The sequence below is a fragment of the Mucilaginibacter flavus genome (assembly GCF_030409315.1).
Taxonomy (GTDB): Bacteria; Bacteroidota; Bacteroidia; order Sphingobacteriales; family Sphingobacteriaceae; genus Mucilaginibacter; species Mucilaginibacter flavus.
In genome coordinates this window covers 115,344-230,686 of the sequence record NZ_JAUFPS010000012.1, presented here as the reverse complement: position 1 = coordinate 230,686, position 115,343 = coordinate 115,344, and the positions used below count along the sequence as shown (strand labels likewise).

Annotated in this window: 104 protein-coding genes (2 of these 104 cut by a window edge); 54 read left to right on the top strand and 50 right to left on the bottom strand. The window is 42.5% G+C overall.

The window, feature by feature from the left end; translation table 11 throughout:
• Both QWZ17_RS03685 and QWZ17_RS03680 read left to right on the top strand, forming a co-directional pair.
• A protein-coding gene (locus QWZ17_RS03685; RefSeq protein ID WP_290303576.1) for an alpha-L-rhamnosidase crosses the window boundary here: on the top strand, positions 1-741 show its end. 1,992 nt of this gene lie to the left of the window's left edge; the window shows 741 of its 2,733 coding nt (coding positions 1,993-2,733); the start codon falls outside the window, past its left edge; its stop codon occupies positions 739-741.
• Positions 742-980: 239 nt separating this feature from the next.
• Positions 981-2,120: a GAF domain-containing protein gene (locus QWZ17_RS03680; protein ID WP_290303575.1), complete on the top strand. Its 1,140-nt coding sequence runs from the start codon at positions 981-983 to the stop codon at positions 2,118-2,120.
• A 141-nt stretch (positions 2,121-2,261) separates the two neighbouring features.
• On the opposite strand, the gene QWZ17_RS03675 is transcribed toward QWZ17_RS03680, so the two are convergent.
• Both QWZ17_RS03675 and QWZ17_RS03670 read right to left on the bottom strand, forming a co-directional pair.
• The gene (locus QWZ17_RS03675; protein WP_290303574.1) at positions 2,262-2,642 is read right to left on the bottom strand and encodes a DUF3037 domain-containing protein; all 381 of its coding nucleotides are present in this window, start codon (positions 2,640-2,642) and stop codon (positions 2,262-2,264) included.
• The gene (locus tag QWZ17_RS03670; RefSeq protein ID WP_290303573.1) at positions 2,623-3,417 is read right to left on the bottom strand and encodes a HipA family kinase; all 795 of its coding nucleotides are present in this window, start codon (positions 3,415-3,417) and stop codon (positions 2,623-2,625) included. Before QWZ17_RS03670 ends, QWZ17_RS03675 begins: the two co-directional genes overlap by 20 nt.
• A gap of 98 nt (positions 3,418-3,515) precedes the next feature.
• Between QWZ17_RS03670 and QWZ17_RS03665 the strand changes: the two genes are divergently transcribed.
• Positions 3,516-5,012, top strand: a complete 1,497-nt coding sequence (locus tag QWZ17_RS03665) for a gluconokinase (RefSeq protein WP_290303572.1) — start codon at positions 3,516-3,518, stop codon at positions 5,010-5,012.
• 176 nt (positions 5,013-5,188) lie between these two features.
• Here QWZ17_RS03665 and QWZ17_RS03660 read toward each other — a convergent pair whose 3' ends face one another.
• A complete protein-coding gene (locus tag QWZ17_RS03660; protein ID WP_290303571.1) occupies positions 5,189-5,824 on the bottom strand; it encodes a phosphatase PAP2-related protein in 636 nt (211 codons plus the stop codon).
• 262 nt (positions 5,825-6,086) lie between these two features.
• Here QWZ17_RS03660 and QWZ17_RS03655 point away from each other — a divergent pair, with 262 nt between their 5' ends.
• Positions 6,087-6,476 (top strand): MerC domain-containing protein, encoded by a 390-nt coding sequence (locus tag QWZ17_RS03655; RefSeq protein ID WP_290303570.1) that lies wholly within the window; start codon positions 6,087-6,089, stop codon positions 6,474-6,476.
• 9 nt (positions 6,477-6,485) lie between these two features.
• Here QWZ17_RS03655 and QWZ17_RS03650 read toward each other — a convergent pair whose 3' ends face one another.
• Genes QWZ17_RS03650 through QWZ17_RS03640 form a run of 3 tightly spaced genes read right to left on the bottom strand, consistent with a single transcriptional unit; the run spans position 6,486 to position 9,862 of the window.
• A complete protein-coding gene (locus QWZ17_RS03650) occupies positions 6,486-7,355 on the bottom strand; it encodes a TIGR01459 family HAD-type hydrolase (protein WP_290303569.1) in 870 nt (289 codons plus the stop codon).
• A gap of 54 nt (positions 7,356-7,409) precedes the next feature.
• Positions 7,410-8,447 carry a hypothetical protein gene (locus tag QWZ17_RS03645; RefSeq protein ID WP_290303568.1) on the bottom strand — a complete coding sequence of 346 codons (1,038 nt, stop codon included), beginning with the start codon at positions 8,445-8,447 and terminating at the stop codon, positions 7,410-7,412.
• 56 nt (positions 8,448-8,503) lie between these two features.
• Positions 8,504-9,862 (bottom strand): glutamine synthetase family protein, encoded by a 1,359-nt coding sequence (locus tag QWZ17_RS03640; protein ID WP_290303567.1) that lies wholly within the window; start codon positions 9,860-9,862, stop codon positions 8,504-8,506.
• A gap of 125 nt (positions 9,863-9,987) precedes the next feature.
• Between QWZ17_RS03640 and QWZ17_RS03635 the strand changes: the two genes are divergently transcribed.
• Positions 9,988-10,404: a gamma-glutamylcyclotransferase family protein gene (locus QWZ17_RS03635; RefSeq protein ID WP_290303566.1), complete on the top strand. Its 417-nt coding sequence runs from the start codon at positions 9,988-9,990 to the stop codon at positions 10,402-10,404.
• A 59-nt stretch (positions 10,405-10,463) separates the two neighbouring features.
• Here the strand turns inward: QWZ17_RS03635 and QWZ17_RS03630 are convergent, their stop codons facing one another.
• Together QWZ17_RS03630 and QWZ17_RS03625 are read right to left on the bottom strand one after the other, a co-directional pair.
• Positions 10,464-11,474, bottom strand: a complete 1,011-nt coding sequence (locus QWZ17_RS03630) for a glutamine synthetase beta-grasp domain-containing protein (RefSeq protein ID WP_290303565.1) — start codon at positions 11,472-11,474, stop codon at positions 10,464-10,466.
• A 302-nt stretch (positions 11,475-11,776) separates the two neighbouring features.
• Complete coding sequence (locus tag QWZ17_RS03625; RefSeq protein WP_290303564.1) at positions 11,777-13,243, bottom strand: hypothetical protein; 1,467 nt, start codon at positions 13,241-13,243, stop codon at positions 11,777-11,779.
• Positions 13,244-13,482: 239 nt separating this feature from the next.
• Here QWZ17_RS03625 and QWZ17_RS03620 point away from each other — a divergent pair, with 239 nt between their 5' ends.
• Positions 13,483-13,665: a hypothetical protein gene (locus QWZ17_RS03620; RefSeq protein WP_290303563.1), complete on the top strand. Its 183-nt coding sequence runs from the start codon at positions 13,483-13,485 to the stop codon at positions 13,663-13,665.
• A gap of 38 nt (positions 13,666-13,703) precedes the next feature.
• On the opposite strand, the gene QWZ17_RS03615 is transcribed toward QWZ17_RS03620, so the two are convergent.
• Complete coding sequence (locus QWZ17_RS03615; protein ID WP_290303562.1) at positions 13,704-14,423, bottom strand: RluA family pseudouridine synthase; 720 nt, start codon at positions 14,421-14,423, stop codon at positions 13,704-13,706.
• A gap of 155 nt (positions 14,424-14,578) precedes the next feature.
• On the opposite strand from QWZ17_RS03615, the gene QWZ17_RS03610 reads away from it, so the two are divergent.
• The gene (locus QWZ17_RS03610; protein ID WP_290303561.1) at positions 14,579-15,061 is read left to right on the top strand and encodes a hypothetical protein; all 483 of its coding nucleotides are present in this window, start codon (positions 14,579-14,581) and stop codon (positions 15,059-15,061) included.
• Between the two features lie 59 nt (positions 15,062-15,120).
• Here QWZ17_RS03610 and QWZ17_RS03605 read toward each other — a convergent pair whose 3' ends face one another.
• On the bottom strand, positions 15,121-15,558 hold the full coding sequence (locus tag QWZ17_RS03605) for a hypothetical protein (protein ID WP_290303560.1): 438 nt from the start codon (positions 15,556-15,558) through the stop codon (positions 15,121-15,123).
• Between the two features lie 217 nt (positions 15,559-15,775).
• Between QWZ17_RS03605 and QWZ17_RS03600 the strand changes: the two genes are divergently transcribed.
• From QWZ17_RS03600 to QWZ17_RS03585, 4 genes are all read left to right on the top strand, one after another.
• A complete protein-coding gene (locus tag QWZ17_RS03600; RefSeq protein ID WP_290303559.1) occupies positions 15,776-16,831 on the top strand; it encodes a UDP-glucose--hexose-1-phosphate uridylyltransferase in 1,056 nt (351 codons plus the stop codon).
• Positions 16,832-16,865: 34 nt separating this feature from the next.
• Positions 16,866-18,044 (top strand): aldose epimerase family protein, encoded by a 1,179-nt coding sequence (locus QWZ17_RS03595; protein ID WP_290303558.1) that lies wholly within the window; start codon positions 16,866-16,868, stop codon positions 18,042-18,044.
• Between the two features lie 99 nt (positions 18,045-18,143).
• Positions 18,144-20,060, top strand: a complete 1,917-nt coding sequence (locus QWZ17_RS03590; protein ID WP_290303557.1) for a T9SS type B sorting domain-containing protein — start codon at positions 18,144-18,146, stop codon at positions 20,058-20,060.
• 272 nt (positions 20,061-20,332) lie between these two features.
• Positions 20,333-20,776, top strand: a complete 444-nt coding sequence (locus tag QWZ17_RS03585) for a KTSC domain-containing protein (protein WP_290303556.1) — start codon at positions 20,333-20,335, stop codon at positions 20,774-20,776.
• A 76-nt stretch (positions 20,777-20,852) separates the two neighbouring features.
• Here QWZ17_RS03585 and QWZ17_RS03580 read toward each other — a convergent pair whose 3' ends face one another.
• Both QWZ17_RS03580 and QWZ17_RS03575 read right to left on the bottom strand, forming a co-directional pair.
• The gene (locus tag QWZ17_RS03580; protein WP_290303555.1) at positions 20,853-21,440 is read right to left on the bottom strand and encodes a nucleotidyltransferase family protein; all 588 of its coding nucleotides are present in this window, start codon (positions 21,438-21,440) and stop codon (positions 20,853-20,855) included.
• A gap of 19 nt (positions 21,441-21,459) precedes the next feature.
• Positions 21,460-22,611 (bottom strand): XdhC family protein, encoded by a 1,152-nt coding sequence (locus QWZ17_RS03575; protein WP_290303553.1) that lies wholly within the window; start codon positions 22,609-22,611, stop codon positions 21,460-21,462.
• Positions 22,612-22,796: 185 nt separating this feature from the next.
• On the opposite strand from QWZ17_RS03575, the gene moaA reads away from it, so the two are divergent.
• The 5 genes from moaA to QWZ17_RS03550 all read left to right on the top strand — a co-directional run bounded on the left by moaA (position 22,797) and on the right by QWZ17_RS03550 (position 28,131).
• Positions 22,797-23,786: a GTP 3',8-cyclase MoaA gene (gene moaA / locus QWZ17_RS03570; protein WP_290303552.1), complete on the top strand. Its 990-nt coding sequence runs from the start codon at positions 22,797-22,799 to the stop codon at positions 23,784-23,786.
• A 323-nt stretch (positions 23,787-24,109) separates the two neighbouring features.
• A complete protein-coding gene (locus QWZ17_RS03565) occupies positions 24,110-25,306 on the top strand; it encodes a molybdopterin molybdotransferase MoeA (protein ID WP_290303551.1) in 1,197 nt (398 codons plus the stop codon).
• Positions 25,307-25,450: 144 nt separating this feature from the next.
• Positions 25,451-25,921 carry a cyclic pyranopterin monophosphate synthase MoaC gene (gene moaC, locus QWZ17_RS03560; RefSeq protein WP_290303550.1) on the top strand — a complete coding sequence of 157 codons (471 nt, stop codon included), beginning with the start codon at positions 25,451-25,453 and terminating at the stop codon, positions 25,919-25,921.
• Positions 25,902-27,095: an NTP transferase domain-containing protein gene (locus QWZ17_RS03555; RefSeq protein WP_290303549.1), complete on the top strand. Its 1,194-nt coding sequence runs from the start codon at positions 25,902-25,904 to the stop codon at positions 27,093-27,095. Before moaC ends, QWZ17_RS03555 begins: the two co-directional genes overlap by 20 nt.
• The gene (locus tag QWZ17_RS03550) at positions 27,082-28,131 is read left to right on the top strand and encodes a HesA/MoeB/ThiF family protein (RefSeq protein ID WP_290303548.1); all 1,050 of its coding nucleotides are present in this window, start codon (positions 27,082-27,084) and stop codon (positions 28,129-28,131) included. Before QWZ17_RS03555 ends, QWZ17_RS03550 begins: the two co-directional genes overlap by 14 nt.
• Positions 28,132-28,615: 484 nt before the next feature.
• On the opposite strand, the gene QWZ17_RS03545 is transcribed toward QWZ17_RS03550, so the two are convergent.
• The 3 genes from QWZ17_RS03545 to QWZ17_RS03535 all read right to left on the bottom strand — a co-directional run bounded on the left by QWZ17_RS03545 (position 28,616) and on the right by QWZ17_RS03535 (position 30,115).
• Complete coding sequence (locus QWZ17_RS03545; RefSeq protein WP_290303547.1) at positions 28,616-29,038, bottom strand: molybdenum cofactor biosynthesis protein MoaE; 423 nt, start codon at positions 29,036-29,038, stop codon at positions 28,616-28,618.
• 6 nt (positions 29,039-29,044) lie between these two features.
• On the bottom strand, positions 29,045-29,473 hold the full coding sequence (locus QWZ17_RS03540; RefSeq protein WP_290303546.1) for a GNAT family N-acetyltransferase: 429 nt from the start codon (positions 29,471-29,473) through the stop codon (positions 29,045-29,047).
• A 399-nt stretch (positions 29,474-29,872) separates the two neighbouring features.
• The gene (locus QWZ17_RS03535) at positions 29,873-30,115 is read right to left on the bottom strand and encodes a MoaD/ThiS family protein (protein WP_290303545.1); all 243 of its coding nucleotides are present in this window, start codon (positions 30,113-30,115) and stop codon (positions 29,873-29,875) included.
• A 131-nt stretch (positions 30,116-30,246) separates the two neighbouring features.
• Here QWZ17_RS03535 and fdhD point away from each other — a divergent pair, with 131 nt between their 5' ends.
• The 4 genes from fdhD (at position 30,247) to QWZ17_RS03515 (ending at position 35,286) form a co-directional block, all read left to right on the top strand.
• Positions 30,247-31,146 (top strand): formate dehydrogenase accessory sulfurtransferase FdhD, encoded by a 900-nt coding sequence (gene fdhD, locus QWZ17_RS03530; protein WP_290303544.1) that lies wholly within the window; start codon positions 30,247-30,249, stop codon positions 31,144-31,146.
• Positions 31,147-31,151: 5 nt separating this feature from the next.
• The gene (locus tag QWZ17_RS03525; protein ID WP_290303543.1) at positions 31,152-31,508 is read left to right on the top strand and encodes a DUF7009 family protein; all 357 of its coding nucleotides are present in this window, start codon (positions 31,152-31,154) and stop codon (positions 31,506-31,508) included.
• Complete coding sequence (locus QWZ17_RS03520; RefSeq protein ID WP_290303542.1) at positions 31,505-33,823, top strand: FdhF/YdeP family oxidoreductase; 2,319 nt, start codon at positions 31,505-31,507, stop codon at positions 33,821-33,823. Before QWZ17_RS03525 ends, QWZ17_RS03520 begins: the two co-directional genes overlap by 4 nt.
• Before the next feature lie 335 nt (positions 33,824-34,158).
• On the top strand, positions 34,159-35,286 hold the full coding sequence (locus tag QWZ17_RS03515) for an acyltransferase family protein (protein WP_290303540.1): 1,128 nt from the start codon (positions 34,159-34,161) through the stop codon (positions 35,284-35,286).
• Between the two features lie 51 nt (positions 35,287-35,337).
• Here QWZ17_RS03515 and QWZ17_RS03510 read toward each other — a convergent pair whose 3' ends face one another.
• Both QWZ17_RS03510 and QWZ17_RS03505 read right to left on the bottom strand, forming a co-directional pair.
• Positions 35,338-35,811 (bottom strand): hypothetical protein, encoded by a 474-nt coding sequence (locus tag QWZ17_RS03510; protein WP_290303539.1) that lies wholly within the window; start codon positions 35,809-35,811, stop codon positions 35,338-35,340.
• A gap of 44 nt (positions 35,812-35,855) precedes the next feature.
• Positions 35,856-36,062, bottom strand: coding sequence for a DUF5808 domain-containing protein (locus QWZ17_RS03505; protein ID WP_290303538.1), 207 nt, complete (start codon positions 36,060-36,062; stop codon positions 35,856-35,858).
• A gap of 138 nt (positions 36,063-36,200) precedes the next feature.
• On the opposite strand from QWZ17_RS03505, the gene QWZ17_RS03500 reads away from it, so the two are divergent.
• Together QWZ17_RS03500 and QWZ17_RS03495 are read left to right on the top strand one after the other, a co-directional pair.
• Positions 36,201-37,235, top strand: a complete 1,035-nt coding sequence (locus QWZ17_RS03500) for a YncE family protein (RefSeq protein ID WP_290303537.1) — start codon at positions 36,201-36,203, stop codon at positions 37,233-37,235.
• Positions 37,236-37,282: 47 nt separating this feature from the next.
• Complete coding sequence (locus tag QWZ17_RS03495; RefSeq protein WP_290303536.1) at positions 37,283-37,933, top strand: phosphatase PAP2 family protein; 651 nt, start codon at positions 37,283-37,285, stop codon at positions 37,931-37,933.
• Positions 37,934-38,010: 77 nt separating this feature from the next.
• Here the strand turns inward: QWZ17_RS03495 and QWZ17_RS03490 are convergent, their stop codons facing one another.
• Positions 38,011-38,262 carry a hypothetical protein gene (locus QWZ17_RS03490; RefSeq protein WP_290303535.1) on the bottom strand — a complete coding sequence of 84 codons (252 nt, stop codon included), beginning with the start codon at positions 38,260-38,262 and terminating at the stop codon, positions 38,011-38,013.
• Positions 38,263-38,680: 418 nt separating this feature from the next.
• Between QWZ17_RS03490 and QWZ17_RS03485 the strand changes: the two genes are divergently transcribed.
• From QWZ17_RS03485 to QWZ17_RS03450, 8 genes are all read left to right on the top strand, one after another.
• Positions 38,681-41,509 (top strand): TonB-dependent receptor, encoded by a 2,829-nt coding sequence (locus QWZ17_RS03485; protein ID WP_290303534.1) that lies wholly within the window; start codon positions 38,681-38,683, stop codon positions 41,507-41,509.
• A gap of 13 nt (positions 41,510-41,522) precedes the next feature.
• The gene (locus QWZ17_RS03480; RefSeq protein WP_290303533.1) at positions 41,523-42,950 is read left to right on the top strand and encodes a hypothetical protein; all 1,428 of its coding nucleotides are present in this window, start codon (positions 41,523-41,525) and stop codon (positions 42,948-42,950) included.
• A gap of 57 nt (positions 42,951-43,007) precedes the next feature.
• Entirely contained in the window at positions 43,008-43,553 is a 546-nt protein-coding gene (locus QWZ17_RS03475; RefSeq protein ID WP_290303532.1) for a histidine phosphatase family protein, read from the top strand.
• 149 nt (positions 43,554-43,702) lie between these two features.
• Positions 43,703-46,480: a TonB-dependent receptor gene (locus QWZ17_RS03470; RefSeq protein WP_290303531.1), complete on the top strand. Its 2,778-nt coding sequence runs from the start codon at positions 43,703-43,705 to the stop codon at positions 46,478-46,480.
• An 11-nt stretch (positions 46,481-46,491) separates the two neighbouring features.
• Entirely contained in the window at positions 46,492-47,874 is a 1,383-nt protein-coding gene (locus tag QWZ17_RS03465; protein ID WP_290303530.1) for a hypothetical protein, read from the top strand.
• A 215-nt stretch (positions 47,875-48,089) separates the two neighbouring features.
• The gene (locus QWZ17_RS03460; RefSeq protein ID WP_290303529.1) at positions 48,090-49,427 is read left to right on the top strand and encodes a histidine-type phosphatase; all 1,338 of its coding nucleotides are present in this window, start codon (positions 48,090-48,092) and stop codon (positions 49,425-49,427) included.
• Between the two features lie 302 nt (positions 49,428-49,729).
• Positions 49,730-50,047: a ferritin family protein gene (locus QWZ17_RS03455; protein WP_290303528.1), complete on the top strand. Its 318-nt coding sequence runs from the start codon at positions 49,730-49,732 to the stop codon at positions 50,045-50,047.
• Positions 50,048-50,053: 6 nt separating this feature from the next.
• On the top strand, positions 50,054-50,572 hold the full coding sequence (locus tag QWZ17_RS03450) for an O-acetyl-ADP-ribose deacetylase (RefSeq protein ID WP_290303527.1): 519 nt from the start codon (positions 50,054-50,056) through the stop codon (positions 50,570-50,572).
• A 73-nt stretch (positions 50,573-50,645) separates the two neighbouring features.
• On the opposite strand, the gene QWZ17_RS03445 is transcribed toward QWZ17_RS03450, so the two are convergent.
• Positions 50,646-51,647 (bottom strand): Kelch repeat-containing protein, encoded by a 1,002-nt coding sequence (locus tag QWZ17_RS03445; protein WP_290303526.1) that lies wholly within the window; start codon positions 51,645-51,647, stop codon positions 50,646-50,648.
• 124 nt (positions 51,648-51,771) lie between these two features.
• Positions 51,772-52,275 carry a hypothetical protein gene (locus QWZ17_RS03440; RefSeq protein WP_290303525.1) on the bottom strand — a complete coding sequence of 168 codons (504 nt, stop codon included), beginning with the start codon at positions 52,273-52,275 and terminating at the stop codon, positions 51,772-51,774.
• A gap of 170 nt (positions 52,276-52,445) precedes the next feature.
• Between QWZ17_RS03440 and QWZ17_RS03435 the strand changes: the two genes are divergently transcribed.
• The 4 genes from QWZ17_RS03435 to QWZ17_RS03420 all read left to right on the top strand — a co-directional run bounded on the left by QWZ17_RS03435 (position 52,446) and on the right by QWZ17_RS03420 (position 58,004).
• The gene (locus QWZ17_RS03435) at positions 52,446-54,863 is read left to right on the top strand and encodes a glycoside hydrolase family 3 N-terminal domain-containing protein (RefSeq protein WP_290303524.1); all 2,418 of its coding nucleotides are present in this window, start codon (positions 52,446-52,448) and stop codon (positions 54,861-54,863) included.
• A 94-nt stretch (positions 54,864-54,957) separates the two neighbouring features.
• The gene (locus QWZ17_RS03430; protein WP_290303523.1) at positions 54,958-55,410 is read left to right on the top strand and encodes a DUF695 domain-containing protein; all 453 of its coding nucleotides are present in this window, start codon (positions 54,958-54,960) and stop codon (positions 55,408-55,410) included.
• A 68-nt stretch (positions 55,411-55,478) separates the two neighbouring features.
• Positions 55,479-55,901, top strand: a complete 423-nt coding sequence (locus QWZ17_RS03425; protein ID WP_290303522.1) for a VOC family protein — start codon at positions 55,479-55,481, stop codon at positions 55,899-55,901.
• 876 nt (positions 55,902-56,777) lie between these two features.
• Entirely contained in the window at positions 56,778-58,004 is a 1,227-nt protein-coding gene (locus QWZ17_RS03420; protein ID WP_290303521.1) for an ROK family protein, read from the top strand.
• A 182-nt stretch (positions 58,005-58,186) separates the two neighbouring features.
• On the opposite strand, the gene QWZ17_RS03415 is transcribed toward QWZ17_RS03420, so the two are convergent.
• The 6 genes from QWZ17_RS03415 to QWZ17_RS03390 all read right to left on the bottom strand — a co-directional run bounded on the left by QWZ17_RS03415 (position 58,187) and on the right by QWZ17_RS03390 (position 65,730).
• Positions 58,187-59,038: a hydroxymethylglutaryl-CoA lyase gene (locus QWZ17_RS03415; RefSeq protein WP_290303520.1), complete on the bottom strand. Its 852-nt coding sequence runs from the start codon at positions 59,036-59,038 to the stop codon at positions 58,187-58,189.
• 168 nt (positions 59,039-59,206) lie between these two features.
• Positions 59,207-60,520: an NAD(P)/FAD-dependent oxidoreductase gene (locus tag QWZ17_RS03410; protein WP_290303519.1), complete on the bottom strand. Its 1,314-nt coding sequence runs from the start codon at positions 60,518-60,520 to the stop codon at positions 59,207-59,209.
• Positions 60,521-60,838: 318 nt separating this feature from the next.
• Entirely contained in the window at positions 60,839-63,820 is a 2,982-nt protein-coding gene (gene secDF / locus QWZ17_RS03405) for a protein translocase subunit SecDF (protein WP_290303518.1), read from the bottom strand.
• A gap of 115 nt (positions 63,821-63,935) precedes the next feature.
• Complete coding sequence (locus QWZ17_RS03400; RefSeq protein ID WP_290303517.1) at positions 63,936-64,418, bottom strand: dihydrofolate reductase; 483 nt, start codon at positions 64,416-64,418, stop codon at positions 63,936-63,938.
• 62 nt (positions 64,419-64,480) lie between these two features.
• Positions 64,481-64,846 carry a four helix bundle protein gene (locus tag QWZ17_RS03395; protein ID WP_290303516.1) on the bottom strand — a complete coding sequence of 122 codons (366 nt, stop codon included), beginning with the start codon at positions 64,844-64,846 and terminating at the stop codon, positions 64,481-64,483.
• Positions 64,847-64,908: 62 nt separating this feature from the next.
• Positions 64,909-65,730 carry a thymidylate synthase gene (locus QWZ17_RS03390; protein WP_290303515.1) on the bottom strand — a complete coding sequence of 274 codons (822 nt, stop codon included), beginning with the start codon at positions 65,728-65,730 and terminating at the stop codon, positions 64,909-64,911.
• A 365-nt stretch (positions 65,731-66,095) separates the two neighbouring features.
• On the opposite strand from QWZ17_RS03390, the gene ispE reads away from it, so the two are divergent.
• Positions 66,096-66,896 (top strand): 4-(cytidine 5'-diphospho)-2-C-methyl-D-erythritol kinase, encoded by an 801-nt coding sequence (gene ispE / locus QWZ17_RS03385; RefSeq protein ID WP_290303514.1) that lies wholly within the window; start codon positions 66,096-66,098, stop codon positions 66,894-66,896.
• 137 nt (positions 66,897-67,033) lie between these two features.
• On the opposite strand, the gene QWZ17_RS03380 is transcribed toward ispE, so the two are convergent.
• The 12 genes from QWZ17_RS03380 to QWZ17_RS03325 form a co-directional block, all read right to left on the bottom strand.
• Positions 67,034-67,921, bottom strand: a complete 888-nt coding sequence (locus QWZ17_RS03380; RefSeq protein ID WP_290303513.1) for an NAD(P)-dependent oxidoreductase — start codon at positions 67,919-67,921, stop codon at positions 67,034-67,036.
• A 4-nt stretch (positions 67,922-67,925) separates the two neighbouring features.
• The gene (locus QWZ17_RS03375) at positions 67,926-68,204 is read right to left on the bottom strand and encodes a LapA family protein (RefSeq protein WP_290303512.1); all 279 of its coding nucleotides are present in this window, start codon (positions 68,202-68,204) and stop codon (positions 67,926-67,928) included.
• 1,044 nt (positions 68,205-69,248) lie between these two features.
• Positions 69,249-70,160 (bottom strand): DMT family transporter, encoded by a 912-nt coding sequence (locus QWZ17_RS03370; RefSeq protein WP_290303511.1) that lies wholly within the window; start codon positions 70,158-70,160, stop codon positions 69,249-69,251.
• Positions 70,160-71,263 carry an LptF/LptG family permease gene (locus QWZ17_RS03365; protein ID WP_290303510.1) on the bottom strand — a complete coding sequence of 368 codons (1,104 nt, stop codon included), beginning with the start codon at positions 71,261-71,263 and terminating at the stop codon, positions 70,160-70,162. Before QWZ17_RS03365 ends, QWZ17_RS03370 begins: the two co-directional genes overlap by 1 nt.
• 85 nt (positions 71,264-71,348) lie before the next feature.
• Positions 71,349-72,479, bottom strand: a complete 1,131-nt coding sequence (tgt, locus tag QWZ17_RS03360) for a tRNA guanosine(34) transglycosylase Tgt (RefSeq protein WP_290303509.1) — start codon at positions 72,477-72,479, stop codon at positions 71,349-71,351.
• A gap of 329 nt (positions 72,480-72,808) precedes the next feature.
• Positions 72,809-73,441: a 16S rRNA (guanine(527)-N(7))-methyltransferase RsmG gene (rsmG, locus tag QWZ17_RS03355; RefSeq protein WP_290303508.1), complete on the bottom strand. Its 633-nt coding sequence runs from the start codon at positions 73,439-73,441 to the stop codon at positions 72,809-72,811.
• Complete coding sequence (locus QWZ17_RS03350) at positions 73,431-74,036, bottom strand: RNA polymerase sigma factor (RefSeq protein WP_290303507.1); 606 nt, start codon at positions 74,034-74,036, stop codon at positions 73,431-73,433. Before QWZ17_RS03350 ends, rsmG begins: the two co-directional genes overlap by 11 nt.
• Positions 74,027-75,166, bottom strand: coding sequence for a glycosyltransferase (locus QWZ17_RS03345; protein WP_290303506.1), 1,140 nt, complete (start codon positions 75,164-75,166; stop codon positions 74,027-74,029). The genes QWZ17_RS03350 and QWZ17_RS03345 overlap by 10 nt, the downstream gene beginning before the upstream one ends.
• A gap of 338 nt (positions 75,167-75,504) precedes the next feature.
• Positions 75,505-77,166, bottom strand: a complete 1,662-nt coding sequence (locus QWZ17_RS03340) for a M56 family metallopeptidase (RefSeq protein ID WP_290303505.1) — start codon at positions 77,164-77,166, stop codon at positions 75,505-75,507.
• Between the two features lie 17 nt (positions 77,167-77,183).
• Entirely contained in the window at positions 77,184-78,488 is a 1,305-nt protein-coding gene (locus QWZ17_RS03335; protein ID WP_290303504.1) for a M56 family metallopeptidase, read from the bottom strand.
• Positions 78,489-78,511: 23 nt separating this feature from the next.
• On the bottom strand, positions 78,512-80,395 hold the full coding sequence (locus QWZ17_RS03330) for a M56 family metallopeptidase (protein ID WP_290303502.1): 1,884 nt from the start codon (positions 80,393-80,395) through the stop codon (positions 78,512-78,514).
• Entirely contained in the window at positions 80,392-80,772 is a 381-nt protein-coding gene (locus QWZ17_RS03325; RefSeq protein ID WP_290303501.1) for a BlaI/MecI/CopY family transcriptional regulator, read from the bottom strand. The genes QWZ17_RS03330 and QWZ17_RS03325 overlap by 4 nt, the downstream gene beginning before the upstream one ends.
• 411 nt (positions 80,773-81,183) lie before the next feature.
• On the opposite strand from QWZ17_RS03325, the gene dprA reads away from it, so the two are divergent.
• The gene (dprA, locus tag QWZ17_RS03320) at positions 81,184-82,281 is read left to right on the top strand and encodes a DNA-processing protein DprA (protein ID WP_290303500.1); all 1,098 of its coding nucleotides are present in this window, start codon (positions 81,184-81,186) and stop codon (positions 82,279-82,281) included.
• Between the two features lie 242 nt (positions 82,282-82,523).
• On the opposite strand, the gene QWZ17_RS03315 is transcribed toward dprA, so the two are convergent.
• On the bottom strand, positions 82,524-83,273 hold the full coding sequence (locus tag QWZ17_RS03315) for an ankyrin repeat domain-containing protein (protein ID WP_290303498.1): 750 nt from the start codon (positions 83,271-83,273) through the stop codon (positions 82,524-82,526).
• 256 nt (positions 83,274-83,529) lie between these two features.
• Positions 83,530-83,928: a hypothetical protein gene (locus QWZ17_RS03310; protein ID WP_290303497.1), complete on the bottom strand. Its 399-nt coding sequence runs from the start codon at positions 83,926-83,928 to the stop codon at positions 83,530-83,532.
• A 110-nt stretch (positions 83,929-84,038) separates the two neighbouring features.
• Here QWZ17_RS03310 and QWZ17_RS03305 point away from each other — a divergent pair, with 110 nt between their 5' ends.
• The 7 genes from QWZ17_RS03305 (at position 84,039) to QWZ17_RS03275 (ending at position 90,386) form a co-directional block, all read left to right on the top strand.
• Complete coding sequence (locus QWZ17_RS03305) at positions 84,039-85,718, top strand: DNA polymerase/3'-5' exonuclease PolX (protein ID WP_290303496.1); 1,680 nt, start codon at positions 84,039-84,041, stop codon at positions 85,716-85,718.
• Positions 85,719-85,839: 121 nt separating this feature from the next.
• Positions 85,840-86,826, top strand: a complete 987-nt coding sequence (gene rfaE1 / locus QWZ17_RS03300) for a D-glycero-beta-D-manno-heptose-7-phosphate kinase (RefSeq protein ID WP_290303495.1) — start codon at positions 85,840-85,842, stop codon at positions 86,824-86,826.
• Positions 86,827-86,916: 90 nt separating this feature from the next.
• Complete coding sequence (gmhA, locus tag QWZ17_RS03295; RefSeq protein ID WP_290303493.1) at positions 86,917-87,474, top strand: D-sedoheptulose 7-phosphate isomerase; 558 nt, start codon at positions 86,917-86,919, stop codon at positions 87,472-87,474.
• Positions 87,475-87,484: 10 nt separating this feature from the next.
• Complete coding sequence (gene rfaE2, locus QWZ17_RS03290) at positions 87,485-87,988, top strand: D-glycero-beta-D-manno-heptose 1-phosphate adenylyltransferase (RefSeq protein ID WP_290303491.1); 504 nt, start codon at positions 87,485-87,487, stop codon at positions 87,986-87,988.
• A gap of 12 nt (positions 87,989-88,000) precedes the next feature.
• Positions 88,001-88,966 carry a glycosyltransferase family 9 protein gene (locus tag QWZ17_RS03285; protein WP_290303489.1) on the top strand — a complete coding sequence of 322 codons (966 nt, stop codon included), beginning with the start codon at positions 88,001-88,003 and terminating at the stop codon, positions 88,964-88,966.
• A gap of 43 nt (positions 88,967-89,009) precedes the next feature.
• The gene (locus QWZ17_RS03280; protein WP_290303488.1) at positions 89,010-89,696 is read left to right on the top strand and encodes a porin family protein; all 687 of its coding nucleotides are present in this window, start codon (positions 89,010-89,012) and stop codon (positions 89,694-89,696) included.
• A 213-nt stretch (positions 89,697-89,909) separates the two neighbouring features.
• Entirely contained in the window at positions 89,910-90,386 is a 477-nt protein-coding gene (locus QWZ17_RS03275; protein WP_290303486.1) for a SixA phosphatase family protein, read from the top strand.
• On the opposite strand, the gene QWZ17_RS03270 is transcribed toward QWZ17_RS03275, so the two are convergent.
• Positions 90,337-91,791 (bottom strand): MFS transporter, encoded by a 1,455-nt coding sequence (locus QWZ17_RS03270; RefSeq protein ID WP_290303485.1) that lies wholly within the window; start codon positions 91,789-91,791, stop codon positions 90,337-90,339. The genes QWZ17_RS03275 and QWZ17_RS03270 overlap by 50 nt on opposite strands.
• A 124-nt stretch (positions 91,792-91,915) precedes the next feature.
• On the opposite strand from QWZ17_RS03270, the gene QWZ17_RS03265 reads away from it, so the two are divergent.
• Positions 91,916-92,407 carry an Lrp/AsnC family transcriptional regulator gene (locus tag QWZ17_RS03265; protein WP_290303484.1) on the top strand — a complete coding sequence of 164 codons (492 nt, stop codon included), beginning with the start codon at positions 91,916-91,918 and terminating at the stop codon, positions 92,405-92,407.
• Between the two features lie 281 nt (positions 92,408-92,688).
• On the opposite strand, the gene sppA is transcribed toward QWZ17_RS03265, so the two are convergent.
• The gene (gene sppA / locus QWZ17_RS03260) at positions 92,689-94,458 is read right to left on the bottom strand and encodes a signal peptide peptidase SppA (RefSeq protein WP_290303483.1); all 1,770 of its coding nucleotides are present in this window, start codon (positions 94,456-94,458) and stop codon (positions 92,689-92,691) included.
• An 87-nt stretch (positions 94,459-94,545) separates the two neighbouring features.
• Between sppA and folK the strand changes: the two genes are divergently transcribed.
• Positions 94,546-95,025: a 2-amino-4-hydroxy-6-hydroxymethyldihydropteridine diphosphokinase gene (gene folK, locus QWZ17_RS03255; RefSeq protein ID WP_290303482.1), complete on the top strand. Its 480-nt coding sequence runs from the start codon at positions 94,546-94,548 to the stop codon at positions 95,023-95,025.
• 24 nt (positions 95,026-95,049) lie between these two features.
• A complete protein-coding gene (locus tag QWZ17_RS03250) occupies positions 95,050-95,427 on the top strand; it encodes an Hpt domain-containing protein (protein ID WP_290303481.1) in 378 nt (125 codons plus the stop codon).
• A gap of 205 nt (positions 95,428-95,632) precedes the next feature.
• Here the strand turns inward: QWZ17_RS03250 and QWZ17_RS03245 are convergent, their stop codons facing one another.
• Together QWZ17_RS03245 and rho are read right to left on the bottom strand one after the other, a co-directional pair.
• Positions 95,633-96,373, bottom strand: coding sequence for a CDP-alcohol phosphatidyltransferase family protein (locus QWZ17_RS03245; RefSeq protein ID WP_290303480.1), 741 nt, complete (start codon positions 96,371-96,373; stop codon positions 95,633-95,635).
• Positions 96,374-96,463: 90 nt separating this feature from the next.
• Complete coding sequence (gene rho / locus QWZ17_RS03240) at positions 96,464-98,095, bottom strand: transcription termination factor Rho (protein WP_290303479.1); 1,632 nt, start codon at positions 98,093-98,095, stop codon at positions 96,464-96,466.
• 350 nt (positions 98,096-98,445) lie between these two features.
• Between rho and pyrF the strand changes: the two genes are divergently transcribed.
• The 7 genes from pyrF to QWZ17_RS03205 all read left to right on the top strand — a co-directional run bounded on the left by pyrF (position 98,446) and on the right by QWZ17_RS03205 (position 110,066).
• Positions 98,446-99,276, top strand: a complete 831-nt coding sequence (pyrF, locus tag QWZ17_RS03235) for an orotidine-5'-phosphate decarboxylase (protein ID WP_290303766.1) — start codon at positions 98,446-98,448, stop codon at positions 99,274-99,276.
• A gap of 371 nt (positions 99,277-99,647) precedes the next feature.
• Positions 99,648-101,624: a S9 family peptidase gene (locus QWZ17_RS03230; RefSeq protein ID WP_290303478.1), complete on the top strand. Its 1,977-nt coding sequence runs from the start codon at positions 99,648-99,650 to the stop codon at positions 101,622-101,624.
• 58 nt (positions 101,625-101,682) lie between these two features.
• Positions 101,683-103,656: a S9 family peptidase gene (locus QWZ17_RS03225; RefSeq protein ID WP_290303477.1), complete on the top strand. Its 1,974-nt coding sequence runs from the start codon at positions 101,683-101,685 to the stop codon at positions 103,654-103,656.
• A 106-nt stretch (positions 103,657-103,762) separates the two neighbouring features.
• Positions 103,763-104,155 carry a hypothetical protein gene (locus tag QWZ17_RS03220; protein WP_290303476.1) on the top strand — a complete coding sequence of 131 codons (393 nt, stop codon included), beginning with the start codon at positions 103,763-103,765 and terminating at the stop codon, positions 104,153-104,155.
• A gap of 168 nt (positions 104,156-104,323) precedes the next feature.
• Positions 104,324-105,715: a TolC family protein gene (locus QWZ17_RS03215; protein WP_290303475.1), complete on the top strand. Its 1,392-nt coding sequence runs from the start codon at positions 104,324-104,326 to the stop codon at positions 105,713-105,715.
• A 12-nt stretch (positions 105,716-105,727) separates the two neighbouring features.
• Entirely contained in the window at positions 105,728-108,976 is a 3,249-nt protein-coding gene (locus QWZ17_RS03210; RefSeq protein WP_290303474.1) for an efflux RND transporter permease subunit, read from the top strand.
• Between the two features lie 4 nt (positions 108,977-108,980).
• Positions 108,981-110,066: an efflux RND transporter periplasmic adaptor subunit gene (locus QWZ17_RS03205; RefSeq protein ID WP_290303473.1), complete on the top strand. Its 1,086-nt coding sequence runs from the start codon at positions 108,981-108,983 to the stop codon at positions 110,064-110,066.
• 79 nt (positions 110,067-110,145) lie between these two features.
• Here the strand turns inward: QWZ17_RS03205 and QWZ17_RS03200 are convergent, their stop codons facing one another.
• From QWZ17_RS03200 to QWZ17_RS03185, 4 genes are all read right to left on the bottom strand, one after another.
• Positions 110,146-110,682 (bottom strand): pyridoxamine 5'-phosphate oxidase family protein, encoded by a 537-nt coding sequence (locus QWZ17_RS03200; protein WP_290303471.1) that lies wholly within the window; start codon positions 110,680-110,682, stop codon positions 110,146-110,148.
• Positions 110,683-110,848: 166 nt separating this feature from the next.
• The gene (locus QWZ17_RS03195; RefSeq protein ID WP_290303470.1) at positions 110,849-111,388 is read right to left on the bottom strand and encodes a transposase; all 540 of its coding nucleotides are present in this window, start codon (positions 111,386-111,388) and stop codon (positions 110,849-110,851) included.
• Positions 111,389-111,514: 126 nt separating this feature from the next.
• Positions 111,515-112,885 (bottom strand): exonuclease domain-containing protein, encoded by a 1,371-nt coding sequence (locus QWZ17_RS03190; RefSeq protein ID WP_290303468.1) that lies wholly within the window; start codon positions 112,883-112,885, stop codon positions 111,515-111,517.
• A 157-nt stretch (positions 112,886-113,042) separates the two neighbouring features.
• Positions 113,043-113,798, bottom strand: a complete 756-nt coding sequence (locus tag QWZ17_RS03185) for an ABC transporter ATP-binding protein (RefSeq protein ID WP_290303467.1) — start codon at positions 113,796-113,798, stop codon at positions 113,043-113,045.
• Positions 113,799-114,055: 257 nt separating this feature from the next.
• Between QWZ17_RS03185 and QWZ17_RS03180 the strand changes: the two genes are divergently transcribed.
• Positions 114,056-114,445, top strand: a complete 390-nt coding sequence (locus QWZ17_RS03180; RefSeq protein ID WP_290303466.1) for a hypothetical protein — start codon at positions 114,056-114,058, stop codon at positions 114,443-114,445.
• Positions 114,446-114,652: 207 nt separating this feature from the next.
• Here QWZ17_RS03180 and gatC read toward each other — a convergent pair whose 3' ends face one another.
• Together gatC and QWZ17_RS03170 are read right to left on the bottom strand one after the other, a co-directional pair.
• The gene (gene gatC / locus QWZ17_RS03175) at positions 114,653-114,943 is read right to left on the bottom strand and encodes an Asp-tRNA(Asn)/Glu-tRNA(Gln) amidotransferase subunit GatC (protein ID WP_290303465.1); all 291 of its coding nucleotides are present in this window, start codon (positions 114,941-114,943) and stop codon (positions 114,653-114,655) included.
• Positions 114,940-115,343, bottom strand: the 3' portion of a protein-coding gene (locus tag QWZ17_RS03170; RefSeq protein WP_290303464.1) for a lysophospholipid acyltransferase family protein. Its footprint extends 328 nt past the window's final position; the window shows 404 of its 732 coding nt (coding positions 329-732); the start codon falls outside the window, past its right edge — the gene reads right to left on this strand; its stop codon occupies positions 114,940-114,942. Before QWZ17_RS03170 ends, gatC begins: the two co-directional genes overlap by 4 nt.

Below are 115,343 nucleotides of genomic sequence, written 5' to 3'. Positions count from 1 at the left end.
TATATAACTCCAACAGGACGCATTTTTGCCGACTCGCAAACCGGCTACGTTTTGGCCCTTAAGTTTGGCCTGATGCCCGATAGCCTGAAAAGTAAAGCAGCCGCTTATTTGGTTGAGGATGTGCGCAGCCGTAATAACCACCTTTCTACCGGTTTTTTAGGTACGCCTTATTTATGCCAGGTGTTATCGCAAAACGGGCATACCAAGGTAGCTTATGACCTGTTGTTGCAAAAAACATATCCATCGTGGTTATACCCGGTAAAAATGGGGGCTACAACCATCTGGGAACGCTGGGACGGTATTAAAACCGATAGCACGTTTCAGGACAAAAGCATGAACTCCTTTAACCATTACTCATACGGTGCCGTTGGCGATTGGATGTACCAAAACGTAACCGGGATTCAAATTGGTAAACCGGGTTATAAACAGATAATTTTAAAACCGGAACCTACCGCTAAGTTTACATTCGCCAAAGCCACACTCGAAACCATGTACGGGCAAATCCTATCTGCCTGGGATGTAAAAGACAATCAGATGCAGGTTCATGTAATAGTACCGGTTAATACAACGGCCGCGCTTACCCTGCCACAAGCCCATACAGAAGATGTTAAACAGGATGGTAAGGCATTGACAGGTTCGCCAGTAACAGATGCAGATGGGGTAACCGTTCAGCTTGGTTCAGGCGAGTATACATTTACTTATCCCTGGGCGGCGGTGAAAGAGTCGGTGAAGGCCAAATAAACAATATCAATTATTTTGAGCCCCGTTAAAATTCGGTTTTAACGGGGCTTTTTTATGTGCTTTAACTACGTCTTTACTTTCACAATAGGCTTAATTTTAATAAATGTCAAAAAAACAACAAAACCGAAACGTTTTTTATCTTGCTAAATATTATCTTGTATCGCTAAAATTAAAATATTTGTTTTGGCGATGCAGCTTGCGTAAAACACCCCTAACATTGCGCCCGCGATTAAAATGATATGATAGTAGATAACGGTTTACCCGCTGTTGCGAATTTTCTTGATCTCGACCTGGAGACTGATAGGGAATTACAGGAGGTGATTGAGCTAATGGCCGATGTTTGCAAAACGCCCATCGCACTTATTACGCTTTTAGATGAGCATAGGCAATATATTAAGCTTCGCAAAGGTGTGGATGCCCATATTGTTTTACGGCCGCTGAGTTTTTGCACCCACACTCTGCAGCAGGATGATGTTTTGGTGGTGCCGGATGTTTTGCTTGATGAACGCTTTGTAAATAACCCGATGGTTACCGGCGAACCCGGCGTTCGGTTTTATGCAGGTGCCGCGCTGATAAATTCCAACGGACATAAAATTGGCACTATTTGCGTTATTGATACCGTGCCACACCAACTTACCGACCAGCAGCAATTAATACTGAGGATATTGGCAAAGCAGGTAATGAAGGTGATGGAACTTAAGCTTGGTGAAAAAATTCTGAAACGCAACCAAAAAGAGGTAGAGATACAACGCGAATTTATTGATGACGCCAGTATCAGGCTGCGCTCTTTTTTTGAAAGCTCCACCAATTTTCATGTATTGCTGGGTAAAAACGGCGAGATCATCGATTTTAATAAAACCGCTTTCAACTTTGTAAAGGCCGCCCATGGAGTTGACATGAAACGCGGCGATCAGCTTGAAACCTATATCGCCCCATCATTTGTAGAAACTTACCTTGATAGATACTACCTGGCGCTCAAAGGTCATATCTCAAATGAAGTAGGATCAACCGATTACGGCAAACTCGGCATCATTTGGTGGGAAGCTACCTTTGAGCCTGCCCGCGATAAATACAATGATATTGTTGGTATATCGTACATCATCCGTAATGTAACAGACCGGCAAATACGCGAGCAAAAGATCATCGAACAAAACCAGTCGCTGGTAAATATAGCCCATATTCAGGCCCACGAGTTTCGTGGTCCGCTAACCACCATTATGGGCCTCATGAATCTTATCAAAGAGGAAGATTACACCGCGCAGCCCCTGCATTTTCATTTTATGGAAAAAGCCATTTATATGTTAGATGATAAAATCCGCAAGATAATAGGGCAGATAGATAGCAACGTGATAGGCGGGGTGGAAGGGAAAGAGGAATAGCGTTCTATTCTGAACCATATCGACAAGAGTGGTGAAATCCGGCAGCCTGTTCAGTCGGAATGACTAAGCGACGAAAGATTTACGAAGTTTTTAAAACTTCGTAAATCTGGGATCTACCGCTTGCTATGGCGTAATCATCGCCTACACCACCAACTGCTCAAACAACTTCACTAACGTAGCCTCTGCATTGGTACATAATCCCGGGTGCACTTTTGATGATTGTACCACAGTGCTGCGCGTTGCTGTAAGCCAACGGAAGCGCGATGGTTGATCTAACCGGGCGATAGGGCCGCCATTTGGGTCGCCGTTGGTAATGCGCTCTAATGAGGCTATATTATCTTTAAGGCAGTCAAAATCTAAAGCGGGGGCCAGCGCGGTAACGCGGGCGGCATCAAGGTGCAGCATGGCCTTTAAAAACTTTTGTTTGGGGCAGTAAACTATCACGCCTACATTAATAAACTCTTCACGCTCTACCCTGGGTACAACGCGAATTACGGCGTACTCAAATAACAGATCGGGCATGTTGGGCTTCTTTTATAAATATAGCAGATGATGCTATACGGGTTATTAAAAATTGGGTATAAACGTTCCTACGCTCGGCTGGCGTGCCATTGCCAGAGTCGTCGGTCAACCAATCATCAGGGATCAGGTTAACAATGTTGCTGATACGCTCTGACGTTAAGATCTCTCTAAATTCGGCATCTACCTCATCTAATAAAGAAGCTTGCGGCAGCAGCACATGGTCTTTAATCTGCACAAACGGACGTTTAGCCGATTCTCCCCAGTTATGCCAGGAGTGATGGAAATAAAGGGCCGCGCCATGGTCAATTAGCCAAAGTTCTTTATGCCACATCAGCATGTTAGTATTGCGGGGCGTGCGGTCAACGTTGGTTAATAAGCAATCCAGCCAAACAATCTGCGATGCTAATTTGGCATCGAGCGTGTTTACTACGGGATCATAAGTGATGGCCCCCGACAAGTAATGTAGAGCCAGATTTAAACCAACGCTAAATTTAAGCAGGTCCTGGATCTCTTCATCGGCCTCCGAGCGGCCAAAGGCGGCATCAAGGTTGGCAAATACCAGTTCGGGGATTTTCAGGCCCAACAGGCGGGCAATTTCGCCGCCAATCAGTTCGGCAATCAATGCTTTAACGCCCTGGCCGGCCCCCCTGAATTTCAGTACGTATAAAAACTCATCATCACCCTCGGCAATAGCCGGTAACGAGCCACCCTCACGTAAGGGCGTTACGTAGCGAATTACGTTAATGGTGCGTAGTTGTGGTGGAGTGTAATTCATAGAATGGGCGAAAATTAGGGCAAATTTTTCAGAAAACGGTAATGTGATGTTTATTTGCCTTGTGCCAAAGATAAATCCTATTTTGTGCCAATAATCATATGCAGGCATATATTTTAGGAATAGACATTGGTACCGGCAGCACCAAAGCTGTGGCGGTTACCTTAAAGGGTGCTTCACTGGGGATAACGCAACAACATTACGGTATCAATATTCCCCAACCAGGTTACAGCGAGCAAGACCCGCTGATGATCTGGAATGCCTTTGTAAAATGCGTGCAGGATATTGTTTTGAAAATTGGCTATGCCCCCGTGGCGGTAAGCTTTAGCAGCGCTATGCATAGCATTATTCCTGTTGATAAAGCAGGCGCGCCGCTGGCCCCCATGATAACCTGGGCCGATTCAAGAAGCGAGGACATCGCGCAAACATTGAGAGAATCTGCCGGAGCAGAGGAAATCTATCGTACTACAGGCACCGCCATACATGCCATGTCGCCTTTGTGTAAGCTGATATGGCTAAGGGAAAATAACCCATCGCTTTTTAACAAATCGCATAAGTTTATCGGCATCAAAGAGTTTATATGGTTCAAGCTGTTTAATGTTTTTGAGGTTGATTATTCTATCGCCTCGGCAATGGGATTGTTTGATATTTTGAAGCTGGAGTGGAGTATGGAAGCTTGCGCGTTGGCTGGCATTGAAACCGATAAATTATCTGCACCTGTAAACACCACCTACTATCGGGAAGGCCTAAATATCGATTTAGCAGCTTTGCTAAACATTTCAGTAGATACTAAATTTTTTGCCGGCGCAAGTGATGGCTGCTGTGCCAACCTGGGTAGCCATACCACCGGACCGGGCATCGCGGCCCTTACCATTGGTACCAGCGGCGCGGTAAGGATTACCAGCGCTAAACCGGTTTACAATTTTGAGGGCATGACCTTTAATTACCTGCTTAATGAGCAAACCTATGTTTGCGGCGGCGCGGTAAATAACGGGGGCATTGCCATTAACTGGCTGCTCAAAAACTTTCTGCAAAAAGAACAGCTTTCCGGTACCGATTACGATCAATTGTTTAAAACCATTGAAAGTGTACCCGCCGGTAGCGATGGCCTTATCTTTTTACCTTACCTGTATGGCGAACGCGCCCCCATCTGGGATACCAAAACCAGCGGGGCTTACATTAACATTAAACCAAGTCATACCCAAGCTCATTTTTTACGGGCCGCGTTAGAGGGCGTTTGTTTTGCTTTGTACAACGTGCTTAAAACGGTAGAGGACGCCTCGGTTACCATTACCCAGGTAAACATCAGCGGTGGCTTTGTAAGTTCGGCGGTGTGGACGCAGGTGCTGGCCGATATTACCGGGAAAAAGCTGGCTGTATTGCAAAATGAAGACGCGTCGGCAGTAGGTGCTATCTATCTTGCCGCTAAAGTTTTATACTCCGATGATTATGCCAGGCTTACTTCGGTAACCCATCATACTTTTATCCAGCCAAACCTTAACAATCATGAATTGTACAGCAGGGTGTTTGTGATTTTCAAAAAGCTATACCAGGATTTGAAAGGATCGATGCATCAGTTGAACGATTTAGCATGGTAGGGATCTCTAAGATGAACAATGTATCAGCTAAACGATTTAGCTAAAAATGTAGAGACGCAATATTTTGCGTCTCCCAATAGACTTTTTGCTGCCGCGAGTTTAGCGTAGCGTAACTCGTGGTAATGTAATTTAAGTTTTCAACTTAAATTATAAGTAGCTGTTTCTACATAATACTTTTACCTCAGTCCCAACGCCCGCGCAAAGCGGTAACAGCCATAAACAATCACGGGGGCCGCTAATACATCCATAGTATAATGAATGTGCTGTATGAGCAGCATAAACATTACCAGCAGTGTTAATGCAAGTACGATGCGTTTATCATTTTTACGTTCCAAGTTGAAATAAACGATCATAAGGGTAGAGGTATGGCCCGAAAAGAAAAGATCTTTAGTGATAGCCGCATGCCCGTAAAAGTAACTGGTGAGCGGATCAACCAATGGAATAAGACCAACCGGCGGATCGAGTTTTACAAATGTCAGGGTGATAAAACGGGCAATACATACAAATATAAGCGTCCATACATAGCCCATAGCCAATTCCGGCTTGTACAGCGCCCTGATCAGCATGAGGATGCCTACGCCCCATATAATGGCAAAAATGGGCACAGATACATCATAAGCCGGCAAATGGGCCAATACCCTATCATGCAACACAACGCCATGGCGCTGCTCTATCGTTTTGAAAAACGATGGCATAATGTTAATGATGGCCACAATTAACATGGTGGCTATAATGAGTTGAACACGTTTAAGGCTGGTTTTAAAGGCGGCCTCCCAGTTCAGTTTTATTCTATAGAGTGTAATTTGGGTCACAAATAAATCAGGGTAATAATTCGCAAAGTTAATTATTGACGCTTAGATTAATAATATGTTACGTGATTGTTAAGGATATTTTTTTGGTTGGGTTGGAGTGAGTTGATTGGGTTGATTGAGTTGGATTAAGTTTCTGTGAATCAATTTTTTTGTTTTGAGAATTTATTTTCGAATTAATAAAACAAAGTACCTAACCAACCAATCAACAAAAAACTTACAATATATAAATGCAATTTAGTTGCAATTGAATTATCTTTGCGGCATGCATCTTCATAAAACATCGTCCCGGTTGGATAAGATTGGCGTTACCGCGTCCACCATATGCGCTATACATTGCGCGGTAGTGCCGGTATTTATTACAAGCTTACCGTTGCTGGGGATGGGCTTTTTGGCAACACCGTGGATAGAGTGGGGGATGATTCTTTTCGCGCTAATGATAGGCGTTTATTCAATTGGAGGAAGCTATGTTAAGGTGCATCGGAGTTTGCTGCCTTTAATATTATTGATAGCCGGTTTTGGAGTGATTGTACTTGGGCATTTGTTTTTAAATACCGGTACAGAGCGTTATGTTGTACCCTTAGGAGGGCTGCTAATAGCCATAGCGCACGTTGTAAATCAACGCTATGTTGGCGCATGCAGCCATGAAAGTTAAATGAGGGTGCTAAAATCCAAGCTCGCCGTGCTCAATCACTGCCGAATCGCAAATGTAGGTAGGTACAATTCCGGTAGCATGAATCCTGTTTTCGGCATCAACTGCCTGGGTATTGCCCGATAGTACCAGCACAGTATCCAGGCCAAATTTATTACCACCCAGTATATCGGTTTGCAGCGTATCGCCCACCATCACAATATCTTTTTTGCTGATGGGGCCCTGCTCGCGCAGCAAATCATAAGCAAACATAAACATCTGCGAATCGGGCTTGCCAAAGCGGATAAATTCTTTGCCAACAATTTTTTCTATCATACTGGCCAAACCGCCTACGGCAATTGACACGTCATTTTTGCTTAGCGGGTAGGCGTGATCCGTATTGGCAACTATGGCTGGAATGGTACGTTTGCGAAGAATGTTTACCGCTTTATTAAGATCCTCAAACCAATCAAAACCCTCGTCATCCAAAAATATCAGCGCGTTAACTTTATCAATATTGCTGGCGTCTATCTGGCTCACCGGCAAGGTATGCAGGCCCGAACTATCAATATAATGTGCAGAATCCGGCGTGCCCAAATAGGCTACGATCCCATCGTTTACCTTTAGATCAAGGTACTCTTTAGTGAGCATGCCCGAGGATATGATATGATCTGGCGTAATGGCCTGCAACCCCTTGATATTATAAGACTCTGCCAGCTGCGCCGGACTACGGGATGCATCGTTGGTAACAATATAATAATCCTTCTTTTGCTGATCAAGGTAAGCAAAAGTGTTTTCAATACCCGGCAACAGGCCCTTATAGTTCTTTAACACCCCGAAGGCATCAAAAAAAACAACTTTATACCGGTCAATAATGGATTTAAAGTTGTCTATTTTGTTCATAGTAATGGATTATGCTGTTCAAGCCGCAATATGCTGAAAATATTAAGCCAATGTTTATTTTAATTTAAGTGCTTCAATGATTTTTTCGGCATCAAAGTCGCGGTCGACAGATGGCAGGTAAACATTAAAGGCTTCGGCCTGTAGCTTTTCGGCGTATTGTTCGCTAAAAAAGTGCTTGCCATCCTTAATTACATAATTCAGGATAAAAAAGCGGTAAGCTTCTTTCATAAACCTGATCTCATCGGCAGTAAGCGGGTTTACTTTGTGGTACTCTTTCAGGAAAAGGATAAACCTGTCTTCCATCATGGTGTTAATCACGTAGCTAAAAACGGTACGATCACCAACATCAGATACTACACGGCTAAAAAAGTAAAAATCAAGCACGCGATAGCTCATCCTGAACCAGTCATAATCCCAGCGGGAATACAACTCAAGGTTTGGTGTAACCGAAAAATTGCCAATATTCCAATCTATAAACACCGGGATGATCTCAAATGAGCTCATATTATATTTCGACCGGTTTTTCATAAACGTATCGCAGTGATACTTCAAAAAATCGGCCTGCATGGCGGTCCCAAACTGTTTTTCGTTGGTATCCAACTGGTGCAATAAAGACGATATATCTGTACGAAGCGTTTTTGATGATTTGGGCAGTACATTTTTTACCCTGGAACAAGCCTTATGAAATTTACCAACCTGTTGCCCAAGTTTTTTGATATGGTTATCATCCAACCTGCGTGGCAAACGGTTTAAGATACGTGTAGGATTATAAAAAACAACCCATGCATCGGTTTTACCATGCTTGTAATGATATATGTAAACACGGTTGTTTTTAAGTAACGAGCGAGCCAACAGGTTTTCAAAAGGATAAAGCAGGTTATTGGCTAAGGTTTGGATAATACGGTGATCTTCCTTAAAATGCTCAAATTTACCGAAGTACGAAAGTTTGGCTATAATGATATCATCGTCATCAAAAGTGATCCTATATACATGGTTGGTTGATACCATGGCGCTGATGTCCTCAATAAGTTTAATTGTTTTAGACGCGTCATAACCTTCCCATGCTTTTTTAACAATTAAAGAAAAGTCCATTTCAAAATTTGGTTTATAAAATTTGCGGGTGCAAATGTGCGCAATATTAAGCAAAACTATATAATCTCAAAATACCTTTTCAATTCCCAGTCGGTAACATGTTTGGCGTATTGGCGATGTTCCCAAAGGCGCGTTTGGGTAAAGTGCTCAACAAATCCTTCGCCAAAAAGAGCTTTGGCTATAGGCGAATTTTGCATTTCGGTTGCCGCGTCAAACAAGTTTTTGGCCAGTACGCCGTTCTTTTTATCCTGGTAACCGTTGCCAACGGTGGGGGCTATGTTTAAGGGGAGTTTGTTTTTTATGCCGTATAAACCGCTGGCCAGTGCTGCCGCCATAGCCAGATAAGGGTTGGTATCTGAGCCGGGAATGCGGGTTTCCAGGCGGGTATAGCCAGGAGTGGTATTAATAACGCGCAAAGCGGTTGTGCGGTTATCCATGCCCCATGTGATAGTTGTGGGTGCCCATGCGCCTTCAACAAGGCGTTTGTAACTATTAATGGTTGGCGCGTACATTGGCAATAAATGTGGCATACAATACAGCTGGCCGGCCAGGTAATGTTTATGCAAATCGCTCATTTTATTAACATCATCGGCGTTGTAAAACAGGTTATCTGTTTTATCCTTGCTCCATAAGCTTTGATGAATGTGCCCACTACAGCCTGGCAATGTCTCGTTCCATTTGGCCATAAAAGAGGCCATAATGCCATGCTTATAGGCTATCTCCTTAACAGCGGTTTTAAATAATACCGCTTTATCGGCGGCAGCCAAAACTTCATCGTGCGCAATGGCGGCTTCATACACACCCGGTCCTGTCTCGGTATGCAATCCTTCTATCGGGATATTAAACTGCGTAAGCAGGTTAAATAAATCGTAATAAAAATCGCTGTTTTGTGATGTGCGCAGTATGGAGTAGCCAAACATGCCTGGCGTAAGGGTATTAATATTGGTAAAATCTTTATCGTTGATGCTTTGCGGCGTTTCCTTAAAATTGAACCATTCAAACTCCTGGGCAAACTCGGCATGGTAACCTAAATCTTCGCACTCTTTAACTATCTTTTTTAACAGGCTGCGCGGGCAGGCGGGCAGGGCCGTACCGTTTGGATCGCTGTAATCGGCTAAAAAGAAGGGGATATTATCCTGCCAGGGGATGTGGCGTAAAGTATTTAAATCAACACGGCAAAGCTTATCGGGGTAGCCGGTATGCCAACCGGTTAGCTTAACGTTATCATAACAATTATCGCTGCTATCCCAGCCAAAAACAACATCGCAAAAGCCGTAACCGCTTTTTAATCCTTCCAGAAATTTTTTAATGTGGATAACCTTGCCGCGCAGTACGCCGTCGATATCGGCAAAGGCAAACTTTATTTTCTGGATGTTATTTTCTTCAATATAAGCTTTGATCTGTTCGTAGTTCATGGTGTAATTATAAGGCGGGGTCAGTTTAGCAAGATACCCATTAATGATGTAAACATAAAAAAATGCCCATTGAGTTTACAAGTGTTAATACGAATTTGACCCTACCTTTGTTTAAAGCAATTTTAATGATGAAAGTAACCTGCTCTTATATATTTGTTTACGGAACTTTGCTTATTAACGGCAATAATTACGCGGCTTATTTGCAAAAGCACTGTAAGCTGATAGGTGAGGGAAAAATTAAAGGCCGGCTTTATGATATTGGCGAATACCCCGGTGCTGTAATTGATATCAATGCTAATCAATACATCTATGGCAATATTTACCTTATGGACGATGCCGAAAGTATACTGGGGTTTATTGATGAATATGAGGGCTTAGGCCCGGATGAACCGCAGCCACACGAATACCTCAGAAGTATGGTAGGTATAGAAACCGATAACGGAAGTATCCGCTGCTGGATGTATATATATAACTGGCCGCTTAACGACTTTGTTGAAGTGCCAGGCGGCAAATACCTGGCATATACAGCCGGGAAAATTTAACACAAAAAAATCCCCTGATTTTTGCAAACCAGGGGAAAGTAGTAGTTATATGCGGGGGATTAAACTTTAGCAGTTTTAACAGTTTTGATGATAACCGCGGCAACTTTGTATGGATCGGCAGCTGAGTTAGGGCGACGATCTTCTAAGTAACCACTCCAGTTATGATCAACAGCGTAAAGAGGGATGCGGATAGAAGCACCACGATCTGATACACCGTAGCTAAAATCATGGATTGAAGCTGTTTCGTGTTTACCGGTTAAGCGTTGATCGTTATCAGCACCGTATACAGCGATACACTCAGCAACTGCAGGACGGAAAGCCTCGCAAACTGCTTTAAATTTCTCTTCGCTGTTTGCAGTACGTAATAAAGTGTTTGAGAAGTTAGCGTGCATACCAGAACCATTCCAGTCTAATTGACCAAGCGGTTTACAATGCCAGTTGATTGATACGCCATAGCTTTCGCCAATTCTTTCTAATAAATAACGTGCAACCCAGATTTGGTCACCAGCTTCTTTAGCGCCTTTAGCGAAGATCTGGAATTCCCACTGACCTGCTGCTACTTCGGCGTTGATGCCTTCAACGTTTAAGCCTGCTTCTAAACATACGTCTAAGTGCTCTTCAACAATTTCGCGGCCGTAAGCATTGTTTGCGCCTACAGAGCAATAGTATGGGCCTTGTGGGGCAGGGTAGCCACCAGCCGGGAAACCAAGTGGTTTGTTGGTTTTAGGGTCCCATAAAAAGTACTCCTGCTCAAAACCAAACCAAAAATCATTATCATCATCCTGGATAAGGGCACGACCATTTGATTCGTGAGGCTGACCTTTTGAATCTAAAACTTCGCACATTACCAGGTAAGCGCTTTTTCTCTGTGGATCAGGGCATGTAAAAACTGGTTTTAAAATACAATCAGATGAACCACCTGGTGCTTGTTCAGTTGACGATCCGTCAAAGCTCCAGTTATCCAGATCTTCTACTTTACCGCTGAATTCTTTTACAATTTTTGTTTTGCTACGTAGGCTTTGTGTTGGTTTGTAGCCATCAAGCCAAATGTACTCGAGTTTAGTTGCCATTTTTTAATTAATTACTAAAGTTGGGGTTCAAATGATAGTTTTTGTATTAATCTCGCCAATTAATAAGGCGAATTTAAATTAATTTTACAAAAATCACTATGATTTTGCGTTTTTTTTATAATTTTTTTCAACAAACAGCTTCTTTTAGCGGCAAATGCGTAATAATTAACAGAATAAACAGTGTATTTAGTAAAATGATATTTTTAGGCGTTGTTGAGCCTTTGTTTTTGCTAAAAATGCAAAATACTGACTTTTATGTATGGAAATAAGCCCGAATTTAGTATTATTTGGGTTTGAAAGCCTTAATCTTTTTCGCTTAACTTTTCAGATACGTTCTTAAGGTTTTTATCTAACTCCTCGGCCGAATGCTGTAAAAAACGTTGTATTTTGAGTAACTCTTCTTTGGTTTCAACATCCTTTGAAAGGTCAAGCAGACCCAGGATGTTTGATAAGTGGTTGCGTACTTCGTGCGAGTTAATGGTAGCCAGCTCTTGTTTTTTGGCAGCAAACAACAGCTGTTCATAATGTCTTTTTTGCCTGCTGCTACGATAAAAAATAGCTACAATAATAACAGCTATAACAGCAAGCGCTATAGCAAACAGCATCCATAAACGCTCGCGCTGGTATTTTAGCAAGTTTACGTAATAAAGGTTTTGCACCTCATTTATTTTTATCTGCGATGATTTATCGCCCACCTGCGATAGGTTGGCAATATTTTGCTTTAACTCCCCTAAAGCCATCTTGTAATTGTTGGTTGCCAGCTTATCGTCGTTTTTATGTTCGGCAATTTGGGCAAGCATTTCGTACAGCTGGTATTTTATTTCGGGGTGATTTACTTTTGATTGCTGGTCAAGTTGCCTGTCTACCCAAACTTTGGCCGAGTCTACCTCTCCGTCGCTAAGATATGCGCGGGCAAGTAATTGTTCTTCAAGTTCGCTTTTAACATATTGCTTATCCTTAAACAGGGCGTTAATTTCATCTATGGCACCTTTATAGTCGTGTTTTAACAGGCTTAAATAATAACCCGTGCGTTTTTGATAGGTGTGTAGCTTGTAACTTTGGTTTTTAGGTCCCAATAACTTTTCATGGCATAACTTTAGCGAATCATAGTTTTTTGTTCGGAAGTAATTCTCTGCTTTATTATAGGTAATTAAGCTTAGTATATTTAGCCTTACTATTTTGTTATCATCAATAAGTCGCTGCGCCTGGTCAAGGTAAGATAACGATTGACTGTACAGGCCGCTTTTATAATAAATATCAGATATGTTAACATTTAACAAAGCCTCTAAGTAAGGGTTGTTCAATTTTTCAACTTCTTTTTTTGCCCACCCATAACTTGATACCGCGCCTATAGAGTTGCCCTCATCGGTTTGAACAAAGGCAAGGTGTGTAAAGTAATCAAAAAGCAAAAGATGATCGTTGTCTTTATGCGCTTCATCAATTGCCTTTACCAACGCGTTTTGTGATTCTGGTAGTTTAGAGAGCCTTCGCTGAAAAATACTCTCCATAAAGTATATAATAGATTCTTTATGCTCTAAATTATATTTTGTAAAGGTATCGGCAATGGCAGCTTTCTTGGCTTCCAGTTGCGGAAGGGGGGCACTTTGAAAAAAAGTTTTGATGTACTTAATCACCTTTGTTTCGCGTTTTTCCTGATCCTGGAGCAAAACGTAATTAGTAAGGCTATCCGTGGTTACATGGGCCTGGGCGTAAGTTGCTTTAAATAAGCAAATAAACAATAAGATAGGGGTAAGTCGCAGTATTTTCAACGTGCAGGCAATTTATCATAAAATTACATTTGTTAACGAATAAACCAAATAGGAGTAGGAAATTAATCAAATAACCGCCACATATTTTCAATTTAAATATTAACGCCGATATTAAAATAATGATAAATAATGTTAAAAGTTTCGTAACAAAAAAGATACGATTCCGTTAAAGGGGTGTAATGAAATATTCCTATAAGGAATATTTCAAAATAGTTATCTTTGTAAACTTAAATTTTATTATGAAAAAGATTACACTTTTATTACTGGCAGTTGTTGCCATCGGTTACTCTTCATGTACCAAAGAAAGCGGCGTAAAACCTGCTGCTAAGGCTACCATTAATGGTGTTGCATCCTTAAAAAAGGATACCATTACTGATAGGTCAAGGGTTACATTGAGAAGAGACACTATTACAGACAAATAGTATGACCCCTTAAAATTTCTTGAGAATTTGATGGTTATTTAACTATCAAATTTCTCAAGGAGTTTTAAAAGCGTTTCAAAGTCCTTAGGGTAAGGCGCATGGATGGTTATTTCCGTTTCGGGATTTATTTTAAAAGTAACCTCATAAGCATGCAATGCAAATCTTTTCATGATCGGAAGTTCTTCCTGATCTTTACCTAAATGGTATTTCCTTTTTATTTTCGATAAAAAAACAGGTTCGCCTTTGTACATATCGTCGCCGGCGATAGATGCGCGTTGGGTTGCCAGGTGTATCCTGATCTGGTGCATACGGCCGGTTACCGGCCTGCACTCTACCAATGTATAATGCTTAAAATATTTTAACGATTGAAACCAGGTTTCGGCGCGTTTACCGTCCTGCCTGCTAATGGTTACGTTGCCTTTGCCTACATTTAGTATGGGTAAATCAACCAGTAAGCCATCAAAAGTATGGGTGCCATCTATTACAGCATGGTACACCTTTTTTACCTTACGTTTCTCAAATTGCATAGAAACCGAACGGTAGGCCTCGGGGTTTTTGGCGATAATTAACGCGCCCGAAGTCTCCTTATCCAAACGGTGGCATATCTGGGCATCATCCCAATATCCTTTTGCCAGGCGTAATAAGTTTACCTCGCCGCCTTCGCGCTCATCAAGCGAGCTTAAAAACGGTGGCTTGTTTACTACAATCACATCATCATTCTCAAACAATATCAGGTCGGCAAATTTCGGAAACTTCATATTTTGTGTATAGCCGGCAAAAATACGGTTTATAATTTAAACAGTTAATAATGTATCAGCTTATTAAGGGCGCATTTGTTAACCTACTGTAAAACAAAGTTTAAATACATGGGTTATCATACAAAATAAAACATTTACCTATTAAATAAAATATCATGAGCACTAACGCAACCAAACCAGAAGAAAAGGGCTTTTTTGAAAAGGTTAAAGAAACTATAGAAGGACTTTGGGATAGCACCAAGGAGACTGCCGAAGATGTAAAAGAAGCTGCCGGAGAAAAAATTGAAGATATTAAAGAAAAAGTTACCGCTAAGAAAGAAACTGTAGCTAAAAAAGCTGTTACAGCCAAAGCCGCTGTTACTAAAAAGGCCGATGCCGCAGCTGATAAAGCAAAGGCAAAAGCCACCGAGGTAAAGACCAAAGCCGCCGAAAAAGCCAAAACAATTACTGCCAAAGCCAAGGATGAAACCGCCGTAGCGAAAAAATCGGCTGCCGATGTTAAGACTAAAGCCGATGCGGAAGCTAAAAAGATTACCGCCAAAGCAAAAGACGCTATTGCTGATACTAAAAAAACAGTAGCTGCTAAAACTGCTAAAGCCGCTACCGCGGTTAAGAAAAAAGCTGTTGCAGCTAAATAAACGTAACCGTAATTGATTACAAAAAAAGTGGCAGCTCAAAAACTGCCACTTTTTTTGTTTTAACGAATAAGGATTTCGAAACCTGGCTCATTCAAACCTGTGTTTAAAACCAGGAAGCTGTCTTCATCTTTTTTAAATACCGAAAAGCATTTTGTATCGATGAGTTGTATCCCTGATAATTTGAACCCGGCGGAAATGAGATTATTCTTAAACTCATTGTAATTATCTTCCTCACTCATCTGGTAAATAAGTTGGGGACTGCCATTTGGCAAAATTGCTTTTATCAGCATAAAATCAATATGCCCGCCCTTTCTGGGCTGAAAATACCAGGTACCTGATTTTGTTTCACCGTGGTGTGTTTTGACCATATACCCCCTTTTGCTTAAAAAGTTGGTGATAGCCAAACTGTCATTTAACCGGTGAATGATGATAAGTTCCTGAGGTGTTAATAATGCGCGGTTTTTAACTTTATGCGCTACAGACAATAAGGTTAGCATAGGTAAAATAATTATATGGTTTTTCTTCATGATTGTATTCAACGAAGATGCCATGCAGGATACTATTCCACATACCCGTTAAAAATTGCGACTGGGGTGAAAGATTTTTTTAACTTTTTTATTTTAAATGTAGACTTTACATTTATTTTTCTACTTTTGAAATATCAATGGCAATAACCAATTGCCTTAAGCCAAAAAAACCTGGATATATAACATAATGGAAATTAATAATTTTGATCTTAAAGAGCATCCGCACAGTCGTTTAAATATTTTAACAGGCGATTGGATATTGGTATCACCGCATCGTACAAAACGCCCGTGGCAGGGCAAGGTTGAAGCCACCCAGGCAGATGAACGCCCGGCCTACGATCCGCAGTGCTACCTTTGCCCAACCAACAAACGCGCGGACGGCAGCGAAAATCCCGACTACAAAGCGAGTTTTGTATTTACTAATGATTACTCGTCATTGTTGCTCAACACGCCTGAGGGCGGTTTAAATGATGATGAACTGTTGGTAGCCAACAGCCAGAAAGGTATTTGCAGGGTTATCAGTTTTTCGCCGCGTCATGATCTTACCTTGCCCCAGATGGAAACTGCCGCTATAAGGAAAGTGGTAGATGTGTGGCAAACGGAGTTTGAAGATCTTGCCTCTTACCCCTGGATCAAACATATCCAGATATTTGAAAACAAGGGCGATATTATGGGTTGCAGCAATCCGCATCCGCACGGGCAAATATGGGCGCAAAACAGCATCCCGGTTGAGGTAGCCAAAGAAACGCAGCAGCAAAAAGCCTATTTTGAGCAAAAAGGCCGCAGCCTGCTTGCAGATTATGTTGCCCTTGAACTTAAACGCCAGGAACGTATTATATTTGAAAATGAACATTTTGTGGCTTTAGTTCCTTTTTGGGCAGTTTGGCCTTATGAAGCCATGATTGTAAGCAAAAGGCACATCACCAGTATTGTTTACTTTACCGACGAAGAGAAAACAGCATTGGCCGATGCCATTAAAAGGCTAACCGTACGTTATGATAATATGTTTGAAACATCGTTCCCGTATTCGGCAGGGATGCACCAATCGCCGGTAAACATGGGCGATCAGCCTTACTGGCATTGGCATATGCATTTTTATCCGCCGTTGTTACGTTCGGCCACGGTGAAAAAGTTTATGGTAGGCTACGAAATGCTGGCTAACCCGCAACGTGATATTACAGCCGAATACGCGGCAGATAGGCTTAGAAACCTAAGCGAGGTACATTATAAGGTTAAAGCTTAAGCAATTATTTAAACCAATATAAACCATCTATTTTATGAATCACTTATTTAAAAATCTATCATTGATGATATTGCCCGCCTGCCTATCTTTGGCAGCCTGTAATCAAACATCAACCCAAAACAAAACAACCACTATGGCAGACAGCACAAAAACGGATAGCACCAAGGGGCCGGCCGCGGCTTTTGAAAAAACAATTGACGGCAAACAAACCCACCTGTACACTCTAAAAAATAAAAATGGTGTTACTGCCACATTTACCAACTATGGCGGCCGTATAGTGAGTTTGCTGGTACCCGATAAAACAGGTAAGCTTACCGATGTTGTTTTAGGCTACGAGAGTGTGGATGGCTTTATAAACTCAACCGAGCCTTATTATGGCGCTACCATAGGCCGTTATGGTAACCGTATTGCTAAAGGACATTTTAAGTTAGATGGTAAAGACTACCAGTCATCTATCAATAACCCGCCAAATACGTTGCACGGTGGTAAAAACGGTTACCAAAGCGTTGTTTGGGATGGTAAACTGATTGATTCATCAACCCTGGAGCTAACTTACCTTTCAAAAGATATGGAAGAAGGTTTCCCCGGTAACTTAACAGTTAAGGTTACTTACAGCTTAACCGATAACAACGAGTTTAAATGCGTTTACGAAGCACATACCGATAAAAATACCGTAGTAAACTTAACCAACCACGCGTTTTTTAATCTGAACGGCGAAGGTAGTGGTACTATTTTGAATCACTTGGTACAGGTTGATGCTGATAACTATGTCCCGGTTGACGCGGGTCTGATTCCTTTAGGTAAAATTGAACCGGTAAAGGGCACGCCATTTGATTTCACTAAACCAGAAACCATTGGCAAAAGAATTAACGACGATAACGTACAGTTAAAAGACGGCAAAGGCTATGATCATAACTTTGTGTTAAACAAACATGATTTAAGCACCCCGATTGCTACCGTCATCGGCGATAAAAGCGGTATCAAAATGGAAGTATTTACCGAGGAGCCAGGCTTACAGTTTTACAGCGGCAACTTTATGCAGGCAAAAAACGCTATGAAACGTGGTATTAAAGACGAGTTCCGTACCTCTTTCGCTATGGAAACCCAGCATTACCCGGATTCGCCCAACCAACCGTCATTCCCATCAACAGAGTTGAAACCGGGCGAAACTTACAAAACACAATCATTATACAAGTTTTCGGTAGTAAAATAACCGGCAACTATCAGCTATAAAAAGGTTCTGCCATTGAGGTAGAACCTTTTTTGTAACTCGTAAAAATAAATAAATCTTGCACCAGGCTTTAAAGTTTGCATGAACAGTTTGTCGCTATCAATACGATGGAAATTGTTCCAGGTAAAATATTACCTGGTTGTGGTGCTGTTGTTATGTGTAAAACTCTGTTTTAGCCAGGCGGGCAATAAGCCGCTGGTAACTATTAACTCATTGCCAATAAGCGCATGCAAAGGGCAGCCTGTTAAATTTACCGCCACTATAACCAATTCGGGTACGTTGCCGGTTTATCAATGGCAGGTGAATGGTGTTAACGCCGGTAGCAATCAAAATACATTTACAAGTACATCATTATCAAACGCGGATGTAATAGAGTGCAGCGTAAGTTTTGGGCTTAATGGTGCGGGAGGGATGGTTAACAGTAATAAGCTTACCATTACTGTTATATCGCCGCCACAAATTATACAGCAGGATATGGCTATTTGCCCCGGAAGCACTGTGGTGCTGCAGGCCGATGTTTCTGGTGCAGCCTATGCTAAATATAAACCGGTTGATTTTGCCAACCAGTTTAATTTTAACATCGCGCAAAACCCTATTGCAACCAGTATTTTTAACTGCCCCACCGGCAATGTATCTTTTAACGGCGTCCCATTTATATTACACCCCTGGAGTGATGTTTACACCGGCTGGAATGCTTACTTCGCCACAGGTAATGACCCGCGAAATCTACAGATTCCGGTAAACGAGGACGGGGTGGTTGGTATCAATATCCTGGCAAATACTTATTATGGCCGGCCCGGACCTACTTCATATGTAAAAGCCAGTTTTTGGGCAAATGGAGTTGTTGTATATCACCAGGATTTAATTGGCGATGAGGATATCCGCGATTTTAACAGATCGAGCTATACCAATAATATCAACAACACCACTACTGTAAATGCCTGGCAATCGCCCAGCGGGCAAACCCGTTTGGATAATGTGCATATTCAAATGCCGGTGCCAACGCGTATTGATAGTATTGTGTTTAATGATAATGGTGGAAACGGGCAACGTATATTCATTATGGCGGCCACGGTCGAAAAAAAGCCCCTGTCTTTAAAATGGTCAACCGGCGAAACTACTTCCTCTATTACTGTTAACCCTACGCAGCCCACAACCTATTCTATAATGGCCAACAATGGTGTGGCCAATTGTGGCAGTAGCATCAACATAAGCATGACTACACCCTTGGTTCCCTCGGTAACAATTAGCGAGTCGGCTGGCAGTGTGTGCAGTGGCTCGGCAACTACCTTCACGGCGGTGCCGGTTAACGGTGGCGATACCCCCGCTTATCAATGGCAGGTTAACGGCGCAAACGAAGGCACAAATGATGCTATGTTCACCACCAATACTTTGGCTGATGGCGACCTGGTGAAGTGCCTCATGACCAGTAATTCGCCCTGCATAACTACGCCTACAGTGACCAGCAACGCCATTGCCGCGTCTGTTTTACCATTGCCACAAGTTGATGCCGGTAACGATATTGTTATTCATTATGGTGACCATACACAGCTAAATGCTACCGTTACCGGCGATGTGCAGTTTATGCAATGGAGCCCTGCCGATGGTCTTGACGATGTCACCGTGCTTAAGCCTGTTGCAAATCCTTTGACTACCACTAAGTACACCTTGTTTGTACAAACAAAAAATACCTGTACGGCATCGGCTACTGTAACCGTGAAAGTATTGCCGCTTGAGGTTGTCATTCCTAATGCAATCAGCCCCAATCACGATGGCGTTAACGATGTGTGGGATATTAAACACCTCAATGAATTTGCTACCTGTACAGTAAAGATATTTAACCGGTATGGTCAACAGCTTTTTTCTTCGGTTGGTTATGCCCAGCCCTGGAATGGTACCTATAAAAACAAGCGCTTGCCACCAGCCACCTATTATTACGTTATTGATTTAAAAGACGGCAGCCGGATCAGATCGGGGTATGTAGAAGTGATTTATTAAGGCGAGTGCGTGGATTTATAAAGGCGTAAGCAATTGCTCTTTTAATTCAAAATTCAAAAGTAAAAATTCAAAAAAAGCTTTTGTGTGGGCATTGTGTGTGATGACGGCTTTAGGCTTAGTTCTGTCCAACATTTGTTAGTAAAATCATTTCCTGTGCTACCCTATAAATTGTGGCTTAAAAAGCGTACCTTTGCGCCATTATTTTCTTGAAAACAAAGGGCTTGATTTTTAGTGCTTTCGGCTTCAACGACAATAAATAAAAAATTAATAGAATGAAAAAAATTGTCGACTACAGAAAGCTTTTAGACGTTACCGAAGCTGCCGAACTACAGGAATTAAAAACCAACTACAGGAATATGATGAAAACCTGGCATCCGGATAAGTTTCAGGATGAGAGCAGGGTAGAGGCCGAAGAAAAGAGTAAAACCATTATTGAGGCCTACCATTTTCTGGTGAGCATTGCCCCCGAAACCCGTAACCAAACGTTAGAAGCGTATACCGCAACCACCACGTTATCAAACATAGCCGATTTTGAATACAAATCTCAGGTGCTTACCGTTACCTTTTTAGATGGTAACACTTATGAGTACTTTGATGTGCCTAAAGCCGTTTATGTAAAGCTAATCAATGCCGATTCGCCGGGAAGATTTGCCCGCCGCCACATCTATAACGAATACGTTTACAGAAGCGCAAGCAAGTTAGTAGCAAACGCATAGTTAGTGAGTGGTGAGTGGTGAATAGTGAGTGGTTTTCAATTACCTAATTAACTACTCATCATTCACAACTCACCACTCATCTGTTATTTAGCTTTTCAAAATCTTCAATGGTATCTATGTCAATTGCTCCTAAGGCAAAGGGTACGGATACCACATCATCGGGATAAAGGCCGATAAGTTTTTTTGCACCTTCCTGGCCTTGCAGTTCCTTTAAATGCCCAAAATAGCTTTGGCCAAATAAGGCGGGTACCCCTAAAGTGTTTTTATATTCGCAGGCTACTATTCCATGGTCATTTTCGGCTCTGCGTTCGGTGAGTTGATACAGTAAGAAAGGGTCAACAAAAGGCTGATCGCACAACATCAGGATCACTGATGTTACCAGTGGTTCCAATCGTTGAATTTCTGATATGCCTTGCCTGATAGAGGTTGACATGCCTTCACTCCAATGCGGGTTATAGGTAATGTGTATCTGCTGATCTGAGATGCTGGGCCGTATTTCACCCTCGTTGGCTCCCAATACCACCAATACACAATCGCAGCAGGCAGATGTGATGGCGGTTTGAATAGCCCGCTGTAATAAAGTTTTACCCTGGTAAACCAGGTTTTGTTTAGGCGATCCGAAGCGGCTTGATGAGCCCGCGGCAAGTATAATTATCCCCGTCATTCATTTTGTTCATTATGGTTTAAAGCATAGGTTGCTGTATAATTTGCTGCTGAACGCGGTGATGAATAGTGGTTTTGTAACGTAATGAGGTACCTGTTCTGTTTTTGAGCACAGCCTGCATTTCGGCAATGATCGATAGGGCAATTTCATCGGCATTTTCTGATCCTATATCCAATCCCGCCGGTCCAAACACGCTTTTTAATAGTTCCGGGCTTGTTTTTTCGCCGCTTTGGGCAAACTCATCCAGCATTTTTTCAAGGCGTTTTTTGGGTCCCAAAACCCCGATGTAAGCGGGTTTTAGCGGCAGCAACTGCTTTAATACGCAGCTATCGTAATTATAGTTGTGTGTCATCAGCATAATTACAGTGCGTTCATCAATAGCTATATGATCAAGTATGTTTTGGGGTTTTGAGATAATTATATTTAAGGCCAGTGGAAACCTTTCGGGAATAGCATAGTTTGAGCGGCCATCAATGATATTAATTTGCCAGCCCAGTACCGATGCCATTTGCACCAGGGGGATGGCATCATTACCGGCCCCGAAAATGATAAGTGAAACGGCAGGTTGTATCAGTTCAATAAAACAGGTGAACCTATCGCCATATAAATAAGTTTTGGTAACGGAGTTGCCATGTTGTAAAACGTCATAAGCGTCATTAAGCAATGCCGGTTTAATGGCCTCATCAGGAAAGTCGCCAATAATTTGTTTGTCCTGGTTAAGCAGTAAGCAAGTGCCGGGCTGCAGGGCCTGCTTATCGTTCACAGTGAATAAGGTGATGAGCACCACCGGTTCGCGTTTGCTTAAAAAAAGTTTAAAAAGCTGGATGGGATTATCCTGCTTGTTGCTGAAAATAGGTTCTATCAATATCTGGATAACGCCGTTGCAACCCAGGCCTACGCCAAATTTGGCATCGTCATCGTCGGTAGTATCATAAGTAACCAGCATGGGTTTGCTTTGCGCCATTACCAACCTGGCCTTGCGCAAGGCATCACCCTCCAAACAGCCACCACTTATGGCGCCGGTAAGCTGTCCGTTTTCGGTAATAAGCATACGAGCTCCTGCGCGACGGTATGACGAGCCCTCTACATGCACAACCGTTGCCAGGGCGGTTTGCAGGCCGTTTTTTTCGGCCTTGTTAAATGCGTTTACAATATCTTTAAGCTCTTTCAATGGTTTATAATGGAGTATTGATGGCAAATGCCGTTAAATAAACCAATATCAGCAATTTTAACCAACAAAAAAGTACATTTAACTTACAATGAACAAAATTGTAATTTTTACTTTAGGCCTAACAATAATGAAGGCTAAAAACTCCAATTTTGTTAAACTAAGATGCACACTGTAATTTATTCCAATTGCTAATAGATAATCACGGTCGACCGATAAACTACCTTCGCCTCGCGGTGACCGATAGGTGTAACCTGCGCTGCTTTTATTGCATGCCCGAGCATGGCTTAAACTGGCTGTCGCGTACGGAATTAATGAGTTATGACGAAATGTTGCACAGCTGCGCTTTACTGGTTAACATGGGGATACAAAAAATCCGCATTACCGGCGGCGAACCCTTTGTACGTAAAGATCTGATGCGGTTACTTACTGCCATATCCAAATTAGATGGTTTAAAGGAGTTGAGTTTAACCACCAATGGCGTTTTAACCGCTCCTTTTGTTCCCGAATTGAAAAAAATAGGCGTACGTAGTGTAAATCTTAGTCTGGATACTTTGGATGCCAACCGTTTTTTTGCTATCACCCGTCGTGATGAGTTTGCCAATGTGATGGCTACTTTGGATGCATTGCTGAAGCACGATATCGAGGTTAAAATAAACGCGGTGGTAATGGACGGGCAAAATACGCAGGATATTATCCCATTGGTGGCAATAACTAAAGATATGCCCGTAAGTGTGCGTTTTATTGAAGAAATGCCTTTTAACGGCGACGGGCATTTATATACCGGCTTGCAATGGGACTACGTGCGCATTTTGGATGAAATTAAAACCCAATACCCGCAGATTGAAAAATTGACCGATCCGGCTTATTCAACAGCTTATAATTACCAGGTGCCGGGGCATAAGGGTACGGTAGGTATTATCGCGGCTTATTCGCGTACGTTTTGCGGTACCTGTAACCGGATACGGATAACTCCGCAGGGCGAGTTAAAAACCTGCCTTTATGATGATGGTGGACTAAATATAAAAGATTTAATGCGAAGCGGGTTTAACGATACTAAAATAAAATCAGCCTTGCTAAACGCTTTTAGTAATAGAGCCAAAGATGGCTGGGAAGCTGAGCAGTTGAGAGTAGTGCATCCGGGGATTCATGAATCGATGGCGACGATTGGGGGGTAGGAGGCTAAAAGCGAAAGGGTTAAGGCTGAAAGATTTTTGGCTTTTATAGAGACGGGTAAAAGCATGACGCAGACGACTCACCCCCGACGAGGCTTCGCCCGTCTGCCCCTCTCTCCGACTGCGTCGCATAGAGGGGGCGAAAGAAAAATAAAAGGAGTGGTGTTTACCCTCTATGCGGCTTTAGCCGGAGAGAGGGTCGGCCAGCGAAGCGTAGCCGGGGTGAGTCGTAGCCAGCGTTCAAAATGATGCAAGGTAAAATAACAAACAAACGCCATCCAGGCCCAAAGCTTTCCGCTTTTTGCCTTTGGCTTTAAGCTTATAAAATGACTACTGTTGAACAAGCTGAAAAACTTATCCTGGCGCAATTGAAGGACTACGGGGATGAAACCCTGCCCTTTGAACAGGCTTTAGGCAAGGTATTGGCCGAGCCTATCCTTGCCGACCGTGACCTGCCGCCATTTAACCGGGTGACCATGGATGGTATAGCGGTGAGTTATAGCGCGCTCCAAAACGGTGTAAATACCTTTAAAATAAAGGCAATCCAGGCGGCTGGTGATGAACCAACCGATATCAACGAGCCGACTGAATGCATCGAGATTATGACAGGCGCTGTATTGCCCGCTTCTGTAGATACCATTATCCGGTACGAGGATGTAGAGATCAGGGCAGGGCTGGCCAGCGTTCATGTGCAGGATATTAAAAAAGGACAGAATATTCATCCTCGTGGCATTGATAAAAAGCAAGGTGATGTGCTTGCAGCCGCAGGTGAAACGGTTACGCCGGCTATTATCAGCGTGGCGGCATCAACCGGTAAAACGCATTTGCTGGTTAAAAAACTGCCTCGTGTGGTGATCATTTCATCGGGCGACGAATTGATAGATGTTAATCAAACGCCATCACCCTACCAAATCCGTAAATCAAACAGCTACACCGTAAAAGCGGTTTTAAAACAGCATGGATTAGCGGCCGATGTACTGCATATTCCTGACGATCCGGATATAACTAAAACACAAATCAAACAGTGCCTGCAAAATTATGATGTACTGTTGCTAAGCGGCGGTATCAGCATGGGTAAGTTTGATTATATTCCCCAGGCTTTGGAGGATTTGCAGGTTGAAAAGATTTTTCACAAGGTAGCGCAGCGCCCCGGTAAACCATTTTGGTTTGGCCGGTACCAGGATGGGGTATTGGTATTCGCGTTTCCCGGTAACCCGGTAGCCACGTTTATGTGCCTGCACCGTTATTTTTTAACCTGGTTAAGGGCAACCCTTGGCTTGCCGCAACAATTGCCCGTATACGCTGTTTTGGATAAGGATTTCGAGTTTTTACCGCCTTTGCAGTATTATTTACAGGTAAAACTAAAAAGCAATCAGCAGGCACAGCTCATAGCCACGCCGGTAGAAGGAAATGGATCGGGCGATTTTGCTAACTTAGCAGATACTGAAGCTTTTTTAGAATTGCCGCTTGAAAGGAACGAATTTAGAAAAGGAGAGGTGTTTAGAGTTTGGAAATTTGTCTGAACCAGGATTAATTGGATTCATCAGAATTTTTGGATTTTGATTTGCGTCTTCTTAAAAGAAAATCCTGTTAATCCAATAACCCGCTTAATTGTGGTTCAGGCAAAAAAAGAAATCATTCTCAATCAGCGTAATCATAAATATAAAATGTTAACCCATATAGATAAACAAGGCAACCCCGCTATGGTTGATGTAGCCGCCAAGCAAGCCACGCACCGTACAGCTACGGCGCGCAGTGTTGTGGTGCTGCCCGATGAAGTGCTGCAATATTTGGTTAATGGCGAGTTGCTGAGCAAAAAGGGGCCGGTTTTTCAAACGGCTATTATTGCCGGTATAATGGCAGCTAAAAAAACGGGCGACCTGATTCCGCTTTGCCACCCGCTGGGCATGGAAAATTGCGCTATTACTGTGGAGGTTAATAAGCAGCAGGAAATTGTAATTGAATGTACGGCCAGCATCACGGCTAAAACAGGTATCGAGATGGAGGCGTTGGTTGGCGCATCCATCGCCGCGCTTACCGTGTATGATATGTGCAAGGCCATGAGCCACGATATTGTGATTAAAGAAACCAAACTGATAGCAAAAACAGGAGGTAAACGTGACTTTAAACGAGGGTAATCCCGAAAAAAAACACCGCAAACACGCCAAGCTGACCAGGCCATCTACCGGTAATTACAGCCGTAATGAGTGGGCTATTGTTGGCGGGCCATGCGTGGTGATCAAACTATTGGCCGATGACGTTATTGGCGCGCTGGGTGCCGAATATAAATGCGCTTACATAGATACATCGCATAACGATGATGTTACCTTGCTGCCGGGCAGGTTGGCTACCGGGGCGATATTGGATTATACCGATCAGTTAAACTACCAGCAGTTTAACTTTCAAAACCCGCTGATGCCGTATCAGCTTAAGCAGCAATTTGCAAATACCGATTTATTACTGGTAAATGGCAATCATCAGCTGGCTAAAGCACAGGTGGTAATTATCGATATCAATAAACGGGCGTCATTGCTTAAACGGCTTGACCAGTTGACCAATGTAGAGCTATTTTTATTGGCCGATAATAGTGATGATTTGTTCGATTTTATCAAAGAAGCCATCCCCAACTGGCAGCAGATTCCGGTTTATAAACTGGGCGATAAAGAAAAGATCATCGCCTTTTTTGATGCCCAGTTAAAGCAAGCCAAGCCCGTTTTAAACGCTTTGGTATTGGCCGGCGGTAAAAGCGAACGCATGGGGTTTGATAAGGGCGGCATTAACTGGCATGGTAAACCACAGCGTTACTACATGGCCGATATGCTGAAGCCGTTTTGTAAGGACGTATACATTTCTTACGCGGCTGGTCAGGTGGAGGATGTAAACGCGCCGTATCCATCGTTAACGGATACTTTTACCGGGCTTGGCCCGTATGGCGCCATATTATCTGCCTTTAGGGAGCAGCCCGATAGTGCCTGGCTGGTGATAGCCTGCGATTTACCTTTGATGGATGAGGGCACGCTGCGTAATTTGGTGGCCTGGCGCAATAGCTCGTCCGTAGCAACGGCTTATTATAGTCCGGTTACTGACTTTCCCGAACCATTGATAGCCATTTGGGAACCGAAAAGTTACCCTATCTTGTTGTCGTTTTTGGCGCAGGGCAATTCATGCCCCAGGAAAGTGCTGATCAATACAGATATCACCCTACTAAACGCTCCGCAGCCTGAAGCGCTTACCAATGTAAACACACCCGAAGAATTAGAAACGGTAAAAAGGATTATCCATCAAAAATTAGCTGCTAATGAGCAATCCTGATTTAAGATACAGCTGCCAGATAGCCTTGCCTGGTTTTAGCGCAAGCGCTCAGAAGCTATTACAACAGGCAAAGGTGTTGATAGTAGGAGCTGGTGGTTTGGGCTGCCCGTCCGCGCAATATTTAACCTCTACAGGGGTGGGCACTATTGGCATTGCCGATTTTGATACCGTATCAGAGAGTAACCTGCACCGCCAGATTTTATACACCCCAGCTGATATAGGGCAGGAGAAAGCCATTTTAGCCTGCATGCGCTTGCAAGCGCAAAATCCGGGCGTAAAATTGGTACCCTATACAGAAAAGATTACATCAACAAACGTACTGGATATTGTGAACCAGTACGATATTGTGGTTGATGGCACCGATAATTTTGAAACCCGGTACCTGCTAAACGATGCCTGCGTTTTAAGCAGTAAGCCGTTAGTTTACGGTGCTATTTACCAGTTTGAAGGCCAGGTGGCGGTATGGAACGTAAAATGCAAGGACGACCAGCGAACACCAAATTACCGGGATCTTTTCCCTAAGGTTGATGCTACACAAATCCCTAATTGTGCCGAAGGCGGCGTAATCCCCACCTTGGCGGGTATTATTGGCTGTATGCAAGCCAATGAAGTAATCAAATACATTACCCAAACCGGCGAACTGCTGGCCGGCAAAGTGCTCATATTTGATGCACAAAGCATGCAAAGCCGCATTATTAAAATAGGCAGCGTAACCCAAACAAACATCAGGCGTTTAACCCAAACGGTAAGCACCCCAACCATAACTGCAGAAGAACTCAAAGCCAGGCTGCAAAAAAATGATATAGAATTGGTTGATGTACGCACCGAACAGGAGCGTGATGCCTATGATATTGGCGGCACCCACATCCCATTGGATGAACTGGAAAGCTACCTGCCATTTTTTACCAGCACTACTACCAAAGTACTGTACTGCGCCACCGGCATCCGCAGTGCCGAAGCCGTAAAGCTGATTATGAAAATGATGCCCGAGGCGGATGTGTTATCGCTGAAGGGCGGGTTGAAGGGATATATTTAGATGTAAGAGATGTTTTCAAATTATAAAAAACCGTTGTCATCCTTGAACGCTGTGAAGGATCTTCTTCGTTAGAAAAGTAGGCGATTTACAGGGCGAAGAAGATCCTTCGTTCCTCAGGATGACAAAAGAGATGTCTATTTTTTACCCGATCCTTGAATTAAATCCGAAATCGAAATTCCCAAATCCGAAATCTCAGGGGTGCGCTGCTACCCAAACTTCGCACGCTGTTGGTGTTGTCACCAACAGTAGGTTCGTGATGCTCTTTGCTGTTATTTTACCCAATGGCCTTGTACAGAAAGACGTTTATTTCTCGCAGTCAGGGATAGTATACTTAGGCGAAGGTAGCGCCGGAAAACAATTGTTGGTGACAACACCAACAACGGGCAGTTGTCATCCTGAACGCTTGAAGGATGACAAAAGAAAGGTCGATTTTTCCCTCAACCCTCGAATTAAATCCGAAATCGAAATTCCCAAATCCGAAATCTCAGGGGTGCGCTGCCACCCAAACTTCGCCATCCTCAAAGGCCTCTTTTTTCCAGATAGGGACGGTTTGTTTCAGGGTGTCTATGATATATCGGCAGGCCTCAAACGCGGCATCACGATGGGCGGCAGACACCGCGATCACCACAGGTACTTCGCCAACCTGTAACTCACCTGTTCGGTGATGGATTAGTACTTTTTGCACCGGCCATTTTTCAAATGCCTGCTTGGCTATCTTTTCCATCTCGCTAATGGCCATCGGTTCGTAAGCCTCAAAATCAAGTTTTAAAACCCTTTTGCCTTTGGTGGCATTGCGTACCGTGCCAATAAACACATCTATACCGCCACTTTCGGGCGACATTACCCAGTCAATGCATGACTGAATATTTAAAACATTTGCCGAAAGCAAGATCTGGGTATTGCTCATTTTTACTTATGCTATCAACGATTTGAAAAAATATTTAGGCGAATCCTGGTAGCCCTGCCGCTCATAAAAACGGTGTGCATCAACCCTGCGCGAGTGGCAATGTACCTCAATCCTGTCGCAATTACGTTCTTTAGCCAGGGTGGTAAGATGGTCTTCCATCAGTTTACCTACGCCTTTGCTTCTGGCAGATGCATCAACGGCAAAACAACTGATGCGTACAAAGTCGCCTTTTACTACCAATTGCGTTAAAAAATCAAAAGCGATAAAGCCCGCGACTTGCCCATCCACCTCGCAAACCAAAACTTGTGAATTAGCCTGACCAAGCATTCGCTCCAAATTAGCCGGTAAAAAACTTTCCGACCCCGGATAGCCCAATTGTGCAAGCAGGTTTGATATTGCTGGATGATCGGATACGACGGAACTTCTGATAAACATATTTTTCTTTTGAGTAAGGATTTTTGGATTAAGGAATAAGGACTTTTTCTTGGATTAAGGATTTATGGAGCAAGGATTAAGGCATTGTTTTATATTTAAATTGTCATGCCGAACTTGTTTCGGCACCCCATCGGGTAGGTCTACTTCACGAAGTATACTTTGCATATGGGGTTCTGAAACAAGTTCCAGAATGACTTCGTTTTTGTTTTCCCTTGTAGGGATGGGTTTCTGTAAGCGATTATACGTTATGTTCACGAATGGTCAATTAAATCCTTACCCCGCCTTCCCCAAGGAAGGAATCGCACTTTCCCAACGCTTTTTTCTTTCAAACTCATCTCAACCTAAAAAAAGTCCCACAATCCACCAGTCTCAAAGTCCCACAGTCTGCCAGTCCCAAAATCATCCTCCGCTCACCGGTGGTATAATCGCTATTTCGTCGCGTTCATGAATGGTATCGCCGGGTAGGGCGTATTCGTTATTTACGGCCACCATGTATGATGCCAGTTGTTTTAGGCGCGGATACTGCTGCTCCAATACATACTTTAAATTATAAATGGTTGCATCGTTTGTCAATTCCAAACTCACTGCCGAACTCCCGAATATCTCCTTAGCTACCCCAAACGCCAGTACATTGATCTTCATAAATCAAAATTAGGCCAAAACGGAAACAAAAGTTAAACAAAGTGAAAATATAACATCATGCTAATCAAAAGCTCCCCCTTTAGGGCACCAGGGGGTTAAACATTTTATACCACTAAATTGTATATTTACATATGTCAGCCAAGTCCACACAGCACCTGCCCATTGTAAAAGTAACCGCCCAAAATAGTACACTCGCTGTTGATGTGCTTGCTATTGAGGAACCCTTAGAGATCAGGCTGGAATATGGGCCTCAAGAGCAGCGGGTTGTGCGCAATGTTTCCGTTACCATGCGCACACCAGGTCATGATGCCGAACTGGCTAAAGGTTTTTTGTTTACCGAGGGCATCATCAAAAACGCCGCGGATATAGCATCAACCCAACACCGGTTTATTGCCTGTGCCGAAGATAAAGAGAACACTATACAGGTTAGTTTAAATCCCGGCGTTATGCCGCACCTCCAAAATACCGAACGTAATTTTTATACCACATCAAGCTGTGGGGTTTGCGGTAAGGGTTCTATCAACGCCATCCGCACGGTAAGCAGTTTTGTTGCCGGGGGCGAAGATCATGATATGGTAACTACTCATGTACTCCATCAGCTCCCGGCCATTTTACAGCGTCACCAGCGTGTTTTTACAGATACCGGCGGCCTACATGCCTCTGCCTTATTTACTACGCAAGGCGAGCTTCTGTTGCTGCGTGAGGATGTAGGCAGGCATAACGCGTTAGATAAGTTGATAGGAGCTGCCCTGGCTTATGATTGGCTGCCCTTAAACCAAACCGTGTTGCTGCTAAGCGGTAGGGCAAGTTTCGAGCTGGTACAAAAAGCGGCTATGGCAGGCATTAATATCATCGCGGCTGTTGGCGCGCCTTCAAGCCTGGCCGTGCAACTGGCAGATGAATTTAAAATTACGCTGATAGGATTTCTGCGCGACGAACGTTTTAATATTTACACCGCGGCACACCGCGTATTTATACCAGGCAATGAAACTGTTACTACCGGCAGTTCCGTTGTTGTTGAAAATATATAACACCTATGAAAATACGTATTAAAGGAAATTCGTTACGATACAGGCTTACCAAAAGTGATGTAGCGCAACTGGCCGAAGAAGGACATTTACAAGAGGAGGTGGACTTTGGCGGCCAGCAGCTTTATTATGCTGTACAGTTGGTTGACGATGAGCACCTATCCTCTGTTTTTAGGGAGAATACGATCATCCTGTACGTACCCAAATTTGTGATCAAAGAATTTGTTGATACCGATAAGGTTGGCTTTGAGGGTAAACACGGCAACCTGTTTTTATTGGTCGAAAAAGATTTTACCTGTTTGGATAATGTAGATGAAGACCAGAGCGATAATTACCCTAACCCATTGTTAGCTAAAAAGCCATGAGCAATAGTATAAAAGAACAACCCGCAGCAGAGAATCCCGAAGAACTGCTCGATCTGAAGGTGACCAAGCCAAAAACCTGGGCGGCGGGCATACCTGCTGTAACGGTGGCTATGGTTGATATTTTGCAGGAGTCGGGTTTTGTGCGGGGGATGGAAGGCTTGTTTAAGATGAACAAGAAGGATGGTTTTGACTGCTCTGGCTGTGCCTGGCCCGATCCGGACGACGACCGTTCGCCCATTGCCGAGTATTGCGAAAACGGCGCCAAAGCCCTGGCCGAGGAAGCCACCACCAAAAAACTCACTGCCAAATTCTTTGCCGAAAATTCAGTTGCCGATTTGGCTAAACTAAATGATTACGAGATTGGTAAAAAAGGCCGTATAGCCCAACCGGTTTACCTGCCCAAAGGCGCTACGCATTATCAGCCTATCAGCTGGGACGATGCCTTTAAAAAGATAGGGGATAAGCTTAACAGCCTGGCATCGCCGGATGAGGCGGCTTTTTACACCTCAGGGCGTACCAGCAATGAAGCCTCGTTTACTTATCAGTTGTTTATCCGCGAGTTTGGTACCAATAACATGCCCGATTGCTCAAACCTGTGCCACGAATCTACCAGTTTGGGTTTAGCCGAGGCCATTGGGATAGGTAAGGGCACCGTTACGCTGAATGATTTTTATGATACGGATGTAATCATGATTATCGGCCAAAATCCGGGTACTAACCACCCCCGGATGCTTACCGCTTTGGAGAAAGCCAAGCAAAAGGGTGCAAAGATCATCGCCGTAAATCCGTTGCACGAGGCTGGTTTAATGGGCTTTAAAAACCCGCAAACCCTTAAAGGCATACTGGGCATAAATTCCCAACTTGCCGACTTGTACTTACAAGTTAAAATAAACGGCGATATGGCTTTGTTGAAAGCCATTGAAAAACTGCTATACAAAGCTGAGCAGGAAAACCCAGGTAAAGTGTTTGACCACGAGTTCATCAAATCCAATACAGAAGGCTATGTAGCTTTTCTGAACCACTTAAACCAGTTTGAGTTATCGCACCTTGCCGATGAATGCGGCATCTCAATAGCCCAGATTGAGCAGGCGGCCGATATGCTGAAAGATAAAAGCCGTATTATTATTTGCTGGGCCATGGGCGTTACACAGCACGTAAACGGGGTAGCTACTGTAAAGGAAATTGTTAACCTTGCGCTGCTTAAAGGAGCCATAGGCAAGCCCGGTGCCGGTTTATGCCCTGTACGGGGGCATAGCAATGTGCAGGGTAACCGCACCATGATGATATTTGATAAACCCAAACCAAAACAGTTAGATAAACTGAAAGAGGTTTTCGGCTTTGAGCCGCCGCGCAAACATGGCTATGATGTGGTAGAATCCATACAAGCCATGCACGAGGGTAAACTCAAGGTTTTCTTTGCCATGGGTGGCAATTTTCTTTCGGCTACGCCGGATACTACTTACACGGCCGAAGGGATGCGAAAATTGGAAATGAGTGTTCATGTATCAACCAAACTTAACCGTAGCCATCTGGTGCATGGCGATGAGGCCTTGATATTACCAACGCTTTCGCGAAGCGATAAGGATGTTGTACTCGGCGAAGATCAGTTTATCAGCAGCGAAAACTCTATGGGCGTTGTGCAAATGTCAAAAGGCATGTTGGAGCCTATCTCCAAAGATTTGCTGAACGAAAATCAGATTGTATGCCGTATGGCAAAGGCTACGCTGGGTAGCCGATCTGTAATTGATTGGACAAAATTCGAGAAAAGTTACGACGCCGTACGCGATGCCATAGCCAAAACAATCCCTGGTTTTGAGCATTACAACCAAAAGGTGCGCATCCCCGGAGGTTTTTATTTACCTAATGGGCCGCGCGACGGCAAGTTTGAAAATATTGATTTTGGCAACAGGGTAGGATTTAACATTGCCGAACTACCCAAACACGAAATAGGCGAAGGCGAGTACCGCATGACCACCATTCGTAGCCACGATCAGTTTAATACCACCATTTACGGCTTAGATGACCGCTATCGGGGCATCCACAATGAGCGTCGTGTAATATTCATGAACGCCAACGATATTGCCAAAGCCGGCTTTAAAGATGGTGAATTGGTTGATCTTTACAATAACTTCGGCGGGAGGGAACGTGTAGCCAGGCTTTTTGTCATCGTATCTTACAACATCCCCGAAGGTAATACCGCCACTTACTACCCGGAAGCCAACGTACTGATCCCAATTGATAGCGTAGCCGAAAAAAGCAATACGCCAACTTCAAAACTGGTATTTATCAGTATCAAAAAGCATCAGCCTAAATAAGTTTTAGCGCGTAGAGCCCAAAAGTCATTGCTTCGTAGCGCCCCATAACAAGGTGTTTTAAGGAGGGGCGGTCATCCTGAGCCTGTCGAAGGACGTGCGCAGAGGCCTTCGCCCGCATGCTTCGACAGGCTCAGCATGCCCCCATTTTTTCTATTAGTATGTCATCTCTACTTTCGGAGTCCACAGATTTTATAACTAATAATGATAGCTGTATAGGTACTCAATAGAGTAGATTAAATTTGAAATAAATTTAAACAGGCTTCAAATAAAAATCTCTTTTTTAAGCTGATTTTGATTGGTTTGTAATAACTTACTACCATGTCAACTGTGCTTTAATGTCAACCTCTGCCATGCCCGATAACTTGGTTATCAACAATAAACACAAGCTTGCCGGGCTTGATCATTTGCGGGCATTGGCTATCACCCTGGTTTTCTTTTACCATTACCAGTTGTTTGGTCATCCCGAATGGGAGGGAAGAATTTGTGAATTTGGCTGGACGGGTGTCGACCTGTTTTTTGTATTAAGCGGTTTTTTAATAGCGGGCCAGCTTTTTGCCACCATAGCCAGGCGGTACCAAATTTCCTTAAAACAGTTTTTTATAAAACGATTTTTCAGAATCATCCCCGCTTACCTGGTGATGGTTGGGCTATACAGTTTTGCTCCGTTTTTACGCGAAGGGGAAGGCATTGCACCGGTTTGGAAGTATCTCACTTTTACCCTAAACTACGGGTTAGATAGGCGGTACGTAGGCACGTTTACCCATGCATGGTCCTTATGCGTGGAAGAGCAATTTTACTTGTCGTTACCTTTAATCATATTGCTGTGCCGCTATTTAAAAGTTGGCAAAAAAATAACATGGTTGTTTCCCTTACTATTTATTGCCGGTTTTGCCGTGCGGGAGTGGTGTTGGCGCTATCAGGCGCTTCCCAACTTAAAAACCGAAGGCGCATGGACTAAATATATTTATTACCCAACCCATAACCGTTTGGACGGTTTGCTTATTGGTGTTGCCATTGCAGGTTTGTTTACCTTTTGGCCGCAAATTAAGCTTCGTGTTAACAACCATGGTAACCTGTTGTTGGCTACGGGACTGGTGTTATTAGCCGCATCATATTTTGTCACTTTGCAACATTCCGATCATAAGGCATCTGTGTATGGGTATCCTTTGGTATCGCTTGCTTTTGGTTTTATAGTGGCCGGAGCGGTTTGTCCATCGTGTATTTTGTATAAGCGGGCTTGGTGGCTTACATCGCAAATTGCTACGCTATCGTACTCCATTTACCTTGTACATAAAATGATGATCCACTTAACGCAGGTTATTGGTGGCTACTTAGGTATGGATGTTAACGGAAATCTGATGTTTCTGTTGTGCATTATCAGTTCTATATCCGGCGCTTTGTTAATGCGGTATTTGGTTGAAAAACCGTTTTTGAAATTAAGGGATAGGGTGCTGAAGAGTTGAAAAGCCATACAGGCGTCATTGGTTGATGCAACTTGAATCAACCATAAAATTTTATTCGCCGTGTTCTTTTTTATATCTTAAATACAACAAACCTACTACAATTACCAGGCCTGTGGCTAAGGGGAATACCTCTTTATTATGGTCTATTTGACTATTTATACAATCAGCATCTATATAATTGATTTGACGTGCTGTTAGTGAGACAATCGCATCTTTTGTTAAGAAATCGGTTTTTATACCTAACTCAATGGTATCACCATTATTTACTCTACTTTGGAAAACGTTATAGTCAAAACATTTATAATCATCGGCGGCTATTTTAATATAATCGGCCGACTCATTAATGTAAAGTTCGTATGATATGTCCCCTTTATATTGTATTTCTCGAATTGTTCTGAAAGTAGCCTTTTTAAACGAAATATTTTTCCTGCTTACATGTGGAGTTAAAAGAACATCGATCGAAGCCAGGGAAAGTATGATGCAAACTATCGTAAATACGATCTTCTTTTCGCGTAATGATCTCATGCTGTAACAAGGCCTGGTTTGTAATTTATGCCTTTAGAAAAGTTTTATTTAAACCATACCATGCTACCCAGGCTTATGAAAAGCGGTATGGCTATAAGTAATACAAGGTAAACAAAGGATCGTTTGTGTGCAAAGTTCAATGTCCAGCCCAGGCCGGTGCGCTTGGGGAGCCAGATCGCCGGGTCGTCGGCATTGATATAAATAATGCCCCATTTCCAGTATTTAAAATCATTACGGTCAAAATTGCTCATATACAAATTTAGATTTTTGGATGATAACTTCTCTTGTCCGGTTGCTGGTAACCTCCTCAAATATATCTTCAAACAATTGAATCATTTTATCCAGAATTTATCCAGTTTATTTGATTAACTATATCAAAAATTACAATCATGAAATTGGTAAACACCTCCATTTGCTTATTGATGTTTGGCGCGGCATTGGTTATGCCTGCTGCTTTATCGGCACAACAAAAAACCGGCTTTAGGGTACTGGCATCGTATCCTGTTAAAAGTTCGGGCGGTTGGGATTATATTACGGTTGATGGTGCCGCAAAACTGGTATACACATCGCATGGTAGCCAGGTAAATATACTGTCAACCACCACCGGCGATTCGGTTGGTGTTTTTACCGATACCAAAGGCGTACATGGTATAGCGCTTGTTAAAGATTTAAATAAGGCCTACACCAGCAATGGCAGGGCAAATACAGTAGGTGTTTTTGATTTGAAAACCAACCAGCTGATAAAAGCTATACCGGTGGGTACCAATCCCGATGCTATTTTTTATGATGATTATTCAAAAAAGGTATATGCCTTTAACGGCAGGAGTAAAGATGCTACGGTAATTGATGTTACCACCGATGCTGTTGTGGCAACAATTCCATTGGGTGGCAAGCCGGAAACGGGCGTATCTGACGGCAAAGGCAAAGTTTTTGTAAATATTGAAGATACCAATGAAGAAGTTGTAATTGATGCTAAAACCTATAAAGTGATAAACAGGTGGAAACTGGTAGGTGGCGATGAGCCATCGGGCCTGGCTATTGATCGTAAAACCAACCGTTTGTTTATTGGCTGCGGCGGTAATAAAACCATGATTGTTTTAAACGCCGTAACCGGAAAAACAGTAAGCAAATTCCCGATAGGCGACTGCGATGGTGTGGCGTTTGATCCCGTCCTTAAACAAGCTTACAGCTCAAATGGCGAAGGTACCTTATCGGTGATCCGCGAGCTGAGCGCCGATAAATTTGTATTTGTTGAAAACATAGTAACCGAACCAGGTGCCCGTACCATTGGTTTAGATGAAGTTACCCATAAACTTTACCTGCCAACAGCTAAATCGGTACCAGGAACACCAACAGCCGATAATCCGCACCCATGGCCTAAGCAAATTCCGGGTACTTTTCATATTATTGTTGTAGGGAAATAATATCGCCTGCCCCGTTGTGGGTTATTGGACTTCCCGTTATCAATAATATGCTTACAAACCAAAGAAAAAAGCTGATCACTTATACCCTCGCTATTTTAATAGCGGGGTTTGCTATTCTTACAGTAGCGGTTGTATTGTTGCCCAACAACCTGCTTGATGTTAAATTTTCAAAAGAGGTACAGGAGCATCAAAACCCGCTGCTTGATTCAAGCATGGAATTTATCAGCTGGTTTGGTTACACACCCGGCGCGCTGATTACAGTAGCCGTTACCGCGCTGCTTTTACTGGTGTTTAAATACAAAAGAGAAGCGCTGTTTGTGTTGCTTTGCCTTTTAGGAGGCCTTGTAAGCACCATCGTTAAGTTTTTTGTGGATAGGCCCCGTCCATCGGCCGATGTTGTGCGGGTGATAACCAAAACTGCCCAAAAAAGCTTCCCCAGCGGGCACGTGCTGTTTTATGTGCTGCTTTTTGGTTTTATACTATTGCTGATGAACCAACTGAAGCAAATTAACAGAACGTTGCGCATCACCGTTGGCGCCATTTGCCTTTTCCTTATTTTCAGTATCCCATTTTCAAGGATCTACCTCGGTGCGCATTGGTTTACCGATGTATTGGGTGGCTTTATACTGGGTTTACTTTGCTTATTTACACTCAGCTATTTTTATGAGAAGGGGAAACGGACTACCGATGTGGAATAAACTCCAATTTTACAACAGTCGCGTTTATCTATTTTATTCTGTTAATTCTTAAATTCTGAAAATCCTGATTCAGACAACTATTTATCCAACACGAATTTAACCGCAAGTGTGCGCCCGCCTTTATGATATTTTCCCGAGATAGACGATGGCATAGGACTATAATTCTGCTGCATATTGCTCAATACAAAATAATCGCCGTTTTGCAGGTATTTTGATTGAAACAGCATGGTGTTACCGGTTTCTGGCCGGCCGCTGTTTGCGTAATAGGTAACATTCCCTATATGTATCTCGCTGCCGCCTATAAAACCGTTGGCCAATTTTAACTGCATGGTTTTGCCTTTTAGCCTACCACTGTAATTTGCAAATTGAGGTTGGTTTGGCGTAATACCACAAACAGAACGGATAGTTAATAAAAAGATAAGGAGGTATTTGTGATACATAAACAAGGACTAAATAACGTTTTTTTTACGGCAGATAACCCCGAATGGTTGCTGCAAAGGAAAAGTTTTCATTTGGGTTAATATATCATCTTATCAAATTGATGTTATAGTAACTAAATGTTTACAATAGAACTGTTGTAAACGTTTAAGTAAGCTTAGTCCGCTATGTTTATTTTGTAAATCAGCTTTTTTCACCTCTAATGTTAACTCTGTATTAAGTTTAGGTTATTGTATTTGTATTGGTAATATAATTCAGTTTTTCTCCAACATTGAGGAGGTTTCTTTGCGCAAAATTAAACTGTTGTACATGAAATACTCCTACCATCTTCACAGGCTTTTGTTACTTTTTGCATTAAGCTTATTATTTACCTTACCATCGGTTGCCCAAACTATAAAGGGCAAGGTTACCGATCATAAAACCGGCGAGGCCCTTACAGGTGCCACCGTTACGTTAAGCCAGGCTGGCGTAAACAGATCTACGGCCGTAAATTTAAATGGCTCATACAGCTTTAAAAATGTAAAAAATGGCGCATATCAAATTTTAGTTAAATATATAGGTTATACGCCGTCAAAAGCCTACACCGGTACTATAGATGGTGCCGATGATGTAAAAACTATCAACATTGATTTGCAGGATGCCAGCCAGCAAATGGTTGAAGTACAGGTAAAGGGCCAGGGCAGTAAAGAATCTGACAGAGCGGCGCGCGGCATCGAACTGAATGCGGCCACTGTACTTAACGTTCTATCGGCTAATACCATTCAATTATTACCCGATGTTACGGCGGCTAACGCCTTGCAGCGCGTGAGTGGTGTAACCATTCAACGCTCGGCAAATGGCGAAGGTCGTTACGCAATCATCCGCGGTATGGATCAGCGTTACAATTCTACACTGGTAAATGGTATCAAAATTCCAAGTCCAGATCCGCAATATCGTTTTGTGCCTATGGATATTTTCCCATCAGAAATGTTGGAACGCTTAGAGGTTATTAAAGCCTTAACCCCAAGTATGGAAGGCGATGCTATTGGTGGCGCCATGAACCTGGTTATGAAAAGCGCTCCAAATCACTTTGTGCTAAGCGCCAACGTATCTGGCGGGTTTTCAACGTTGTTTTCAAAAAGCAGACCATTTGTTGATTTTACAGGGTCGCCAAACAGCAAATCGCCGGCTGCTGTTAATGGTAATAATTACGCGGCAACCTATGCCGATTTTAATAACAAAGCGCTTACCAGTGATAAAAACCTGTCAACACCGTTCAGCTCAACAGCTGGTCTTACCATTGGGGATCGTTTCCTGAACAACAAGTTAGGAGTTATCGTTTCTGCAAGCTACCAGAACATTTACCGCGGATCTGACTCTAAACAGCTTACGCCAAACGCGCAGCCATCAGCTATACCATTGCCAAATTCTCCGCAGTTTTCTGATGCTTATGACCGCACTTATTCTACACAAACACAACGTGTAGGTATCCATAATAAAATAGATTATGTGATTAACGATAAAAACAAGTTGTCATTATACAACTTGTACATTCACCAAAGCGAGTTTGAATCGCGCTACACTGCAGATACCCTTGGCCTTGGCTTAAACTCTACAGGATTAAGCAAGCAGATAACACTATCAAACAGAAGCACCTTAACGCAAGAAAATATTTATAACTCAACCTTGCATGGCGACCACATTTTGGGCAACGAGTGGCGTTTTAATTGGGACGGAGTATATTCAGTTGCAAGCAGGCACATGCCGGATAGAACCGAATTTTCATACGATGCCAACAAAACGCTTAACAACAGCGGTGCCGTAACTGCCGAGGTTGATAATAATACTTCACTTACGCATCATTGGGAAAACAACCGCGACAGAGATCTTTCTGGCTATGCGAATTTGATTTATACCCCTAAAATTGCGGGTAAAGATGTTGAGTTTTCTACAGGTGGCTTATATCGCCATAAATTAAGAGATGCAGATTACATCACTTATTCATTAACCGGTGGTAAATCAACCCTGTTTAACAATAATTTCAACGCTATTCCTTTCGCCTTTAATTCGGCGGCTGATGGTATTGGTGCAAACAATCCCGATTTGCAAAATAACTACCATGTAACTGAAAATGATAACTCTGAGTACTTCCAGGTGAAATTTGACCTGTTCCCTAAACTACAGGTGTTAGGTGGTGTAAGGGTTGAAAATACTGATATGAGCTATGCTACTCAATCGCCAGAAACGGTAACAGAGCGTAGCGGTAATATTAAGTATACCGATGTGTTACCAAGTGTTCACCTGAAATACGAGTTGGCTAACAACCAAAATATCCGCGCATCTTACTTCGCATCTATCAGCCGTCCTGGCTTTGGCGAATTGGTGCCGTACAAAGTTACCGGCGAATATTTTGACCAGGTTGGTAACCCATATCTGAAACACATTACAGCCGATAACTATGACTTAAGATACGAGCTTTACCCAGGTGGTGCCGATCAGTTATTGATAGGAACTTTCTACAAAAAAATCTATAACCCTATTGAATATTTCGTAGTGCGCGATGGCGGTCCAAGCTCGCAGGTTATAAAACCTCAAAATGACCCGGGTAATGCTACCAACTACGGTTTTGAAGCTTTGGCTACCAAGTTTTTTGGTGTAATAGGTTTCTCTGTTAACTATACTTACACCCACTCAAGGATAACTACCAATAAGTTGCTTTACTCAAATGACGCTACCCTTGGTTTACAGCAAACCAATGTGAATGAAACCCGCCCGCTGCAAGGCCAGGCAGACCACGTAGGTAACGCGTCTGTGTTGTTTAAAAGCGCAAAATTAGGTTTGGATATGCAGGTGGCGTTTGTTTACACAGGTGAGCGTTTGGCACAGGTATCGCCTTACTACAACCTCGATTTTTATCAGCACGCCTACAATCAGCTTGACTTCTCGTTTGAGAAAACCATTGTTAAGCGCTTATCTTTTTACGGTAAAATCAATAATATCACCAATGCTGCCAGCAAAATCTATTTAAAATTCCCTCATGGCAGTTTAGATGCCAAACAGCAGGAGTTTATTGGCAAGCAGGATATTGCAGCGCAAACCTTAGTACAAAGCGATTATTACAAAACCTTATTCCTGGGTGGTTTCAGGTATAAATTCTAATAAAAATACAACGATGAAAAAATATATAGTCCCAGTAATGAGTTTCCTGCTTGCAGCATCAATATCAGGCTGCCAGAAATGGAAGGGTGAGCATACCGATATTTATACTTATACACCGCCGGCTGCAAGCCCGGTGAGTGATAAGGCACCACTTTCGTGCAGTACATCAGGTTCAACCGTAGTTTCGGTTAAAGGTACGATGCTTAGTGGTAAAACATACACTGTTGAGGCAGGTTGCGATTTAGTTATTAATCCTACAGATACACTGCTAATGCAGCCTGGTGTTACCCTGAACATGGGTGAAGGTAGCAGCTTAATTGCATTAGGTACATTTGTTAGTAACGGAAGTAAAGACGCCCCTAACTGGATCACTGTTGCAGGTGTAACCAAAAACGATGCGCCGGGTGGCCTTACCGCTGCTGCCGACCCTGCTTATGCCGGTAAATGGAAAGGCATTATTGGCGGCCCTACCTGTAATTTATTGGTATTGAGATGGACGCATGTTGAGTATGGAGGTTTAACCGAAGGTAAAGCTACATCAACCATAGCAGGCTCTGGCACAGGTAACCAGTACAGCATTTTGTTTGCCAACTATAAAGGCAACTTTATTATGGAAGATTCATGGCTGTATGGCGGTGTGGATGATCCCATCCGTATCTCGGCTGGTAAAATCGCTATTTTCAGAAACACGTTTGAAAAGAACGGCGTAAGCGGTGGCGACTGTCTGAATGCTAAAGGCGGTACCGTTGGTACTATGGCTTATAACATGTTTATTGGTACCGCAACAAACGGTCAAAAGGCTTCAAACAAAGGTCAGGCAACAGGTGCACCGCAAACCAACATTGTAATGTATAACAATACTTTTGTAAGCGGCGGTTATCGCCAGGTGCAGAGCGGCAGGGGCGGTTGTATTAACTTTGAAGAAGGTGCCGCCGGTGCTTACTTTAACAACGTAGCCATTAATTGCAAAGTTGGTTACAGGGTAGTAGGTAGCCCAACGGCCGATGTTGCCCACCTTACTTATGGTAACAACTACCAATGGGCCGATTCATTGAGCGTTGCCAACCAGTTTTACCCAACCGGTTATATTACCCAGCCACAAACTACCGATATTCCGTCTATCAGTACATCGGCTAAATATTTACCTTCAAACTATACAGTAGGTTCTATTTATGATGGTACCGATGTGGTGCAAAAGAATAACCCGATGTTCCTTAACTTTCCGTTACCAACCACAGGGCATCCATTGTATCAATATAGTGCTATCGGAAGCTTTAATTTCCGCTTGTTAGCAAACTCGCCGTTAATTGGTAAAGGAAATTTATCGGTACAGCCATTAATCACCGTGCCCCTGGATAAGATCTATGGTTTATCTGAAGCTACGGCTCCGGGTGCAGATTTGGGAGCTTACCAGTTAAACGGTAGCGGCAATAAACACTAAAAATATCAAAAGGATAACCGGATCTAATTCCGGTTATCCTTTTTACTAAAATTTGAAATGAAAAAAATTATAAGCGCTTTAGCGTTAGTATTAATAAGCTTATCAACAGTAAAGGCGCAAACAGCCGGATTAAAAATTGTATTTATCCGTCATGGCGAAAAACCTTTAAAGGGCGATAACCTTACTTGCCAGGGCTTAAACCGGTCGATGAAATTACCGGCGGTGATCACCTCAAAATTTGGGGTTCCTGCTTTTGTATTTGTACCGGGTTTGGGTTTGGGCGAAGCCACCAAACACGCGCGCATGTTTGAAACTATTGTGCCGCTTGTGTCGAAATATAATTTGACGGTAAACAGCAGCCGTACCGAAAAAGATTCCTTAGGAATGGCTGCCGATTTGAAAAGCCGCAACGGCGTGGTGCTGGTTTCATGGGAACATGGCGGAATAGCCCCAATTGTAAGAGCTTTAGGCGTGCAGGAAGCTGGTTTAAAATGGCCGGATGATGATTACGACAGCATTTGGATTATTACTTTCAATAACGGAAAAGCGATTTTAAGTCGCGATAAAGAAGATATAAAACCTTCTGCCGATTGCAATTTTTAAGCGATAAACTGATAAAGAAACAAATTTGTTACACAAACATCAATTTTGAATAAACTTTAGATAGATAGTTAACAACATATTAACATTGCATTTACCTCATCATTAAATTGGTGGGGTTTCTTTGCTGCGGATTTTTAAACCCATAGCAAATGAAGAAACTTATACCCCTGCTAATTCTACTTCAGCTTGCCATATGCAGCTTTGCATTTGCCAGCGGTACAATTAAAGGAACCGTTACCGACAGGAAAACCGGCGAGCCGCTTGTTGGCGCCACGGTGAATATTCACAGCAAATCAACAGGTTTCAAAGTATCAACAGGCGTTGGCCTTGATGGTAGCTTTGTACTTAAAAATGTACCCGCAGGCAGGTATGAAATTGATGTGCGCTATGTTGCTTTTGATAAGGAAGACAAGGATATTGAAGTGCAGGACGGTCTTACAACCACTGTTAACCTATCCTTAAAAACTAAAGAAACCAGCCTTAACGAGGTAACTGTAACCGGCCATGCAGATAAATCATCTGATAAAGCAGCTCAAAGTGCCGAACGCCGTTCGCCGCAGTTATTAAACGCGGTTTCGGCCCGTACTATCGAAGCATCGCCAGATATTACCATTGCAAACGTTACACAAAGAGTATCGGGCGTATCTGTTGATCGCAGCGCCAATGGCGAAGCCCAGTATGCCATTATACGCGGTATGGATGCGCGTTACCAATACACATTGGTTAATGGTGTAAAAATCCCAAGTCCGGATAATAAAAACAGGTATGTGCCTTTGGATATCTTCCCGGCCGATATTGTTGACCGTTTAGAAGTATCAAAATCGCTTACTGCCAACATGGAAGGCGATGCGATAGGCGGCGCCATTAACCTGGTTTTAAAAGACGCGCCCGACGAATTTTCAGTACGCGCCAATTTAGCAACCGGTTTAGCCGCAAACTTTTTTAACAAAGGCTTTACGGGTTTTGATCGTAGCGCAAGTTTACAAACATCGCCACGTTCGGATGGGCGTACTGCAACCGGGGCCGATTTTACCACCAATCCGTTCCATTACAGCGAAAACAAGGTTCCGCTGGCAACTATAGCGGGCTTAAGCATTGGCGGGCGAACAGCCGATAAAAAGTTTGGAGCCTTACTGGCCTTAAGCTACCAGAATACTTACAGGCTAACTAACAGCACTTTTTTTAGTACCGAAGTAAACCCAACCAATAACCAACCCCTGGTAACCGATATCGAAAAACGTACCTATAACATTCAACAACAGCGTACCGGTATACTAACCAAATTTGATTACAAGTTTAATAATGCCAATAAAATCACGCTCGATTTAGATTACATTAACCTGGCCCAAAACAACTACAGGTTTAGCTCTGATACAAGTTTGGAGCTTGGCAGGGCAGGTGTTGGTACTGGTAGGGTAAGTCAAACTTATCGCAGCGACCGCACCATTCAAACCATTAAAAACGGTAATTTACATGGCGATCACAGGTTGAGCGATGTATTCAGTATCAATTGGACCGCGGTATATTCCAAAGCAACCGCCAACGAGCCCGACAGAGCAGAACTAAATCTGAATACCGGCCGTAACGTGCAAAGCGATGGCAGCATTGTGCAGGCACCATACACTTTTGATGGCTTAAAAGCCCAAAGCCGCACCTTCAGCAAAAACTCCGACGAGGATAAAACAGGCTTTCTTAATTTTATTTACAAGCCAACTTTGTTTAATACCACCTTTGAACTAAGCGCCGGTAGTATGTACCGCGATAAAACAAGGCACAGCAGTTTTGACGAGTATGATTTAAGACCGGGCGCAAGTAATACCGCCCAAACGTTTACCGGTAATGTTGATAACAATACTTTCGATTTGTTTAACAGCCAGGGTACGCCTACAAACGCGCTTAACTATGATTTTACCGAAAAGGTAGGGGCTGGTTACGGCCAGGTTAAATTTACCGCGGGCAAATTATTAACTATTGCAGGTTTAAGGTACGAGCATACCAGCCAAAGCTGGCTTACCCAGGCCGATGCATCTGTTGAAGGTAAAACCGGCAGCATTAAATATTATGATTTTTTGCCAAGTGTAAACTTCAAATACCAGTTTAACGAAAAGCAGGATCTTCGCCTATCATACTATTCGGCTATAAGCAGGCCTAACTTTTATGAACTGGTACCGCATACAGCGGGTGACCCCGACGCGCTTTATGACGAGCAGGGTAACCCTAATTTGAAACGCATCACTGCCGAAAACTTTGATTTGCGGTATGAGCTTTTCCCGAAAGCCCTTGATCAGTTATTGGTAGGTGTGTTTTATAAATCAATCCATAACCCGGTTGAATACGCGATTGAAAAACAGGCTACCAGCTACGTGCTAAGGCCCGAAAACTTTGGGAATGCCACCAACTACGGTTTCGAACTTGATTTTACCAAATATTTCAGAAGCTTTGGTATCCGTGCCAACTACACATACACCAATTCAAAAATAACTACCGATAAAGAAGAAGATTATCGTAACGATCAGGGTTTTGTAACCCATCGCACCGTGCAGCAAACACGTTCATTACAGGGGCAATCAAAAAATATCGGTAACCTATCACTGCTGTACCGTAGCGTTAAAAATGGCTTAAACACCCAGCTATCATTTGTTTATACAGGTGCCAGGTTAAATACGGTATCACCATATCTGGATAATGACATTTGGCAAAAAGGCTTTACCACGCTCGATTTATCGGCCGATAAGCGTTTGTACGGTAACCTGTATCTGTATGTAAAAGCAACCAACCTTTTAAATACACCTTATGAACTTGAAATAAGGAGGCCTTACCCAACTGATGCCGTAAATGTTGAACTGCAAAAAGCGGGCGAAAACACCTCTGTCCGTAAAGATCTGTACAGGCAGTATTATATATTGGGTTTACGCTATAAACTATAATGAAATTAAAAATGAAAAATATAAACAAAATATATTTGGCGTGCCTGTGTTTGATTACGCTAAGCGCATGTCATAAAGCCGAACTTGCAATTATTTCGGCACCCCTCAGGCTGGTTAGTAATGGCATTACATCCGATACCTTAAAAGGAGCTGTTAAGGGCACCATGCTGGCTGGTAAAACCTATTATTTTAAAACCGATATCACAGTTAATGAAGGTGATACGCTGCAAATGCAGGAAGGGGTTAAACTAATCGCTATCGGCGATGGTAAAACCTATCAAACCGCGCCCGAAATTATTATGCACGGTACTTTTATAAGCCTTGGTACTAAAGAAAAACCAAACTATATTACTGTGCAAAATGCCGACACCTATCATACTGAAGCTTTGACACAAAATTACACCGATGTTTTTAAAGGCTGGTGGGGTGGCATAGTTTGCTGGCCCGATCCTTCGTCAAAAAATCCCGCTCCAGGTGGCGATTTGATTATTAAATGGACACACCTTGAACTGGCCGGAGGCCCTGCAAGCGGAAACGAAACTGGTGTTTACGCCAGCGGCGATCCCCGGTATATTATTTACTTTGGTAACATTACCAAAAAATTTATTCTCGAAGACTCATGGGTATTTGGTGCCAAGGATGACGCGATAAGGGTAAGTGGCGGTAAAATAAGTATTATGCGCAACACGTTTGAACTTTGCGGTCAATTAGGCGGCGAGTTTTTTAACATGAAGAGCGGCACCGTTGGCGATTTAGCTTACAACTTTTTTATAGGCGCGGCAACCAACGCGTTAAAGGCATCTGATGCAGGTAGCTCTGGTACACAAACCAATGTTGCCATGTATAATAATACCATGGTGAATTGCGGTTTCAGACAAACAAAATCGGGCAGGGGCGGTTCAATCAACTTCGAAAAAGCAGCAAGGGGTATGGTTTATAATAATTTAATAGCCAACTGCCGTTTCGGTTTACGCTTAACCAGCGATGCTGATTTAACCAACATTAAATACAACAACCAGTATTTTTATGGGTCGACACAAAAAATTGTGAGCCTGTTCCAGGCGGCTGATGGTGTAAGTACTTTTCAATCTGCCGATGTGCATTCCACCACACCAAAGGAAAATGATCCAACTTTTTACGGTTATGATCTTACCGCTTTTGATTATACCGCAAACCCTGGCCCAATGACGGTATCCGTGCAAACTCCGGCTGCTGTTTTGGTGGGCACATCAAACTTCAGGCTTAAAGCGGGTTCAAAAGGCGTAAATGCAGGTAACGTTAATTTTAGCCCGATAGCTTCTGTAACTGCCACGGGTGATTACGGCACCACGATAACCTTACCAGGTAAAGATATTGGCGCTTACCAAAGCGATGGTACCGGTAACCAGCATTAATACGCAATGAACTTTACACAAACAAACTAAACTAAAACTTGCAAGGATCAGCCTGAAAACTGATCCTTGTGTTGTTAAAAGCTAAATTTTGAAAAAATGAAGTCATGCCGAACTTGTTTCGGCACCTCACATGCCAAGTATACCGTTATAACCGTTCATCTTGCTTGTGGGATGCTGAAACAAGTTCAGCACGACTTTTTTGATATAAGTACATCATGAAAAAAGTAATTCTATCCATGTTTTTCATAACAGCCTTTGCATCGGTTGCATCGGCACAGGATTGTGGCACCGCGTTTTTAGGTACTAAAACCTTGTATAAGTCACCTGTTGTGAAATATACACCTGTGCCTAAAGGCTACGAGCCGGTTTTTATAAACCACGTGGGCAGGCACGGTGCCAGGCATTTAACCAAGGATGTTAAAGCCAGTTTTACCTATGGATTTCTTTTAAAGGCCGATAGCGCAGGCATGCTTACCGATGAAGGCAAATTGTTAAAAAAGATGGTGCTTAACCTGCAAAAGGTTGAGAAAGGCAATACCAAATCGATATCGGCCGAAGGGCGTGAAGAATTGCAGGGGATTGGCAGCCGCATGTACAATAACTATAATAAAGTATTTGCCAGTAAACCTAAATTGAATATAACTATCACCAAAGAGATTCGTACCAAGCAAAGCGAGGACGCGTTTTTAGCGGGCCTGAAACCTCATTTAAAAGATTCAGCACAGATTACTGAAGCAAATGATGATGTAAATCTTCGTTTTTATGACGAGTCGCCGGCGTATACCGCTTATGAAAAAAAAGGCGACTGGGATAAATACAAAGCCATTATTGCCAAGGCAGAACATGTAGAGGAGATCAACAAAGCCATCGTATCGCGCCTTTTTAAAGCCGAATATTTTAAAGCAATTGATGAGATGCAGGCTGATAGGATCATCAATGACATTTGGGGATTTGCTACCATTGTTTACTCGGTACAAGGAGAGGCAAAACAACTCGGCATTGAATCGAAAGAACTGGATTTTACTTCCCTATTTACATGCGATGAGCTTAAAGCCCTTGGCAGAACAGATAATGTGGAAGATTTTCTTGTAAAAGGCCCCGGGGTGAAAGCCGACGGTTTGCAAGTGATTATAGCTGCGCCGTTGCTGGCCAATTTTATTACTACTACAGATGATTTTATTAAAACCGGTACGTACAATGCCAACCTACGCTTTGCCCATGCCGAAACCATATCGCCGTTTGCAGCGCTGTTAAGTATTGAGGGCGCAGATAAAGTATCGAATGATATTAACCAGTTTGATAAAGCCTGGCAAGCCTCAAACGTGATCCCCTTAAGCTCCAACATCCAATGGATTTTTTATAAAAAGAAAGGATCAACAGATTACCTGGTTAAGATTTTACTGAACGAAAAAGAAGCACATATTACTGGTTTGAAAGGTACTTCGCCATATTACAAATGGACAGATGTACGCAAGTTTTATGTAGCTAAGCTGGCAAAACTCAATTATAAATTGGGTGATGACGCGGTTGAGTTTTTGAAGAACTTGAAGTAGAAGCCCCCGGGCCCTTCTAAATTTCCTGAAATTCCCGCGGGCTTTCAGCTCGTGGGTAATGTTGGTTGCAGCTTTCAGCTGCACTATTACATTAAATATAAAGGGAAGCCAAAGGCTTCCACCAGTTTTACCCACGAGTTACGCTGCGCTAACCTCGCGGGAGTTGGGTAACTCCCAAAAAAGTTCTTATTCCTTTGTTCAAAAGTCTTTTGTCCAATAGTCCCCAAGTCCCATAGTCTCAAAGTCCAAAAAAAGAAAACAAAATTCAATCGTAATGTTTCTACTATAAAAAACAGAACATTATGTCATTTGATCAATATCACGAACCTGCCAACGAATTATCGGCAGAAACCCGCACCTTTGCGCGTATGATTGTTTCCCTTACCGAAGAGGCTGAAGCCATTAACTGGTACGAGCAACGTATTTCGGTAGAAACTGATAAAGCCGCCAAAGCCATTATGCAAAATGCCCAGCAAGAGGAGTTTAAACATTTTGGGATGGACCTGGAGTTTTTATTGCGTAAAAAACCAATCTGGCGTACCACGTTAAAAGCTATCTTGTTTCAAAAAGGGGATATTGTAGAATTAGGCACAAAAGGCGAAGAAGCTGCCGAAGACTAATTAATAATGACTAACCAACGAATAAAATTAATACAAGGTGATATCACCAAGGTAAATGCCGATGCTATTGTTAACGCTGCCAATACCTCATTGTTGGGTGGCGGTGGCGTTGACGGCGCTATACACAGGGCCGGCGGTAAAGCTATTTTGGAAGAGTGTATCCAGATCCGTAACCGCCAGGGAGGTTGCAAAACCGGTGAGGCTGTAATTACTACCGGCGGCAACCTGCCTGCCAAATATGTGATCCATACGGTTGGTCCGGTTTATAATAATGGCGGTAAAGGCGAGGAGGGGTTATTGGCATCAGCTTATTTAAACAGCCTTAAGTTAGCCGCCGAAAACCAGGTAGAAACTATCGCTTTTCCTAATATCAGCACTGGTATTTACCACTTTCCCAAAAAGAAAGCGGCCGCAATAGCCATTAAAACCGTACAGGATTTTTTAGCCGATAATGAAACTGTTAAGCAAGTAATTTTTGTTTGTTTTGATGATGAAAATTGCGGTATTTATAAGGGGATGTTGTAGTATGGTTGCTGAGGCGAAAGACTAACGAAGTGTTTAAAACTTCGTTAGTCTGGATTCTGCACCTTATCCCGTTTTACTTGCTCGCGCTCGTTCTTAAAAAGCCACTCAAATTAGCCACCTGTGCCGATTGCAACGTGGAAGCATTGGCTGCTTTAAACCGGCTTGTGCCACCAAATACAAATAAATAATTATTAAATACTGCCGATGCGGTAGCCCTGCGTGGTTCCATATTTGATTTAAGTTTTACGAATTTGTTGGTGCTGATATCATAATAAGCAGTTAAGTATTCATCATCATAAGCACCTGTAATAAAAATTTTATCGCCTAAGGCAGCCACACTATTAGCCGACATGAACTGTGGCATTTTACAAACCGTTTTCCAGGTGTTGGTTTTAATATCGTAAGCGTTTACGTTTGATGACTGGCGCTTTAAGAAAGCGTCATAACCGCCAACGGTGTAAATAACGCCGTTAACAACCGTGCCCGCAGCTTGCAGACTTTCGGGCATGGCTGCCAGTTGGGTAAACTTTTCGGTCTGCGGGTCAAATTCATAAAGGGAGTTACTGGTGCGTTCTTTCTCCCGGCTGCCGCCAAATAAGTATATCTTATTGTTATATTCAACAGCACAACCGTAGGTAGTAGCCTCGGGATTTTGAGCATGCAGGTTTGCAACTTCGCCGGTTTTAACATCTATGGTTTGTACACTCTGGTAAATATTAGTGGCACGGCCTTGTCCGCTAATACCACCAAAAACATATATTTTATTAGTTACTGGCACGTAAGCGGCAGCCGCCTGTATTCGGTTACCGCCAATATTGGTTAGTACCGACCAGCGGTTTACCTGCGGATCATATTTCAAAACATCATTTGAATAACCACCGCGACCCTGGTAGCCGGCAATGGCGTAAATGTAAGTACCATCGGTAACCGGTGTATTCCAGGTTAGGGGGTAGGGCAAATTTGCGGTGTTTTTAAAAGTTATGTTGGCGGTATCTGCCTGGGCTTTTACTTCGTTTTTAGCGGTGGTTAAGCCTGTAATAATTAGTAGTGCGAAAAGGAGTTTAGACGTTTTCATAACAGATAGTGTTTGGTTAGGTGAATTTAGATATTATTAAATATTATTTCAAAAGGGTAATTTAATTGTATCGTAATAATTACAAGTTCTTCTAACCTCTAAAATAGTAGCGTCTTGATAAAATTTATTTGAATATTTTGAGCACATCCTGCGCGTTTTGGTCGCCAACAAGGATAAGATCGCGCAGGGCAGTTTTATTATAGGGTGTTTCCGGTGATTCAATCATAATGCGGCCGCTTTGTGGATAGTAACCCATTCCCCATTTGGGCTCGGTATTGATATAAATATTTTTAACATCCTTTCGCCTGATGATGAAATTCTGTCCGTCGGCGTTGATGAATTTATCGTTGCCCATATTTTTATCCACGTATTTTGCCGCTTTCTTTTTGTTAACGTAAGCCTCGGGGTTATGCATCACATCGCGAGGTACGCTTGTGCCGATGCCAAAATTAGGTTGAACGGTAATATAGCCATTTACTTTGGCTCCTATGATCAGGCTGTCATTAATGGTTACTTCATAAATACAATTTGACATGCCTTTGTACTCCATCGCGATAAAACGACCATTTTTAGTAGTAGTATCAACCGGATGATGGTTTAAAAAGAATAGAAGTAAAAGCAGTTTCATTTAGCAGGTATTTAATTCGAAGATACGTTTACATCCAAAAAAATCAAAAACTCCCCCTTTAGGGGGCTGGGGGCCTCTACATCCTCCCTACATTGTAACACCTTAGTGTTATTTGTACAATGCATTATTTTATTCTCCTATATTTGAAATACTAACCACAATTCATCTACATGAGGAAAAAATATTACTTGCCCCGCGTATGCGCGGCATCGGCACTGTTTGCTATGCTGGCTTTGCAGGCATCGGCACAACAAAAAAATATTTACCATAAAGGCTGGATAGATTTTAACAAGAACGGCAAAATGGATGTGTTTGAAGATCCCTCTCAAACTATCGAAAAACGTGTTGCCGATCTGCTAAGCCAAATGACCGTTGAAGAAAAAACCTGCCAAATGGCCACGCTTTACGGCTACAAACGGGTTTTAAAAGACGAGATGCCCGTACCTAACTGGAAAAATGAGATCTGGAAGGATGGTATAGCCAATATCGACGAGGAATTAAACAACCTTACCTCGCATACCGATGATGCGCCTACCCAATATTCTTTTCCGTTTAGTAAACATGCTTCGGCTATCAATACCATCCAAAAATGGTTTGTGGAAGAAACCCGCATGGGCATCCCGGTCGATTTTACAAACGAAGGTATCCATGGCTTAAATCATGACAGGGCTACACCGTTGCCTGCACCCATAGGCATCGGCAGTACGTTTGATAAACAATTGGTACGCCAGGCCGGTCAAACGGTTGGCCGCGAGGCCCGTGCCCTGGGTTATACCAATGTTTACGCACCCATACTTGATCCCGCCCGCGACCAGCGTTGGGGCCGTGTGGTGGAATGTTATGGCGAAGATCCTTTTCATATTGCCGAAATGGGTAAACAAATGGTATTGGGTATGCAGGAAGAAAATATTGCCGCAACTCTTAAACACTTCGCGGTATACAGTGTACCCAAAGGTGGCCGCGATGGTAGTGCCCGCACAGATCCGCATGTGGCACCAAGGGAAATGCACCAGGTGTATCTGTACCCTTTCCGCAGGGTGATTCAGGAGGCGCATCCCATGGGCGTAATGAGCAGCTATAATGATTGGGATGGCGTACCTATAACCGGTAGTTATTACTTTTTAACGCAGCTGTTGCGCCAGCAATTTGGCTTTAATGGCTATGTAGTGAGCGATAGCGAGGCGGTGGAGTTTTTATACTCTAAGCACCATGTGGCTGCCGATTACAAAGAAGCCGTAAGGCAGGCTGTTGAAGCCGGACTTAACGTGCGCACCAACTTTACCATGCCACAAACTTTTATTTTACCCTTGCGCGAGCTGATTAAAGAGAACAAGATCTCGATGAAAGTGATTGATTCGCGGGTGGGGGATGTGTTGCGGGTAAAAATGCGTTTGGGCTTATTTGATAGCCCGTATGTTAAAGATCCCAAAGCGGCCGATAAGCTGGTGCACACGGCCGATGATGAGGCAATGTCGTTACAAATGAACCGCGAATCGATGGTGTTGCTTAAAAATCAGGGCAGCTTGCTTCCTTTGGATAAAACTAAACTTAAAAACATTTTGGTAACCGGTCCGCTGGCTACCGAAACCAATTATGCCATCAGCAGATACGGTCCGTCGCATAACCCGGTTACTACGGTGCTTGATGGTATTAAAAAATATGTAGGTGCAGGTGCGCAGGTAAACTACGCCAAAGGCTGCAACATGGTTGATGCCAGCTGGCCCGAAAGCGAGATTATTGAAACCCCTCTTACAGCGCAGGAGCAAGCCGGTATCGATTCGGCGGTTAACCAGGCCAAGCAGGCCGACGTGATTATAGCCGTTGTAGGCGAGGATGTGGATAGGGTAGGTGAAAGCCTGTCGCGCACGGGTTTAAACCTGCCTGGGCGTCAATTAAAGCTGATACAAGCCTTGCAGGCTACTGGTAAACCTGTGGTGATGGTGATGATCAACGGGCAGCCGCTTACCATCAACTGGGAAAATAAATATGTGCCGGCTATTTTAGAAGCCTGGTTCCCCAGTGTGCAAAGCGGCAGGGTAATTGCCGAAACTTTGTTTGGTGATAACAATCCGGGTGGAAAGCTGCCTATCACCTTCCCTAAAACTACGGGCCAAATTGAGTTTAACTTTCCGTTTAAACCCAATGCCCAGGCAGGGCAGGGCGGTCAAAACAGCTGGGGCAAAACCAGCGTGAATGGTGCGTTGTATCCTTATGGCTACGGTTTAAGCTATACTACATTTGAGTACAGCAACCTAACAGTATCGCCAGAAAAAGAAAACGCCCAGGGCGATGTACAGGTAACTGTTGATGTAACCAATAACCGTGCACGTGCCGGCGACGACGTGGTGCAGCTTTATTTAAAAGATGAGATAAGCAGCGTTACCACTTACGAATACGATTTGCGCGGGTTTGAACGCGTAAACCTTAAGCCCGGTGAAAAGAAAACCGTGCAATTTACCCTACACCCCGATGACCTGGCCCTGTTGGATAAAAACATGAACTGGACGGTGGAGCCCGGTAAGTTTATGGTGATGATAGGCAGCTCATCTGAAGACATTAAGCTGAAGAAGGAGTTTGAAGTACAATAAAGCAGAAAGCCGAAGGCGGAAAGCTTAAAGCAAAATTAAAAATTTGAAGACTTGCGGATGATTGATTCGCAAGTCTTTTTTGTAATATTGAGGTATGATGATAGAAGATATGCCCCTGAGCGATGCATGGGTTGAAACCGAATTTGATAACGTAGATGGATTGCCTGTTTGGGTAAGGTACCGACCCAATATTTATAATTTTATGGATACCGGTCTTTACAACCAACGATTGGATGTAATATTTGCCTATCAGCCCAACAGCACAAACCAACTGCCCGATGGTATCGACCTGGATTTGATGGAACGGGTTGAAGAGGTCCTTAGAAGCCTGCTGGAACAGGATAACCAAAGCATCCTTACCTTTGTATTCACCGGCGAAAATGAACGATGGTGGGGTTGGTATACTACTGATATTGACATAGCCGGTGAAAGATTGAATATCGCTTTGGCTCAGTTTGAAGAACTGCCCATCACCATTATAGCTAACGATGACCCCGATTGGAGCGAGTACACTGGTGTGCTTGATGATTTTAGCGAAGAGGAATAAGGCATAGTTGTTTTTTATGCTTAATTTTTTCATGCAGGGCTTGTTGATAATCACTAATTGAAAACGTCATGAGCACATCAACCCAACAAATTATTCCCATGCTATCCTATGAGGATGGTGTGGCTGCTATGGAATGGCTTTGTAAGGCATTTGGCTTTACCGAAGTAACCCGCATGACTAACGACCAGGGCCGCCTTGCTCATGGTGAAATAGCTATGGGCGATAACATTATTATGCTGGCCGAACCAACTCCCGATTACCAAAGCCCCAAACACCACGTTGAAAATTGCGCAATTGCAGCAAAAGCTTATACGGTTCCCTATGTTATCAATGGCGTTTTGGTTTATGTAGATGATGTAAAGCAGCATTGTGAAAAGGCGCAGGCAGGCGGCGCCATCGTTTTGTCGCAGATTGAAGAAGGTTACCCCGGCACCCGTTACCGCGCGGCCGATCTGGAAGGCCAGCGTTGGATGTTTATGCAAAAAGAGTAAACAACGTATGGAGAAAGTATACGGGCTATTAAATCAAACAGGAAGTGCCTTACTTCGCATCCGGATAGGTAGCACCTACGGTGCATAAAATCTTGTATGTGTTTTTTCTACAAACAGGTAGCCGCTATGCGGCATAAAGGTAGTTTTAGCAATGATCTGCGTTTATCATTTATGTCGCCTAGCGCAATGTCATTAAGTTAAGAGATTGACAGGTTGCTCCATCGGAGCAAAAGCTTTGTAGCATGCGAAATTAATATTTTTTGCGTGCCGTAGGTACGCTACACAGGTTCCGTACCTACGGCACGGAGCATTATCTCCTGTTTTTCTACAAAGCTCTACCCCCTATGGGGGAGAAAATCCTTAACTTAAAGACATTGCGCGTAGCGACCACCTGTTTGTAGCCCATACACCCCAAATACAAGATGCCGCATAGCGAAATGTCATTAAGTTAATGATTTAATGTTGATTTAATATCGAACACTGAATGTCCAATATCGAATAATGAAGTAAAACCCTTCGGTGTTGGACATTCGAAATTCATTATTCGATATTATTTCTAATTCTTTTTTTCCTTAACTTAATGACATTGCGCATAGCGGCTAACTATTTTTAAAACAACATGGCTATGTTAAAACTGAGGTTTATACAAAATGCCTTCTTCCTAAATGTGATTTACTTTACATAAAATCTACCATTCCCATCTGCAAAATATTATTACCTATATTACCATTCTGTTAAGTTTGTTTATTTTTGTCAATTAATCAGCCAGTTAAAAACCGTAATGTTTACAGTTGTAGTTTAATACTTTATTTATATTTTTATGAACTTTAAAAACTTACATTAGGTCTTTTAAAATCTTTAACTATTAATTATTGAATGGAAGCCGAAACTAAAGGTATCAAGGGCAGTCAGCTAAAAAACATGATTATTAAGCGGCTTTACTTTAACAAAGCCATGTCATGCGCGGGATTGAGCGATTTGTTTGAAAAAAGTATTCCATCAATAGCCAAGGCCGTAAACGAATTAATGCACGAAGGTTTTGTGGTTGAGCATGGTTACGCTCCTTCAAGTGGTGGCCGTCGCCCGTTAATGTATTCGGTAAAGGCAAATGCCATGTATATACTGGCGGTAGCGCTTGATCAGCTTACGGCACGCATCCAATTGTTTGATTTGCAGAACAGCCCGGTTGCAGATATGCTTACTTTTGAGCTTAAACTGCTTAACAACCCAAGCGCGCTTACTATCCTTACCAACCAGATTAATAGCTATATCAAAGATTCGGGCATAGCCAAAGGTAAAATCGCAGGTATCGGTATCGGTATGCCTGGTTTCATTAATGTAACTGAAGGAATCAACTATACTTACCTCGATGCTAACGGCAGCCTTACCGCTTATCTTACCGAACATACCGGGATTACTACTTATATCGATAATGATTCGAGCTTAATTGCCCTTGCCGAGCAAAAATTTGGCATTGCCAAAGCGCAAACCGAAGTAATGGTGATTAACCTGGGCTGGGGTATAGGTTTGGGGATGATTGTTAACGGCAAGTTGTTTAGAGGCCACACCGGTTTCGCGGGTGAGTTAAGTCACATCCCTTTATCAGAAGACGGTTCCCTTTGCGAGTGCGGTAAACGTGGTTGTTTAGAAGCCGAGGCATCGATGCTGGTGGTTGCTCAAAAAGCCATTGAAGGCATTAAACAAGGCCGTATAACCAGTTTAAAGCATAATACCAACGATCACTCGAAATTAATGGGCGATGCCCTCTTAGATGCCGCCAATCACGGCGATCAGTTTGCGATCGAGCTGTTATCAGATGCAGGCTACAAAATAGGGAAGGCCCTGGCCATCCTCATTCATATCATGAACCCGGCGACCATTGTATTGAGTGGCCGCGGCGCAAAAGTGGCCAAAATATTAATGGCCCCCATTCAGCAGGCTTTACACAAATACTGTATCCCCCGTTTATCCAAAGGGACTGAATTGCTGGTATCAGAACTTGGCTTCGATGCCGAATTAGTTGGCGCAGCCGTATTGGTAATGGAAAATTTCGATAAATCTGTAAAAGCGAAAGTGGTGAAGGCTGCGAAGGCAACTGCGTAGATGTGCAGATTTCAAATGTGCAGATCTGCAAATGATTTTTTCTGAACCGAGATTAAGCTGATTTATTTGATTTATCGGATTTTAGATGAATTTGATAGTCAAAAATCAGCTTAAATTCAAACATTCATCATCTGCATACCTGCACATCAATTCCCTCATCTGCACATCTGAAATCTGCACATCTAAAGAAATACTCTCCCCGCATAGTCCATCGCCTCCCTAAATTTGTCCATATTAAGCCCTGTGGGCTCGTTTTGCGATTGGAGGTAACCTAATAGGTTTTCTGTGGCGATATTGCCTGTAAGGTCGTCTGAGGCCATTGGGCAGCCTCCGTAGCCTTTAATGGCTACGTCAAAGCGCTGGCAGCCGCTTTGGTATGCTGCATCTATTTTGGGGTGCCAGGTATCTGGTGTGCTGTGCAGGTGGATTCCAAATTCGGCCTGCGGGAATTGCCTGCAAAGCTCAGGATAAATACCGCTGATTTGGTCTGCATTGGCAATGCCTATGGTATCGGCCAAAGCTATATTGTGGATGCCTTCGTTTACCAGTTTTTCTGCCCACTCATGAATGATGCCTGTATTCCATTCATCCCCGTAAGGGTTGCCAAAACCCATAGATAGGTAAACCAGTAATTTTTTATCGTTACCAGCGGCTAATTCCTGCATCCGTTTTACATTATCAAAGGATTGGAGTAGTGTGGTATTGGTGTTGCGCAGTTGAAAAGTCTCAGAGATAGAAAATGGATACCCCAGGTAAGTGATCTCCCTGTGTTTAACAGCTTCTTCGGCACCGCGGTAGTTGGCTACTATGGCCAGTAATTTAGATTGTGTGCCGCTTAAATCAAGCTTAGCCAAAACTTCAGCAGTATCCTGTAATTGTGGAATAGCCTTAGCCGATACAAAACTCCCAAAATCGATAGTATCGAACCCCACCTGCAAAAGAAGGTTAATATAAGCCGCCTTAATATCGGTGGGGATAAAATGAACTATCCCCTGCATAGCGTCGCGCGGACATTCGGTAATTTTAATAACCATGAGTTTTGAGTGATGAGTTTTGAGTTAGGTCCCAAATACCTAAATCAAAGTTCTGAATAATTTAATGATAACTTCAAAACAATATAAACGCCTAATAAGTTTTTACTCACTACTCACTACTCACTACTCACTACTCACTACTCACTACTCACTACTCACTACTCACTATCAATCCACCGTCACCGGCAAGTGTTCTTCCTCGGTGAGTCCTTCGCGTTCAAATTTGCGGATGATAAGCCTTGTGCCGCCATTGTAGTTGATGTAGCTTGATATCCAGTTGATGAACACAATAACCTTGTTACGGCCTCCTAAAAGCGATATCAGGTGTACAAACATCCACACCAGCCATGCAAAAAATCCCTGGAACCTGATTTTGCCCAGATCGGCAACCGCTTTATTCCTCCCGATGGTGGCCAATGATCCTTTATCAAAGTATTTGAACGGCGCGGTAGGTTCATTAGTGATAAGCTGTATAATGGTTTTACCTACGTGCGCGCCCATTTGTATGGCTACCTGTGCCACGCCTGGGTGCCCCTTGGGCGTTTCGTCGGTAATCATGGCTGCTACATCGCCAATCGCAAAGATATTGCTGGTGCCAATTACCCGGCAAACGCTATCTACCTTAATGCGGTTACCGCGTTCTATATTGCCTTTATCAATACCTTCGGGCACTACGCCCATTACGCCTGCACTCCAGATCACCGTTTTGGTGCGGATGGTTTTACCACCTTCAAATTTAATCTCGTTACCATCGTAGCTTTCCACCTTAACACCTAATAGTACTTCAACACCCATTTTGGTTAAAAACTCTTTAGCCGCAGCCGATGCCTGGTCAGAAAACGGTCCCAGTACTTTCGGCAAAAAGTCTACCAGGTAAACCTTCATGTCTTCTTTTTTAAGTTCGGGATAATCCTTGTTTAATACGTGGTTGCGCAACTCGGCCAATGAACCTGATAACTCAACGCCGGTAGGGCCGGCACCAACTAACACGAATGTGAGGTAAGGCTCGCGCTCTTCCCTTGATGGTTTTAAAAGCGCCTCCTCAATATTTTGCAAAACCGAATAACGCAGGTTGAGCGCTTCCGGAATAGACTTCATGGGCATTGCAAATTTTTCAATCTCTTTATTGCCAAAAAAATTGGTGGTCGATCCCGTTGCAAGCACCAGGTAATCGTAAGCTATTTCGCCAATGGTGGTTTCAATGGTGTTTTTACCGGCATTAACTTTTAATACTTCGGCTATCCTAAAGCGGAAGTTTTTTTGGCTATCAAAGTTTTTACGCAATGAAAACGCTATCGACTCTGATTCGAGCCCACCCATGGCCACCTGGTATAACAGGGGCTGAAAGGTGTGGTAATTATGCTTATCCAGCATTAAAACATTTACCGGTTTATCTGCCAGTTTTTTGGCTACCTGCAGGCCGCCAAAACCGCCGCCTACTATAACTACTAATGGGAATTTTGAGCTATCTGATGTGTTCATATACAGGGAGTATGAATGTTATTAAATAATACAGGAGCGTATACTTACGCTTCTTTTCTGTTTAAATAGCCAAAGCAAAAAAGCTTTTGGGGTGCTATCAACAATAGCCGTGCCGCGGCTAATATGATGGGGTTATTTTCACTGCAATTATACCCTCATTATACGCCATTTGCAACCCCATCTGTCCGATGATTTGTATCTTTTAAATAGTGATAAAGAAGCATTTAAAGCCGGATTTTAAGGTGATCTCTAATTCACATCGAAACAAAAAAGGCCCCAAATTTACTTTGGAGCCTTTTTGATAATTTTAGATTATTTTTATTTGAGGTCTTTTTTTCCAAAGTCGACGATAACTGGTGTTGCCACGCAGATAGACGAATATGTACCAAAAATAACACCGATCAATAATGCAAAGGAGAAACCTTTAATTACGTCGCCACCAAATAAGAATAATACGATCAATACGAAGATTACCGTTAAAGCGGTGATAATAGTACGGCTTAATGTACTGTTAATCGCTTTGTTGATAACGTCTTCGGTATTCTCGTCTTTATTTTTATGAGCAAGGAACTCACGTATCCTGTCAAATACTACCACGGTATCGTTGATAGAGTAACCAATAACGGTTAGGATAGCCGCGATAAACGCCTGGTCGATATCCAATGAGAATGGTAATAAGCCATTGAATAAAGAGAAGAATGAAAGTACTAACAAGGCATCATGCGCTGTCGCGATCATCGCGCCTAAGCTAAACTGCCATTTGCGGAAACGGATTAAGATATAAGCCGAGATCACGAAGATGGCGAACAATACCGTATACACAGCTGATGTTTTTAACTCATCGGCAATGGTTGCGCTTACTTTGGCTCCACCTAAAATGTCGCTGTCAGAAATTTTAGTTTCTGCTTTTGTACCTAAAGCCTGTACCAGGGTGCTTCTTACTTTTGCATCAGCCGCGGTATTGTTTTCCTTAATCAGGTAGTTGGTAGTGATACTGATTTTATCTGTACCTAAAGTTTTAACCTCGGTACCACGACCTAATGTTGCATCAATAGCATCATGTATTTGACCGGTGGTTACAGTTTTATTAGGGAACTTAACAATAAAGTTACGTCCGCCTTCAAAATCCACACCGTAAGTAAATCCGCGGGTTGCAATTGAAATTAAACCAGCAAGAATGAATAAACCAGAGAAAATATAAAACTTGAAACGGTTTTTAACAAACGCGAAGTTTGCATTTTTGAAGGTATGTGAACTCCATGGATTGCTGAATTTGATCTCCATGTTTTTGTCCAACATCCACTCAAATATAACCCTTGAGATCAACAGTGAACAGAACAATGAAGTTACGATACCGATCATCAATGTGGTAGCAAAACCCTGGATTGGGCCCGAACCAAAGATGAACAGGATTAAACCGGTAAGGAATGTACTGATCTGCGAATCCAGGATTGAAGGTAACGCGTGTTTGAAACCATCGGCTACGGCAATTTTTAATGATTTGCCTAAAGCAAGTTCTTCACGTACACGTTCGTAAACCAATACGTTGGCATCCACCGCGATACCGAGCGTTAACACGATACCCGCGATACCTGGTACAGTTAACACAGCACCTAAGCTGGTTAATACGCCCATCAGGAAGAAGATGTTGATGATTACCGCAACTACCGCTACAGTACCCGCACGATTGTAGTAAGCGATCATGAAGATCAATACCACTACTAAACCAAGGATACTTGAGGTAATACCGGCAGTGATGGCCTCCTGACCTAATGACGGACCAACAATTTCTTCAGACACGATATGTGCCGGAGCAGGCAAGCGACCAGCCTTTAACACGTTGGCCAAATCCCTGGTATCTTCTTGTGTAAAGCTTCCTGATATTGATGATACACCACCAGAAATTTCATTTTGAACGTTAGGAGCAGAGTATACGTTATCGTCCAACACGATGGCGATAGCCCTCTTATTGGTTGCTGCAGCAGCTTCGGCAGTGATCACGCGCCATTTTTCGGCACCTTGTGAGTTCATCACCATTCTTACTTCAGGGCTGCCTTTTTGATCAATATCCGGGTTGGCATCATTAATAACATCGCCAGATAATACAGGGCCGTTTTCGGCGCCGCTTAATTTAATAGCGTATAAAGCAAATGCTTTTTGTTTAGCATCCTTTAAAGGTTTTACATCCCAAAGGAATTTCATGTTGCGCGGTATAACTGATTTAACCAACGCGCTATGCAGGTATGAATTAACTTTAGCGGTATCTTTCAATAAAGCGTAACCAACAACCGGGCCCTGACCCAATGACTGCTGACCGTTTGCGTTAGGGAAAACGTTTAACGACATTACAGACAACAACGGGTGTAATGATGCCAATTGTGATTTGCTGTTAAGTGCGGCAGCCGATGTGTCTTTAGCGGCATTTTTTTGAACCTTGCTCAATAACGAACCTGCTTTTGCAGCAGTATCGGTTTTTGCAGCTACCGCGGCAGTTGCTTTCGATGTATCGGTTTTTACAGTTTTATTTTTTGCAGCAAAAAGATTATCAACAGCAATTATGGTTTGGTAAGCTTCGCTGTTATCAAATGTTTGATAAAATTCAAGCTTTGCCGAACCTGATAATAATTTACGAACGCGATCTGGTTCTTTAACACCAGGTAATTCAATCAGGATACGGTTTGAACTCGCCTCTAACTGAATGTTAGGCTGGGTTACACCAAACTGGTTGATACGTGTGTTTAAAACGGTGAACGATTGTTTTACCGCTGTATTAGCCAAATCTTTCAGGTAAGTTTCAACTTCGCTGTTTGAAGCGTTAAACTTTAAGTGGTCCTGGTTATCTTTTGTTGAAAAAATAGCAGCCAGTTTACCATCCGGATTTAATTTTTCATACTCACTAACAAATAACGCGATGTAATCTTTTTGGCTGGTTTTTGCATCAGCCTGCAATTTGTCGGCATTTGCTAAAGCCTGGTTAAACGTAACATCAGGATTGTTGTTGGCAATTTTACGTACCAGCTCATCCAGTTGAATTTGCATGGTAACGTTCATACCACCCTTTAAATCCAGGCCTAATGCAAGTTTCCTTTGTAGCGCGTAAGCGTACGTGTGTTTTAATATCGGATATACCGGTTGTGTAGACATTGAGTCCAGGTAAGCCTGATACTTTTCAGGATTTCCCTTTGCGATCGCCATGGCATCACTCTCAACTTTTTGGGCCACCCATGTAAATGACAGCTGGTATAAGCATACAACTGCCAGCAGAATGGCGAAAAATTTAATAACCCCTTTACCTTGCATCGAATTTGTAATATGTAATTAATTAGTTTATAAGCTTTTTTTAATAAGACGGCAAATCTAATAAAATTTCGCAAGCACAAAATTTTAAATTAAAACAAATTGATGACAAAAAATGTTAGCGACGTTCAAGTGTTATGAACGAATACTTCAACTTGTTTTTGTCATCCGGCTCAAAATTTTCGCGTTCGGTTTCTTCCCACTCCGCAGCAGTCAGTTCCGGGAAAAAAGTGTCGCCCTCAAAATCCTGGTCAACCTTTGTTAAATAAATGCGGTCTGTTAACGGGACAGACTGTTTGTAAATCTCGGCCCCGCCAACAATAAACACTTCGTCCTCATCGGCACAAAGCGCCAGCGCAGCTTCAATTGAAGTTACTACCTCGCAACCTTCAATGCTGATGGCTTGCCGCGTAACCACAATGTTACGGCGCTTAGGTAGCGGCTTACCCACCGACTCAAATGTTTTGCGCCCCATAATCACCGAATGCCCGGTGGTTACATCTTTAAAATGTTTAAGATCGTTGGGCAGGTACCAGAGTAATTTATTGTCTTTACCGATGGCGTTATTTTTGGCCGTAGCCACTATGATAGATGTGATCATATTTCATGTCATTGAGTCATTGAGTCATTAGGTCATTAGCCTGTATGTTGGCTTTATGATTTTTACTTTTTGACATTTCCAATGAATTTTATGTAGATGTTTAATTTTAGATGAATTGTTTCCAGTTGTTGGATCAATGATTGAAATTGTTCGGCAGATATCAAATTTCGTTGTTCCGATTTGATTAGCCACGTTTTGGTTTCGATTATTGAGCCTCTGCTAAAATAGCAGAAGTTTTTGTTTTCCTTGTAATGGAATCTTCCAAAGCCTTCGGCTATGTTAGCGCTGATAGAATCGGAAGAGCGAACCAATTGCTTAACGATAGTATCTTTTGCAAAATAATCCCACGTGATAACAAGCGCCCACACCTGATGAGCAAATACCGCAGACAGGTTATAAATTTCCAGATCCTCTATCCGGTTACTCATATCAAAGTATCGAAAACAAAAAATGACTAAATGACCTGAGACAAATGACGCGCAGCAAATGACTACACCGCCACTACCCCCTTGATATGCGGATGCGGATCATAATTCTCCAAAGTGAAATCTTCAAACTTGAAACCGAAGATGTCTTTTACGTTGGGGTTGATTTTCATGGTTGGCAATGGTCTTGGCTCGCGGCTTAGTTGCAGGTTCACTTGCTCCAGGTGATTGTTGTACAGGTGGGCATCGCCAAGGGTGTGGATAAAGTCGCCGTAATCCAAATCGCAAACCTGGGCCACCATCATGGTAAGCAGGGCGTATGAGGCAATATTGAAAGGCACGCCCAAAAATATATCGGCGCTGCGTTGGTACAACTGGCACGAAAGCTTGCCTTTGGTTTCGCCCTTTGCAGCATCAGCAGGTTCCACATAAAACTGGAATAAGCTGTGGCAGGGAGGCAGCGCCATTTGATTAACCTCGGCAACGTTCCATGCCGATACAATCATGCGGCGCGAATCGGGGTTGTTTTTGATTTGGTTAACTACCTGGGCAATCTGGTCAATGTGGCCGCCATCCGGCGTAGGCCATGAACGCCACTGCACACCGTACACCGGCCCGAGGTTGCCATCGGCATCGGCCCACTCGTCCCAAATACGCACGCCATTTTCTTTCAGGTAGCGAATATTACTATCGCCGCTCAAAAACCATATCAACTCATGGATGATGGATTTAAGGTGCAGCTTTTTGGTGGTCACCATCGGGAAGCCCTCTTTGAGGTTGAAACGCATCTGGTAGCCAAACACACTCACTGTACCGGTACCCGTCCTGTCGTGCTTTTGCGCGCCGGTTTCCAATACATGCTTCATCAAATCGAGATACTGTTTCATTATTTTGGTTGATTAGGTTGATTAGGTTGATTGAGTTGATTAGGTTGATACCCTAAAAATTCAATGAACCAATAAACCAGTGAACATTTCTAAAAGGCAAAGAAAAATAATCATCGCTAACAATCCTAAAGATGTGCAAAAATAGAGGTTTGTTAATCATTCGTGATAACTTTGGGGCGAGTATCTGGGTTGATTAAGTTGGATTAAGTTGAATGGGTTGATTAGGTTTAGAAGCCTTAGCAAGTTTAATTGAAAGTTAATCAAAAAATGAAATTTGTAAAAACAGGTAAAAACAATAACTCATTCAACTTAATCCAACTCAATCAACTCAATCCAGCTTAGTCAACCCAATCAACCAAAAACAAATGATCATCTTCCCCAACGCCAAAATAAACATCGGTCTTAACATCACAGAGCGCCGGACGGATGGCTACCATAACCTCGAAACTATTTTTTATCCCATCAACCTGAAGGATGCCCTGGAGGTGGTAAAAAGCGATGCGCTGAGTTTTACTTCTTCGGGCATTGAGATTCCGGGGAGGGCAGAGGATAATCTTTGCGTGAAGGGCTATCACATGCTCAAAAAAGATTTTGATTTGCCGCCGGTAAAAATTCACCTCCACAAAAATATTCCGATAGGCGCGGGGCTTGGCGGTGGCTCGGCCGATGCCGCTTTTTTTATCAGGTTGATGAACGAAGAATTTAAACTCGGATTATCTGTGGAGGAGATGACCGACTATGCCCGCAGGCTTGGCGCGGACTGCGCCTTCTTCATCGAGAACAAACCGGTGTATGCTTTTGAAAAAGGCGACGAGTTTGAAAATATCAAACTCGATTTGTCGGCTTACAAAATTGTGCTGGTGATGCCGCCGGTTCACGTGTCGACGGGTGAGGCTTACGGGGGTGTAAAACCAACGCCGGTAAAAGACTCTTTGTTCGATCTGATCAACGAGCCAATCACCGAATGGCGTAAGCATATCAAAAATGATTTTGAAACTTCCATCTTCAAAAACCAAGTAGAGATCCGCGGCGTAAAAGCAGCCCTTTACCAGGCCGGTGCCATCTACGCCAGCATGAGCGGGAGTGGTGCATCCGTGTTCGGTATTTTTGACCACGAGCCGGATGTGGAATTTTTGAAAGAAGAGAACGAAGTGTACTTTGTCTGATATCGGATTTCGGATTTTCGATTTCGGATTTTTTTATTTTGAATTTTTAAATTTTTCAAAACTCAATAAATCCGAAATCACAATTCCGAAATCCGAAATTCAAATAAATCCGAAATCGAACATCCCAATTCCGAAATTTAAATTCCCGCGTCCTCGCTCACGCCGCGTCCAAAACCTTCCACCCAATCCTTATCGCCAAGGCCTTTGGCAACGGCGGTCAATAAGCGGCTGTGTACGGTGTTTACTATCGGCATGGGTGTCTCACTTGCCTGCGATAATCTAAATGCCAGGCGCGCGTCCTTATAGCCCAGGCTGGCCTTGAAACCTACGGGCTCGTATTGTTTGTTGGCAATGAGTCTGCCGTAGTTTTGATAAATGGGTGCGTTGAATAAAGTGGAGCCAAAAAAGTTGGCTACCTGCGCGCGGTCGAGCCCGTTCTTCTCGGCAAGGGTATAAGCCTCGGCCATCATTTCCATCGAAGCCATGATCATAAAATTGCCCGCGATTTTTACCACGTTGGCACCGCCAATTTCTTCGCCAAAATCATGGATGGCCTGCCCTAAACATTCCAACACGGGTGTTGCTAAATCTTTAACCGCCTGCGGACCGGAAACACAAATAAATAATTTTTTCGCGGCTGCTGCCTCGGGCCTTCCAAACACGGGCGATGCCAGGTAATGACTGCCTGCTTTTGTGTGCGCCGCCGCTAACTCAACAGATGTTTCCGGCGAGATGGTGCTCATAGAGATGTGCACAGCATTTGGCTGTAGCGTTTTTAAAATTCCGTCGTCGCCTACAACCGATTCTCGCAACACCGAATCTTCGGAGAGCATCGTGATCACAATGGGCACGCCGGCGGCTGCTTCGGCCGGGGTTTGGCATTTGGTAAAGCCGGTGGTGCCAATCTCGTCGGCCTTGTTAATGGTGCGGTTGTAAACCTGTAAATGATAGCCCTCGCTGATGAGGTTTTTGGCCATGTGAATGCCCATGTTGCCAAGGCCGATAAATCCGATTTTCTTTTCCATAGTATTAGCTGATGTAGTCCCTGTCTTCGTCACTTAGTGTATTTTTATCTTCTTTGGTGTGTATGCTGTCGTGGTAGCCCTCTATATCAAACTTAGCCTTTTTAGGCCGGCCAACCAGGTAGCCCAAAATGAAACCGATCACCGTCATGGTAATCATGATGGCCAGTTTGGAGATCCTGAAATTCATGAATAAAAATGCGAACGTAACGTCGTCGGTATTTTGTGCCAGGGCTGCCGTAAGCAACACCGTGATGATTATGATGGTGATTGTTTTGATGCTCATGTTGTGTTGATTTTAACAGTTAATACAAGATGAGGTTTTTTAATGTTTATTAAAAATGAAGGTAGGCGATTTCGGATTTCGGAATTGAGATTTCGGATTTTTCCGGGTTGTGATTTTTGATTTTTTGACGAGTCGTTTTCGTGACTTTTCATTTGGGCTAAAATCGACTAACGTTGATTTTTTTGAGACGCGGGTGATTTGTTCCCGCACAAAAATAATAACCCGGAAAACGGCCCAGGAAAATGGGAGTGGAGGGCTATCGGCAGAAAACGATCGCCATCTGCAATTTTAAATTTTGCCGCCTGGCAATCTCTCCCCGTTTTCATTTAGCACGAGTTTTGGCGACTTGAATTTGATTTCAAGATTGCAGACGAGAGTGAAAAAATTCTCACGTTTTTTCAATTTCGTATACATCGGGAGCAATCATAACCAATTTATTTAAATTCTCATTTTTTAGTTCGATACACTTAAGGATTTACCTATGCGCAAATCGAATAAGCTGAGTTTTGGCTGATATAAGGTGTTTTAAAGTACTGATATAGTGATTTATAAGTGTACTATTTTATGGCCTGTTTAGTATTTGCTAATATTTTTAGTTTTTTGATTTTAAACTTATGTCTTTTTTGTTTAATTTTTACTTTTGATAAATTACATAAGTATCTGATTATTTTATTTATATATTTTTTATATAAAGCTGATTTTTAATTTTGTTTAAATGAAATTTTATTAAAATATAGCTTTCGTTCGACTTTTGTGCGTTTTCGTTATTTAAAATATCAATACACTAACTAAAAATCAGATTTTGGCGCTAATAAATTAAAAAGCGTTTAAGCGCACCAGAATACGTCTGAAAATTTGAGTGGCTCTGAGGGCTTAAAAATGGCCTTGGTAGTTATAGAGATTTCGCCCCTATCCGGCAGTTTTTTTTGAAGGAAATGCAAAATAAGAGCGAGTAAGCGGGATGATTCTGGCACGCTCCCGGCAATCAAAAACGAAAAGAAAAGTTAGGGTAAGGATACGCTGGCTTTAAAAAAGTGGCAAATGTTAAGGCCTGTTTTTACGCCTGGCAATTTGTGTTTGGGCAACTGGGTACAGAAAAATGGTAGACAGGATAAGCACCGATCCGGCCCAAAAACCAAGCGACATTTTGTTCAAATCGCCAAAGAAAATAAATGATAAAATGATGCCATATACTGGCTCAAGGTTGGTGATGAGCGCCACCCTGAACGCCGAAAGCTGGCGCATTACAGATACCCCGGCAACGTAGGCCAGCGATGTACAAACGGTGCCAAGTAGTAAAAGGTATCCCACGTCGGTAGGTTTTAGCAGTAGCTTTTGGTTGTAGCCATTGATGACTAAAAGGTATACGGAGATCCAGAAAAAGGCACCGCTTAGTTCATAAAAAGCAATTACCGGAGCCTGGGTTTTCTGTACAAATTTTGAATTGATGATAGAAAAAAGGCTTGCGCAAACCGCGCTCATGAGGCCTGTTATAATACCCTTAGTGTATTTCGTTTCAAATTTGAAAATTAAAACGATGCCGCTAATGATTAATAATCCGGCTAAAATTTCCAGTTTGGAGATGCTGGTTTTCTTGATCATCGGCTCAAAAATAGCCGTAAACAAGGTAATGCTGGATAGGCAAACCAGCGTTACCGGAACGGTGGAAAGCTTAATGGAAGCAAAGAAAAGCACCCAATGCGCGCCCACAATTGCACCTGTAAAAACCATTTTAACGATGGTTTTGCGCTCAACTTTAAAGTCTGTTTTGCTGAATTTGAAGTACAGGAAAAGTGAAACAGAGGCGATAAACACCCTGTACCATACCAATTGTACTGCCGAAATGGTAATTAATTGACCCAAAATGCCCGTAAATCCCCAAATAAAAACTGTAAAATGAAGAATTATGAGATCCTTATTTAGATTTTTAGGGGCTTTTTGCGGGCTTTGCGACACTATTTTGGTGCTTTACGGAGTAAATAATAGCCCAATATACCAAACATGGTGTTACTTATAAGCACCGTAAAGATGGGAGGTACCCCGCCTTTTATCGAAAAAACGATAGAAAACTTCTCAATGATGATATAGGCAAAGCACAATAAAATGCCTATCCCAAGGGGTAAACCTACCCCTCCGCGCACCTTGCGGGATGATAAAGCAACTCCCAAAATAGTCAATACGTAGGCCGATAAAGGGTACACAAAACGGTGAAATTTTTCAAAATACAGGTTGTTTAAAACCTCGGGACGGCGTAGTTTTTCCTTGTCAATATTCTTGTTTAGCTCCGATAATGACATGGCCGCATACACGTTATCATAAACAATAAAGTCGCCCGGATGCATGTCTAAAACGGTATCTTTTTGGCCTGTACTATGGATAAATTGCTCCTTTAAACCGCGTACATATTTAACAGCATAGTCCTTTAATGACCATATTCTTTTCACAGAATCATAGGTAATGGTGTTGGCAATAAGCTTCTCGCGCAGGGTATCACCATTGAATTTTTCCATTATAAAGTTGTAACCATTGTGTGTTACGGGGTCGTAATTTGATAAATAAACGTAGGTATGTTTATCAATTTGCATGTGTACTTCGCTCTTCGTGGGGTCGTTATCGGCTATCCCGTTCTCGTTTTCAAAGTCGTTTTTGAGGTGATTTGTGTAAGGTATGAGGTACACATTTGCAAAAAAAGACACGATAAATATGAGGGTAGCGGCCAAAAAATAGGGCCTTAAAAAGCGGTTAAAACTGGCCTTGCCACTCAATATCGGTACTATCTCGGTTTGGTTTGCCATCTTGGCGGTAAAGAAAATTACGGCCAAAAAGTTGATTAAAGGCGATAGTAAATTGAGGTAAAAAGGCACAAAACCGGCGTAGTATCTAAACACAATATCGTGCAAACTGGCGTGTTTACTGGTAAAGTTATCCAGCTTTTCAGAGATGTCAAACACCACAGATATAGCGGCAAAAATGAGCATCGTAAACACAAAAGTGCCCAGGTATTTCTTCATGATAAACCTGTCGATAACCATCAGATACCGGTGTAAAAAAGTCCTCATTGGCAAATCAATTGTTTGTTAAAGCCACGGTTTAGTATTATGTAAGCACAACGCATATTACCTTTTTTTATTGGATGCGGCGGTATTATAATCGCTCGCCAAGGCGTTTTACCATCATGTTTTTCCATGCATAAAACTCGCCGGCAATGATCTTTTTGCGCGCTTCTTTTACCAGCCAAAGATAAAAATGAAGGTTATGCAGGGTGGCAATTTGCGCGCCCAGCATCTCTCCCGAGTGAATTAAATGGCGCAAATAGGCCTTGCTATATTCCTTGTCGGCGTACAAATCGCTGTCTTCTTCAATGGGCGAAAAGTCATCTTCCCACTTTTTATTCTTGATATTGATGATGCCATTTTTGGTAAAAAGCATACCATTCCGGGCATTCCTGGTCGGCATAACACAGTCAAACATGTCAATTCCGAGGGCGATATTTTCTAAAATATTGATAGGAGTGCCTACGCCCATGAGGTATCGGGGCTTCTGTTCGGGCAAAATATTGCAAACAATTTCGGTCATGGCGTACATTTCTTCGGCCGGTTCACCTACCGAAAGACCGCCAATGGCGTTGCCTTCGCGCTCAAAAGAGGCGATAACTTCGGCCGATTTTACACGCAGATCTTTATAAACCGAGCCCTGTACAATGGGGAAAAGCGTTTGATCATACCCGTATTTTGGGCCTGTACTATCAAACCTGTCGCAGCAGCGTTTGAGCCAGCGATGGGTCATTTCTATTGATCGGCGGGCGTAGCCGTAATCGCAGGGGTAGGGGGTACATTCGTCAAAAGCCATGATGATATCGGCACCAATTGTACGCTGAATATCCATCACATTTTCGGGCGTAAACAGGTGTTTTGAACCGTCGATATGTGAGCGAAACGTTACACCTTCCTCCTTTATTTTGCGTACTTCGGTTAAAGAATACACCTGGTAGCCTCCGCTATCTGTTAAAATAGGACCTTCCCAGCCGTTAAATTTATGCAATCCGCCGGCACTTTCCAGTATGTTAAGCCCCGGGCGAAGGTATAAATGGTAGGTGTTTCCTAATATGATCTGTGCTTCAATATCGCTTTTAAGCTCGCGTTGGTGCACCGCTTTTACGGTACCGGCGGTACCCACAGGCATAAAAATTGGGGTTTGTATAGTGCCGTGATCGGTGGTGATTTCGCCGGCTCGCGCTTTTGAAAGCGGGTCTTGTGCTGCTAATTTAAATTTCATTTTGAGGGTGTAAAATTAACAAAAAAAGCCTCATTGAGGCTTTTGCGAGCAGGCGGTGGATAAAAAAAGATTTTATAAATAACAGATATACACTGAAATTGGAGAAGGAAGTTGGCAAATGCCGCCTATTTCTGATGTATTGTAAAAAAAGTTTTGTCATCCTGAGCGCAGCGAAGGATCTATTCTGCACCCTGCGTGTTCGCCGTGCAAATTTGCGAATAGATGCTTCGTTCCTCAGCATGACAAGGTGGAGAAGATTAGTTTACACTATTCTGCAATGATGATTTATCGAGTTTTTTATTCAATATAATATGGTAGAAAGGCACTAATTACACCACAGCTTTCACATAAATCACTTGTTTAGTTTCAAAAAACTCTTCGGTAAAATGATCTTTAAGGTGATATTGCTGTACTTTAAGTCCCGATTCTTTGATCTCCTGGTCAAGGTCGCCGCCTTTAAGGTAAAGGATGCCATTTGGCAGTTTATTACCCGATTGTTTTTTGAATTTGGCACGCACCCAGGGGTAAAAATCACGCAGCTGGGTTACCGCGCGGGACACCACAAAGTCAAACTTTTCGTCAATTTGCTCGGCACGGGCATGACTGGCTTGCACGTTTGTTAAGCCTAAAGCTTTGGCTACTTCCTGCACTACTTTTATCTTTTTGCCTATAGAATCAACCAAATGGAACTGCGTTTGGGGGAACATTATAGCCAACGGAATACCCGGAAAACCGCCACCCGTACCAACGTCAAGTACGTTTTCGCCGGGTAAAAAAGTCATGATTTTGGCTATGCCGAGGGAGTGCAAAACGTGGCGCTCGTATAACAAATCAATATCCTTGCGGGATATTACGTTGATCTGGCTGTTCCACAAATTATATAATCCGGGTAGTTGCTCAATCTGGGCGCGTTGCTGCTCAGTTAGTTCGGGAAAATATTTGAAAACGATATCAGATGTCATCCCTGTTAAAACGGTTTATGATGTTGCCAAGCAAGTAGCGGGCCCTAAATAACTGTGCTTTTACCGTACCCAGGGGTAAATCTAATTGCTGGGCAATCTCTTCGTATGATAATTCATCAAAATAACGAAGCGTAATGAGGTTACGGTAGCGCGGCGGCAAGCTTTCTATGAGTGTTTTAAGCTCTTGCGTTTGCTGTTTTTTAATGGATGTTTCCTCGGGATTCAATACATCAGCCTTAATTTGAAGCGGCTTTTCGTCGCCATCTTCGTCCGTCATCCCGTGAATCGATTGCGTATTTAGCTTCTTTTTACGAATAAAGTCGATACAATTATTGGTAGCTACCCTAAAAAGCCAGGTGCTAAAAGCATAATCGGGCTGGTATTTTTCCAGCTTTTCAAACGCCTTGGCAAAGGTTTCAACGGTAAGATCCATGGCATCCTCCTTGTTGTTCACCATCTTTAAAACCATAAAATATATGGAATCTTTGTAGCGGTGCATCAGATCGGCATACGCCTTTTGATCGCCTTTGCGGGCCCTCACCACCAGGTGAAAATCATTCTTGGCGTTTTCGGTAAAATTCGCGTTTATTTCCATTGGGAAGTTTTTATAAGAGCCCCAACCAAACCAAATACAGTCAAATACATATAATATATGAAATCAAAAAATGGCAGATACCAAATTACATCTTTGCCATCTAATTTTTTGAATATTTTGTTATAAATAATAAGCTGTACTATAAGCCTAAAAAGCCACAAACCTAATGCCAATAAAGGTTCATATCTGAATACAAAGCACAGTATAAGCAATATATAAAACAAAAAGCCGCTTATGGCATCAAAACTGAGCATGGTACGGTCCCTTTTTTTATACAGTTTGCCAACGCTCATGTGTCTTTTCTTTTGCTTAAAGTATGCTGGCCAGCTGGTTTTGGCTGCGGTATAAGTGAAGGCTTCGGGATTAATTTCGGTAACTGTATTGTTGGCTGTAGCGTGTTGATTTACAAACAAATCATCATCGCCAGATAAAATGTGCATGTGTGAAGCAAAGCCCTTTGCGCTAAAAAACAATGTTTTGGTATACGCCAGGTTGCGGCCAATACCCATATAGGCTTCGCCTTTTAAAGCACATGAAAGATAGTTCATGGCCGTTTTAAGGGTTTCAAAACGGGTAAAACGGCTGATAAAACTGCTGGTTTTATAGTACGGCGAGTACCCTAAAACAATCTCGGCACCGTTACCAAAGCCGGCAGCCATGCGGGTAATCCAGTTAGTTGAAGCCGGTTTACAATCGGCATCGGTAAATAATAGGTATTCGTGTTTTGAGGCTTTGATACCAAGGGTGAGGGCAAATTTTTTCCCGGTTTTAAAGCGGTCATGCTCGGTAATGGTAACTACTTTAAGGCGCGGATACTGGCGCTGCAGGTCTTCCAATACCTCGTCCGATCTATCGTACGAGCAGTCATTGATCACTACAACCTCAAAATCGTGGTAATTTTGTTCTAATATAAAAGGGAGATTTTCCTGTAGATTTTGGGCTTCGTTACGCGCGCTGATGATAACAGAAACAGGTATCAATACCTGCGGAAGCGTTTCGACAGGCTTATAGCTGATAAGGCGGCTATGGTTACTTACCAGGTAATACAGCTGAAAAATAAAACAGAGCTGAAGCAGAACAAAAAGTACGATTTGTATATAAGTTTCCAATGACCAATAATAATCAGGCAAAGTTGTTAAAAATACACGAATTTGATAGGCTGTTGTTCCTGTTTATTTGATTATTAACTGTTATTGACTGAAGTTTTTTTCCACACTGTTTGATTGTTGGGCAAATGTGTGGATAAAGTGAGGAGAGATTAGAAACGTATTTACAGCAAGTTGCAGATGTATGTATTTACAATGCAGGTCTGTATGGTATTAGATGCATGTAATGCGCCCCTACATCAAAAAAACACTAAAAAAGAGGAAAGGTTATTACGCAAGAAATTGCCGGGACGGTTTTTGGGCCGGCGGCAATATCATCTCAATAGTTAATTGAGGGTTAATTGGCTTGAATACTGATCTTATTAACCATTATTTAATTGTTTATTAATTTCTGCCTTTATTTTAGCTTTCACTTTCGCTGTTGGTGAGGCTGCTGCCGGTTTAACGTCAGGCGTGGCGGCCGGCTCGGTTGGGCTTACAGTTGGCTCTGTATCAGCTGGTTTTACATCGGGTGTTGGTGCTACTGCCGGGGCCCATTTTTTATCTTTTTTAAGTTTTAAAGGCGGCAGCGGAGGCAAAGGTAAGCCAACAGCACCCAATGGTGGAGTAGGCGGCGGCGGTGTCTTATAATCGGCTGACGATACCGGTGGAGCAGGCGGCGGCGGAGGAGGGGTTTTTCCTTTCAGTTTTGACTTAACCGGTGCTGCAGGTGGCGGTGGTGGCGGCATTTTTACATCTACGGAGGCTACCGGCGGGGCAGGTGGCGGTGGTGGCAACCTGTGCAAGGTTTTATGCGGCACCGCAGCTACAGGAGGGGCAGGTGGCGGAGGCGGCATTTTAGGGAATATGAGCATTTTAGGAAAAGTATAGCCGTATTTTTCCTGCAGCATAGCCAACTCAGTACCGTTTGCTTTGCTCTTATAGTACTCTTTTTGTTCGCCGTTTTTATCGGTAATGATTACCCGGAAATCAGCCTTATTATTAACAAGATAGCCGGTTTCCTCATATTTGTAACCTTTGGTAGTTACCGCCCTTGATTTTACTTGTGAACGCGATAGGGTATCCGCAGCAGTTTTAGGTGTTTTGCTGGCTACGGTTTTTAAAGCAACAGTGTGCTTTGGAGCCAGGTCTATAACCGCGTAATTTTTACTAAAGGCCAGTGTAGATGCACAAAGCATCCCCCCGAAAACGGGTATGGCCACCAGGTATTTTAGCCTTGCTAACTTACCCGAGCGTTTTTGATTTAACATAATGATCCTCTTTTTTAACAAGTTATAATTGAAAAATGAATGCGTAATTGACGAACCATTGAGGCCGTAAGCATTATCAACCAAAAAGGCAGAGTAGGCCAGGGCATCATGGTCAAGCGCGGCGGTTTGCTCGTCGGCAATGTACTCGTGTATTGTTTTAAGGCTTATTTGCAGCAGATAAATAACCGGGTTAAACCAGTTGATGATTTTAATAATCTCTATAAAAATAATATCGAAAGAGTGTTTTTGCCGGATGTGTACCAACTCGTGCTGTATAATAATATCATTACCGGTGGTTTTTGTGCCGATAAACAGGTAGTTGAAAAACGAGAACGCAGTATCGGTATCTTCCACATCAATCAGTTTGTACCTGTTGTCTATCAACGTTTTGCCCGATGTAGTCATATTGATAACCCTGAACAGTTTAATAACCAAAAGTAAAGTCAACACTGCTATTCCTACAATATAAACAGCCCATAAAGCATCATTCAAAGTGATTTGATGAATCACAGTCGGTTGCTTAGCTAATTTACTTATCAACTGCACATTTTGCGCCGTTACATTATAGCTTACCGCTGTAAGTTCAGGAAGCTTTTCTGCTGTTTTTAAAACACCTATCTGTATAACAGGCAGGATGAACGATAGTATACAAGTTAACAGGAGGTACGCCCGGTTAAGTGTATAATAGGTTTCCTTATTTAAAAACAGGCAGTAGCAGGCGTAAAATACAGCCAGGTAAATGTTTGCCTCTAACAGATAATGCAGCCAATTCATGGTGTCGGGTTTATAGGTTATAGTGCCAGGTTTTGTTTGCCCGCTTTAAGGGTGGTTGAATAGCCAAGCTGTGTAAGGTTGGTAATGCAAGGATAAGCCTCTTTTTGAATACGTTGCTCATTGGCATAAAACGTTTTTGGCCCCTGCACAACAAATTGTATGTATAGTGCATATGAACCGGGTTTGGTAGGGATGTTTTTATTATATCGCTTTAAGCAGTTTATTACCTGGTTACTAAATATTTGACCGGTGCTGTTGGTTACTCTGATGTTGCTGATACGTTGATCTTTAATATCTATTACACAGTTTACATTCCCTGGTGTATTTTCTTTTAAAGCTTTTTGCGGGTAGCCAAGATTATCATTGAAATACAGCCCAAATTGCTCAAATGTCAATTGGTAGTTTGTTGTTTTATGCCATTTTGCAGTTACATCAATAAAGGCGTAGCTTTTACTGAAGGCCAGGGTCGATGCGCAAAGCATCGCTATAAAAATGGGCGCAGCTAACAGGTATTTTAGTTTTGCTAAATTGCCCGAAGGTTTTTTGTTTAACATGATGATTCTCTTTTTTAACAGGTTATAATTGAAAAATGAATGTGTAACAGATAAGCTATCAATACCATACGCGTTATCAACCAAAAAAGACGAGTAGGTGAGGGCGTCGGTGTCCCGCGCGGTTTGTTCATCTGCAAGGTATTCGTGCTGGGTTTTAAGGCTCACCTGTATTAAATAAATAACAGGATTAAACCAGTTCACAATCTTCAATAGCTCCATAAACAATACATCAAAAGAGTGTTTTTGACGCATATGCACTAACTCATGATTGATAATAATTTGGCTACCAGTAGTTTTTGTGCCGATAAAAAGGTAGTTAAAAAACGAAAACGCGGCATCAGTATTCTCAATACTGATCAATTTGTATTTGTTATCAATCAGTGTTTGGGTCGAGGTAATGAGCCTTATAACCTTAAACAGTTTAATAATCAGCAGCAAACTACATATTGCTACGCCAACAATATAAATAAACCACAACGCGTCTGTCCAGGTAAATGCATAAACACTAATCGGTTGGTTTACCGTTACTGGTGTTGTTACACCAGTAACGGTGTTTATTGCATGGCTTATCATTGGCGAAGCAAGCGGTAACCTATATTTTAACGCCCCCACCTGCATAACGGGCAGTATGAAAGATATGATACAGCTTAGCAACAGGTAAACCCGGTTAAGCGTATAATAGGTTTCCTTATTTAAAAACAGGCAGTAGCAGGCGTAAAATACAGCCAGGTAAATGTTTGCCTCTAATAGATAATGCAGCCAATTCATGATGCTTATTTAGCGGATTAATATTAGTCGGTCACGTAACCAACTACAACTATTTGATTTAAGCTTACCGTTGTTGAAAATTCCGACGGTTTATCTGTAGCAGCTTTTTGAGTGTCTGTTGCAGGTGTTTCGGGAGCATGGGCTACCTGGTTATTTTTAGGGTCGAGTAATTCAAACGCTACCGGTATGGAGTAATGCCCATTTTTTAAATCGAGTTTGCCATCAAATTCATTAAGTACTCGTAAAACTTCTCCGTTCATAACAGGCTCTATTCCTCTTACAACTTTAGGGTTGGTGATTTTACCATCAACCACGTCAACGGTTGTAATCACCCTGCCGCCTATACGATTATTATAGTCAATTGTAGGGTATCTTACATGTTTACCTACATATTTATAAAAATCAGAAAGATCCGGATCTGATGGTATTGCTGCGACAACGTCTTGAACAGGTGCAACTGGTGGCGGTGGAGGAGGAAGCTTGGTAGCGTCTTTGATGGGGGCAGAAGCCGGTATTTCTGCTGGTTTCTTATCGGCATCATGCGATTGTATAGGCGTAAATTTATCAACATCAGACATCTGCAGTTTTAAATCGTACCCGGGCGAATTAAGTTCTGCTGCGGCCTTGGTTTTTATAAACTTGTAATAGTTGTTGGTAAAATAAACGGCTATTTTATGGGGGCCCGCAGGTTCATCAACTTTGCCGGTATAAGCTTTTACGGCTTTTAATACCTCGGCATCTAATATAGGGGATGCACTTTTTGATACCTTGATATTATCTATCTGATGGTCGGCCTTAACATTAAAACTAACGCCAACAACACCTGCTACGCCTGCATTTGATGCCTGGCGCGGATAGCTGATTGCTGTTACCAAGTGGTTGAAAAGGTCGGTATAGCTATCTTTTATAACCATTGGCGGCGGTGGGGGTGGTAATTGCGGAGCATTTTGCGGTTTGCTTTTCTGGCCGCTATCGGGCAATGTCGCCTGCATAGGTGCGTGATGCTTTGGTGCGAGGTCAACCAATGCGTAATTTTTACTGAAGGCCAGGGTTGATGCGCAAAGCAATCCCCCGCAAATAGGTACAGCCACCAGGTATTTTAGCCTTGCTAAATTGCCCGAACGTTTTTGGTTTAACATAATGATTCTCTTTTTTAATAGGTTATAGTTGTAAAATGAATGCGCTATAGATGAACCGTTGATACCGTAAGCATTATCTACCAAAAAGGATGAGTAGGTGAGCGGATCGGTATCGAGTGTCGCGGTTTGTTCGTCAGCAATGTATTCATGCACGGTTTTAACGCTTGCCTGTAACAGATAAATAATAGGGTTAAACCAGTTGATGATGCGCAGCAGTTCGATAAAAAGGATATCTGCCGAGTGCTTTTGCCGGATGTGCACCAACTCGTGCCTGATAATAAGCTCATTGCCGGCAGTTTTCGTGCCGATAAAAAGGTAATTGAAAAAAGAAAAAGCAGCGTCGGAGTCTTTTATACCTACAAGCGTATAATCATCGGCAGCCAAAGTTTTGGCACCGGTGGCCATTTTAATAAGGCGTACTATTTTAATGATCAACAATACAGATAGCACCACAACGCCTGCTATATAAATATACCAAATCACATCCTGTAATGTAAGGCGACTAACCTGCGGCTGATAATTTATCACCGGTTGGGCAGTTGTTTTTGAAGCAACAGGACTTACCGCTATGTAGGTTTGCTGAGCAACTTCGGCTGGTTTAAGTGTACTTATCTGTATAACAGGTAATATAAATGACACAACGCAGCTTAGTAAAAGGTAAACCCGGTTAAGCGTATAATGCGTTTCCTTATTTAAAAACAGGCAGTACCCGGCGTAAAATACCGCAAGGTATAGGTTTGCTTCGAGCAGGTAGTGCAGCCAGTTCATGATTGTTTTTTACTTTTAAGGTTATCAATTAAAGAAGTAAGCTCGTCCAGTTCCTTTACGCTGATTTTTTTTTCGTCAACAATAAACGATACCAGGCTTTTGTAGGAGTTGCTGAAATAGTTATTCATCATTTTATCAAACGTGAACTTTTTGTACTGATCATCGCTTACAAGGGGGAAGTACACATGCGAGTTACCATAGGCTTTATGATCGATATAACCTTTACCCTCCAACACCCGCACCACGGTTGATACGGTGTTATAAGCAGGTTTGGGATCGGGCATTTGCTCAATGATATCCTTTACAATGGCTTCCTTTAAAGTCCACAGAATCTGCATGATCTGTTCTTCGGCTTTGGTGAGTTCTTTAACGTTCATAGCAAACTATTTTTATAGTTCAATAAAGGTAGAACTATTTTTATAGTTTGCAAACTATTTTTGTAGTTTATTGAAAAAAAATTTATAGATGTGCAGATATGCAGATTTCAGATGTGCAGATTTTTTGTCTGAACCGGGATTAAGCAGATTTATGAGATTTTGATTAGCATGCGGCTAAATTTAATAATCCTGCTAATCCGATAATCTGCTTAATCCCTGTTCAGATAAAATCATTTGCTAAAAATATTAGGATTTTATCTATATTCGTCTCAAGAATGTCGGGCTTTTAATCTGCATATCTGCACATTTGAAATCTGCACAGCTAATACATTCGTCACCATGATGTGGGGCTTTTAATCTGCATATCTGCACATTTGAAATCTGCACATCTAATAAAACCTGTCCATTACTATGTCTCTGCTTCATAACGTCGCTTTATCGTTCGTAAAAAATCTGGGGCCGGTGGCGGCCAAATCATTGATGGCTTATTTGGGTGGGGCCGAGGAAGTTTTCAAAACTTCGCCTACCAAAATGACCACCATTCCTGGTATTGGCGAAAAAAGGGTTGCGCAATGGGATTTTGAAAGCGCTTTAAAGCTGGCCGAAAAGGAGATTTTGTATGCGGAGAAACAGGGCATAGACATTATATACTATACCGATGCACGTTACCCCAAGCGCTTGAAAAACTGCGGCGACTCGCCCATATTGCTTTATGCTAAAGGCAACATGGAACTGAATTTACCTAAAGTTATCAGTATAGTAGGCACACGTAATGCTACTGATTATGGCAAACAGCTTTGCCACCAGCTTATTGAAGAACTGCAGCAATACAATGTTTTAATAGTAAGCGGCCTGGCATTGGGTATTGATGTGGCCGCGCACAAAGAATGTTTAAAGTTTAATGTGCCCACGGTAGGGGTATTGGGTCATGGATTGGATAGGATGTATCCCAGCCAAAACCGTGCAACGGCTGATAAAATGCTGGAAAACGGTGGTTTACTAACCGAATACCCTTCGGGCACAGTACCCGACAGAGAAAACTTCCCCCAGCGAAACAGGATAGTTGCCGGTATGACAGATGCCACCGTAGTAATAGAAGCCGGTATTAAAGGCGGCGCGCTAATTACTGCGGAAATTGCCAATTCTTACAACAGGGATGTATTCGCTTTTCCGGGAAGGTTGGATGATGTATATTCGGAAGGGTGTAACTTCCTGATCCGTAATAATAAGGCCAGCCTGCTTACCTGTATGGCCGATCTGGCTTTTAGTCTCGGCTGGGATAAACCAGATGGTACAAAAACTGTTGAGCAATTTGCATTGCCATTAGATTTAACCAACGATGAGCGCCTGATATTTGATATTTTACAGCAACACAAGGCTCCGTTAGCCATTGATGAACTTACCATAAAAGCCAATATGCCTATGAGTGCCCTGGCCATGAACCTCCTTAATATGGAAATGCAAGGGTACATACGGTCGTTACCCGGGAAAACGTATAGGATAGGATAATTTTTTTAGTAGTAAGTAGTTAGTATCAAGTAGTAAGACAGGAAGACTGATTTGCGCTTTTTGGTTATTTGCTATAAGCGACAAAAACTTGTGAAGTTTTTAAAATAAGTTTAATTAAGTTTCACTCACCACGCAACACTCTGTTCTGAATCAGGATATTTATGTTATAACACATGTACTGTAAGTATATTGAAAGGGGTATAATTTACCTATGACTAATGGTAATTTCACGATAGGCTAAATTAGCCTCTTTTTAAATAGGCATTGGGTACATTTTGAGGGATGTAATCAATACAGTAAGCGTATTTTATCAGCAAGCTTACTACTTCCGCGGTGGTTTTTTCCCTGCGATGAAACTGCGGCAATAAGCCCATCATGGCATAGCTGATAGGGTTAACGGCAGGGATAAATGTTTCCCATTCATACCCTTTACCCCAAATTAGCCCTTTGACAGTATACTGAAGATCGGCACCGTTCAGTAACAGGAAATTCAACATATCTATAGATGAATTGCTGTTTTGGTTAACAGTATGGAATATGGGCGTATGACCGCCAAAGCCATATTCATCATAAGCAGCTTCGGCATTTATATCAGCATCATGTTGTAAAAGTAGTTTGGCACATGCAAGGCCATTGTATTCGGCACAAAAGTGCAGCAGCGCACCACCGGTTAGTGAGGTATAGGTGTTATTATATAAGGTATAAGTTTTTGAAATAACGCTGGTATCACTGGCAATAACTGTAGCTAATCTATCTGCATCATGTGCCAATATGGCCAGCAAACCCTGGTCTTCAAACTCCAAACCGGCATCAATAAAAGCCCTTACACAATCTTTAAATTGAGGGCTGCGGTAATACATTTCTATCAAGGTAGTAAACAATGGCACCCCGTCATGAACTTCATTTGGGCTTCCGCCATCATTAAAATACTGGCTGATGCCCTCTGCCGAGTGGACTTCAATAGCGTAAAGTATTTGATTGTAATCGGGCATGGTATACGTTATATAATAGTGTCGCTTTTATATAAAGTTAGGTATAAAGTGATGATATCAAATTCCCATTCTGTTAATTCTAAAATCCTATAAACGGCGGAGCCTTCTTGAACTCCTATAAGAAACAATTAATATGTGTGAAAAATCGTGATTCAGATAACCCCCGTTAAGGATAGAAGCGGATACCGGCCCGTGACTAAGGCCTGCGCAGTATGAGCGGATAGCCTGGGCCGCAGGCAACGGCAAAAAAGATCAGTTATATTTGTATTCTTGTTGCCACTTGAACTGAGTTAGTGATGATTATAGCAGGTTTGCCATTGTACATAACTGCCTTCCCCGAAAAATGACCAATTCCTTCTTTCCATAGACTCAATTCACGGTTAACTTTTTCACCTTTTAGTATAACTATCATAACGTGATTGGGATAGCGATCACCTATATATAGCAGCTTGAGTGATTTGTTGATAATCTTGTAGCCTGCAATGGTATCCTTTATATAAACATCATCGCCAATGTGATTTATTATTTCTTTTGATGTCAGAGCAGGCTCTTCTGGGTTCATTCGCAACAATAATTGGTCGGCCTGCGTTTGTTGCGCCATGCTTTTAGTGGCAAATAACATCAAAAAGAAAAACAATGGAAGGTAGTGTTTCATTATATAAATATACATCGAAACATTTAAAAATATCCCCTTATCCCAAAACAAACACTGTACCCGGGCTGTCATTACAAAGCCTTTTTGTATTTTTACCGCTCAATTTTATTATGGAAAATAAACCCATAGCCCGCAAGCTTCGCTTACTATCGCAACTCATGGAATTGCATGAGGTTAACCCTTTTAAAATTAAATCAATAGCTAACGCCGCTTTTAAGGTTGATAAACTGTCTTTCCCTATTGCCGGCAAAACTCTGGAGCAGTTAGAGAAAGTTGATGGCATTGGCAAAAGTATTGCCGGTAAAATCATCGAACTTTTTGAAACCGGCACCATGGCCGAAATGGAGGAGCTATTGGCCCAAACTCCCGAGGGTGTTGTAGAGATGATGGGTATTAAGGGTATTGGTCCTAAAAAAGTAGCCATTATCTGGAAAGAACTGGCTATCGAAAATATAGGCGAACTCTACTATGCCTGCAACGAAAACAGGCTGATTGAGGCTAAAGGTTTCGGCTTGAAAACCCAGGAGGAGATTAGGAAGGCCATTGAATTTAGAATGGCCAGCAATGGTAAATTCCTGTTTGCCCAGGTAGAGAAGGAAGCCAATGAGTTGATGGATGAGATCAAGGCGGTATTTCCCGGCGCGTTAAAACATTTCGCGGGCGAGTTTAGGCGACTGAACGATATTATCACCGAAATTGTGATTGTGATTGGTAGTATCGATAGGCAAATTGCTTACGATACCTTTCTTACTTCAAAAATTTTACAAAACGTTGCCCAGAAAGAAAATCACATTTCGGGCGAGTTGAGTAATGGGTTACTGGTAGATATTATATGTGTAAGCAAGGATAACTATTATAAAGAGTTATTCATGAACACCGGTACCGACGATCATGTGCAGGCCGTGCTTGCCCGAATTACCGAAAATATAGAGCAGCCCGAAACGGAGGAAATGATATACACCAAAGCTGGTTTGGCCTGGATGCAGCCCGAACTACGCGAGGGAACCACATTTATTGAAAAGGCCGAAAGAAATGAATTGCCAACGCTCATTAACTGGCACGATTTGAAGGGCAGCCTACACAACCACAGTACCTGGAGCGACGGCGTGAATACGCTGGAAGAAATGGCGCTGTACTGTAAGGATACCCTGAAACTGGAGTACCTGGGCATGTGCGACCATAGCAAGAGCGCTTTTTATGCCAAAGGACTTACTATTGAACGCGTATTGCAGCAGCACGAAGAAATTGACAGCCTGAATAAAAAGCTAAACGACTTCCATATATTTAAAGGTATAGAATCGGACATATTATACGACGGCAGTCTGGATTATCCGGATGAAATCCTGGCTAAGTTTGATTTTATAGTAGCATCGGTACACTCCATTCTTAAAATGGATGAGGCTAAAGCAACTTCGAGGCTGATAACCGCTATTGAAAATCCATATACTACTATTTTAGGCCATCCAACAGGCAGGTTATTGCTAAGCCGCAAAGGTTACCCTATTGATTATAAAAAGGTTATTGATGCCTGTGCTGCCAACAACGTGGTGATTGAGATAAATGCCAATCCACTAAGGCTTGATCTTGATTGGCGCTGGCACCAATATGCATTAGATAAGGGAGTTATGCTATCCATAAATCCCGATGCGCACAGGGTAGAGGGACATTTAGATATGCATTACGGTATTTTAGCCGCCCGCAAAGGCGGCGTATATAAAGAAATGTGCTTAAACGCGTTATCCTTAGCAGAAATTACCAAAGTATTTGAGAAAAAACGGGTAGGCCGGTAGGCCGGCGACTTTGGGACTTTTGGACTATGAGACTTTTGGGACTATGGGACTTTTGGACAAATGACTCTAAGACTAATGACAACGCAGCGAAATGACCAATGACTGCGAAGCAAGTGAACTAATGAACATACTAAGAGATAAGATACATACTATACAGGCAGCAGCTACCAAACCATCTATTTTGGTTATTGGCGATTTAATGCTTGACCATTATATTATAGGTGGCGCTACGCGGCTTTCGCCAGAGGCGCCGGTGCCTATTGTTAATGTTAAAAAGGAAACCTATACCCTTGGCGGCGCGGGTAACGTGGTGCAAAACCTGGTAGCTTTGGGGGCTGGCGTAACAGTGGCCGGTGTTATTGGTGATGATGCGGCGGCAACCCAGGTTATTGATATTTTGAGTGGCGAAGGTGTTGCTGTTGATACTATAATAAAAGATGATAGCAGGCCTACTACGGTTAAAACCCGTGTTTTGGCGGGCAGCCATCAGTTGGTAAGGGTTGATAGGGAGGTAACGGACGAGGTTTCTGTTGCTATAGAGGATGAATTGCTTGGTAAACTGGAAGCTCAAATTGAGCAGGCCGATATGGTGGTTCTGTCTGATTATAATAAAGGATTGTTTTCGCCATCATTAACGCAGCGTGTTATCAAGCAAGCCAATAAATATGGCAAAAAGGTAGTTATTGACCCTAAAGGGTTAAACTATGAAAAGTATAAAGGCGCATTTATTATTAAGCCAAATCGTAAAGAATTGATAGAGGCTGCCAAGGTAGAAAAAGCCAATTCAATTGAAAGTTTGCAACAAGCGGCCAAGGTTATATTTGAACAAACTAATACCGATTACCTGGTCATCACGCTATCCGAAGAAGGGATGTTGATCATCGATGAATTGGCTTACAAGTTATTGCCGGTAAAAGCCACTGAGGTATTTGATGTTACCGGTGCCGGCGATACGGTATTAGCAGCTATGGTTTATTTTATGGCCGCAGGTTTAAATATTGAAGAAGCCTGTGAGATTGCCAACCACGCTGCTGCAATAGTAATAAGGCAAGTGGGCAGCGCATCGGCTACAATTGATGAGATCATAGCCGATATGGAGAAAAGCTAACGCTTTTGGACTTTTGGGACTATGGGATTTTTGGACAAGGGACTGAATGCTGTATACGGAAACTGAAAATATAATACTTACAACTAAATAATGGTTTTAAAGGAACTACAGGATCATCAAAACACGATACAACTGGTTATTGATACGCTTACCGGCGATATTGAAAAGGCTTGTGAAATGATGATTGATACATTAAAAAAGGGCAACAAAGTATTGTTTGCAGGCAACGGTGGCAGTGCTGCCGATGCACAACACCTGGCGGCCGAACTAACCGGCAGGTATGTAAAAGAGCGAAAGGCTTTCCCGGGTATCGCCTTAACGGTTGATACTTCGGCACTTACCGCTATTGCTAATGATTACCATTTTGATAGGGTTTTTGCACGCCAGGTGGAGGCTTTTGCCAAACCGGGCGACTTGTTTATAGGCATTTCTACAAGTGGCAATAGCCAAAGTATTTTAAATGCTTTTGAAACTGCTACCCGGCTTGGTTGTAAAACATTAGGGCTTTCGGGCAGGGATGGCGGCAAAATGAACGGTATTTGCGATTTAAATATTATTATACCATCAAACGCTACCGCGCGTATCCAGGAAATGCATATATTGATAGGACATATTATGTGCCAGGCAGTTGATAATATGTTTGAATAATTGAACAGTGATGAGAATTAATCTTGAAGCAACGCTCACCGGTAAGATATGCGATTTGCCTTCGCTTAAAGCCAAAGTACAGGAATGGCAAACCGAAGGCAAAAAAGTAGTTTTTACCAATGGGGTGTTTGATCTTTTACATATCGGCCACATCACTTACCTGGCTAAGGCCGCCGAGCTTGGCGATAAACTGATCATCGGCCTTAACGCCGATAGTTCGGTTAAAAGGATTAAAGGTGATGACCGGCCGGTTAATGATCAAAGTAGTCGTGCTGCGATATTGGCAGCCATGTTTTTTGTAGATGCTATTGTTGTTTTTGAAGAAGATACCCCACTTAACCTGATCAGTAATTTATTGCCCGATTACCTGGTAAAAGGCGCCGATTACTCGGTAGATAACATAGTTGGAGCTAAAGAAGTGATAGCCAATGGCGGCAAGGTAAAAACAATTAATTTTGTGGAAGGGTATTCATCTACCTCAATCATTAACAAAATCAGGAGTCAAACTACCTGATAGGGCAGCAATATGAAGATACTGGTGATCCGCTTTAGCTCGATGGGCGATATTATTTATACCACGCCTGTTGTAAGGTGCCTAAAAAAACAGGTGCCCAATGCCGAAGTTCACTTTTTAACCAAACCAGCCTTTAAATATATCTACGATAATAACCCTTATGTGGATAAGCTACTGCTGCTAAAACCTACTCTAAAAGAAACCATTGATGAAATAAAAGCGGAAGGTTACGATCACATTGTTGATTTGCACAATAACCTGCGTACCGCCATCATTAAATTGCGCACCGGCATCCCATCGGGTACTTATAAAAAGCAGCCTATCAAAAAATGGCTAAGCTTAAAATTTAAATTGAAGCTGATAGCCCCAACACACCTGGTTGACAGGTACCTGGAGGCAACCAAATCGTTGGGTGTTGTTAACGATGGCCAACCTATTGATTATTATGTTAAAGCAGAGCATCAGCTTAGTAAATTACTACCTCCATCGCACCAAAAAACATATGTTGCCTTTATAATAGGCGCAACGCATTTTACCAAACGAATGCCTAATGAACGCATCATTAGTTTGTGTCGCGAAGTTAAAACGCCGGTGGTGCTGTTGGGAGGTAATGATGTTAAAGCCAATGGCGATGAGATAGTTGCTGCGCTTGGCGATGTAATTTATAATGCCTGCGGAGTAACATCGCTCGATGAATCAGTTTTCCTGGTATCTAAAGCGCAAAGTATTATTGGTTTCGACACCGGCCTTACCCATATTGCCGAAGCTTTTAACAGGCCAATTGTATCTGTATGGGGCGGTACCGTGCCCGAATTATTAGGCGTACAGCCGTATATGGTTAAAGACGTGTTGGTTGCAGGTATTGATCTGGACTGCCGCCCGTGTTCTAAATTTGGGTTAGAAAAATGCCCGCTCGGTCATTTTAAATGTATGAATGATATGCCGCTTGATGGTATTGTTGAGTTTGTGAATAAGTAATGTTCCATATTTTATACATTTGGGTCCCCAATATCCTAAACTCATGAAAAAACTATTACTTTCCCTGTTATTAATAGCTTCGTCTACAGTTGTTTTTGCGCAATTACCCAGTATCGGCGTAAAAGGAGGTGTTAATTTTGCAACAATTAGTGGCTCCGGAACAGAAAACCAAACCGTGGCCGGGACTAATAATATTGCCAATTCCGGGTCGATAAAATCATTTAACATTGGTGTTTTTATGGATGTAAAAATGGGGCATTTATCACTGCAGCCGGGTGTTAATTTTACAGGCAAAGGCGGAACATTTAATGGTGTTACCGGGCAGCTTCCTAATGGCTCTGTTAGTGCGGTAGATAATAAGTATAACCTGTACTATGTACAGGTACCGGTAAATGTGCTATATCATGTTCCTTTTGCGGTTGGCGAGTTTTATCTCGGCGCTGGTCCGTATGTTGGTTTGGGCGTGTATGGTAAGCATAAACAATCTGCCGATAATAATGCTAATGGTACGCATACCTACTTTTCATCGGATGATAAGATAAAGTTTGGCGATACTGAAGATATTAAACCCTACGATTTAGGCGGAAGTGCCATTGCCGGTATCACGTTAAAAGGTGGGCTGCTTTTAAACCTTAATTATGATCTGGGCTTATCAAATATATTGCCCGATGCCGATGGCCGGAATTTTAAAACCCGCACTTTTGGGATATCTGTAGGTTTTGTTTATTAAAATGCTGTTTAAATTGTTTCATGTAGAGACGCAATATTTTGCGTCTCCTGCTGTACAGAGGGAATTTGTTTCATAATTTGCGTCGCCGATTTGCACGTTAAAGACGCAAAATATTGCGTCTCTACACGATAATAAATAGATGTGATTTGGGGGGGAAACAAAAACTTCCCGTTGGTCTTAGTTTAAAATACACTTTTAAGTATTCATGAACCTATGAAAAAGCTACTGCTCATTCGCCATGCCAAAGCAACCCACGAAAGTGATTATGCCGATTTTGACCGTCCGTTAAAAGATTCGGGTAAAGAAGATGCTAAAATGATGGCGGAGGTTATAAAGGGGCAATCCATTATTCCGCAGGTTATTATAACCAGCCCGGCATTACGTACGCAAGCCACAGCCAATATTTTTGCTCAACAGCTGGAGCTGGCAACGCCTGGTACCGATAAACGCATTTACGAAGCCAGCGAGATAACCTGGGTAAAGGTGATCAACGAATTGCCCGCGGCATATGATTTTATTGCTGTAGTTGGGCATAATCCCGGCATTAGTCAAATTTTGTACTATTTAACCGGCCAGATTCGTGATATGCCTACTTGTGCTGTAGCCCTCATTACTTTTGATAATGATGATTGGCAATCAATTACAGAAGAAGACGGTCACCTGGCTTTTTTTGATTCGCCAAAGGGGTAGGAGAGGTTAAGCTATCTGCATTGGGATAAGGTATCTCCTTCATGATGCTGATATCCCGTGATTGATTTCTACCATATCTTAATAGCCACACAATTCCCGCGGTAGCGTATAAGCATAAAATAGCTATTGGTAATTTGCCAACTTCGTGGGTAAAACCATCATGATTCATAAATATACTTATCAAAGAAATTCCCATGCCACCACCAAAAAAGTAGGCGGTAGTAGTCATGCTTGAGCCTATCCCAACGTGTGCAGCGGGTACCTGTTGTATGGCCAATACCGAAAAACTGGTAAAACAAATGGTCATTCCCAGCCCCGAAATGAAGGCGGCAGCACAAAGCAATAAGGTAAGATTATCATATTCTACGGCTGCAAACAGGGTAAGTCCGCCGGCCAGCATACAAAACATGCCCAATAAAGCACAGCCAACTACTTTGAGTTTTGCCAGAATTCCCGGTAACATAAACCGTGCTACCAATGCGGAAAGCAGACTATAGGGTACCAATAACAATCCCGATTTCGCGGCGCTGAAGTGCATATCTTGTTGCAGTATAATAGAAATTAAAAACAAATAGCTGGTAAAAAAAGCCCCTAAAGCTATAAATGCGCCATTACCTGCGGATAAAGAACGAATGCCGAATAATGTTGGCTCTATTAACGGTTCTTTTCTATGGTATATCCGGTATCGGACTATGAATATGCAAACCACCATTATTGCGGCTAAGCCAGGCAATATCAGCTTGTTTTGTGCCAGGTTGGGCAGTAAATGGATAATGAATGACAGTATCACCAGGCCGGCAACTAATAATAAGCCCGAAAGAATATCCGGTTTTTGAGTTTGAAGTTTATTTTCTTTCTCTAATAAAATTGCTGCCAGCACAATTACTACTACAAGCACCGGCACGTTGATAAAAAACACCCATTGCCAGCCCCAATAACTGGAGATGAGTCCACCAATGGAAAGACCACCACCCGAGCCGATTGCCGCGAAGGAACTGAAGATACCAATGGCTTTGCCGCGTTCATGGGTTTCCGTAAAGTAGTAATTGACAATGGCAAAGGCCGATGGCATTACAAAAGCAGCGGCCAGCCCCTGTATAGCCCTAAATAAAAGTAATATTTCAAATGAGCCGGCAAGACCGGCACCCAATGACGTGATCAGGAATAAGGAACACCCCGCCAGGAAAATCTTTTTGCGACCGAAAACGTCAGATAGTTTACCGCCTATAATCAAAAAGCCACCATAAAACAGCACGTATAGGGTTTGCAACCATTGTACTTTATCGCCTGTGAGTGAAAACGTTTTTTGTATCGATGGAACAGCCAGGTTGATGATGGCGATATCCAAAGCCTCCACAAAAATCCCCATCGATGCGATAATTAAAATGATGTTCTTTTTTGACATAACTTTTTACATTGTTCTTGCAAAGTTACCTAATATGTAATTTTGTATTATTTATATTTTTATTTTGGAACAGATTGTAATATAGGTTATATTTAAAAGAACGAAACGTAATATAGATTGATTTATGGAGCTGTTAACAGAACAACAGGAAGTGCAATTTACAGGATTAGATAAAAAGGATTTTGAAATACTGGCCCTATTGCAAACCAACGCTAAGCTAACAGTAAGGGAAATTGCCGCCAAAGTGCACCTCAGTTCTACACCCACCCACGAGCGCATTAAACGGATGGAACAACAGGGCGTAATATTGCAATACGGAGCTTTGTTGGATAATAGAAAGGTAAACAAGGGTATCATGGTTATTTGCCATGTATCGCTCAAAGAGCATAATAAAAAAGCAGCCGGTCAGTTTTTAAGTGTCGTGGTTGATTTTAAGGAAGTAATTGAATGCTATAATATCTCCGGCGATTTTGATTTTATGCTTAAGATAATTTCTACCTCAATGGAAAGTTTTCACAAATTCTTTGTTAACCAGTTAAGCGAAGTCCCCAACATAGGCCAAACCAAAAGCATTTTTGTAATGGATGTCATTAAGCAAACGCATGTGTTAATATAATGCTAATCTCCTGCGAGCTTTTATCTAACTCTTCCGCGAGCTTTCAGCTCGTGGGTACCATGGTTGCAGCTTTCAGCTGCCCTACAATAACATAAGCTGAAAGTTTATGTCATAATAGCTGCCGTATTTTTAATATGAAATGTTAATTTACGTAAGCTAAAAGCTTACCCCAGGTTTACCCACGAGTTACGCTACGCTAACCTCGCGGGAGTTTTTTTAGGTAGCAAACAAAAAAAGCTACCCTAAAAAGGCAGCTCTTCTTTACTAAATATAAACAAAACTTACTTAATCACAATGTCATAAGGCAAACGTGCCTGCGGGGTGCGCATCATTTGGGTTAAGCCTTTTAGTTGTTCGTAAACGCGGTAGTTATCACCCAGCTCCGACCGCATCATTTTAACCTTCATTTGGTTGGTTACATCACCATCCAGCTGTTTTAAGAAGCTTTTCTGCTCGGGATAGGCTACTATATTATAATTTTTTACCTTGGCTTTTTTTGCAGCACAGGCAATAGCGTCATTGATATTCCCTAAACGGTCAACCAATCCAATTTTTATGGCCTGGCTACCTGTCCATACGCGACCCTGGCCAATGCTGTTGATATATTCCTGGGTTTTACCACGCCCGGCTGCTACCGCTTTGGTAAACTCGTCATATCCATGATTTACATTGTTTTGCAAAATGGCCCGCTCTTCGGGGCTTAATGGGCGACTTACATTGCCCAAATCTGCATATTTACCTGTTTTTACACCATCAAACGTTACGCCTAACTTATCATTAAACAATTTTTGCATGTTGGGCAGTATGGCAAAAATACCTATTGAACCGGTAATGGTATTTGGCTCAGCAAAAATCGAATCGGCCGCGCAGCTGATATAGTAACCGCCAGACGCCGCGTAATCGCCCATGGATACGATGATAGGCTTTACTTTTTTAGTTAAAGCTACCTCGCGCCAAATCACGTCTGATGCTAATGAACTGCCACCTGGTGAGTTTACACGTAACACAACCGCTTTTACTTTATTATCTAAACGTACCTTGCGGATAGCTTTTGAAATTCTTTCAGATCCTATACTGTTATCATCGCCTTCACCGCCAGAAATCTCGCCATTAGCGTATACAATAGCTATCTGTTTTTTTGATGAAGCATCATCATCGGTATTATCGGCTTTGTTTTTGGTGTAGTCGTCCAAATCAACACTAACCACGTTGGCAGTTTTGCCGATGCCTGTACGTTGTTTCAATTCGTCAAGAATTTCATCTTTATATTTCAAGCCGTCAATCAGTTTTAACTTCACAGCGTCCTCCGGAAATTGAACGCGGCCGCTATTGGCATAATTAAATAACGAATCTTTATTAATACCGCGGCTTTTGCTGATGCCGGTTAAAAATTGATCATATAACGACCCTAAGTAGGAGGTAACCTGCAAGCGGTTAGGATCGCTCATTTTGGTAAGGAAAAAAGGCTCAACAGCGCTTTTGTAGGTGCCTACTTTTATAACCTGAACTTCAACGCCCAATTTATCAAGCGCGCCCTTCAGGAAAGTAACCTGCTGGCTAAAGCCCGTAAATTCAAAAATGCCTTTAGGGTTCATATACACTTTATCGGCAACGGATGCCAGGTAATAAAAGCCCTGGGTATAAACTTCAGAATAAGCTATTACAAACTTGCCCGATTTTTTAAAATCGATGAGCGCGTTACGAATTTCTTCGGTAGTAGCCTGGCCCGATGTCATGTAGCTTTCGTCAAGGAAAATACCTTTGATGTTGGAGTCGGTTTTAGCTTTTTTAATGTTGGCCAAAATATCGTTAAGTCCGGTTGATTTATCGCTGTTTAACCCTAAAAAGCTCAGTCCGGCAAGCGGGTTATTGGGTGTACGTTCGGTAATGGGATTAGTGAAAGCCATGTGCAGTACGGAGTTGGCTTCAACATCAACGGTTTTATCGCTACTTGCCGAAACCACAATGCCAACAACCACAACAACAAGGATCACCCCAATTAATAATACACCTAACATGGAGGCCAGAACGAATTTGAAGAATTGTTTCATTAATATTATAAATCTTTTTATCTATGCAAACTTAGTGATTCAGCACCGTATAATGTTAAGAGCCGCTTCTATAATATTTGTTACAACATGATTAATGTTTTTTTACTTTTAGGGAGTAACCTTGGCGACAGGCACGCGTTTATGCAACAGGCAATTGCGCATATCGAAACTGATATAGCCCCGGTTTTACAGGTATCTGCCATTTACGAAACACAATCATGGGGCAAAAAGGATGCACCCGATTATTTGAACCAGGTAGTATTGTTGCAAACCGACTTACCGGCGCAAACTATACTTCAAAAAATACTGGCAATTGAATTATTGTTAGGCCGCAGGCGCGAGGAAAAGTGGGGATCGCGCACTATTGATATCGATATTTTGTTTTATGGGGACGATATTATCGATGAGCCGGATTTAAAGGTTCCGCATCCCGAAATGCATAAAAGGAGGTTTACTTTAGAGCCTTTGGTTGAGTTAGCACCTGATTTTGTACATCCGTTAATAAAAAAAAATATTTTACTGTTAAAAACCGAACTTATTGACGAGTTGGTCGTAAAAAAAGTATAATTTTGAATAATTATAAATTTCTATATGTCAGATATTTCACCCGAGCAAGACTTTGATCTTTCCTTCTTATATGAGATTGCCGATGGCAGCGACGAATTTATTGTTGAATCGATAGGGATGTTCCTGGAGCAGACTCCCCAGTTACTTAGCACCATCAGTAACGCGCTTGATGCCGGTGAGTGGGCCGAAGCCGGTAAGGCATCGCATAAATTAAAACCCAACCTTGGTTTTTTTGGTATGCCTATAAGCCAGGCTACTATACAAGAGGTAGAATTGGCATGTAAAGCAGGCGGCGAAAACCCAACACAAATATTCGCGAAGTTTGCGCAGGTAAAATCAACTGTTGAGGCCAACCTGATCACCTTACAACAAATTAAAGCCGAAAAAGAAGCAAGCCTTTAGTTTTAAGGTAAAAGGGTAAAGGCGAAAGGTTTGCCTTGAGTTTAAAGATATTGTAGGTCGTGTCGAAAGATGCGACCTTTTTTGTTAGACGCATCCGCACATAAAATCTTGAATAAAGGTGTAAAAGAAAAGGCCATCCAAATGGATAGCCTTTTTATATTTTATATCACCCCAAAAAAAACCTTTTGCCTTTACCCTAAAACCGTTAGTTCTCTTTCTGATGACCACTCATAATAGGATCGCTGCCTATCCTGGTTTGAATTAAGGATAGCGTGATATAGATAAATATCACCACCGGTACTGCTACAAATTTGAAAAACAGGATGAGTATTGCAGAAAAAAGGAGCAATAAATAGCGAAAAAAGTTTTTATTAAAGTCGCGGTTTTTGAACTTAAGCGACATTAATGGAATTTCTGATACCAGTAGCGTACACATCACAATAATTAATGCTGTTAGCGTGTAGGGGTTTAAAATAAACCTCGCCAAAACTTCGTACTGTTCAACTATTAAAGGCAACGATGCAATGAAGATAGCATTAGCCGGCGTTGGTAAACCTATAAAACTATCAGATTGACGGGTGTCGTTATTAAACTTAGCTAATCGTAATGCCGAAAATACGGTTATAGAAAAGGCCAGGTAGTTCAGGTACTCACTTACGTGGTTTATTTGAGGAGCTTTCAACAGCAACTCATATAATATAGCCGATGGCAAAAAGCCAAAACTCACCATATCTGCCAACGAATCCAGGTCTTTACCTATAAAAGAGTAGGAGTTAAGTACACGTGATGCGAAGCCATCAAAAAAATCGAAAATAGCCGCTAAAAAAATAGCGTATGATGATATCAATAAATTACCCTGAAACGCAAAGACAATACCAATACAACCACTGAACAGGTTTGCACAGGTTATGGCATTCGGCAGGTGTTTTCTAACTCGTCTCCTCATTTCGGGCATGAAGTTATCAAGATTTTATTAAGTAATAATGAAGTTACAAATAATATTAACATTAAATATAACTTCATTATCACCAAAATATTACGAATTCATCGAGATCAGGAATTCTTCGTTGGTTTTTGTACCGCGGATCTGGGCTTGTAAAAACTCCATAGATTCTTGTGAGTTCATATCAGCCAGGTGGTTACGTAAAATCCAGATGCGTTGCAGGGTTTCACGATCAAGCAATAAATCGTCACGACGGGTGCTTGAAGCGGTGATATCAATAGCAGGGAAAATACGTTTGTTTGAAAGTTTACGATCCAACTGTAACTCCATGTTACCGGTACCTTTAAACTCTTCAAAAATAACCTCGTCCATTTTTGAACCGGTTTCTGTAAGCGCTGTAGCGATGATAGTTAACGAACCGCCATCCTCAATGTTACGGGCCGCGCCAAAAAAGCGTTTTGGTTTGTGTAAAGCGTTAGCATCAACACCACCAGATAATATTTTGCCGGATGCAGGCGCAACGGTGTTGTAAGCACGGGCTAAACGGGTAATAGAATCTAACAGGATCACCACATCATGACCGCACTCAACCATACGTTTTGCTTTTTCTAACACAATGTTGGCAATTTTTACGTGGCGCTCTGCAGGCTCATCAAATGTTGATGATACTACTTCGGCGCGTACGCTGCGGGCCATATCGGTAACCTCTTCCGGGCGCTCGTCAATCAGTAATATAATAAGGTATACTTCCGGGTGATTTTTAGCGATAGCGTTGGCCACATCCTTTAATAACATGGTTTTACCAGTTTTAGGCTGGGCTACAATTAAACCACGCTGACCTTTACCAATAGGTGAAAACAAATCCATGATACGGGTTGAATAGTTACCCGGATCTGTAAAGAGGCTTAGTTTTTCTGATGGGAAAAGCGGCGTTAAGTGATCAAACGGAACGCGGTCACGCACTTCGGCAGGGATACGGCCGTTAATGGCTTCAACACGTACCAAAGGAAAATATTTTTCGCCCTCTTTTGGCGGACGGATGCTACCGCGAACAGTGTCACCGGTTTTTAAACCAAAAAGTTTTATTTGCGATTGTGATACATAAATATCATCGGGAGACGTAAGGTAGTTATAATCTGATGATCTTAAAAAACCATAACCATCTGGCATAATTTCTAATACGCCTTCGTTTACTATAACATTATCAAAATCAAGGTTGATGGCCGGTTCCTGGCTTTTTTGCTGGTTTTGGTTGTTGTTGCCATTGGCGCGCCTGTCAAATTTTTGAGGGCGGCCTTCAGCTACCGGACTTTCTGTTTTTGGAGCTGCTTCGCCTGGCTGGTTGTCTGATACTTCGGCAGCAACAGGGGCAGGTATATCGTTTTGAGCGTCTTCGTTATTTTGCTGATCATCTTCTTCCTGGTCAAACAGGTTGGTATCATCTAACGGAACTTCAACGCGCGGTTGTGTTTTTGGCTTTAACACGCGTGTACGTTTGCGGGCTTTTTCGGCACCTGCATCTGCGGGTTCTGGTGTAATGGGAGCATAATTTTGTTCAACAATGTTTTGCTGCGCCCTTGCGGCTTCAATCAATTCTTGTTGTTCAACAATACGGGCTATCAGGGGCGCTTTGCGTAGTTCGTCGGCCTCACCAATACCTAAATTTTTTGCAATTTCGCGCAACTCTGATACGAGTTTGTCGTTCAATTCGATTTTATCAGACATGATATGAATTATAGTTCAAAAGGGATTTTTAATATTGTAATTAGTTTTCAAACGGTAACAATGGCACTATATGTATTTGCTTTTTTATACACAGGGGCATTATTATAAGAAATTGATCTTGAAACATTGATTAAATAAACATCAAAACCCAGTCAAAGCATTTACTAATAAATATCGTGGGGATTTAAATTGTTTCTTTAGTGCAAGAAAAATTCAAAGGAAAACGATGCAATTGTAAACAAATATTTCTTTATTTCAAATTAATTAAATAAATATCTGCTTTGTTGTGGCCTTTAAGCTAAATTTTTAGTTTTTTTGACAATCAGAATATTTAATAACGTCTTTCCATGATATCCCGCGCGCAGCTAATAGAGCAGATCAAACAAAAAAAATCCTTTTTATGTGTAGGTCTGGATACTGATATAAATAAGATTCCCGAATTTTTAAAAGAATATCCCGATCCTATTTTTGAGTTTAATAAACGCATTATTGATGCCACTAAAGATTTGTGCGTATCCTATAAGCCCAACGCTGCTTTTTACGAAGCCCGCGGTATAAAAGGCCTGCAAAGCCTTATAGATACCTGGAAATATTTACCAACGGATACCTTAAATATAATAGATGCCAAAAGAGGCGATATTGGTAACACATCTGATAAATACGCCCAGGCCTTTTTTAACGAAGAAGCTTCGGGCATGAGCTTTGACGCTATCACCATTACACCATATATGGGTAACGATAGTGTAACCCCATACCTGGCTTATGAGGATAAATGGGTGATCATTTTGGCCCTAACATCATCTGTAGGCAGTAAAGATTTTCAATACTTGCAAACCGGCGATGGTTATTTATATGAAACCGTAATTAAAAAGGCCAATACCTGGGCCGGTGCAGATAGAATTATGTACGTAGTAGGAGCCACCAAAAGCACCGAGTTTACCAACATTCGTCAATACGCGCCCGATAACTTCCTGTTGGTACCAGGTGTAGGTGCACAAGGTGGTAGCCTGGAAGAAGTATGTAAATACGGTATCACCAAAGATTGCGGCCTTATTGTAAACGCGTCCCGTTCAATCATCTATGCGGGCAACGACGAAAACTTTGCCGAAGCCGCCCGCGCCGAAGCCCTAAGCCTGCAACAACAAATGCAGGCAGAACTGGAAAAGGCAGGGGTGATTTAGTATCAAGTAGTAAGTATCAAGTATCAAGATTTTTTGATGTGCAGATGATGCTTTAATTTGAGTATTTGAAGATTTGAAAATGATTTTTGTCTGAACTGGGATTAAACAGATTTTTCAGATTGGTAGGATTTGATTTGCATGCGATTTCAAAGAATCCTGTTAATCCCTTGATCTTAAAATTCCGGTTCAGAAAAATTCTAAAAATACCGGTTCAGACAATAAAAATCATTTTAATCTGAAAAATCTGTTTAATCCCGGTTCAGACAAATCCCCCTCAAACTATCATCCCTTTGTAAATCCGAAATCGAAATTCCCAAATCCGAAATAAAATAGGGTACTTTTCATAACTTACAGCCTCATAAGTTGACGATATGAAAAGAACCCTACTTTTTTCCATTGCCCTTTTATCTTCAGTTTCTTTTTGTGCCACCGCGCAGGAAAAAAAGCCTTTAAAACCATCAGATATTAACCGGATACCTACCGTGAGCGATCCGCAGCTTTCGCCGGATGGTAAATGGGTGGCTTACAGCGTATCTGAAGTGGACACTGCTAAGGATAAGCGGGTATCGCACCTGTGGATGCAAAGCTGGGATGGTAAAGAGTCATTAGAGTTGACGCATGGTGCCGAGGCCGCGTCGTCGCCAAGATGGTCGCCGGATGGTAAATATCTTTCTTTTGTTTCCTCACGCGATTCAAAAAACGGTGGGCAAATCTGGCTCATCGACCGTAGGGGAGGCGAGGGCGTTAAACTCACCGATATTAAAGGCGATTTGGGCGATTACGCATGGTCGCCCGATAGCAAAAAAATAGTTATGGTGATAGGCGACCCCGAAAACAAAGGAAAGGAAGAGCCAAAAACACCCAAACCAATTGTTATTGACCGCTATCATTTTAAACAGGATATTGAAGGATACCTGCAACACCTGCATCAGCATTTGTACCTGTTTGATTTAGAAACCAAAAAGCTGGATACCTTAACTAAAGGCGATAAAGATGAAGAGTCGCCGGTGTGGTCGCCAGATGGTAAAACCATTGCTTTTGTGAGTAACCGGTCTGCCGATCCTGATAAGAACGAGAACACCGATATTTTTACCATTGATGCCCACCCCAACGCTACTATGTTGCAAATTACCAGCTGGAAGGGACCCGACCGTAACCCGCAGTGGAGCCCCGATGGCAGGTATATAGCTTATTTACGTTCAACCAGCGATGCGGATTATATGATGTATGACGAAAATTTGCTTTGCATCACCGACGTATTAGGCTCTGGCAAAAAGATTTTAACCCAACAGCTTGACCGTCCGGTTGGCGATCCTGTTTGGGCCAAGGACAATAAAAATATTTTCTTTTTAGTGGCCGACGATAGGGAGCGCTACGTAGCCAGCGTAAACATAAACAACGGTAAAATAACTACCATAGCCAAGGGCGAGTACAGCGTTACCGATATAAATGAAAGCCTAAATGGCAGCCTGGTAGTGCAAAAAAGTGATCCTTACACACCGGCGGAGTTATTCGCCCTGGAGGGTAGCAAATTACGCCGCTTAACTTTTCATCAGCAGGCCTGGTTAAATACGGTTAACCTTGCCCATGTGGAGGGCTTTCAATCAACCAGTGTGGATGGTACTTTGGTGAATGGCATTGTGTTAACGCCGGATAGCAACTCAAAAAAACTACCTTTCATTTTGTTTATCCATGGCGGTCCGGTTGGGCAGGATGAGTTTTCTTTTGATGCCACAAGGCAGGTGTTGGCCAGTGCAGGTTTTGCGGTGGCCGCTGTTAATTACAGAGGAAGCACTGGTCGCGGATTGGATTATTGCAAAGCCATTTTTGCCGACTGGGGTAACAAAGAAGTAAAAGACCTGTTAGGCGCTGTTGATCAGCTCGAAAAATTAGGCATAGCCGATCCTAACCGTTTAGGTATTGGAGGCTGGAGCTACGGAGGCATCCTTACCGATTATACCATTGCTACAGATACCCGTTTTAAGGCGGCGGCAAGCGGCGCGGGCAGCGCTTTACAGTTATCTATGTATGGCAGCGACCAATATGCCCTGCAATATGAAAACGAATTAGGCGTACCCTGGAAAAATGCTGATAAATGGATAGCCTTATCGTACCCGTTTTTTCATGCTGATAAAATAAAAACGCCGGTATTGTATATGTCTGGTTTGAAGGATTTTAATGTGCCTACCATTGGTAGCGAACAGATGTACCAGGCGCTACGGTCGCAGGGGATACCAACTGAATTGATCTTATACCCAAATTCATTTCACGGTATCAGCAAGCCGAGTTACCAGGTTGATAGGCTGCAACGCTACGTGGAATGGTATGATAAGTATTTGAAGAAATAGGTAGCCAACCTCACATGAGGTTTTTATTAATTTACTTATAAAGTGTTCCATCATCACCATGAATAAAAATATACTGTTTATCGTTTCTGTTTTCGCTTTTGCGGGAGTATCAGCTCAAACAGCTAAACGACCGCTTAAACCTACCGACGTTAATAATATCCCCACATTGCAAAGCCCTGCCTTATCGCCAGATGGTAAGTGGCTGGTTTATGAGCTATCGGAAGTTGATACTGCAAAAGACAACCGGGTATCGCACCTTTGGATGCAGAGTTTTGATGGTAAGCAATCTATTCAACTTACTTACGGAGATGAGCCTGCATCATCCCCAAAATGGACGCCGGATGGTAAAAATATATCTTTTATCAGCGAACGCGATTCCAAAAACGGGGGCCAGTTTTGGTTGATGGATCGTCGCGGAGGCGAAGGGCATAAGCTAACCGATATTAAAAAAGGCGAGCTGGAAGATTACGCGTGGTCGCCGGATACAAAAAAACTGGTTTTGGTTATTAAAGATCCTGAGCATGATGGTAAGGAGCCTAAAACCATCCCACCCATAAAAATAGATCGTTACCATTTTAAACAGGACATTGAAGGCTACTTGCAGCACCGGCATTCGCATTTGTACTTGTACGATGTTGAGAGCAAAAAACTGGATACCTTAACCAGTGGTGATAGGGATGATGATTCGCCGATATGGAGCCCGGATGGTAAAACGATAGCCTTTGTGAGTAACCATACCATCGACCCGGATAAAAACGAAAACACCGATATTTTTACGGTTGAGGCAAAGGACGACGGCGAGATTAAACAGTTGACCACATTTACCGGCCATGATATTCAGCCGCTTTGGAGCCCCGATGGCAAACACATTGCCTATCTGCGCTCCACCAGCGATGCCAATTATTACATCTATCAGCACGATTTATTGTGTATAATGGATGCCGACGGCAAAAATAACCGGGTACTTACAGAAGCACTTGACAGACCGGTAAGTAACCACGCATGGAGTCGGGATAGCAAAAATATTGTATACCTGGTAAGTAACGACCGTGTGAGGTATGTAGCGCAATACAATCTGCTGCTAAAAAAATCAACTACGGTTTATAAAGGCGAATGTAGCTTTGAAAGTTTGATAGGAAGTACCCCCGGCGTATGGATAGCCAAAATGACCACCCCGTACATGCCGCATGAACTGGTAGCTATCGAAGCCGGAAAAATAAGGCGACTTACTTTTCACCAGGATAAATGGTTAAGTAAGGTTAAGCTGGCTTATGTGAAAGGCTTCCAGTCGTTTAGTGCCGATGGTACGCTGGTATCGGGTATCTTGTATACGCCGGATAGCGTGGTAACTAAAAAGATGCCTTTCATCCTGTATATCCATGGCGGTCCGACAGATCAGGACGAGTTTGAGTTTGATATGATTCGCCAAACACTGGCTTCGGAGGGCTATGCGGTAGCCGCGGTTAATTATCGCGGCAGCACAGGCCGCGGGTTGGAGTATACCAAAGCTATTTATGCCGATTGGGGCAACAAAGAAGTACAGGATCTTTTAGGCGCGGTTGACGAGATGATTAAATTTGGCGTAGCCGACCGCGACCACCTTGGCATAGGTGGCTGGAGCTATGGCGGTATTTTAACAGACTATACCATAGCCACAGATCCTCGTTTTAAAGCAGCTTCGAGCGGCGCGGGCAGTGCTTTTCAGCTGGGTGTTTACGGCAGCGATCAATGGGTTGTTCAATATGATAACGAACTGGGCTTCCCTTGGAAAAACCCTGAAAAGTACATCAAACTTTCGTACCCATTTTTTCATGCCGATAAAATCAAAACCCCAACCCAGTTCATGTCGGGCTTAAAGGATTTTAACGTACCTACGGGCGGGGGCGAGCAAATGTACCAGGCGCTTAAATCGCAGGGCGTACCTACACAAATGGTGCTTTATCCCGGTCAGTTTCATGGCATTACCGTGCCAAGTTACCAGGTGGATAGATTACAGCGCTATATTGAATGGTATGATAAGTATTTGAAATAGCATTGGTAAGCTATCATGTAGAAATAATGAAGAAATTCTTTTGCAACAATACTTTTGCACAAAAACTTATTTTTTATTTTGATGTTTGCTTCTAAATATCAAAGGTGTGCTGAATAAAAAACGGAATATATTTAAGGAAATGCAGGTGCTGTTTATAGCATGCTGCTATCTTTTTGTAGGTGTTTCGCACATTTTTTTACTTCCAAGACTTACCGGGCAAACCGGTACGCCGTCCATCAGCCATAACTCTATCTTTAAAAGAAATTCAGATAATCCTTCGCTTAGCGCTGTACATCTTAATTTTATTCAACGTACAGATAAAGTAGTGATCAATGATAAAAAATCGGCGATTGATTTGCTTAGGGCGGTTATCACCAGTTTTATCCTCGTTTTTTTTGCTTTACAGGTTTGGAAACTAAAACCATGGCAATACCTCTTTAATGTTCCGATTGATGATGGTCGGTACGCATACCTCTCCCTCTGCTCTTTCCGGATTTGATTTTTCCTGTTTAAAAATGTTAAGTCATAAGCCTAAGTGCTTGTGCAATATCAATTTTTAATCATTTACCGGCTTACGCGACGATTTTACGCGTCTTACTATTTCATCAATAAATAGTTACGCGGATTAAAGCCCGATTTTCCGGTATTACAATTCCCGAAAGTTCTTATGCAAAATTTAAAAAGAAGCATATTGGCGGTAGTAGCCCTGTTTACTGCTGTAAATGCTTTTGCACAACAAAATAATCCGCCTGTTACGCTCAAAACCCTGCTTAACCAGGTTAACGCCAATGCGCCGGTATTAATAACAGATTCCGCAGCAATAGGCATCCGCAAAGCTCAGGCCGCCGAAACCCGAAGCAGTTGGTTACCCAACTTAAAATTAAATTACCAGGCCGATATTGGTACCAATAATAATGTGGCCGGTCCGTATTTTGGTTTTGGTATCATCCCGTCCGATTCAAGGGGCGTACGTACCCAAAGTAATACCACGGCCGTATCAGCCAATGTGGGTATCGCCGCGTTGGATTGGGAGGTTTACAATTTTGGCGCTTATGGTGCCCAAAACAAAGTTGCCAATTCCGATATACAGGTTGAGCAAAACCAATTTGCCAATTCAAAATACCAGTTACAGGCCTATGCCATTGGTAATTATTTGCAATTGTTAAGGCTGCAAAATTTCCTCAACATCCAGGCCCGCAATATTCAGCGCAATGTCGAGATCCGCCGGTCGGTGCAATCGCTTGCCAAAAGCGGTGTAAGGGCCGGTGTAGATACCAGCATTGCCGAAGCCGAACTGTCAAAAGCCCGCTTAAACTATATTGAACTGGCCAACCAGGTAAAGCAAACACAATTGCAGCTATCGGCCATTAGTGGGTTACCCTATCAATCTATAGTGCCCGATACGGCATCAGATCAGGAATTGATTGGCCAGCCGTCCATCGTGCAAACATTAAGCGCCGATACGGCTACACATCCATTGATCAACTATTACCAATCGGTTTACCAGAATAGTTTGCAGCGCGAGGATATGGTGAAAAAAAGCTATAACCCCAAAATTATGTTAGAGGCCGCCGCTTGGGGCCGTGGTTCAAGCGTAGATGCTAATGATCATTTCAATAGCTTATCTACAGGCTGGGGGTTTGACAGGAGCAATTACCTGGTAGGGATAGGCATATCCTACAACCTGTTTGATTTGCGCCGCCGGCAATTAAAGCTTCGCACGCAAAGGGCGACCACGAATTACAACGCCCGCAAGCTGCAGGAACAAAAGCAATTACTATCTGTAAATGCTAACCAGGCCGATGTGGAAATGCAGACCGCTCAGCAGCGCCTGTTAGAAATTCCAAACCAGTTAAAGGCCGCCAATGATGGTTACCGGCAAAAGCTGTCGCTGTACAAAAACGGATTAACAGATATTATTGAGCTAAATGCAGCCCTTAATATCCTGTATCGTGCCGAAACCGATTATGCGCAGGCAAAATTTGCCTACTCCAGCGCATTGTTCCAAAAAGCAGTTACCGATAACCAGGTAAATGCAGTTTTAAACCTTTTAAAATAACGTAATATGTCAATGGTCACCTCCGCACTGAAAAGGCCAATCACTACTATAGTGATCACCATGAGCCTTTTGATATTTGCAGTGCTCAGTGCAATAAATATACCTATCGATATTTTTCCGCAGTTAAATCTGCCAACTATATATGTGATAGAATCATACGGCGGTATGTCGCCGCAACAAATGGAAGGCTTTTTTAGTACCCGTTTGCAAGATCAGTTCCTTTATGTAAACGGTATTAAAGGCATCAGCAGTAAAAATATCCAGGGCTTAACGCTAATAAAGCTGGAGTTTTATGAAAGTACCAACATGGCCGAAGCATCTGCCCAGGTTGCCTTGCAGGTAAACCGGGCGCAAAGCTTTTTCCCGCCGGGGGCATTGCCGCCGCAGGTGGTACGTTTTGATGCTTCATCGCTACCGGTTGGCCAGCTGGTGATGGATAGTAAAACCGAGAGTTTGAAAGATATTTATGATATGGCCGCTACCCGTATCAGGCCTATGTTTTCAACCATTCCCGGTTTATCGGCACCGCCGCCATTTGGTTCAAACGCCCGATCGATCATCCTAAGTGTTGATCCTAATAAACTACGCAGTTACAATTTAACACCCGATGAGGTGGTTGAGGCGCTATCTAAATTTAACGTAATGTCTCCATCGGGTAACTTGCGGTTGGATAATACCATCTACGTAACCACCATGAATACGCTCATCAAAAACACCGATACTTTTGGTAGTATCCCCGTGATCACAAAAAACGGCGTGCCTATTTACATGAAGGATATTGCCCGTGTAAGCGATGCTGCGGATGTTACGGTTGATTACGCGCTCATAAACGGCAAACGTTCGGTATATATCCCCGTAGTGAAAACGGCCGATGCCAGTACCTGGACAGTGGTACAAACCCTGAAAAGTAAACTGCCCGAAATGCAGAACCTGTTGCCCGATGATGTAAAAATCAGTTACGCGTTTGATCAATCGGTTTTTGTGGTGAACGCTGTAAAAAGTTTGATTACCGAAGGTGGCTTGGGTGCCATACTCACCGGTTTAATGGTGCTCCTTTTCCTGCGCGACTGGCGAAGCAGCTTGATTGTGGTAATCACTATCCCGGTTTCTATTTTGATAGGGGTATTGTTGCTAAGCTTATTTGGGCAAACCATCAACATTATGACGTTAAGTGGTTTGGCACTGGCCATAGGTATCCTCGTCGATCAGGCTACGGTAACTATTGAAAACATTCACCAGCACCTGGAGATGGGTAAAACTAAACAACAGGCTATATACGATGCCTGTGAGGAGATCTCGTTCCCTTTGTTGCTTATTCTGTTATGTATCCTGGCTGTGTTCGCGCCATCTTTTATGATGAATGGCGTACCCAAGGCCATGTTTTTGCCGCTATCTATGTCAATAGGTTTAACCATGATCGTGTCTTACATCATAGCGCAAACGCTGGTGCCTATATTAAGCAACTGGATGATTAAGGCAGAGCAATATCAGCATTATCATCATGACCAGGTGCATGCCCATGCAGGCGAATCATTAGATAATGAGGAGGAAAAACAGGTTGACAGGCATCTGAAAGAAGAGAAAATCCATCCGGAACAAAACGATCTGTTTGAAAATGTAAAGCTTAAGTTTATGAAGATCATTAGCGGCTGGATGCCTAATAAACGCCTCATTGTACCTGTTTACCTTGTAGTAGTAATAGTATTGGCGGGTGTTGGTTTTGTGGTGATAGGGAAAGATATGATGCCGAAACTCAATAATGGCCAGTTCCAGATGCGAATTAAAGAACCCGAGGGTACCCGTTTGGAACGTACCGAAGATAAATTTAAGCAGGTGCTGAGCATTATTGATAAAACGGTAGATCATCACGTGGCTATTACCTCTGGATATATTGGTTTGGTACCAAGCAGTTTTGGCAGCAGTAACCTTTATGTTTTTAACACCGGTACCCACGAAGCCGTGTTGCAGGTAAACCTTGATGAAGGTTACAAGATGAATATGGATGAGTTGAAAGACGCGCTCCGTAAAAACATCAAACAGGCAATTCCTGAAATGAGCATCGGGTTTGAGCCGATTGATATGACCGAAAAGATCATGAGCCAGGGAGCTTCAACGCCTATACAGGTACAGGTTGCCGGTAAAAATATGCAGCAAATTCAGGATCAGAGTAATAAGATACTGGCTAAGATGAAGCAGATCCCATACCTGAGAGATGTTCAGATAGATCAGCCATTGAAGTTTCCAATCGTATCCATCACGCTTGATAGGTTAAAAGTTGCTCAGTTGGGACTCAATATTAAGGATGTTGCGCGTTCGGTTACGGCAAGTACCTCATCAAGCAGATTTACGGAGAAGAATCTTTGGCTGGATGAAAAATCGGCCTACACCTACCAGGTGCAAGTTCAAATCCCGGAATATGTGATGAACACGATGGACGAATTGAAAGAGATCCCGCTACTGAAAGGACAAAGTTCACCAACCCTGGCCGACGTTGCCGTTTTTAAAGTAAACTATGCTCCCGGCGAGTACGATAGGAGTGGTCCGCGGCGGTACTTAACAGTTAGTGCCAATATTTATAAAAAGGATTTGGGTACTGCTACTGCCGATGTTGAAAAGGTGGTAAAATCATTAGGTACACCGCCTAAGGGTGTAATAACTGATATCAAAGGCATGTCGAGCCTATTAACAGAAACGCTGAGCAGTTTACAAAACGGTTTGATGTTTGCCATCCTGGTGATATTTTTATTGCTGGCCGCCAATTATCAATCGTTTAAATTGTCGTTAACGGTTTTATCAACGGTACCAGCGGTAATATTGGGGTCGATAACAGCTTTGTTGATTACCGGTTCAACGTTAAATCTGCAATCATACATGGGCATGATCATGTCTACCGGGGTATCCGTGGCTAACGCCATCCTGATTGTAACCAATGCCGAAGCTTTAAGGCTGGAATATAAAGATGCTACCCGCGCTGCTGTAACCAGCGCCTCTATCCGTTTAAGACCAATCCTAATGACCAGTTTGGCCATGATGGCCGGTATGATCCCTATGGCATCGGGTATGGGCGAAGCCGGTGAGCAAACCGCTCCGCTTGGTAGGGCGGTAATAGGGGGACTATTTGCCTCAACCTTAGCGGCTTTATTTATACTGCCGCAGGTATTTGCCTGGGTACAAGCCAAAACTACTTACAACTCGCCATCGCTGATGGAAGGTGTACAACAAACTAATCAACCTCAACAAATTGAAACTCAAAATATATAAAGTAATGAAACTTAAGCTCATCATATTCATAGGCTGCATTAATCTTTTCGCGGCCTGTTCCGGCGATCAAAAACCGGTAGACCTAACTGCAACAGCAACGACTAATACAAAAAAACACGCCGACATAGGCACTATTAACGAGCGCTCCCTATCTGGCAGCGCCCGCTTACCTGGGCAATTGAAGCCTTTTAACGAGGTAAACATATTTCCTAAAGTAAATGGCTTTGTAAAGCAGCTATACGTAGATAGGGGAGCGGTAGTAAAAAAAGGCCAGTTATTGATGACGCTGGAAGCGCCAGAAATGGAATCACAATTACAGGCTGCCAACTCCCGTTATTTGCAGGCCCAGGAAAACGCGGTAGCCAGTAAAGAAAAATATCAGCGTTTAAAAGAAGCTGCAAAAGAACCGGGTTCAGTATCCCCGCTTGATTTAGATAATGCGTCGGCCCGCATGAAGGCCGATGAAGCCATGGCCCGGTCGGAGCAATCAAACGTGGCGTCGGTGCGTACCATGCAGGATTATTTGAATATTCGCGCCCCCTTCGATGGCATGATCGTACAGCGTAATGTATCGCCCGGCGCGTTGGTGGCACCGGGTAAAGGAACAGACCAGCCGATGCTGATTTTACAGGATATCAGCAAAATGCGTTTGGAAGTTTACATTCCGGAGGATTACGTTGATAAAGTGGATTTAAACCAACCTGTTAAATTTACCTACAACGCGATGCCCGGCACTGAGCAAACGGCAAAGATCAGCCGCTCGGCAAATGCTTTGGGTAGTATGCGTTCTGAAGCCATAGAAATTGACATTATCAACCAAAACGACAACTTAAAACCCGGTATGTACGCCGAGGTGAAGATTCCGATGTTATCAGGTGCCAAATCATTGCTTGTACCCAATGGTGCCATAGTACGCTCAACCGAGCGGGAATACGTGATAACCGTTACCGATGGCAAAGCCGCATTGGTGGATGTTAAAGAAGGACTTGCCCGCAACGATTCGACCGAAGTATTTGGCGATTTAAAAGCCGGCGGCAAAATTTTAAACCATGCTACCGACGAGGTGAAGCAGGGGGATAGTATTCAATAATACCTAAAAGTAAAGCCATGCAGTACACAAACTGCATGGCCTACTTATATAGCCCGTGAGGGCTTCCCTACCTTGTTATTTATACGCTGATCTTACCTTCGATAGAATCATCAAAGGTTTTGCCGATAGCCGCGCCAGCCAACATTTTCACAAATGCAACGGCATTGCCATGTTTATTATCCCAATAATAGCTTTCTGTAGGCTCAACCTTAATCACAGAAATCCGCGGATCATCTTCGCCCTCGGTAAACCATACTTTTAATATGGGTTCCCAAAGTTCCTTGATCTTGTCTTTATCTTCAGTTACGGTAGCGATACCATAAACATTCAGAAAATCTGAATGGGCCGAACCTTGAAACAGCAAGTGTACCATCGGATCTTTAGCCAAATCTTCATTTTTATGGCTGTCATTAGCACTCAGGAACCAAATATTGCCTTCATCATCCACCTTTTGAACCGACATCGGCCGCGCATTTGCCGGGATACCGGTTTTGATGTTGGTTAAAAAGAAACAGCTTTTGGCGCTGCTCACCATATCCTTAAGCTTAGCAATAGCTTCCGGTCCGCCCAAATCCTGGTAATTGTCTTCGGGTTGTTGTTGATTAATACTATCCATTATTTAAAGTTTTTATTGGTAAACGTTATAGAAATAACCAATCAAAATCTTTATTGTGTTAAATAAATTAACTTTTAGGATAGTTTGGTGTCAAGAGCCGTCGTCTACCTAACTTACGAAGTTTTCAAAACTTCGTAAGTTTTTATAGGATTGAAAAGTAAACCGATTAAAGGTACTCGTTCAAAGAATCATCCTTTACTATAATTTTATGATTATTCAGAAAGCCATCTATGCCACCAAACCATTCCAACACTTCTTTTTTACTCAAAACGGTTTCTTTGTCTGATAAGTAAGCGTTATAAGACGAGCATTTGTATTCACCTAAGGTTTGAACCAGTTTGGCTACAAAGGGATTTTGATGGATGTAAGTAATGATTTTTGTAAAGTAGCTGTTAGATGTAATTTCAGAAACCTTGTATCTTCCTTGAAATAAACTCCCAACGCGATTATATTTTTTATTGATGGCTTTTGAAAAGGAAATAAAGAAGTCTTTTAAGCCTCTTTCAAATAAGTCTTTATTAGTTACGCGAATGAAAAAATGAAAATGATTAGGCATCAAACAGTACGCAAAAACTTCGCAAAAAGGCAATACGTGTTTTTTGAATTGATTTAAGAAGTAACCATAATTTTTATCGTCAAAAAAGATGAGATCTTTATTATTACCGCGGTTATAGAGATGATAACAGGTGTTAGAGTTAATCTTCACGTTGATAACTTGAAAAGTTTGAGACTTTTAAACTTACGAAGTTTTTAAAACTTCGTAAGTTAGCGAGCGGCCTTAATCCCGGTTCAGACAAAATCCGAAATCGAACATCTGATATCCGAAATCAAGCTACGCCGATGCAAACACCACCATTCTATCCGGGTACCGTGAAGCGTAACTGGATACGATGTTTTTAATATAATCGTTCCCTGGGTAGGGCGTTAAGTAATTTTTGAGCTGCTGAACGTTATCGGCATCAAAGTAGTGCGAAATATAGCCCATGCCATAAAACTGTCCTTTCTCTACCAAAATACAGCTATGCTCATCGCCATTACGGCCTTCGTCGCGGATGGCGTAGGTGGGTAGGGCGAGTTTTAATTGGTCGATGGCGCTATTCACTTTGATGTTGTATTCATCAACGCTTTCAACACCTTCACAAGCGCATTCACGGCCTTTTGCGCTGGCGCAAGCGTTATTATTGGTTTGTATAAAGCAAAATTTAGGGCAAAGCTCAAAGGTTTCTATCAATTTATTTAGCAGGGTATAACCATCAAGCAGGGAGTTGCAGGTATAAATGGCATCGCTGAACTTGCGGCGTTTATCAACCGCCAGCCTAATGTAACCACGCTGATCCTCATATGTGTACAGGCAATAAGCGTGGTCGAACCGTTTTAATGAGCGGTTGTATTTGGGCCAAAGACGTTTAATCTCAATAGCTTCCAGCACAAAAGCAATCAACTCCGTACCACAAACCTGGTGACTGATATGGTGGATATTGCGCAGAAATTCCTGACGCTGAAAACCGGGATTATTGCCCGTAAAATGGCTGCTCACTCTTTTTTTGAGGCTCTTGGCTTTGCCAACGTAAATTACCTTACCCTTATCATCGTGAAAATAATATACACCCGGCGAATTGGGTAACTGCTCTACATCTTTTTTGGGAAGGTTGGCAGGCAATACCTGCTCCTTAGAATTTTGTTTGAGGGCTGCTTTGATATGGCCTTCGCTATCGCTGTTTAATAGCAACGTAAATAACTCGGCGGTAGCTTCGGCATCGCCGGCTGCACGGTGGCGGCTGTTATTGCCTATGCCTAAATGCGTACAAAGCCTACCAAGACTGTATGATGGTAAGCCCGGGATAATTTTGCGGCCAAGGCGCACGGTACACAGTTTATTACATTGTAAATCGTATCCGGCAGCGGCCAAATGATAGCGAACAAAAGAGTAGTCGAAATTTACATTATGGGCTACAAAAATCTTTCCGTGTATGAGGTGATAAATATCAGCTGCCACATCCTCAAAAGGAGGGGCGTTTTGCACCATCTCGTTGGTGATACCCGTTAAGGCGCTGATATAGATTGGGATATTCTGATTGGGGTTTACCAGCGTTTCGTAACGCTTTACAACCTTTTTACCATCGTGAATGCGTATAGCAATTTCTGTGATGCCATTCGCGCTGGCATGCCCCCCGGTAGTCTCAATATCAACAATTGCATACATATTTCAAATGTAATACAACTTTGCTAATTATTTTAGTGTTTTTTTTATTTTGTTTTTGACGGATAAAGAGTCCGAAAGTCTGTGAGACGGAAAGTCCGAAAGTTTCCCAAAGACTCCAGAGTCAGCCAGTCCAAAAGTCAGCAAGTCCCAGAGTCCATTACTCTTTTTCAGCTGTTTCTGCAGCGAGCCTTCTGTCTACTTTTTGGATGTGTTCGTTTTGATAATCTTTTTCAATCAGGCCGTCGCGCATACGTACTATGCGGTGGGCGTGCATGGCAATATCTTCTTCGTGAGTTACCAATATGATAGTGTTGCCTTTGGCGTGGATGTCTTCCAGCAAGCCCATGATTTCTATAGAAGTTTTTGTATCCAGGTTACCGGTAGGCTCATCGGCCAAAATAATAGATGGATTGTTGATTAACGCGCGCGCCACGGCCACACGCTGGCGCTGACCGCCTGATAACTCGTTAGGTTTATGATCAACCCTGTGCTCCAGGCCCACGTTTTTAAGTGCGGCATTGGCCCGCTCGGTACGTTTCTCTTTGCTGATGCCGGCATAAATTAAGGGCAGTGCAACATTATCAAGGGCGGTATTACGGGGCAACAAGTTAAAAGTTTGAAAAACGAAGCCAATTTCTGAGTTACGTACCTCGGCCAACTGGCTATCGGTCATGTGGCTTACATTGATGCCGTTCAAAATATATTCGCCCTTGCTTGGCGTATCCAGGCAGCCCAATATATTCATCAGCGTAGATTTTCCCGAACCTGATGGTCCCATCAAAGCAACAAACTCACCTTTATTAATAGTTAACGATACCGATTTAAGCGCGTGAATTACTTCGGCACCTATTACGTATTTACGTCCTATTTCTTTGATTGTAATTAAAGGCTTGTCTTTAGTCAATGGCTCCATGCGTGTTTTTTTATTTGGACTGTAAGAGGGGTGACTTTGTTACAGGTTGGTAAATCAAATTTCGCAATTAAAGTTCAAAAAGATTACTCATTAGTGCTGATTTTAACTCTTAGCATTTTACAGCACTGTTACCACTAACGCTGTTTGAAAATATCTTTTAATTATTTGTAAAATATTTTTATTTATTAAATATTAATAATAGCTTTAAATAACCATATCGAAACCTATCTTATTTTACATTAAAAACCTTATGAATTATGAAAAAGAATTTAATTTTTTCTTTATTAGCCGTGTTGTTTATTAGCGGATTGCTATCATTCACACTTGTTAAAACGCACGCAAAAAAAGCACCAATTGCCAAAGCACGGGTTGCCGCCAGGGTTTCAAAAAAAGCCACATGCTCATCTGTAGTAAGCGGCCTTACCCAAACCGGCAGTTTTTCATTTTCATGGTCGTCAAGCGGCAGCCCAAACCATTATAATTATGGCGGCTACTACCAGGCAGGCGGAACGTTTTCTGGCACTACTACATCTACATCTGTAACTATACCAAGTAATTCGGGCACACCAAAAGGCGGACGCATAAGTGTTACACCAGTTTGTGCTGATGGGTCGCTTGGCACTCCACAAAATATCTTGTTTAATTAATTAACAGGGGTTTTAGTATGATTTTATCACAGAGTGATAGCTGTCGCCCTGTGATAAATTCTGTGGCTTTATATAACCAGGAGATTAAAGCATGTAACTGCAAGTGCTTAATATTGTTACTGAGGGGGAATTCAAAATAAAAAAGTCAAAACCTTTTTGTCTTATGTCTTTTATCCAAAAGTCTCAAAGTCCAGTAGTCCTCAAAGTCTATTTCTCAATTACCTTGGCAACCAAAAAATAATCCTCATCATGTTTAGGCGCATTTTTTAAAGCTTCTTCATGAGTGATCTGTTGTTTTACCACGTCTTCACGTAAAACATTGGCACCATCGGTCATGTAAACCAGTGGTTCAACGCCTGTAGTGTCCAGTTCATTAAGCTTGGCCATAAAATCAAGAATTTTGCTCATATCCTCAATCATGTTTTCCTTTTCGGTTTCGCTCAATTCTAAACGGGCCAGGTGGGCAACCTTTTCAACTGTATCTTTATCTATGGTCATGCCGATCGTAGTTTTTTATCAATAATATTAAATACCTCATCGCGCAGGGCATCGGCATCATCAAGGCTTAAATGCGCTGTTTCGATAGGCTTGTGTACAAATATATCACAAATTCCTGGTCGGCTGCCTAATTCCTTGCCATCGTCCCAAAGTACTTTCCAGGTATCAAGGGATGTGATGGGCAAAATAGGTACTTTCATTTCAATGGCCAGCCTGAATGGCCCGTTTTTAAAAGGATGTAATTCTGGTGGATATGCTTCTGGTATGGTGGCCTCGGGGAAAATAACCACGCTAATACCATTCTTTATCCGCTCCGCTGCTGTTTTGAAGGCCCTGAAGGACGACATTTTGCTTTCCCTGTTCACTGTAATATCAATAGTGCGAAAGAAATAGCCGGTTA

What these genes read in the sequence shown, in the direction of transcription:
- QWZ17_RS03475 (WP_290303532.1), top strand. Translation starts at nt 43,008, where the DNA reads ATGAAAAAAATTATAAGCGCTTTAGCGTTAGTATTAATAAGCTTATCA.
- QWZ17_RS03265 (WP_290303484.1), top strand. Translation starts at nt 91,916, where the DNA reads ATGGAGCTGTTAACAGAACAACAGGAAGTGCAATTTACAGGATTAGAT.
- QWZ17_RS03485 (WP_290303534.1), top strand. Translation starts at nt 38,681, where the DNA reads ATGAAATACTCCTACCATCTTCACAGGCTTTTGTTACTTTTTGCATTA.
- QWZ17_RS03215 (WP_290303475.1), top strand. Translation starts at nt 104,324, where the DNA reads ATGCAAAATTTAAAAAGAAGCATATTGGCGGTAGTAGCCCTGTTTACT.
- QWZ17_RS03245 (WP_290303480.1), bottom strand. Translation starts at nt 96,373, where the DNA reads ATGAGGAGACGAGTTAGAAAACACCTGCCGAATGCCATAACCTGTGCA.
- QWZ17_RS03340 (WP_290303505.1), bottom strand. Translation starts at nt 77,166, where the DNA reads ATGAATTGGCTGCATTATCTGTTAGAGGCAAACATTTACCTGGCTGTA.
- QWZ17_RS03280 (WP_290303488.1), top strand. Translation starts at nt 89,010, where the DNA reads ATGAAAAAACTATTACTTTCCCTGTTATTAATAGCTTCGTCTACAGTT.
- QWZ17_RS03400 (WP_290303517.1), bottom strand. Translation starts at nt 64,418, where the DNA reads ATGATCACATCTATCATAGTGGCTACGGCCAAAAATAACGCCATCGGT.
- QWZ17_RS03665 (WP_290303572.1), top strand. Translation starts at nt 3,516, where the DNA reads ATGCAGGCATATATTTTAGGAATAGACATTGGTACCGGCAGCACCAAA.
- QWZ17_RS03335 (WP_290303504.1), bottom strand. Translation starts at nt 78,488, where the DNA reads ATGAATTGGCTGCATTATCTATTAGAGGCAAACATTTACCTGGCTGTA.
- QWZ17_RS03650 (WP_290303569.1), bottom strand. Translation starts at nt 7,355, where the DNA reads ATGAACAAAATAGACAACTTTAAATCCATTATTGACCGGTATAAAGTT.
- dprA (WP_290303500.1), top strand. Translation starts at nt 81,184, where the DNA reads ATGTCTCTGCTTCATAACGTCGCTTTATCGTTCGTAAAAAATCTGGGG.
- QWZ17_RS03615 (WP_290303562.1), bottom strand. Translation starts at nt 14,423, where the DNA reads ATGAAGTTTCCGAAATTTGCCGACCTGATATTGTTTGAGAATGATGAT.
- QWZ17_RS03490 (WP_290303535.1), bottom strand. Translation starts at nt 38,262, where the DNA reads ATGCAGTTAAAATTGGCCAACGGTTTTATAGGCGGCAGCGAGATACAT.
- QWZ17_RS03455 (WP_290303528.1), top strand. Translation starts at nt 49,730, where the DNA reads ATGTCATTTGATCAATATCACGAACCTGCCAACGAATTATCGGCAGAA.
- QWZ17_RS03365 (WP_290303510.1), bottom strand. Translation starts at nt 71,263, where the DNA reads ATGAGGACTTTTTTACACCGGTATCTGATGGTTATCGACAGGTTTATC.
- QWZ17_RS03200 (WP_290303471.1), bottom strand. Translation starts at nt 110,682, where the DNA reads ATGGATAGTATTAATCAACAACAACCCGAAGACAATTACCAGGATTTG.
- gmhA (WP_290303493.1), top strand. Translation starts at nt 86,917, where the DNA reads ATGGTTTTAAAGGAACTACAGGATCATCAAAACACGATACAACTGGTT.
- QWZ17_RS03495 (WP_290303536.1), top strand. Translation starts at nt 37,283, where the DNA reads ATGCTTACAAACCAAAGAAAAAAGCTGATCACTTATACCCTCGCTATT.
- QWZ17_RS03675 (WP_290303574.1), bottom strand. Translation starts at nt 2,642, where the DNA reads ATGCCCGATCTGTTATTTGAGTACGCCGTAATTCGCGTTGTACCCAGG.
- QWZ17_RS03595 (WP_290303558.1), top strand. Translation starts at nt 16,866, where the DNA reads ATGAATCACTTATTTAAAAATCTATCATTGATGATATTGCCCGCCTGC.
- tgt (WP_290303509.1), bottom strand. Translation starts at nt 72,479, where the DNA reads ATGAAATTTAAATTAGCAGCACAAGACCCGCTTTCAAAAGCGCGAGCC.
- QWZ17_RS03580 (WP_290303555.1), bottom strand. Translation starts at nt 21,440, where the DNA reads ATGACGGGGATAATTATACTTGCCGCGGGCTCATCAAGCCGCTTCGGA.
- QWZ17_RS03550 (WP_290303548.1), top strand. Translation starts at nt 27,082, where the DNA reads ATGAGCAATCCTGATTTAAGATACAGCTGCCAGATAGCCTTGCCTGGT.
- QWZ17_RS03330 (WP_290303502.1), bottom strand. Translation starts at nt 80,395, where the DNA reads ATGAACTGGCTGCACTACCTGCTCGAAGCAAACCTATACCTTGCGGTA.
- QWZ17_RS03440 (WP_290303525.1), bottom strand. Translation starts at nt 52,275, where the DNA reads ATGAAACTGCTTTTACTTCTATTCTTTTTAAACCATCATCCGGTTGAT.
- fdhD (WP_290303544.1), top strand. Translation starts at nt 30,247, where the DNA reads ATGTCAGCCAAGTCCACACAGCACCTGCCCATTGTAAAAGTAACCGCC.
- QWZ17_RS03565 (WP_290303551.1), top strand. Translation starts at nt 24,110, where the DNA reads ATGACTACTGTTGAACAAGCTGAAAAACTTATCCTGGCGCAATTGAAG.
- QWZ17_RS03480 (WP_290303533.1), top strand. Translation starts at nt 41,523, where the DNA reads ATGAAAAAATATATAGTCCCAGTAATGAGTTTCCTGCTTGCAGCATCA.
- QWZ17_RS03375 (WP_290303512.1), bottom strand. Translation starts at nt 68,204, where the DNA reads ATGAGCATCAAAACAATCACCATCATAATCATCACGGTGTTGCTTACG.
- QWZ17_RS03325 (WP_290303501.1), bottom strand. Translation starts at nt 80,772, where the DNA reads ATGAACGTTAAAGAACTCACCAAAGCCGAAGAACAGATCATGCAGATT.
- QWZ17_RS03230 (WP_290303478.1), top strand. Translation starts at nt 99,648, where the DNA reads ATGAAAAGAACCCTACTTTTTTCCATTGCCCTTTTATCTTCAGTTTCT.
- rho (WP_290303479.1), bottom strand. Translation starts at nt 98,095, where the DNA reads ATGTCTGATAAAATCGAATTGAACGACAAACTCGTATCAGAGTTGCGC.
- QWZ17_RS03275 (WP_290303486.1), top strand. Translation starts at nt 89,910, where the DNA reads ATGAAAAAGCTACTGCTCATTCGCCATGCCAAAGCAACCCACGAAAGT.
- QWZ17_RS03670 (WP_290303573.1), bottom strand. Translation starts at nt 3,417, where the DNA reads ATGAATTACACTCCACCACAACTACGCACCATTAACGTAATTCGCTAC.
- QWZ17_RS03520 (WP_290303542.1), top strand. Translation starts at nt 31,505, where the DNA reads ATGAGCAATAGTATAAAAGAACAACCCGCAGCAGAGAATCCCGAAGAA.
- QWZ17_RS03620 (WP_290303563.1), top strand. Translation starts at nt 13,483, where the DNA reads ATGAAAAAGATTACACTTTTATTACTGGCAGTTGTTGCCATCGGTTAC.
- QWZ17_RS03310 (WP_290303497.1), bottom strand. Translation starts at nt 83,928, where the DNA reads ATGAAACACTACCTTCCATTGTTTTTCTTTTTGATGTTATTTGCCACT.
- QWZ17_RS03225 (WP_290303477.1), top strand. Translation starts at nt 101,683, where the DNA reads ATGAATAAAAATATACTGTTTATCGTTTCTGTTTTCGCTTTTGCGGGA.
- QWZ17_RS03380 (WP_290303513.1), bottom strand. Translation starts at nt 67,921, where the DNA reads ATGGAAAAGAAAATCGGATTTATCGGCCTTGGCAACATGGGCATTCAC.
- QWZ17_RS03585 (WP_290303556.1), top strand. Translation starts at nt 20,333, where the DNA reads ATGAAAAAAATTGTCGACTACAGAAAGCTTTTAGACGTTACCGAAGCT.
- QWZ17_RS03525 (WP_290303543.1), top strand. Translation starts at nt 31,152, where the DNA reads ATGAAAATACGTATTAAAGGAAATTCGTTACGATACAGGCTTACCAAA.
- QWZ17_RS03600 (WP_290303559.1), top strand. Translation starts at nt 15,776, where the DNA reads ATGGAAATTAATAATTTTGATCTTAAAGAGCATCCGCACAGTCGTTTA.
- QWZ17_RS03465 (WP_290303530.1), top strand. Translation starts at nt 46,492, where the DNA reads ATGAAAAATATAAACAAAATATATTTGGCGTGCCTGTGTTTGATTACG.
- QWZ17_RS03655 (WP_290303570.1), top strand. Translation starts at nt 6,087, where the DNA reads ATGCATCTTCATAAAACATCGTCCCGGTTGGATAAGATTGGCGTTACC.
- QWZ17_RS03390 (WP_290303515.1), bottom strand. Translation starts at nt 65,730, where the DNA reads ATGAAACAGTATCTCGATTTGATGAAGCATGTATTGGAAACCGGCGCG.
- QWZ17_RS03420 (WP_290303521.1), top strand. Translation starts at nt 56,778, where the DNA reads ATGGAAGCCGAAACTAAAGGTATCAAGGGCAGTCAGCTAAAAAACATG.
- QWZ17_RS03185 (WP_290303467.1), bottom strand. Translation starts at nt 113,798, where the DNA reads ATGGAGCCATTGACTAAAGACAAGCCTTTAATTACAATCAAAGAAATA.
- rsmG (WP_290303508.1), bottom strand. Translation starts at nt 73,441, where the DNA reads ATGACATCTGATATCGTTTTCAAATATTTTCCCGAACTAACTGAGCAG.
- QWZ17_RS03460 (WP_290303529.1), top strand. Translation starts at nt 48,090, where the DNA reads ATGAAAAAAGTAATTCTATCCATGTTTTTCATAACAGCCTTTGCATCG.
- QWZ17_RS03605 (WP_290303560.1), bottom strand. Translation starts at nt 15,558, where the DNA reads ATGCTAACCTTATTGTCTGTAGCGCATAAAGTTAAAAACCGCGCATTA.
- QWZ17_RS03545 (WP_290303547.1), bottom strand. Translation starts at nt 29,038, where the DNA reads ATGAGCAATACCCAGATCTTGCTTTCGGCAAATGTTTTAAATATTCAG.
- QWZ17_RS03515 (WP_290303540.1), top strand. Translation starts at nt 34,159, where the DNA reads ATGTCAACCTCTGCCATGCCCGATAACTTGGTTATCAACAATAAACAC.
- QWZ17_RS03205 (WP_290303473.1), top strand. Translation starts at nt 108,981, where the DNA reads ATGAAACTTAAGCTCATCATATTCATAGGCTGCATTAATCTTTTCGCG.
- QWZ17_RS03415 (WP_290303520.1), bottom strand. Translation starts at nt 59,038, where the DNA reads ATGGTTATTAAAATTACCGAATGTCCGCGCGACGCTATGCAGGGGATA.
- QWZ17_RS03350 (WP_290303507.1), bottom strand. Translation starts at nt 74,036, where the DNA reads ATGGAAATAAACGCGAATTTTACCGAAAACGCCAAGAATGATTTTCAC.
- moaC (WP_290303550.1), top strand. Translation starts at nt 25,451, where the DNA reads ATGTTAACCCATATAGATAAACAAGGCAACCCCGCTATGGTTGATGTA.
- QWZ17_RS03680 (WP_290303575.1), top strand. Translation starts at nt 981, where the DNA reads ATGATAGTAGATAACGGTTTACCCGCTGTTGCGAATTTTCTTGATCTC.
- QWZ17_RS03645 (WP_290303568.1), bottom strand. Translation starts at nt 8,447, where the DNA reads ATGGACTTTTCTTTAATTGTTAAAAAAGCATGGGAAGGTTATGACGCG.
- QWZ17_RS03610 (WP_290303561.1), top strand. Translation starts at nt 14,579, where the DNA reads ATGAGCACTAACGCAACCAAACCAGAAGAAAAGGGCTTTTTTGAAAAG.
- QWZ17_RS03505 (WP_290303538.1), bottom strand. Translation starts at nt 36,062, where the DNA reads ATGAGCAATTTTGACCGTAATGATTTTAAATACTGGAAATGGGGCATT.
- QWZ17_RS03435 (WP_290303524.1), top strand. Translation starts at nt 52,446, where the DNA reads ATGAGGAAAAAATATTACTTGCCCCGCGTATGCGCGGCATCGGCACTG.
- QWZ17_RS03445 (WP_290303526.1), bottom strand. Translation starts at nt 51,647, where the DNA reads ATGAAAACGTCTAAACTCCTTTTCGCACTACTAATTATTACAGGCTTA.
- QWZ17_RS03450 (WP_290303527.1), top strand. Translation starts at nt 50,054, where the DNA reads ATGACTAACCAACGAATAAAATTAATACAAGGTGATATCACCAAGGTA.
- QWZ17_RS03510 (WP_290303539.1), bottom strand. Translation starts at nt 35,811, where the DNA reads ATGAGATCATTACGCGAAAAGAAGATCGTATTTACGATAGTTTGCATC.
- QWZ17_RS03410 (WP_290303519.1), bottom strand. Translation starts at nt 60,520, where the DNA reads ATGAACACATCAGATAGCTCAAAATTCCCATTAGTAGTTATAGTAGGC.
- QWZ17_RS03425 (WP_290303522.1), top strand. Translation starts at nt 55,479, where the DNA reads ATGAGCACATCAACCCAACAAATTATTCCCATGCTATCCTATGAGGAT.
- QWZ17_RS03270 (WP_290303485.1), bottom strand. Translation starts at nt 91,791, where the DNA reads ATGTCAAAAAAGAACATCATTTTAATTATCGCATCGATGGGGATTTTT.
- QWZ17_RS03180 (WP_290303466.1), top strand. Translation starts at nt 114,056, where the DNA reads ATGAAAAAGAATTTAATTTTTTCTTTATTAGCCGTGTTGTTTATTAGC.
- QWZ17_RS03590 (WP_290303557.1), top strand. Translation starts at nt 18,144, where the DNA reads ATGAACAGTTTGTCGCTATCAATACGATGGAAATTGTTCCAGGTAAAA.
- QWZ17_RS03470 (WP_290303531.1), top strand. Translation starts at nt 43,703, where the DNA reads ATGAAGAAACTTATACCCCTGCTAATTCTACTTCAGCTTGCCATATGC.
- QWZ17_RS03500 (WP_290303537.1), top strand. Translation starts at nt 36,201, where the DNA reads ATGAAATTGGTAAACACCTCCATTTGCTTATTGATGTTTGGCGCGGCA.
- folK (WP_290303482.1), top strand. Translation starts at nt 94,546, where the DNA reads ATGATTAATGTTTTTTTACTTTTAGGGAGTAACCTTGGCGACAGGCAC.
- QWZ17_RS03630 (WP_290303565.1), bottom strand. Translation starts at nt 11,474, where the DNA reads ATGGCAACTAAACTCGAGTACATTTGGCTTGATGGCTACAAACCAACA.
- ispE (WP_290303514.1), top strand. Translation starts at nt 66,096, where the DNA reads ATGATCATCTTCCCCAACGCCAAAATAAACATCGGTCTTAACATCACA.
- QWZ17_RS03635 (WP_290303566.1), top strand. Translation starts at nt 9,988, where the DNA reads ATGATGAAAGTAACCTGCTCTTATATATTTGTTTACGGAACTTTGCTT.
- QWZ17_RS03640 (WP_290303567.1), bottom strand. Translation starts at nt 9,862, where the DNA reads ATGAACTACGAACAGATCAAAGCTTATATTGAAGAAAATAACATCCAG.
- secDF (WP_290303518.1), bottom strand. Translation starts at nt 63,820, where the DNA reads ATGCAAGGTAAAGGGGTTATTAAATTTTTCGCCATTCTGCTGGCAGTT.
- QWZ17_RS03305 (WP_290303496.1), top strand. Translation starts at nt 84,039, where the DNA reads ATGGAAAATAAACCCATAGCCCGCAAGCTTCGCTTACTATCGCAACTC.
- sppA (WP_290303483.1), bottom strand. Translation starts at nt 94,458, where the DNA reads ATGAAACAATTCTTCAAATTCGTTCTGGCCTCCATGTTAGGTGTATTA.
- QWZ17_RS03190 (WP_290303468.1), bottom strand. Translation starts at nt 112,885, where the DNA reads ATGTATGCAATTGTTGATATTGAGACTACCGGGGGGCATGCCAGCGCG.
- QWZ17_RS03535 (WP_290303545.1), bottom strand. Translation starts at nt 30,115, where the DNA reads ATGAAGATCAATGTACTGGCGTTTGGGGTAGCTAAGGAGATATTCGGG.
- rfaE1 (WP_290303495.1), top strand. Translation starts at nt 85,840, where the DNA reads ATGAACATACTAAGAGATAAGATACATACTATACAGGCAGCAGCTACC.
- QWZ17_RS03315 (WP_290303498.1), bottom strand. Translation starts at nt 83,273, where the DNA reads ATGCCCGATTACAATCAAATACTTTACGCTATTGAAGTCCACTCGGCA.
- gatC (WP_290303465.1), bottom strand. Translation starts at nt 114,943, where the DNA reads ATGACCATAGATAAAGATACAGTTGAAAAGGTTGCCCACCTGGCCCGT.
- QWZ17_RS03285 (WP_290303489.1), top strand. Translation starts at nt 88,001, where the DNA reads ATGAAGATACTGGTGATCCGCTTTAGCTCGATGGGCGATATTATTTAT.
- QWZ17_RS03395 (WP_290303516.1), bottom strand. Translation starts at nt 64,846, where the DNA reads ATGAGTAACCGGATAGAGGATCTGGAAATTTATAACCTGTCTGCGGTA.
- QWZ17_RS03540 (WP_290303546.1), bottom strand. Translation starts at nt 29,473, where the DNA reads ATGTTTATCAGAAGTTCCGTCGTATCCGATCATCCAGCAATATCAAAC.
- rfaE2 (WP_290303491.1), top strand. Translation starts at nt 87,485, where the DNA reads ATGAGAATTAATCTTGAAGCAACGCTCACCGGTAAGATATGCGATTTG.
- QWZ17_RS03430 (WP_290303523.1), top strand. Translation starts at nt 54,958, where the DNA reads ATGATGATAGAAGATATGCCCCTGAGCGATGCATGGGTTGAAACCGAA.
- QWZ17_RS03210 (WP_290303474.1), top strand. Translation starts at nt 105,728, where the DNA reads ATGGTCACCTCCGCACTGAAAAGGCCAATCACTACTATAGTGATCACC.
- QWZ17_RS03250 (WP_290303481.1), top strand. Translation starts at nt 95,050, where the DNA reads ATGTCAGATATTTCACCCGAGCAAGACTTTGATCTTTCCTTCTTATAT.